The sequence below is a fragment of the Thiofractor thiocamini genome (genome assembly GCF_055384375.1).
In genome coordinates, this window is the sequence record NZ_AP042389.1 from 749,729 (window position 1) to 865,071 (window position 115,343).

Genomic DNA, 115,343 nt, shown 5'->3' on the forward strand with positions numbered 1-115,343 from the left:
TTCATTCTGTACTAAGTTTCTATTTGCATTGTAAACTACATCAAAAAATTTATCTTCCGGCTTCCCGCCAAATATATCATCATCTTCAAGCCACATTTGCTATCCTCCCATATATATTGTATTTTATACAAACGCACATTATATCTTATTTTACCCTATAAATTACTGAATACAATACAGGTACATAAAAGAGATTTAGTACCGTAGCCCAAGCTACTCCAAAGCCAAGCGCTATCGCCATAGGCTGGAGTATGACTGATTGACCTGAGGCAAAAAACATCAAAGTCATCAACCCAAGAACTGTGGTAATGGAAGTTAAAAATATGGGTCTTAACCTTAATGATGCAAGGGCAACCGCTTCTTTAAGATTTCTTGTCTTTTTTATAAAATCTATCATAATGATACCATCGTTTACCACAACACCGCTAAGTCCCACGAGTCCCAAAAGTCCAGGCATTGTAAGATTTAGTCCCATTATAAGATTGCCAACTAGCACTCCAAGAACAGAAAGCGGAATAGTACTTAAAACCACCAAGGAGAGTATGGCGCTGTCAAACATCCAAACAAGTGCTATAAAGATGAGAAACAGTGCGATGATAGCAGCTTCTGCCATCTCTTTTTGGATTTGTCTGTTTGATTTTTGCTCACCTTTTATGTCGATATTCACTCCCATATCTTTAACTTTTTCAAAAGTCGTTTTCATTTTTTTAAGAAATTCTGCCGAAGTAAGTTTTTTCTTATCGAGTGAACCAAAAACCGTTCTTATCCTCACGCCGTTATCTTTGAAAATTTCGGTATAACTCGGTCTTATGATAAAATCAGCTATATCCTTAAGCCTTACTTTTTTTACCGTACCCGGTATATCTACATAAAAATCTTTGAATTTTTCAAAACTGTCTTTATCGAGAAGTTCGGACTTTATCTTTATAAGTTCGTCACCTTTGAACATCTTCCCTATCTCGGCTTTTTGAAAATAGTTTTTTAGAACTTGGGACAATATTATCTCATTGAAACCCAGACTTTGACCGTATCTGTTGACTCTAAGTTTCAACTCTTTTTCTCCGCTTAACATATCATCACTTACATTGAAAACCCCATCTATCGTTTTCATTTTATCTTCCACTATCTTCAAAGCTTTTTTGATATCTTTGGTTTTTCCGCTAAAAGAGAGTTCTATATCACTTTTTACTATGCCAGCGCCCGGTACCGTTACTGAAAACTCTTCATACTCTTTGTTTTTTGCTATGTCTGCAGTGATCTTTTTTATCATTTTGGCGATCTCTTGTGCACTGTGGCTTCTTTTCATATTTGTATCATCATACTCTGGCGAAAGATAAGGATTTATGTACTTATCAAAAAAGTTTTCCGGTTTTCTTTCATAAAGATTTATAAAAATTTGAAAATTGTTTTCCGCGATATCGGGTCTGAATTTATTGTCAAGTTTTAAGCCGCTTATAGATGTTATAGATGCCACATCTCCCTTGGGAAGTTTTTTAAGCAGTATTTTTTCCACTTGCGTAACGAGTTTTTGTGTTTGATACAAGTCATTGTTTACGTTTACCTTCCCCACTAAAAATATCTGTGTATTGTCAAAATCGGGAAAAAGTTGGAACTTGCTTTTTTTGAGCAAAAAAACGGTCAATGTCAAAATAGGTACCAAAAAAAGTATCAAAGTAGTCTTTTGATATTTCATAGCTATCATCATAACTCTTGCATATGCCTTTTTTGCCCAGTCCCACAACTTTTTTGTCCTGTCTTTTTTCTTGTGTGCTTTTAAAAAATCCTTTGCATGCAACGGCAAAAAGTAAAATGCTTCAAAGAGTGAACTTAAAAGCAGTATGGATATCATAACAGGTATGATCCTTATAAAAAGTCCCATTTCTCCACTGACTATCAAAAGGGGTAAAAAGGCGAATATAGTAGTTGAAGTAGCGGTTAAAACAGCCGGAAACATTTCAGCCGCTCCATTTATAGCTGCCGTTCTACTGTCATCACCGTTTTCAAGATGCCTGTATATATTTTCTGCCACCACTATGGCTTCATCGACCAGCATACCAAGTGCCATCAATGCCCCCAAAAGTGAAAGCATATTGAGTGAGTAGCCTAAAAGCTCAGTTGCTATAAGGCCTATCATAAAACTAACCGGTATCCCTAGACCTACTACAAATGCAATCCTTCCGCTGACAAATATATAAACCGAAAGAGTAACCAAAATGAGGCCAAAAATTATATTGGATATAACCGTATTTAACCTGTTTCTTATCCAAATAGAAGTATCTGTGTAAGTGTCAAAGCTATAATTCTTATATTTTTTTTCATATATTTTTAAAAGTTTTTTTATCTTTTTAACCAACTTTATCGCATCACCCTGTTCGGCTTTTTTGATATTTATCGCGATATTTGGCTTGCCATTAAAATGAGATACTTCATTCAGATCGCTAAGTTTAAATGCAACATCAGCTATATCTTTAATCCTTACTTTTTTACCGTTTACGGATATAATGGTATCTCTTATCTTTTGGACATCTTTTTCACCATTGATAGTACTTAGATATAGATGATTTCCTGTTTGCTTGATGATACCTATCGGAAAAATCGAACTAATGGATGATAAAGCATTTACTACACTATTTTCACTTAAACCATAAGCTAAAAGTTTTTTGTTATAAATTTGAAAAACCAGCTCCGTATCAGCATCACCTCTTATAGATATATCGTTAAGGTTTGGTATCTTGTAAAGGTCATTTTTCAACTTAACTGCCAAATCCAAAAGATCTTTTGTGGAGGCTTTATTAGAAGCTACAGTGACTGTTATAAGAGGAAAACTTTTTTTTATCATTTTTGCAGTTGGCATATTCATATCTGAGGGGAGATATCTTTTTTGATTACTTATGATATCTTTTATATCATCAAGTATCTCTTGTGAATTTGCACCTTTTTTAAGATCAACTTTTATCCTAAAAAAACCATTTTTTATAACACTTGATACTTCATCAATATCACTTAAATTTTTTATATCATCTTCTATACTTTTAACTGCCATTTTATCAAGTATATCCGGACTAGCTCCCGGGTATGCGCCTGTGATAACTATGGCATCCAGCAATGAAGAAGGAAATATCTCTTTTGGAATTTTGTTGTAAGAGATAACCGACAACACAAATAGAAATATCAAAAATATATGATTTAACACCGGTTTATCAACGCCAAATGCTATAAATCTTTTTATCATAAAAACCTCATTAAAATATCGTATCTAAAACTTGATTTTTAAATTTTATATATTCAAGTTTCTGTTTTAAAGCTCTGTTTTCTTCTTTTAAAACAGAGTATTCGTTGTAAAGTTTCGCTATATCTCTGCTTTCATAATATATCTCGTTTTTAAGATATATATTTGGCAGGATTATCAATAAAACAGTAAATATGGCAAGCAAAACCCCAAGCAACAGTTTGAAACTCAGGTTGTCTACATGTCTTGTTCTATGTCTTTCAACCTCATCAAGAAGAGTATATTTGGCTTTTTTTACTTTTGTTTTTACCTTTACGCTCACTACTCCTTCTCCGCTTTTTTTATCTCAAATATTCTCATCTTGGAGCTTCTGCTTCTTGGATTTTCTTTTATCTCTTTTTTTGATGGGGTTATAGGTTTTTTTGTGATGATTTTACCTATGTCATGATTTCCCCCACATTCACATCTGTAAACATCAGGAGTGCATATGCACTTTTTTGTCCACTCTTTAAAAGTTCTCTTAACTATCCTGTCTTCTAATGAATGAAATGTGATAATAGCGACTTTACAATGCTCAAGAGGAGAATTCTTTATGCTATCCAAAAGGTTTGCCAACTCTCCAAGCTCGTCGTTGACCTCTATCCTTATAGCTTGAAACACCAAAGTAGCGGAGTGAATTCTCCCTCTTTTGAAGTTTTTCTCTATCAGTTCGCTTAATTCTCTTGCACTGCATATGGGTCTGTTTTGCACTATGATATTCGCAACTTTTTTATACTCTCTTATCTCGCCATAATCTCTAAATATCTCTTCAAGCTGCTCTCTTGAGTAAGAATTGACAACATCTTTGGCACTAAGTGTTGCATTTTGATCCATTCTCATATCAAGAACATCACTATCAAAGCCAAAACCTCTTGCCTTTTTATCAAGTTGCAAAGAAGAGACACCGATATCAGCTAAAATGCCTCTGATATCCTTATCAAGATGTTTTTTTATAACAGAAGAAAATCTCCCTTTTTCAAAGATAACCCTATCACAAAAAGGTTCAAGTCTTTTTTTTGAAAATTCCAAAGCTTCACTATCCTGGTCTATACATATAAGTTTCACATTTGGTAAATTTTTCAAAAGTGCTTCGCTGTGCCCCCCGTAACCAAGCGTGCAATCAACAATATATCCGTTTTCTATATCACTGAAAGCCTCTATGACTTCATTGTAAAGCACCGGTATATGAGGAGTATCCAAAAGAATCCTTTTAAATTTTAAGAGATTTTACTAAAAATTTCATTATTTTGAGGTTAATAACTGATGTTACGCACCATATATAATTTTAGACAAGACAAAAAGGCGTTATATGCAAGGCAGATTTTCGAAAGCCTAACCGTAGTTAAGGTGAGAAAATCTAACGCTGTCAGATAATGCCTTATTGTCTTGCCCTTCGGGTGCTTTTTGCAACACTCCCTTACGGCGTTAGAAAGTTTCAAGTTACAGGAAGTAGCTTTTCAACTTTCTGCCTTGTAATGAAATGTTGCAAAAAACATCTAAAACTATATATGGTGCGTAACATCAGTTATAATATGATAGAATAACATTATGATTAATGATTGGCAAATAAAAGAGGTGAAAGATATATCTCTATCACTTTTTAGAAAAAATTTCTTTGGTATCCAAAATGGCTCCATATCTTTAAGAAACGACAACAACAGTTTCGTTATCAATAAAAAAAATGTTCTCTTTGACAGACTCGAGAGCGATTCACTCATAGAGCTTTATTTCAAAAGAGATTATAGATGGAAAGAGGCCGATGAGGATGCCTCTGTACACTTACAGATATATAAAAACATAGAAACGGCAAAATACATCTCTTTTTCCATGCCGCCTTATACCACCGCATACTCTTTAAACAACGATACTATATCTCCAAAGGATTACTTCGGCTATTTGCATCTTGGGGATATAGAGGTTTATGATCCTAAAAACTTCGATACTTGGAAAGATAGAGCCGAATACGAGATATACAATTACTTAAAACAAAACGAAAAACGTTTTATCATTATAAGAGGATACGGTATATATATCTATGACAGGGACTTATACAATATGGCTCAAACTCTATCTTTGATAGAAAACAGTTGCAGAATCCTCACCTTATCAATCAGTACGGCGTAACATCTATCCAACCGCCGGCTACTCGCTCTATCACTTCAGCGATTCCGGCTTGTACATAACTTACACCGTCTATGATATCTTTTTTGGTCCATTTCATTGTTGCCATAGTATTTTTGCAGGCTACAAATTCAACATCATACGCCATCAATGAGCGTATTCTTTTAAGTGTATGAGCATCATAATCCTTTTTTATAGCCCTCATGCCTTTACCGTAGCAGACTACGGCAACTTTTAACGAATCGGAAGGATACTCTTTTAGCACATTATAAATAGCACCCAAAGTTTCATTGACACGGTGAATGTCATTGAAATTCATCTTTATAACCCATTTGCGTGGATTGTCAAATGTAGGTTTCGGATCACTGAAATCCATCTTTGCAAAAGCAAAAACAGCCACTATCATCAAAAGCAAAAGTCGTCTCATTAGTATCTCCCTTAGGTTGGTAAGTCGATGTTTTGTGAGTTGATATTTTAAATACTACTTGTTCTTACCTTTTAAGTGCTCACAAAACTTTACAATAATTCTATTATAGTTCCTTTTAAAATGCCATTAAATTTTTTATTCCTTCATATGCCACATCCATTACCTTGTCTATATCTTCATAAGTTATGATATATGGAGGCATAAAGTATATGACATTTCCAAGCGGCCTTAAAAGAACTCCGTTTTTCAATCCATACTCGTACACTCTCAAGCCCACTCTCTCTTCGGGTTTGTACCCTTTTAGAGTAACGGCGGCTATCATTCCTGTTTGTCTTATACTTTCAACATTTTCAAGTTTTAAAAATGAATTTAGTTTCTTTGCTATATATCTGCTTTTTTCTCTGTTTTTGCTTAGTATATCTTCATTTTCAAATATATCCAGTACCGCATTTGCCGCAGCACAGGCCAAAGCATTGCCGGTATATGAGTGTGAATGCAAAAATGATTTGTTAAGATTGTAGTCACAGTAAAAACTATCATACATTTCATCGCTCAGTAAAACAACTGACAGCGGAAGATAGCCTCCTGTTATACCTTTTGAAAGTGCCATAAAATCAGGCTCAATTCCGGTACTCTCGCATGCAAACATATAACCGGTCCTTCCAAATCCCGTTGCTATCTCATCCGCTATAAAATGCACATCATGCTTTTTACAAAGATCACTTGATAATTTCAAAAAAAGCGGATGATACATATGCATACCTCCGGCGCACTGAACAAGAGGCTCTACTATAAAAGCCGATATCTCCCCTACTCTTTTTTCAAATATCACTTCAAGCTTTTTAGCGGCTTTTACGGCTTCATTTTCACTTTGGTCTTTTGGAACATAGGTTTTGATGGACTTTAATAGCAACTCTTCATAACTCTCTTTATAGATTCCAAGATCACCCAAAGACAAAGCTCCTATGGTTTCACCGTGATATGAATTTTCCAAAGATACAAAGTACGGCTTAGTAAGACCTTTGTTTTTGTTATGATGAAAACTCATCTTTATAGCCACTTCTATGGCACTTGAACCGTTGTCGGCATAAAAACATTTTGTTAGCTTGTTAGGAGTGATATCCACTAGTCTTCTTGAGAGTTTTATGATCTGCTCATGCGTAAAACCGGCAAATATAACATGTTCCAGCTCATCAAGCTGTTCTTTAATTTTCGATTTTATATATTCGTTTTGATGACCGAAGATATTGACCCACCAGGAACTTATGGCATCTATATATCTGTTGCCTTCAAAATCTTCCAGATAAACACCCTTGGCAGACTTTATGGGTATCAAAGGTAGTTTTTCGTGATCTTTCATTTGAGTACATGGATGCCAGATATATTTCAAATCCTCTTGCATCAAAGACAAATTATCCATTTTTTACCCCTGTTTATTTGTGATTTTAAAGAAATTACATACATTTCATCATAAATTAATAACAAATTATATAGAATTATATCTAAAATTAACGGTTAGAGGATTGTAAATGATTACATGGATGCAAAAACACAGAAAATATCTGGTTATCACCATCTGGATAAGCACCATTGCCTTTGTAGGTGCGGGTTTTGTCGGATGGGGAGCTTACAGCTACAACAGAAACAGAGCAGGAGCGGTTGCGGTTGTAGGAGATAGAAAGATAACCATAAATGAACTGAACAATGCTTACAGCAATATATACAACTATTATCAAGAGCAGTTAAAAGGCGGATTGACCAGGGAAAAAGCCAAAGAAATGGGGTTAGAAAAAGTAGCACTCGGACAACTCATAAATGAAGCTTTAATGTTAAATTATGCGGATGATCTTGGACTTACTACACTTGATAGTGAAGTTGAAAATGCCCTAAAAAATACAAAAGCTTTTCAGCAAAATGGGGTATTTAACAAAGACCAATACTACAGAGTATTAAGAAATATAGGAACAAGAGCGAAAGATTATGAAGAGTCTTTAAAAAAAGAGATCACTCTTAGGAAATTGAACAATATACTCAAACTCTCCCCCACTCCTTTGGAGATCGAGACTTTTGGAGCATCTTTGTTCATGCAGGACAAGTTAGCGACCAAGATCATATATGCTGATCCTTCAAAGATAACCGTAAATGATGAAAAACTCAAGAATTTTTGGGAAAAAAGGAAAAAATCATATCTTACAACCAAAACATATGAACTCTCCATCATAAAAATACCGGTATCTTTTATACAGGTTGACGAAAACGAGTCAAAAGAGTACTACACCAAAAAAAGATACGGATATACCGATAAAGATGGAAAGATTTTAAGTTATGAAGATGCAAAAGATAGAGTTATAAAAGATTTGCAATTTAAAAAAGGCAAAAGATTCGCACTTAAAAAATACCTTGCGCTTAAAAAAGGAAAAATACAACCTGATAGCAAAATGAGTGTAAGCGTGAAGCAGAGTCTTTTTCCTCAAGACAAACTTAAAACCGCTAGTGTAGGAGATGTGCTTAAACCGTTTAAATACAAAGATGGATATATTGTCGCAAAAGTTACCAAGATAGATATGCCAAAACCCATGAGTTTTGACGAAGCAAAAGAGAGAGTGAAAAAAGATTATATCAAAATTGCACAAAAAGAACAGCTTAAAAATGAAGCTAAAAAGCTGGTTGCCGATTTGAAAAATGCAAATGTCATAGGATTTGTAAGTAGAGACGATATCAAAAAGATCAAAGGCTTAAACGAACTTGAAGCGGTTGATTTTTTAAATCAAGTGTTTAACTCGCCAGGCAAAAAAGGCTACAAAGTATTTGGTAGCAAGGCTATAGTGTATAAAGTTTTGGAACAAAAATTGCTTGATAAAAATAAACTTAAAACGTATGATATGTTGCTTAAAAGCAATGTAAAAAATGCCAAATTAGCAGAGATAAACCAAAAGCTGCTTTCAAAGTTACGACAAAAGTATCAGATAGAAAGCTTCTATAAAGGACAATAGTTGAGTAAAACAATACTTGGTATTGATATCGGATCAACAAAGATATGTGCCATAATAGCACAGCAAAACAGTGATACATTAAAAATTGCAGGAAGTGGTATCTCCAAATCAAAAGGTATAAAAAAAGGTATCATAACCAATATAGAGTTAGCTTCCAACTCTATAAAAGAAGCATTGAATGAGGCAAAAAAAGTAGCCGGAACCAATATAGACAAAGTTATTATCTCCATCTCAGGAGCTTACACAAAAAGTGTCGAAAGCTACGGAGTAGTAAATATACCCGATAAAGAGATAGGTATCAAGGAGATAAACCGTGTAATGATGATGGCTGATCACAATGCTAACATACCGGCTGACTATGAAAGAATCCATGTTTTACCTTATAATTTTAAAGTTGACAATCAAGAATTCATAGATGATCCTTTGGGGATGACCGGGAACAGACTTGAGGTGCATGTGCACATCATAACCGCACAAAAAACTTCACTGAACAATCTCAAAAAAGCCGTAGAGTTAGCCGGTGTTAGTATAGACAATATAGTACTTAACGGTTACGCTTCAAGCATTGCGGTTTTAAATGATGATGAAAAAGAGCTTGGAGTCTGCGTGATAGATATGGGTGGAGCTACTTGTAACCTTTGTATAAATACATCAAACAGCATAAGATACAATGACTTTTTAGGAGTCGGCTCAAACAATATAACAAACGATTTGTCTATGGCACTACATACACCTTTAAGTGCTGCCGAAGAGGTAAAGATCAAGTACGGTTCACTTAAAAAAGTCAGCAATGAACTTATAGAGCTGCCTATCATAGGAGATGATGCAAATACTAATGAAATTTCACTTGAAATCGTATCAAATGTCATTTATGCAAGAGTGGAAGAGACTTTGATGATACTTGCCAAATCTATAGATGAAAGTGAATTTAAAGAGCAAATCGGTGCGGGAGTGGTACTGACCGGCGGTTTTACCAAGATAGAGGGCTTGAGAGAATTGGCTATCGCCATATTTGACAATATGCCTGTACGTATAGCAAAACCTAAAAAGATAGATGGTATGTTTGAAACCTTAAAAGATCCCATGTATTCAACAGGAGTCGGCCTCATACTTTATGGTGGCGGGCACTTCACTCCGTATGAAATAGACTCAAACAAAAAACTAAGATATAAAAATGAGATCATCGAGCCTTCAAACAATATACAAAATATTCAAAATATAACTGAAGATATACAAGAAACAAAAAGTGAAGAAAAAGCCGTAAAAGACGATATAGTAGATATAAAAAAGATGAAAAAAACAAGTGGTTTGCAAGAAAAAATGTCAAAATTTTGGAATACGATAACACAACTATTTTGAGGAGCAAAGGAGATATTTAAATGAATGATTTTAAAGTGGAAGAGTCAAAACAAGTAGCGGGAGCCTGTATAAAAGTCGTCGGCGTAGGCGGTGGCGGCGGAAATATGATAAATCATATGATAAACGAAGGTGTAAGCGGGATTGATCTCATAGTAGCCAATACCGATGCACAAGCTCTTGATGCATCACTTGCTCCTACAAAGATACAACTTGGCGAAAAAAAGACAAAAGGTCTTGGTGCGGGAATGAAGCCGGAAATCGGCAGAGAATCCGCACTTGAAAATTATGAAGAGATAAGAAGTGCTTTGGAAAATGCCGATATAGTCTTTATAGCTTCCGGATTTGGAGGAGGTACCGGAACAGGTGCAGCTCCTGTAATAGCTCAAGCCGCAAAAGAGGTAGGAGCTTTAACGGTATCTGTTGTGACAAAGCCTTTTATGTTTGAAGGAAGAAGAAGAGCAAGACTAGCAGAAGAGGGTTTAAAAGAGCTCAAAAAAGAGAGTGACTCCATAGTCGTTATCCCAAATGACAAACTTTTAAGCATCATCGATAGAAGTCTTGGCATAAAAGACAGCTTCAAAATAGTTGACAACATTCTCTCCCGTGCTGTTGGCGGTATGAGTTCAGTTGTACTTTCTTACGGAAACAACGATATCAATCTTGACTTTGCAGATGTTCAAACAGTCATGAGTCACAGAGGTATGGCACTTTTGGGAGTTGGCGAATTTGAAGGTGAGGATGCGGCTGTAGAAGCTATGAAAAATGCCATAGAATCACCGCTTTTGGACAATATGAGTATAGATGGGGCATTGGGTGTTTTGGTACATTTCAATATCCATCCAAATTGTCCGCTTAGCCAGATAAGCGACTCCATGGGCATAGTATATGACAATGCCGACGAGGACGCTCATGTTATATTTGGTACTACAACCGATGAAAATATGCCTGAAAACAAAGTGAAGATAACTATTGTAGCTACAGGATTTGAAAGTGAAAAAGAACAACAGGACAATTTAACCTTGGTTGACCCTGTAAACGAAGCAAGAAAAAAGAGAATCGCAGAGCTTAGAAAAGTAAGCGGCGGTTATGAAGAACAGGGAGATCTTTTGGATATCCCGACTTTCATAAGAAATCAGATGGATTGATAGCATTTCCCGCTTTTTTGCGGGAAATGTTCATATTATTTAACTTTATTTCTTGGTACAAACTCCAAAACCGTAGCATTTATACAGTATCTTTTTCTGCCTCCCGGTGCATCATCAAACACATGTCCCAAATGAATCCCGCTTTTTTTAGCCAATACTTCAACTCTGTGCATTCCGTAACTGTTATCATCTTTATATACAACTGAACCATCTATCGGTTTATAAAAACTAAGCCAACCCGAGTGAGAGTTGAACCTGTCTCTTGTATCAAATAACGGATCGCCAGAGAGTTTATCCACAAAAACACCATCAGGTGTATTTTTGAAAATATCGTACTGCTTACAAAATCTGTTATCAGTTCCTTTGTTAAAAGCAACCCTGTAAGCTTCGCTATCTGCTCCTAGTTTGAATCTACCCAAAGCTTCATAAAAACTTTTTGGATCCCAGTATCCCCTGTGGGCAAAAACTTCTTTGCCATCATTTATGAAAAGTATGGTAGGGGTTGCATCTAGTTTCGTATTTATCTTAAAATCTTTCAATCTCTCTTTGTGCGCAACCCTAAGAGGAGTATCCCCTTCGTAACCTGATATAACATCTTTTTTAAATTTTTCACAATACGGACAAAAAGGCGCATCTACTACAATGATCTCTTTTCCGCCTAGAGGTTTTATGTATGAAGTTGTATCTTTCTTTTTAGAATCAGGAAATTTTACTCCTGTTTTGTGATTCGGGCAGTAACCGTATGGATGTTTTTGAAGATAGTTTTGATGATACTCTTCAGCCGGATAAAACTTTTCAAGCGGTTTTATCTCAGTCGTAATTTTTCCAAAACCTGCTTTGCTTAAAAGTTTTTGGTACTCCTCTTTTGTCTGCAAAGCTATCTCTTTTTGGGTATCGTTCGTATAGTATATGGCACTTCTATAGTTGTTGCCTCTGTCGTTACCTTGTCTGTTGCCCTGGGTCGGATCATGCAACTCCCAAAATCTTTTTATCAAATCTTCCGTACTTATGACACTGTCGTCATACACTACTTTTACCGATTCGGTATAGTTAACTATCCCTTTTGGTGTATCATATCTATATGAGAGGACTTTATCATAGTTTGGATCCGGGTAATTTCCTCCGGCATAACCGCTTACAGCATCTTTTACACCTTTTAATGATTGAAAATATTTTTCAACCCCCCAAAAACATCCTGCTGCAAAAACTATGGTTTGTTGTTTAGCATACATTGTCATAACTATCCCTATAATTAAAATAAAATACCTCATATTATACTTCCTTTAGATAAAATATTGTTTTTTCATCATTACTTGTATATAGATTTAAGTCAAATTTATTGTTATATGATAAATTTTTTGCGATACTTAAACCTAAACCAAAACCGCTATTTTGCCTGTTTTTACTCTTGTCTATACTAAAAAACGGCTCAAATATCTTCTCTTTATACTCATCTTGTATCTTGTTACCGGAATTTTCTATATATATTTGATCACCTTTATTGTAAATCTTTACATATCCCTGCTTTGTGTATTTTATACCATTTATGAGCAAGTTAAGCAAAACTTTTTTTAGATCTGTTTTATTGAACGATATAACAAAATCTCTATCGACTTCATTTATAAATTTTATATTATGCTTCATAGGTAAAATCAGATAAATCTCATCCTCTACAAAATCATACAACTTGATTTGTTGTTGCTCTTTTTTATATTTTATAGAGTTTATATACTCTATCATATCATCTGTTATTTCAGTTATAAAATTTATCTCCTCTTTCATTTGGTATAATGCTTTTGGCAAGTCATCTTTTACTATCATTCCATCTTCAATCTCTTCTATATAACCATTTATAACTGCTATGGGAGTTTTTATGTCATGAGCTAAAGATACCAACATATTAGACAAATCTCTATTTTTCTTTTTTAAACTTGTTATCAAAGTATCCAATTTTGACGATAGATAGCAGATAGTTTCATTTATCTCATTTAATTCATATAAAAAATTATCCTCTCTTGGTAAATTAAAATTTTCATTTTTGATTTGCTCTAAATTTTTCTTTATGGAGTAAAACTTTTTCGATAGATAACTGCCAAGTATATAGCTTATAAGACCTATCAAGGGCAGAGTAAAGACAACAGTCAATAAAATTTTAAAGAACATATACCAGCCGATTGGTACTCCAATGATCAAGTACGTCATAAAAGCACTAATAGCCGATATAAAAAGTCCCGCTAAAGCATAAACTAAAACTATAAAAAATTTAATCTTCACTTATCCTGTACCCTATCCCTCTCACTGTTTTTATGATATCTTTTTTATAAACTTTTTTTATCTTTTCTCTTATGTTGTATATATGAGTGTTTATACCATTTTCATCTATTTGTCCATAATTGCTATAATAAATCAATTCTACCAAATCAGACCTTGAAAAAGCAATATTTTTATTTTTTATAAGAGTGGCGAGTATCAAATACTCACTTGGAGTAAAATCCAACTTGAATCCGTTGATAATTATCTCTTTTTTTCCCTCATCTATGATAATATCTTTAAAAATTTCACTGTTTGTGGCATCTGCAATGAGTTCCTTTTTTCTTTTTAGCAATGAATCAATCTTGATAGACAACTCTTTTGCGGAAAATGGCTTGGAAATATAGTCATCCGCTCCCAGTTCATACCCTTTTTCTTTATATTCAAGAGTATTTAATGCGCTGACTATAACAATAATAGATTTTTTATTTTTTGTTCTTATTTGCTGACATATCTCAAACCCATCAACAAAAGGTAGCATCAAATCAAGTGTAACTAAGTCATACTTTTTTTCTAAGATTTTCGACATAGCTTCATTGCCGTCAACTGCCATATCTATATCATAAAGATTTTTATTGAGACGATTTTTGATAAAGTTTATTATATACTTCTCATCTTCTACTATTAAAATCTTCTTTTTTTTCATATCATAATAGAGGGCTACTTAGCCCTCTTTATCCTTAAAACATTTTTTGAAATTTTGTAAATAAAGCATCATGATCTTTTACACTTGCATGACAAGACACACAACTTTTTGGATCTCCACCCCAGGCTTTATACTGTCCGTTTGTTTTTACAAACCTTGCATAGCCCCAGCCGTCACTCTCTTTGTGTTTTGTAGCATCTTTTATCATGTACTCAACTCTTTGGATTTTATCTGCTTCCAAAGCTGACGGGAATTTTGACATCTTTTTAACACTCCAGCCTATTTTGACGACTTTACTACCATTTGGCATAATATTTTTACCCGCTCTTAAAGCATTATAAGCAACCGGATTTGCCAATATGTATCGTATCTCATTTTTATCCGTTCTAAAGTGAGTAGCTACGAGTTTATAGTTTTGATAACCCTCGATATCTTTGAAATTCAAACCTGTTTTTGGCATTTGCATATCTGGCACTTTTGCATTGTCACTTAGATAAACATCCGCACCAAACAAAGCTGAAGCCGCCATAGCAACCAATGCTATTCTCAAACCTAATTTTCTCATTCTTTTTCTCCTTAAAATGTATTTTCAAGGAGCATTATAATGGATATTTATCAAGATTTTATCAAGATTTTAACCTTAGATAAACTCTTCTTGCAAAAAGTGCTATGAGTGATATTAGTAGTATCTTAAAATCTAGCTCACTTCCTTTGTGCATATTTTCAAATGCGGATGAAGTTATAGCTTTTTCTCCTATAGCCTGAGCTTTTAGCATGTAAGGCGTATAATAAAGAGTAAAAAGTCCTATGCAGTAAACTGTAAGTATAGATACAAAAAAACTAAACTTATCCCTATCAAGTGAAAAAAAGGCTTTAAACTCATAAAAGATGATAAATAAAGCCACAAAATTAAGAAGATAGTTAAAGCGTACAAATATATGACTCATCAGCAATCCGCTTTGAAAGTGTGATAGCACACCATCTCCCAAAATAGCACCAGGCAGAAAAACAACAGGTGCCACAAATACTCCTAGAGTCAGCACCGCCCCTGCAGCGACACCAAGCATTAAAATATATACTATAAAAATACTATTTTTTATCTTTCCTTTTTCAAACATAACCTACAAACCCCCTATCAAGTCCTGCCAAATCTTTATAAAAATAAAATTTTTTATAATTTTTCTCTTTTAAAACTTTTGTCAATCCCTCTTTTTGATCATATCCCATCTCGCATGCTAAAAATACAACTTTCCTATTTTTTGCAAGTTCTATGATATTTAAAAGTATCTCATCTCCTCTAACACCACCAAATATAGCATCTTTTGGTTCATAAGAAAGAGGTTTTTCAACCTCAAAGTCATTTGCAACATAGGGAGGATTTGATACTATGATATCTATATCTTCATCTATTCCGTCAAGATATGAAGCATTTACCAACTCAATCCTATCTTTTACACCAAATTTTTCTATATTCTTCCCTGCAATTTTAAGTGCATCTTTTGATATATCCGTAGCTATTATCTTAGCTTTTGGAAGCTTTAAAGATAAGATTATGCTTATGATACCACTGCCCGTACCTATCTCGGCTATTTTTGGATTCTTGAGCTCAAGTTGTTTAAGATTTTTTACAACTTCATCTATAAGTATCTCAGTTTCCGGTCTTGGTATCAATGCGCCTTTATCTGTAAAAAAATCATATCCGTAAAAACTGACACTTTTTGTAATATATTCTATAGGCTCACCGCCCGCTCTTCTTTTTATAAACGCCATGAACTCATCATACTCTTTAAACTCATCATTTTCATGTAAAAAAAGATAAGTCTCATCTTTTTTTAAAACAAAAGAGGCAAGTATCATAGCTTCTTTTTGAGGGATGTCAGTTATCTCTTTTAAAAGCTCTCTGCCCTCTTTTAAAGCTTTTTTGATATTTTTCATCATTCATTTTTGTTCATTGTGCATTTTAGGCTGTTCATCAACACCACAGTTCTCTTTCAAAGCTTCATCACCTTTTGCATAATTTTTCCCAAGTCTTTTGAGTCTCTCAATAAGTGGCGGATGCGTAAAATAAAAAAAGATAAAAAGCGGGTGAGATCTTGGAAAAGATTTGTTTTCATTTGCAAGTTTTTCCAAAGCACTTGCCAAAACCTCAGGGCTCTCACACTCACTTCCATACTCATCTGCCGCGTATTCGTTGTGTCTGCTTAAAAGTCCCATTATGGGCATAAAAACAAAAGCAACTATAGGAGACAGTAGCAAAAAGAAAGCGATAATCGTATAAGGAGTTTTATAAAGACCAAAACTCAAAAACAGACTATCAGGCAAATTGCCAAATATAAAAAACATCAAAAACAAAAGCCCGCCCATCATAAAGATATTTTTTATGATATCTTTATGTTTGAAGTGACCTAACTCATGCCCCAAAACAGCGAGAAGCTCAGGTTTTGAAAGCTTTTTTATCAAAGTATCAAAAAGTACGACTCTCTTTGAGCTTCCAAGTCCTCCAAAGTACGCATTTAGCCTGTTATCTCTCTTACTGGCATCCATAGTAAAGATACCACTGCTTTTAAGTCCTGCTTTTTTCATAAGCTCTTCGATGGATTCTTTCAGCTCCTTATCTTCAAGAGGCACGAACTTGTTGAACATAGGTGCTATAAAAGTAGGATAGATTACATTTATGATAACTATGATAGCAAAGATAAAAACAAAACTCCATAGCCACCATAAAGAAAATGTAAGAATGATATAACTAACTGCGTACACTACAAGAGAACCAAAAACCAAAAACAATAGTGCCGCTTTCAAAAGATCGGTTATAAACATTTTTGCCGTCATATTACTAAAGCCGAATTTTTTATCGAGATAAAATTTACCATAAATTTCAAACGGTAAAGAAAACAGATAATTTATCGTTATGAAAACATCTATATAAACAACCGACTTTAGCAACATGCTATCTATATGCAAAACATTATCAAGCCATCTCAAGCCAAAACCCACCCAAAATATAAACAACGCATAATCAAACAAAGAGTTTAGTATATCCATCCTTTGTGTTGCTATCTTATAGTCAGCCGCATCTTTATACCTTTTGTCATCAAGTATGACAGGAGTCAAATTTTTCGCTCTTGAAACATACCCGATTTCCATGACACTCACATAAACTTTTACCAATATATATAAAAAATATATTATCCCTATCTCTAAAACCATAAATAAGACCTTTTTTGTATGATTATATTTTTTCCGTATTGTATCTAAAGTAGATTAAAACTTCTTGATTATATATTGTTAATAGATAAGGCACTGACCGAATAAAACTTTCTAACGGTTCTAAAATTTAAAAGGATTTGCAAGGATGCAAATCCAAATTTTAGCCTCGGAGAAATTGCAGGATGCAATTTTGAGAATGAGTGTAAAAGTTTTATTTGGTCAGTGCCATAGATAAAAAAATAAAACAATTTTAGAATTTATATGATATAATACTTTTTTCAAGGAGTTAAAATGAACGAACAAGTAAAGAGAGTAGCTATAACAGGCGGAACTCATGGCAATGAACTTACCGGAGTTTACCTAATCAATAAATTTAAAAAATATCCTAAATTGGTAAAAAGAGACGGATTTGAAACCGTTATAATGCATAACAACTTAAAAGCCATACAAAAATGCACAAGATATATAGATAAAGATTTGAACAGAACTTTTAAAATAGAGGATTTAAATGATCCAAATAAAGCTGACTACGAAGATGTGCTCGCAAAAGTCATCAATACAAAACTAGGTCCAAAGGGCGCAAAAAAAACAAATGTTGACTTTATAGTAGACCTTCATTCAACCACTTCCAATATGGGACTTTCTTTAGTTATAGATGAAGGGAGTAAGCTAACTTGGCAAATTGCCGCATACTTGAAAGAGCAAGAGCCCAGAGTCAATATCTTCAGGTGGAAAGGAGATACGAAAGATGTATCTTTTGTCAATTCCATAGCAAAAAATGGATTTGCTATAGAAGTGGGTGCCATACCGCAGGGAGTTTTAAGAGCGGATCTTTTTTTTGATACGGAAAAACTCATACATCATATACTTGATTTTATAGAAAAATCAAACAATGAAAAATTTCAAAAGAATTATACGAATCTTGAGATATATGACCATGTGGAACTACTTGATTATCCAAGAGATATAAACGGTGATATAACAGCGATGGTACACCCAGAACTTCAAGACAGGGATTATACAAAATTAAAAAAGGGAGATCCTCTTTTTATGACGCTTGAGGGTGAAACCATAAGATATGATAGAGATAAAGAGCTATATCCTCTTTTTATAAATGAAGCTGCATACTATGAGAAAAATTTTGCGATGTGTTTAACTGAAAAAAAAGTCATATCTATCTAATGGTATAATTTTGCATGGATGTCGATAAATCTTTTATCAATTTATCAAGATCAACCATACCTATATATCGTCCATCTTTATCTACATAAGGCACATAGTGGACATTTAGTATCGCGATAGCTTTGAAAATATCATCAGTCGTATGATGCTCCTCTATAGCAAAGGGTCTTTCGCTCACGATATCTTCCACTTTGATATCTTTACGCCTTAAAATATACCTTTTTCTTACATCCCTTAGTGAAACTACACCTACAAGCTTTTCATCTTCTACAACAGGCAAATACCTTATATGCAGTTTTTTAAATATTTTTAAAACAACTCTTATAGTAGTGTCAGGAGAAATTGGAGAAATTTTATCTATAAATTTATTTAGATTTCTATTTTGTAGGTATTTTTCTACCAATGAACTTTCTATATCTATACCTCTTTGAAGAAGACTTCTTTTGAAGTATGACCCGGGCTCAAACTTTGATGCTATGTAGCCAGAAATGGATGAAGCTATAAGTATGGGTATAAGTAACTGATAAGAGTGTGTTAACTCGGTAATGATAACAGAGCTTCTAAGAGGTGCTTTTGAAACTCCGCTAAGAACTGCTGCGCTTCCAATGAGAGCAAAAACTCTTGGGTCTATTCCATATGTTACCATGTCAGTTCCAAACCAATACCCTCCAAAAGCACCTATAAAGATACTAGGCGACATAAGTCCGCCAAAGATACCGCTTCCTATACTTAAGATGATACCTACTATCTTTGCCAGCATTATCTTTGCCGCTATAACGCCACTAAAATAGTTTTGGAAGATACCGTTTACATAGTCATATCCGACCCCTTGACTTTGAGGCACTAAAAATATAGTAAGTCCTACTAAAAAACCTAAAATTACAACTACAAAGTGCCATTTTTTTCTATATTTTACTCTTAAAACTCGAAATTTTTTCAAAGATACCGCTATAAAAACAGATACCACACCAAGCAACAATGCTTCAAGCGGTACAAATATAAGATACTTGTTATCATAGCTAAGATGAGGTACATAAAAAGCAGTAAAATCCCCTATAAATTCCCTTGAAACCAAAGTTGCCGTAGTGCACGCTACCATGAGTGGGATGATTATATAAGAGTTTATCCTACCTATGATGATCTCTATGCCTAAAATCACACCTGCTATGGGAGCGTTAAACGTAGCTGCGATGGCTGCTGAAACACCGGCACTAAGATATATGGGTAAATTTAGCCTTGGGGTTTGATGATTTTCGTAAAAACTTCAGAACTTAAACCTCCAAGTTTTGCGATAGGACCTTCTCTTCCTATGGGAACTCCAAAACCTATACTAAATGAACTTAAAAGTAAAACCAAAAATCCCTTGATATGTGAAAACTTTCCACTCATTAGAGATATTTTTTTCGCTATATTGTCCAATGTGACATTTGATGAATTTATCAAATGGTGAGATATCAAAAAATTGGAAAGATAAAAGATAAGAGGCATAGTTACAAATACAAAATAAGGAGAATGAAATACAAACACAGCATCAAAAATCGTAGTAAAAAACTTGACAAGAATACGAAAAATATATGCCGATGCTCCACCTATAAGACCTATGGCAAACGGGATAAGAAAAAAATGAGTCAACTCCTCAAGTTTCATTTATCCTCACCATACAAAACTACATGACAAAATCAGCATAATACTCCATTTGTTCTCTTTTTAAAATCCTTATGAAGTTCGTACTTCCGGGAACTCCTGTAGGAAATCCGGCTGTTACAATGTATGTTTTATCCAGATCAACTATCTTTTGCATAATGGCTTTACTTAAAACGGAAGCCAGTATCAAATTAAGATTCATCTTTTCAACGCTCATAGTAGGAACTACACCCCAAACCAGAGTAAGAGACCTTGCGGTTATATCATCATGCGTTATCGCACAAATCGGCTGCTTTATCCTGTACCTTGCAAGTTTTTTTGCTGATCCGCCTGAACTGGTTATGGATAATATACCCTCTACATTCAAATCCTTTGCCAATTTTGCGGTCGCGGAAGAGACGATGTCTGTTTCATCATTAAATTTGTATCTGTCAAATTTATTGTAAGGATATACACTTTCGGTTTCTATGATAGTATTTGACATGACTTCAACAACATTGACAGGATACTTTCCTATGGCGCTCTCTTCTGAGAGCATTACCGCATCTGTACCGTCAAGTACCGCATTTGCCACATCGCTTATCTCGGCTCTTGTTGCCATCTCCTTTTCAGCCATGGATAAAAGCATTTGAGTAGCTGTTATGACGGGTTTTGAAGCTGCATTTGCTTTTCTGATGATTCTTTTTTGGATACTTGGAACCTTGTAGTAAGGTACCTCTATGCCGAGATCTCCTCTTGCTACCATTACGCCGTCACTTACTTCTATGATTTCATCTATGTTTTCAACTGCATCGAACTTTTCGATTTTAGCTATAACTTGTGCTCTTGAGCCATACTTTTTTAAAAGCTCTTTTACTTTCAGTACATCTTTGGCATTTTGCACAAAAGATACTGCTACAAAATCTACTCCGTTTTTAGCTCCCCATTCCAAATCTTTTTCGTCTTTTTCTGTGATGATATCAAGATTTAACACGGTATTTGGGAAATTTACACCCTTGTTCGAAGAGAGTTTTCCATTATTTTCAACCAAAGCCTCCACTTTATCACCGGTTTTTATCACTTTTGCTTTTATATTGCCGTCATAAAGATATATATATTCACCCGCTTTTAATTTATCGAGAATTTCAGGTCTATTGATACTTATCTTGTATTTGCCGTTATCTATCTTTTTTCCAATACACTCTTTTTTCTCAAAAAGAAGTATGTCACCTTCATTTAGTTCAAAATCACTCTCAAGTTTTCCGACTCTTATCTTAGGACCGCAGATATCTTGAAGTATCCCGATATAGGCAGATATATTTTTTTCAGCCTCTCTTATATGACTTAAAACTTTAGAGTGATACTCGTGCGTACCATGACTAAAATTGAGTCTAAATACATTGACTCCCGCTTTTATAAGCCCTTCCAATACTTCAATGCTGTCACTTGCAGGTCCGACCGTAGCCAATATTTTCGTTCTTTTTTTCATATAATGTCTCCTTTATATTCCGGGTGCTTTCCACAAAGAATCAGTCAAGTTTTTATCGACAAGTTTAAGCTGTACTTTATATACTTTCTTCCATCTCATTGCTATCTCTTTGTAAATTTTTTCATTTTTTTTGTTTGGCTGGTATATTTTTTCGATTTTTACCAATTTTTTGGAAGCATCTTTAAAATCCTTATATATGCCAACCCCTATACCCGCACTCATAGCCGCTCCAAGTGCGGTAGCCTCTTTAACTTTGGGAACTTTTACTTCCACTCCTAAAACATCACTTAGTATCTGTGACCAAAGCTCACCCTTGCTTGCACCTCCGGCAAAGATGATACTTTTTGGCTGAATTTTACTAAACTTCCTGACTTTGGCAAGATTGAGTTTTGAAACAATTGCTGCATTTTCCATCAAAGCCCTAAAGATAGAGTATTTGTTACAAGTTTCTGGATCTATTGAAAGATTTATAAGGCTTGGGCTTGCATGATACCATTTGCCATACTTCATCTCATCACTAAATACAGGTAAAATTCCATAAGATCCAGCAGGTACTTTTTTGGCTTCTTCTTGGAGTATATCATATACATCTTTACCTTTTTTTAGTGCTATTTCTTTTTCTCTATCACAAAAAGCATCCCTGAACCATCTCATTATCAAACCGCTAAAAAAAGTTATCCCTTCGGCTTGGGATTGATCTTTTATGACATGTGGATTTATCCTGATACTCATATCTTTTGAAGGCTTCATTGAAAGAGGTATATTTACGACCTGTTGCCAAAAACTTCCTCCAAGCACGGCAACATCACCCTCATCTACTACTCCAAGCCCGGCTGATCCAAGTTGCACATCTCCGCCACCCATCACAACTTTTGTTTTTTGACTCAAGCCACACTCTTTCGAAGCTTTTTTCGTGACATTTCCCAAAACTTCACCGCTTTCTAAAATCTTAGGAAATATATCACTCTTAATGCCAACTATCTTTGCCATTTTCTTAGAGTATTTTCGTTTTTTCAGGCTAAAAATCCCGCTTGTCCCGGCATTGCTTGGATCACTCGCGATAATACCACCTAATTTATAAAGTATCCAATCACTTATCATAGAGAAAAAAGCCACTTTTTTATAAATATCAGGTTTATTGTTTTTTAGCCAAAGAAGTCTTGGCAATGCGCCAAGAGCAAAAGTTTGACCTGAAATCTCATAAAATCTTTCTTCCAACCCTTGATACTCATTTTTTAAATGCTTTACCTCTTTGGAAGCTCTTGCATCGACATTTGCAACTGCCCAAAGCTCTTTTTTATCCTTATCATATACCACTATTCCTTCTCTAAAAGAGGTGGCACTTAAAGCTAAGATATCATCGGGATTTACTTTTTTAGTTATATCATTTATACACTTTTTGATGATTTCGTAATTTTTTATGCAGTCAAATCCCATACTCCCATCAATCCCATCTTCACTTAGATGAGTCCACTCTTCTTGAGATATATGAAGTTGTTTTCCCTTAGTATCAAAAAGTACGGCTCTAAAACTACCCGTCCCGGCATCCAAAGCAAGCAAATATCCCTTTTTCATCGAAACCTCCTAAGAAAAATACAAAGAGTACAAATCCTCACTTCCTAATTTTAGCCTGCTCAAGCTCCCAGTACTCCATATCGAAACTCTCTTTTTCTGATATAGACAGATAACCGCCAAGTTTTTGGGCTCTTAAAACCGCTTTTGCCGTATGTAAAACTATATCCTGTATGATATTTGCCTCTTTTTCATCTTTACCAAAACTGACTATCCCATAGTCTTCTATTACGGCATAGTTTGGCGCAGGATTTGACATCACCTCATCTTTTGCATAACTATCAAAGTAATTTTTATACTCTTTTATGTACTCATTCAAGGCTTTTTGCATATCATCTCCTCTTTTTAAAACAAGAGGTTTTCTTTTTGTCCTTATGATATGTTCAGGTGTTAAAACACCGCGAGTTAATTCATCTTTTTGTAACCTACTGTAGTTCAAAGAGAGTTTTGAAGAGTCTGTTTTTAACACAACTTCGTATCCCTTGTATTTGGATAGTAAATCTTTTAGTTTATCTATCTCAAAATCCCTTTTTTCTATCTCTTTCAAATCAATTTTTGCATTTTTTTCCAAAAAACTTTCAGCTATATTGACACTTTTTATCATCTTTTCATAAGAGTTTTTGGCATCATCATCAAAAGTAAAAATCCCGTGATGATGTAGTATAATCCCTTCTATCTTACCAAAATCCACACTCTTTGAAGCCTTGGCAACCTCTTTGGCAAGTACAAATCCGGGCATCACATAAGGTACAATAAGATAGTTTGAATACAATTTATCTATTAGTTCCTTGCCTTTTTTGGAGTTTGAGATAGTTACGATAGCATCGGCATGGGTATGATCTACATATTTAAAAGGTATGAAGGCATGCAGTATGGCTTCAACGGAAGGGTTTGGTGCATTTTTATCGATCATAGCTTCTTTTTGCAGTGACACCATTTTACTATCGCTCATGCTATCAAGTTTAAGCATATCGAGAAGTTTTTCAAGCTCAACCGGAGCAAAACCCTCTTTTTTGATACTTGAAAGATCCCAACCGCTTCCTTTTACATAAAGTATCCCCTCTTTTTTCAAAGAGGTATTGCCGCCTCCTTGCAATACAAGAGCGTCATCGCTACCTAAAAGATTTGAAGTATAAACTCTTAAAGAGAGTTCATCCTCTACAAATTTTTTCGCTATGTTGTCATCATACCTATTTGCAACCATATATCAGTCTTTTGTTATGACATCATCAATAGTCACTAAAAAATCAAGCTCATCGGTATATTTTTTTTCACAATACTGCTCAAAATACTTTTTGTATACTTTATAATGAGGTGAAGTTTTATGACCGTTTAGCGATTTTTCATCTCTCCATGTTTCAACAGCTGTAAATTTTTGAGGATTTTCTTTGTATTGGTAAATATTATAGTTCAAACATCCGTTTTCCATCTTGCTTGGCACGACCATCATCTCGAGTAACTCTTTCAACTCGCTTACATACTCTTTTTTTGCTATGAAAGTAACTCTTTTTGTTATCATATTTTAATTCTCCTTGTTGTATTTTATTATAATATGGTTACAAATTCATTTCATCTTATTTTTTATAGATTTTATCTTTGATTTCATACCGTTTTTTCTTCTCTTTCTTATGTCAAATTTGACCGTAGCATAAACCCTGTTTGAGTACGGCTTTAAAACTTTGTATGATTTATCCAGAATTTTAAGTGCATCTTTAAGTTTTCTTGTCTCTATCACTGTTCCCATGGGAGTTAATTGATATTTAATCCCACTTTTATCTATCATTTTTATAACTTTACTTACATACTTACTTACACTCTCGCCTTTATCCGTAGGAAATATGGCAAACTCCATCAAAACACTCATATTTTGACTCCTTAAATATATTTTGAATTATATCTCTTGTATCTTTTTTCTTAGTAGTGAATTTATAAGTGTTTGGTAAGGAACTTTTTGTTCACTAGCCAATTTTTTAAAATACAGGACTATATCATTATCCAGCCTAAGGGTAACAGGTATTTTTTTAGGTTTGTAAAACCTGCCTCGAACACCATCGCTAAAATCATAATTATCCAATATTTCATAATCATCATATTTTTCTCTATCTTTAATGTTGCTCATAAAAAATCCTTTCTTTTTGATTTGCTTTTCTTGCACTTATGATACGGATGATTTCCTCTCCATTTTCATCAAAAAACATATGTGCAACAACAACGATTTTGCCTCTTATCGCACTACCCAATGTAATCCATCTCTCTTCAAAATAATCAAAACGATGATCAAGTTTTGAGATCTGCATAGGATCTATAAAAACTTCTTTTGCCTCTTCAAAACTTATATGATGTTTTTTTATATTGACTCTATTTTTTTCTTCACTCCATTCAAATTTCATATGATGCCATTCCTAACTTATAGAATGTTAATGTCGCAAGTCAATTATAGCATTTTGTATTTACAATGTCAATTTTATTGTATCTTATACTGTGGTAGCATATCTTTTATCTTATGATAAACTCTTAGAAACTCCGTAGAGTAAACTCTTGTTTCTCCTATGGTTGTTATGAAGTTTGTATCTCTTTCCCATCTTGGGACTATGTGCATATGGATATGTTCTGCTATGCCTGCTCCTGCGGCACTTCCGAGGTTCATACCTATATTTACTCCGATAGCTCCAAAGCCCTCTTTCATCATTTTTACTGATTTCTTAGCCAAGATTGACATTCTAAGCCATGTATCATCATCCAATTTTTCCAAAGTATCGGTATGAAGATGAGGGATGATCATGAAGTGTCCGGGATTGTAAGGGTATCTATTCATAACCATAAAACATACTTCATCCCTATAGAGTACATAATGCTCCTCATCAAGCTTGGGATTTTTACTTATATGACAAAAAACACACCCTTCTATCTTTTTTCTTGTAACATACTCACTTCTCCAAGGTGCATATAGATACTCCATCAATCAGCCTTTTTTATCTCTTGTAAACTTTTACTTATGTTTTCCTGCCTCATAAAATGCTCTCCTATCAAAAAGGCATCCACGCCTATGCTGTTAAGTCTTTTTATAGTTTCTTTTTCATTGATACCGCTTTCAGCCACTATGATCTTACCGTTTGGCATAAGTGGTATAAGTTTATCACAAAGTTGCATATCCATATCGAATGTTTCAAGGTTTCTGTGATTTATACCTATGATGTCAGCTCCGGCGTGTATGGCTTTTTTCAGATCCTCTTTGTCATGTATCTCCACCAGTGCTTCCATGCCAAGATGTCTTGTGTACTCAAGTAACTCTTTTAACTCTTTTTTACTTAAAGCCTTGGCTATCAAAAGTACAAAATCAGCCCCATAAACAAGTGCTTCAACAAGTTGATACTTATCTATGATAAAATCTTTTCTCAAAAGCGGAGTAGCTACATATCTTCTGATGCCGGTTAAATACTCCAAATCCCCTTGAAAGAAAAATGGCTCGGTTAAAACCGATATAGCATTTGCTCCTGCTTTTTCATACTCCTGCGCTATAAAGAGCGGATCAAAATCCTCTCTTATGACACCTTTGCTGGGACTTGCCTTTTTTACTTCAGCTATCACTCTGCATGGGTCATCTTTTGTGGAAGTAAGATGTGGCTTTATATCTCTTGGAACATAGGGGTTATATGCAAGACTTCTTCCAAGCCAGTCAAGAGGGAACTCTTTTTTCTTTTTTTCTAGTTCTTCTTTTGTCTTTTTCAGTATATCATCAAGTATCATTTTAACTCTTTTTCCTTTACGCATTTTGTTATGGCATCTATGTGCTTTTTGACTTCTTTATCTTTACTCATTTGATAAACTCTCTCTATAAGTTTTTTAGCTTCTTTGCATTTGCCTATCTTGTAGTATCCCCAAGCAAGTGAGTCAAGATAGTATGGAGAGTTTGGATCGTATTTGAGTGCTTCCTTGACAAGTTTGATACCTTTTTTTATATCCAAATCATGATCTATAAGTAAGTACCCGTAATAGTTAAGATACAAAGGATCCTTCAAGCCTTTAACCACTTTTGCAAATTTTTCAACTACCGAGTTTAAAAGCTTTCTGTCTTTTACGGGATGGCTCTCATACTCATATATAGCCATTCTACCTAGATATTTCAAGTTGTGAGTTTTTTCATACAACTCTTTCGTTACTTTATATGCTCCGTCAAAATCTTTCATGGATATGTATATATCCGCTAAGAGTTCTTTGTCTATCTTGTTTTTTTGTAAAAATTTTATAGCCTCTTCTTTCTCTCCTTGATACATAAGAAGTTCTACTATCTTTTTTGCATATTTGTCATCTTTGAACTTGTTATAAAGTCTTTTGTAAACTGAGATCAATCCGTTGATATCTTTTTCTCTTGCATATATATCAAGCAGTTTGAAACATACTTTTTTTGAACATCCTCTAAGTCTTGTATGTGTTTCAAGATAAGCTACAGCTTCATCTTTTTTATTTAGAAATAGATAGAGGATATCTGCGATGCTATTGAGTATATCTTCATTGTAATGAAAACTGTACGCTTTCTCAAAAGCCTTGTATGAAAGCTCATAATTTTTAAGATTTAAAAATACACTTCCCGCAAATTTGTAATTTTCCTCATTTTTTGAGTTTTTAATCAACTCTAATGTCATATCATTGGCTTTTTTATCATCTTTTTTATACAGATAGTATCTGATAAGTTCTCTTTTAAGCACATCACTATCAGGATAATCTTTCAAACCCAACTTTATCAATCGATGAAAATCATCATACTTTTTAAGTTTCGCACTCAAACTTATGGCGTACTTCAGATAAGCTATATTTTTTGTATTTTCATAGAGTTTTACAAAGTACCCGTATGCTCCATTAAGATCACCATTTTGCGATAGCATAAAAGCATACAAAAGATACTTGTTTTCATTCTTATACGGTTTTATCGTCGTGGTTTTAGGAGCCGGTTTTTTAGGAGCACATCCGCTGTTAAACAACAAGACAAATATGGAAAATATGATCAGACTATACCTATACACTCTTCTTTTACCTCTTTTATATGTGTTTTAAAGTAATCCCAAAATGGAAAAGTCCTACACTGTTTGGGTCTTACTTCATAGATTTGACAACTGTTTTTTTGGTTGTCAAAAAATATGCATTCAAATTCACCTTTTATCTTCACCTCTTTTATACTGTGACGATATTTTACCTTATTTAAATAATCTTTTCTGAAGGTTTCCTCATCTAATTTTAAAAATTCAGCTATTTTTTTTATCTCTTCATTGTTCACCCATATATAACCACTCTCACCCCTGCAGCATCTGCCATCACACTCTTCGCAGGCCGAAGGCTTAAAACCGTACTCAAATCCATCTTCTCTTATAATTTCACTCACAATTCACACTTTAAACTTTTTAAATTTATCTTTTTATATATCTCTTGAACCTCTTTGGTAAAATCCCCATTTTCATGTGTTATCAAAGGTGGATGACATTTTACCAAGCTTTTTGAACTCTTTTTTGCTTTTACAAAGAAAACCGTAGCATTTTTATCTACTAAAGGATGTATATACCTTATATCATTTACTTTGATTTTGTAACTTTCAAGGGTTTTTATAACTTTATCCATTTGATTGACATCATAGCAAAAGATAAGTTCTCCTCTTGGTTTCAACAAAGTGTTACACTTTTTTATGAACTCCTCTAACGGTAAAGAGTCGTTAAAACGACTTCTTTTTTTTGATAGATTTTGACTTTGTTTACTATCACCTTTATGAAATGGGGGATTTGAAACGATAAAATCAAACTTTTTATCAAAATTATGCTTTATAAAATCATCGTTTATAAATTTGGCTTCAAAGTCATTGTTTTTTGCATTGACGTCAGATAAAAAGACATTGTTCTTTTGTATATCTATGCCGGTTAAATTCACTTGAAAATTCTCTTTTATCAAAAGCCCTAGTACTCCACATCCGCATCCGACATCCAAAATATCACCTTTTGGGGAAAAACCGGAGATAAAATCATATAAAAACAGAGTGTCACTGTTATAACAGTAACCGCCTTTTTGCTGATAGATAAACAAATTTTCAATACCTTTTTGATATAGTTATACTTATTTTATCAAAAAGGGTATTAAAAAATGATTATTATACCGGCAAGATTGGCTTCCAATAGATTTCCAGGAAAAATTTTAGCCAACATAAACGGCTTTCCCATGGTTATAGCCACGGCAAACAGAGTAAAAGACATAGATGAAGTCATTATTGCAACCGATAGTGAAGAAGTGATAAGGATAGCAAATGATTATGGATATAAAGCCGTTATGACAAGCGACAAACACAAAAGCGGGACAGACAGAGTAAACGAAGTAGTCCAAAAATTAGACTTAAATGAAGATGAAATCATAGTGAATGTCCAAGCGGATGAACCTTTTATAGAGCCTTATATCATCCAAAATGTTTTTGATAGATTAAAAAACGCAAAAGAGAAAAATGAAGATGTATTTATGGTAAGTTGCTATAAGACCATAACCGACAAGGAAGCAAATGATCCAAACCATGTAAAAGTCATTACTGATTTTCAAGAAAATGCCATATATTTTTCAAGAAGCAAGATCCCTTATGATAGAGAAAAATATGACAATTACTACGGACATTTGGGCATCTACGGTTTTACGAAAAAAACTCTTGGCATTTTTTGCACTTTGCATTCATCACCTCTTGAAGATATAGAAAAACTAGAACAGTTACGCGCCATATACTACGGAAAAAAGATAGCTATGATAAAAGTTAAGAGCAAGAGTTTTGGCATAGATACAAAAGAGGATTTGCAAAAGGCACTGGATACTTTTTGCTGATTTTTTCAAGCTAGCAGATATAGTTTTTTTCTTTCACTCGATCCTGCAATGCCAAGTTGTTTTCTGTACTTTGTGATAGTTCTTCGTACTATTTTTATACCGAATTTCTCTTCGATTTTTTGAAGGATTTTCATATCGCTTATAGGCTTTTTTCTATCCTCTTTTTTTATCAAATCACTTATAAACTCCTTTATGGATGCACTTGATATATTTTCGTCGATTGCAGTACTGAAAAAGTCTTTCAATGCAAATATACCTCTGTTGCAAGAGAGATATTTGTTGGATATGGCCCTCGATATGGTCGAAGGATTTCTTTCCAACTCAACAGCCAAATCCTTAAGTTTCATAGGCTTTATGGCCCCGCCTTTGAAAAAATCATACTGATACTCGAGTATCATAAGCCCTATCTTGTAGAGTGTAGCTTTTCTCATCTCCAAAGCATCTATGAGGTCTTTGGCACTTTTTACTTTTTGCTTGACATACTCTTCGCTTTCATTTACTCCGTCGATATCAAGTACTACCTGAGGATAAAAGGTACTGTTGATATCTATCTCGATACCATTTTTGCTCTCATTTATATAGATATCGGGTATGACTTGTTTTGATTCTTGCATATACTCTATGGCCGGAGGATTTTTAAATTTTTTTATGATGCCTATGGCTTCTTCAAACCCATTTTCATTGCAAAATTCCTGCATATTGTCAAAATTGTATATGAGTTTTTTTACAAGTGTATTTATATCACTATCTATATCAAAATCATTCAGTTGAAAAAGAAAACTCTCCAAGATATCCTTTGCACCTATACCGACAGGCTCCATATAGGAAAACCTTTGTCTTATCCTTTCAACGCCCTCTTTATCGCAGCCTATCTCTCTTGCTATCTTTCTTATATCTCCTGCAAAATACCCCTCTTGGTCTATATTTTCTATGATAGCATATGCTATCTTTTGTGATCTTTGGGTTGGAAAAAGAGGTGGGGTTACCTGTTCGTTCAATACATCATAAAGAGATTTTTCACTAAAACTGAGTGATTCTATAATTTCACCGGTATATGCTTTGTCGCTGTAAAGTGAACTTCTTTCAAAACCGGATTTTATGGATATGAAAGGATTTTCTTCAACAAATGGTTCTAGTGTTTCTTCAAGTGATTCCAAATCGGCTTGAAGTATAGGAAGCCAACTCCTTAGAGTTGAGGAGAGTGAAAGCTTAGTAGTGCCAGCCTGCCTTAACTTCACCGCCCTTCCTTGTTACAATTTAAAACCACTACCTAAGTAGTAAGTTCTAACAAGTTTGTTTTCAAATATCTCGTTGGCACTTCCACTAGCAAGCAAAGCTCCGTCTTTTATAACATAAGCCTTATCACAGATAGAGAGTGTCTCCCTTACGTTGTGATCGGTTATAAGTATACCTATCTTGAGTGACGCCAACTCTTTTATGATATTTTGTATATCTGCAACGGCTATGGGATCGACTCCGGCAAAAGGTTCATCAAGAAGTAAAAACTTCGGTTTTAATGATAAAGCTCTTGCTATTTCACATCTTCTTCTCTCTCCACCGCTTAGATTTTGGGCTTTTCGTCGTCTTATGGGCTCTATATTTAAAAGCTCCAGCAGTTCATCTACTCTTTTATCGACTTCCTCTTTTGTTTTATATATCACTTCACATGCCAAAGCGATATTTTCTTCCACACTTAAGTCTTTAAAGATACTGGACTCCTGTGGAAGATACCCTATGCCCATCTTCGCTCTTTTATGAAGCGGCAAAAGCGATATGTCCTGATTGTCAAGGTATATCTTGCCGTTTGTCGCTTCTATAAGACCGCATATCATATAAAAAGTAGTGGTTTTACCCGCACCGTTTGGTCCCAAAAGCCCCACTATCTCGCCACTTTTTACTTCAAGTGATATATCATCTATGATCTTTGTCTTTTTTATAATCTTCTCTAAATGTTGAACTTTTAACTTATGCATCTATATTATACTCTCTTTTATCATCTTTTATGGAAATCTTTACCTTAATATTGTCCATACCTACATTTTCAAGCAGTTTTTCCAATTTTTCATCACCCCACTCTACAAAATGAATTCCCTCTTTTTCAAGCTCTTCAAGCATACCAAGAGAGATAAAATCCTCCAAAGTTGTATTGTAAACATCATAGTGATATATTTTCTCTCCATAACGGCTTTGAAGCGAAAATGTAGGGCTTGTAACCTCATCTTTTAAGCCAAGTGACTCTACATAGGCTTTAACCAAAGTGGTTTTACCGCTAGCCAAGTCCCCTTGAAGAAGCACGATGATATCTTTTTCATCTATGACTTGTTTGAGCTTGTCTATGACGATACCTATCTCATTAAAACCACATTCGATTTTACTCACGCTTTAGTGCCCAATTGATTTGATACTTTGATGATCTCATCAAGTTTATTTTTTGCTTTGCCACTACCGATAGCCTCTTTAGCCATCTCAATGCCCTCTTTTATATCTCTTGCTTTTCCATCAACAAACAAAGCAACTCCGGCATTTAGTAAAACTATATCTCTTTTTGCATCCTCTTCTTTTCCCTCAAGTATATCTCTTGTGATTTGCGCATTTTCTTTTGCGCTTCCACCTTTTATGGCATCTTTATGATACAGCTTAAAACCAAATTCCTGAGGATCTATGATAAAGTCAGTCGTTCTTTTATCTTTTAGTAAAGTAGCATACGTTATATCACATATACTTACCTCATCCAATCCGTCTCTACTGCTTACGGCTATGGCACTTTTTGTATCTAACATACTAAGACCCACAACTATCCTGTTTAAAAACTCATCACTAAAAACTCCTATGAGATACTTTTTAGCTCCTGCAGGGTTTGTCAGAGGTCCAAGGATATTGAAGATAGTTCTGTGGTTCAAACTTTTTCTAACCGGCATGATGTACTTCATAGCCGGATGATGATTGATCGCAAATAAAAAAGTAAAACCGCACTCTTTTAGCATAGCGGTCTGTTCTTTTATGCCTAAATTTAGATTGATTCCGAGTGCTTCAAGCATGTCCGCGCTTCCACTACTGCTTGTTATGGCTCTGTTTCCGTGTTTTGCGACCGCACATCCAAGACTTGGCAAAAGCAAAGCTACCGTACTTGAGATATTGAAACTGTTACTTTTATCTCCACCTGTTCCAACTATATCGATAAGCTTATCTTTCAACTCTTCATCAATATCGAGCTTTATAGAATGCTCTCTCATAACTTCTGTAGCTGCCGCTATCTCTTCAGCACTTTCGCCTCTTTTATAAAGCTCCACGAGAAACTCTCTTGCCTCATTTTCGTCCATCTTACCTTCAAACAGTTTTTCAAACCTCTTTTTAGCTTCATTAAACATTTTTTAACCTCACATATTCATCTTTTTTACTTTTTGGGATACTTTTAGTTACCGGAATCTGCAAAACTTCATATCTCTCAACTCTTTCAAGATATTTTATCTCTATGATATCTCCCACTTTGACATCTTTTGCAGGTTTTGCAACTTTTCCATTTATGCTAACAACTCCACTTTTGCACATATCTTCAGAAACCGCTCTTCTTTTGGTTATATTTACACTGTTTAAAAATTTATCTATTCTCATTTTCTACCTTTTAGAGTGTATTTTATAAAATTTTACTATAAAAAGTGCTTATATAATGGAATGTTTTTTGCTTATTTCATAAAATTTTTAAAAAGTGGTATAATACATTTTTATTTTAATAATTAAAGGATTATTATGGATTTCGCCAAAGTGATATCAACCATAGAATCAGTTCAACATCCGGCTATCAATGCAAGTTTAACAACCTTGGGAATACTTCAAAATATCGATATAGACCCTGAAAAAAATAAAGTAACAGCAACATTTTCATGGCCGTTTGATGGTATACCTATAAGAGATATGCTTATCAATTCCGTCACTTCGGCTTTAAAAAGCTTAAATGTTTCATTTGAATTTAATGAGAAGATAATGAGTGAAGAAGAAAAACAAAGATTTTTAAAATTAGAACATGCCAATTGGAAAGGTATGTAGTGGTTTTTTATCTTTTAAATAAAATATATTGTATGGAGAAAAATGATGAAAAATAATGTAAAAAAAGTAGTTTTAGCTTATAGCGGCGGGCTTGATACAAGTGTTATACTAAAATGGCTTCAAGATGAGTACAATGCCGAAGTTGTAACTTTTACAGCAGATATCGGTCAAGGCGAAGAGGTTGAGCCGGCACGTGAGAAAGCTTTGGCTCTTGGAATAAAACCGGAAAATATTTTTATAGAGGATTTAAGAGAAGAGTTTGTAAAAGATTATGTTTTTCCAATGTTTAGAGCAAATGCCATATATGAGGGTGAGTATCTTCTTGGAACTTCCATAGCAAGACCACTTATAGCAAAAAGACAAGTAGAAATCGCTAAACAAACCGGAGCTGATACGGTAAGTCACGGAGCAACCGGCAAAGGAAATGACCAGGTAAGATTTGAACTCGGTTATTTGAGCAAAAACCCTGATCTTACAGTTATAGCTCCTTGGAGAGAGTGGGACTTAAACAGCAGAGAAAAACTACTTGCCTATGCCGCAAAACATGGTATCAAGATAGAAGGACACGGTAAAAAATCACCATATTCTATGGATGCAAACTTGCTTCATATCTCTTATGAGGGAGGCATACTTGAAGACCCATGGGCTGAGCCTGAAGATAGTATGTGGAGATGGACAAACTCCATAGAATTTACTCCAAATACTCCTGAGTATATAGAGATAGAGTTTGAAAAAGGAGACCCTGTTAGTTTAAACGGTGAAAAACTATCTCCTGCTACTATGTTAAAAAGATTAAATGATTTGGGAGGAACTCACGGTATAGGAAGAGTTGATATAGTTGAAAACAGATTTGTCGGTATGAAAAGTAGAGGCTGCTATGAAACTCCGGGTGGCACTATACTCTTAAAAGCCCATAGAGCCATAGAAAGCATCACACTTGATAGAGAAGCAGCCCACACCAAAGATGAAATCATGCCAAAATATGCCACTATGGTTTACAACGGCTTTTGGTTTGCACCTGAGAGAGAGATGCTTCAAGCTGCCATAGATAAAACCCAAGAAAGCGTAAACGGCACGGTTAGACTAAAGCTTTTCAAAGGAAATGTCACGGTAGTCGGCAGAAAGTCGCCAAATTCACTTTTTGATGCTGATTATTGCACATTTGAAGAGGATGAAGTTTACAACCAAAAAGATGCGGCAGGTTTTATAAAACTTCAGGCTTTAAGGCTTATCATAGAAGGAAAAGTCCGAAAATAACATACAAATTATTTTATCGTATAAGACTTAACGACAAATAGCATCATATCAAGGGAGAAAATTGTGGAGGAAAGAAAAAGAATAGCTCTACTCATAGATTGTGACAATGTAAGCCACAATTCCATAGAGGGAGTTTTGGAAGAGTTGGCAAAGTACGGGATGGTAAATGTACGCCATGCTCATGGAGACTGGAACAGCTCTTCTCTTTCAGGGTGGAAAGAAAAGCTACACCCTCATGCTTTACGGCCTATGCAGCAGTTTGCATACACAAAGGGTAAAAACGCTACTGACTCGGCAATGATCATAGATGCAATGGATCTTCTCTACAGCGGGAATATTGATGCATTTGCTCTTATGACCAGCGATAGTGACTTTACTCCCTTGGTGCTCAGGATACTTGAGAGCGGGTTACCTGTATATGGTTTTGGGGAGAAGAAAACCCCCAAACCTTTTGTTGATGCCTGCTCACCGTTTATTTATACGGAAAATCTTGTTGCTGAGATAGAAGACAAGCTAAATCCCGCCAAAAAACCTGAAAAAATGAGTAAGACAAAATTGAGAAAAGATACTTATCTTGTAAGACTTTTAAGAACAGCTGTAGAACAGTCATCCGAGGATGACGGTTGGGCACTTATGAGCAAAGTTGGAAACTATATATCAAACAACAGCTCTTTCTCGGCCATCAACTACGGCTACAAAAAACTGGGTGATTTGATAAGAGCAACTGATTTGTTTGATGAAGAGATGAGAAATGATGGAAAATCAATGTACATCAGAGATAAAAGAATGTCACGTTAGTGGCATTGCTCATTAATCACCTGAACTCAAATCTAATATATCCACCCGTTGTGTTTTCCGTATATGCCTATTATCAGCAATACTAAAAGGATGAACCATCCAGCTATTGCAATTTTTCTGTATTTGACCGCTTTTTTTGCTTCCCACCAATTCTTGGGTCTAATACCTTGAAACCAAAATGTTATAACACCTGCCAAATTTAAAGATATGAAATTGATAAAGAATAGTATTAAAGCATTAATAAACAAGGGATATTCTGCCATACTGAGCAAAAGCCCTGCTGCTACCAAAGGAGGAAGAAGCGAGATAGAAACCATAACTCCAATAAGTGCAAATGATGTACCAGTAGTAAAAGCCAAAACACCCGCAACACCTGATGCAAACGCTACTATGATATCAGAATAACCAAATAATAATGATCCTTGTAAAGCTTTTGATGATAAATCAGGATGAAAAATTTCTCCTATTATCCATGATAAAATCAGAGTCAAAACTATACCTGCTCCCATGGATATAAAACCCATTTTTCCCAACTCTTTATGACCCAGTACGATGCTTAATGAAACAGCAATATTTGGAGCTATCAAAGGTGCAACAACCATAAAACCTATGATAACGCTCCATTTATCCTCCATAAATCCAAAAGCTGCTATGATAGCAGAGAGTGTTACCAAGAAAATATATAGATAATTTAACCGGACCATACCGACTACTTGATTGTAAAGTTCTTCTCTACTGATGGCAAGTTTTCCAATTTCTTTTTTAACAATGGTTTTTTGAGAAGGTACTTCAACGAAAGGTAGTGTTGCTTCGACATTTTGCACAATAATTCTAAATTTCTCCTCTTTTGTGAAAAGTCTTGAAATTTTATCTATAAGAATTGAAGAATTCTCAGCTTCCACCAAGAACTTAAATATAAAATCTGACCTCGAATTCTCTTCCTGCCATGCATCTACTATCTTTTCTTTTATTTTAAAAGCATCAATGGCATCTTTTTTGTTTTTGAAGCTATCACTTCTATCAATCTTAAAGCCATCTTATTTCCAATACAGCCACCTATTGTATTTTTATAGTATAGAATATTATATCATATTTGGTTTTTTATCTACGAAATTTTAGATTAAAATTTGATTTTATATTTTACTATCTTTTTCATCATCCTCTGTATATAAAAATACTCAACTTCCGTAAAAATATACCTTATAGATTCCAATCATTTTTCACTTCTTTTATCCTCCGACAAAGGCAGCTCTATCACAAAACAGACACCATCTTTTACATTTTTTGCATAAATTTTACCCTGATTATGCTTTTGGATGATCATCCTACACATATAAAGCCCTATCCCGGTACCGTTTTTTTCATTTTTTGTGCTAAAGTAGGGCTCAAATATCTTATCCATTACATCATCTTTCACCCCTCCGGCATTATCACATATCTCTATATGGATACTATTTTTATCTGATTTTACTTCTGCTTTTATGTATCTATCTTTAATATTGTTTTCCAAAAACGCATCTTTTGTGTTAGAAAAAAGATTGATAAAAACCTGGGAAAGTTCATTGGCGTAAGTATATACTTTCGTATCCAAATCACCGGATAAATCCACTTGTATATCGTTATTTTCAAGTGTTTTCCCAATTATTTTAAGAGATTTGTCAAATACATCTTTTATCTTTATCAACTCTTTTTCTTTATCTGGTTTAAAGAAATTTCTAAAGTCATCTATGGTTTGAGAAAGATATGAAGTTTCATACAGCACATCTTTAGCGCACTCCCTAGCACTCTCTTCTTTTAACTCCCTAAGCTCAATCTCAACCAAGAGATTGTTTACCGCCATAGACATTACACTTATGGGTTGTCTCCACTGATGTGCTATCATGCCCATCATTTCACCCATAGCCGCTTCTCTTGCATGCAGTAGAAGAAGTTTATCCTTTTTCTTCAACTCTCCTTGAGCTTTTATCCTCTCTTGTATCTCTTTTTCCAACTCTTTTTTTGAAGCAGTTGTTTTTTTGAGATTTTCCAACATGTCCATAAACGACTTGGTCAATTCCCCTATCTCATCATCACTTTGAGGATTCAACTCTATACCCCACTCTCCCTTTCCAATCTCTTTTACAGCTTCACTCAACTCTACCAATGGTTTGCTTATCTTGGATATAAGATAAAAAAGATACAGCAGCATTATAACAGTAAAGAGTACACCTATGGCAAATATCTTTAAAGTATGTTTTACAACTCCATCAAAAATTATCCTTTCATTTATGCCTGCCAATACATGCCAGATTTCACCATCATTTCCAAGTTTGTGGTCCATACTTGCTTTACTTCCACCAAAAACTATGCCCTTACTCCTTAAAGACAGTTTTATAGGCGAGTAACCTACAAGATATCTTTTACCGTTTGAGTTTAGCTCAAGACTTCCGGATTTTAAAGTCTTCAGCCTTTTGACAACTGATAAAGGAACTCTTTGACTAAGTGGTATAACTCCCTCTTCATAAACTATCAAGCCCTTGGTTCTAACTACTTTGGCTTTTACAAAATTTATCTTGCTATACTCATCTATGGCATCTTTTAAAAGCGCGGTTACTTTTATATTTGCCTTGATGATACCTATGATGTTGCCTCTATCTTTTATAGGTACAACGATACCTAGAACATACCCCTTTACACTATCATCATATCCTCTGTCATCAAAAAAGACTTTTCCTTTACCATTTGCATAACACTCTTGCCACCAGTACTTTTGGTTATGCTCGAAAGTGGTCAGCTTACTTGTTGATGCTACTACAGCTCCATATCTGTTTGTTATAAAAATTTCTCCATAAAAACCGGGAAGTATGGCTTCTTGTTTTTTTAGATATTTTGCAAGTAGATTGTCCGTATATTTTTTTATAAAAGGATCTTCTGGGTTTGTGGTTTGCATCCATTTTTTATTTAGCATTATGAGTTTCTTTTCTCTCTCCTTCAGGGATAAACCTGCATATGCGTTGTCACTTTCATAAAGATAAGATTTGACCATATACGCACTTTGTAAAGTTTTGACTATTTCCAAGTCTTTTAAAAGCTCTTTTTCTATATGATAAGCTATATCTTTGCTATAAGTTATGAGTTTGCTTTTTGTATTGCCAAGCTCTTCATCATATGAAAATTTAAGATATACAACCGCCATAAGTGCCATGAGCCCCATAGCACTTAGCAGGGTTACGACCGTTATCTTTGTTCTTAGTTTCACATCAAATCTCCACCACATTGTAACTCTTCGAACCAGACAAGAAATTTTTCAAACTCCTCTTTTTCTAAAAGCGAACCGTGTTGAGGAGCCATAAGATTTATATCATACTTTTTTACTCTTTTACACCAAAGTCTGCAAAGGTGATTACCTGCCATGTATCTTTGATGAAAAGCCTCCATGGATTCTTTTATATCATCAAATTTTACACTTTTTTTATCACTGCTATACTCTTTTGTGATACTTGCTCCTATATCACCACTAAAAAGTATCTTCGATCTACTGTCATACAATGAAAAGCTACCCGGACTATGCAAAAAATGAGCCGGAATGAACTTTAGATAATCTTTTCCAAAAGATATCTTAGCCCCTCCATCTTCTAAGGGTATAAGCTTATTGAAGTTCATAAGACCGTAATGGCTCATAAACCTTACCCATAGTTTTGAAACTATATGTTTTGCCGGAGAACTTACCGACCACTCTGCAATGGATCCTGCAACATCGGGGTCTTGATGCGAGTAAAATATATATTTTAAATTTTCTATATCTATATATTTTGTTATGGCATCAAAAAGTTCATCATAACTTGCCTGACTTCCTGGATCTACAAGAACGGCAGAATTGTTTTGAATGATAAGGTACTGATTTACCGCCAAAAAGCTCTCTTCGACTTCCTCGTTGTCAAAACTAAACTTTATACATTTGTGTATACCATCATCATATATAATTTGCTCATTTTGCATATTCCAATCCTTTGAACTCTCTTATCAAAGCCATCTGTCTTTTGGCTATGTAATTTGTAAGCTTTTTTTTCTGCTCTTGCTGGATCTCAAATTTTACTACCATTTTAAAATCTTTTTCTTCCTCTCTAATTTTTAAAACTTGTGATTTTATATTTACCAATTTGACGAGCATATCCTTATCGGCCAATTCTGCACTGAACAAAACAACACTGCCCTCTTTCAATCCTGCAGGTATGGTTTTTAGTGAAAGATTGCAGCCGTTTAAACTTATGTCGATGATATTTACATGATCATCGAGCAATATGGAATTGAATCGCAACTCTACCTTGGTTTCAGGTTCAGGCATGACTCTTACATATCTTTGCTCTGAAGGAAGGTAAGGTATGTATGAGCAATTTTGAAGTTCAACGCTTTGGGTTTGAAAATTTAATGTCGACATTTGACATTCAAGTGCGTAAGAGCCAAAAAGCTCTGATTCTATCGTAGTTGACTTGTTTATATGTATGGCTCTTAGCTGCAGATAAGTCGTTTTTATCATAATATGTTTTTCATCAGCTTCTGTGATATTTCCGGTATTTGTGATAGACAAACCTTTGTAGTAATTGTACAGTTTAACCGGTGAATTGTTTCTTTTTATCACATTTAGTATGGCAACTATCTGTTTATGCTTCTCTTCTTCGCTAAGCTCTTTGCCATCTTCATCCACAAGACCAAGCTGAGTGACATCATCCAAAGAGAGCATATAATAATCCTCTTTTTTGGGGATTTTCGTTGATTTTATCAGAAAGTGTCTATTTTGTTCTTCGCTGTCCTTTATCTTGATACTAAAAAGTTTCCCCTCATTGTTTTTTATAGTTTCAAGCCATTTTGGATCATCGCTTAAAAAGTCTTTGTATTTTAAAAACAGAGTGCGAAAGTTTTTAAAAAGCTTTTTAAACTCTTCAATGCTTTCAACATTGAAGAATTCCATACCTTTTTTGTTTATAGTGAGCACTTCATCGTTTTCAAGCAGTACAAGTATCAAGTCTTGATACTCGAACATATCTGACGAATACTTGTCAAATATCTTGATATTTTGCTCTTTCTCTTTTTTTTCTATGATATTTATGAGTGTTTTAACCAACTCATCAACAGCGATAGGTTTTTTTAAATACTTGGATATACATATCTCTATAGCATCCAAGAGATACTCTTTTTCGTCAAATGCCGAAGCAACTATGATAGTAGCATCATAGTCTATATCTCTTATCTTTTTAGCCATTTCCAAGCCGTTCATATCTGGCATTTTTATATCCGTTATGACAATATCAGGAGAATTTTCCTTATATAATTTAACTCCTTCTTTACCATTTGTTGCGGTATATACTTTTGAAAAAAAATTTTTTAGAAGTTTCAGGGCTTGATGCTGTAATCCTTTATTGTCATCTACATACAATATAGTCAAATCTTTGGCAAGTTTTTTTAGCTTTATCAAATCACTTTTATCTTGCATGACAACCTCAACTTATATATGAAATAAGCTAAGTATATCAAAAGTTTGTTAAATTTATTTGTTTGATTTGATTCAATATCTCTTGATTGTTATACTTTATAGCTCCATTTTTCAGTATAGCCAATTTTTTCTCTATCATTTGTATCACTTTTTTATCATCTCTAAATTTTAAAAGTGAGTTTATATGATGTAAATCTATAAATTTAATACTTTTTGAAAGTCCGTCATTTGAATAGTGCTTTGTGATGAGTTTTTCTTCAAGCAAGCCTATCTCATACTCTTTTGAGATTCTAAGCCACAAGTCATAATCTTCGCAAACTCTAAAACTCTCATCGAAATATCCAACTTTTTCAAATACTTCTTTTTTTAGTATGATAGAACTTGCCGCGATCTTGCAAGTTTGAAGATTATCCTCGAAGCACCATCCGCTTGGTTTTTTCAGTCTTTTTGGATACTTTATCTCTTTACCATCTCTTATCCATCTCTCACCCGTATGGCAAACTTTGATATGGGGATTGTCTTTAAAAAACTCGATCTGCTTTTGAAGTTTCTTTTGATGCCACTCATCATCACTATCTAAAAATGCTATCCACTCCCCTTTGGAAGCTTTTATGCCTTTGTTTCTTGCACTACTTACACCTTGATTGGCTTGATAGATATAAGCTACATCAAACTCATATTTTATCTTTTTTGTATCATCTACCGATCCGTCATCAACTATGATGATCTCTATATCTTTATAAGTTTGATTTAAAACTGAAGTTATAGCTCTTTTTAGAGTGTGGTATCTGCTGTATGCGGGGATAACGACACTTACCAAACGCTATACCTTTTTTAAAGTGACTTTCAACTCCTGATAGATAGCACACTCGCCCTCCAAAGAAGTCATAGAAGGAGTTAGATAGTTATAAAATCTGTTGCCTGCATAGCACATAAGTGTATCATTTCTTAGATTTTTATCTATCTTTATCTTAAACTTGGCACTTCCATAGTCTGATACGAGTTTTACCTTTTCTTCATCTTCAAAGCCAAGAAGCGGCGGAATATAGAGGTAGTTATCATACTTGAAACTACTGTTTAGCGAATTTTTATCTTTTTTGGTTATAAGATAATATCTCCCATCATCCTCATCTTCATAATCCTCTTCAAAATCATCTTCGTAATCATCCAAAAAGTTAAACTTTTTATCTTCTGTATAAAATCCTTCGCTATATGGAATTTTTTCATAAGTTTTTGAGATATATAAGCCATCTTTTTTTATACTGTTTGAAGAGAGTATTTCATCTATATAAACTTTCTCATCTTTTAACTTTTCATTATGGATTTTATCCATCAAAAAACAAGTTAGTTCATACTCGCTTATACCGTTTTCATCATCTTTTAACTTTGGCATCAAACCGACATACTCATGCCCGTAGGTAGTTCTTATATCGTTTTTGCAAAGAAAATCAACCGCAGGAAGTACAAGGTCAGCTGCTTTGGAAGTCTCATTTTCGTACAGACCAAAATAGACACTAAACTTTGCTTTTTCAAGTCCATCCAAAACTTTTTTACTATTTGGCATACTGACAACCGGATTTGCTCCTTGTATAAAAACCATATCAAATTTTGAAAAATCAACCGTAGGGATACTTACTTTTTTTGAAAAGCTCGGCAAACTGCTTTTAAATCCGTAAAAACTATCACCTAGAAAACTAACTCCTAAGCCCTCTTTCCCAAAAAGCCCCATTATCGCAGCCAAACTATCTATCGCTCTAAGTATGAAATGACCGGTAAAATACTTTTGTACTCCAATACCGACTAAAAAAACGGTTTTTTTGTCTTGCATAAGATCAACAACTTCCCAAGCTTTGTCTATATCTATGCCACTTCTAAAAGAAAGCTGCTTCATATGATAACTCTCAAACAGTTCCACAAAATCATCAAAACCGTTTGTACGCTCTTTTATATACTCATTATCTTCAAGTTGCTGCATATAAACTATACGAGCTATCATAAGTGCCAGGAAAAAATCCCCCCGTGGCTTTATCTGCAAGTATATATCAGCTTTTTTGGATAACTCTATCTTATAAGGGTCTATCACTATAAGCTTTTTATTTTTTAGATATGGGAGTATGTGAGTATTGCTGATACCCGGATCCCTACCCCATACGACAATGACTTCACTTTTATCTATCTCACTTGGCGGCAAGAGAAGGTTTGCGCCCCTGCCCTCTACTATACCGGCATCTCCAGCCCCGTCGCACAAAGAACCGCTTGTTTTAAAAAAACCGCTCTTGACAAAAAACTCTTTTGTTATGCCTTGCAATCTTCCAAGATTACCACTGCCTTGAAAAAAGAGATTTTTACCGTTTTTACACTCATCAAGTTTTTCCAAAAGTATCTCAAGAGCTTTATCAAGTGAGATTTTTTTACCCTCAAAGTATGCTGAATCCAACCTGTCATACTCTAAAAATTTATTCATTTTTGAACAAAGATACCCTTTGGTTACAGGATGAGACTTATCCCCCCTTAGCTTACCGTCTTCATAAACTATAGAGCATCCGTCATAGCAATCAAGTGGACAAGTTGTCAGATTATCTAAGTTCAATTTTTATAACCTTTGAAAACTCTTTTGGTTTTGGCAGATAAAGTTCCGCTCTGTATGAACTGATATTTACACTATCAGCTACATTCCAAACTTTGTTGAACTTGAAAGTTGTTTTTTTACCGTTTATGTAGATAGTTTTTTTATCAAGGTTTTCCTTGTCTTCATAGCTAAGATAAATTACAGCTTTTGCTTTTGAAGTATCCATAACACTCATCACCAAAACCCCGGGAGCTACATAGTCACCCTTTTTGACATTTAGTTTGTAGATAAATCTATCTTTTATAGTTATATTTTTCTTTTCAATCCTATCTTTTAGCACAAATATCTTATACTCGAGGTCTTTTATACTACTTTGAAGATTGACTAGTGACTGCTTGGCATTTAAAAGTGAAGCATTTGCGGCTATGACCGTTATAAGTTGGTTATCTTTTTCAAAATTTGACTTGGTTTTCAAATCTTTTATCCTGTCATAGTTTCTTTTTTTGATTTCATAAGTGCGTTTTAAAGCTTTTATGTTTTGTAGGGTTAATTTCTCCATCTCTTTTAAGTCAGATAGTTTTTTCATAGAAGTTTTCAAATCATCTTTGTCTGTTTTATCATCTATCTTTACAACAAGCGCATCTTTTACCCATTTGCCCTCTTTGGAGAGGTCACTATATACAACTTTCCCGGCTACATCGGACTTTATGACATATGTTTCATAAGGCTCAAGTTTAGCATAGTAAATATCGCCATACATAAAAACGGATATAAAAACAAGAAGTATAATTTGTCTCAAGTTTATCCTTTTTTTATTTGCATTATACACTAAATGAAATTAAAAGAGTTTTTGATATATAATAAAAAATCGAACATAAGGTGTACAAATGGGAATTTCAACTCTACTTAATGGCGCAACTTCTTTTCAAAAAGAGGTTTTCAAAAGAAAAAAAGAGACTTTTATAGACCTGGTTAAAAACGGTCAACATCCAAAAGCTCTTTTTGTAGGTTGCAGTGATTCGAGAATCGTTCCAAATTTGATAACCCAGTCAAAACCTGGAGATTTGTTTGTTTACAGAAATGTAGGCAACTTCGTACCTCCTTTTAACCCTAAAGCTTTATTTCACGGAACTGCCGCAGCTATAGAGTATGCGGTATCTCATCTAAAGGTAAGTGATGTCATCATATGTGGCCACTCTCACTGCGGGGCTATAAAAGGAGTTTACAAAAGAGACAAGCTTGATGAAAACTCTATGGCACATCTTAAAAAATGGCTTGAACTTGGAGAAAGAGCAAAATCGATAGTAGAAAATATGGATAAAAAACAGCATTTTAGCTTTGAAGAAAAGCTTGAACATACCGAGCAAATCTCTGTCGTATTTTCCATGCAAAACATACTTACTTATCCAAGAGTTGCCAAAAAAGTCCAAGATGGGATACTTTCCATAAGAGGATGGTACTACAAAATCGAAACCGGAGAGATACTCTACTACGATGATGATGAAAATGAGTTTTTACCGATAAGTGGTGAAGAGTGAAGAGTTAATGGTGAAGAGTGAAGAGTTAATGGTAAATGGTGAATTGATAATTGAGAATGGAGAATTTATGAAGATTATGATTGTTGGTGTTGGTGGTGTTGGGGGATATATAGGTGGAAAGTTAAAACTTTTTGGCGATGATAAGATAACTTTTGTTGCAAGAGGGAAACAGCTTGAAGTTATAAAAAAGTCGGGATTGAAACTTTTGGATGAAAAAGATGAGTTTATAGTGCATCCTGACAAGATAACAAACGATCCAAAAGATTTGGGTCTGTTTGATCTTATCTTACTTTGTACAAAGAGTTATGATTTGCAACATGCTTTAAAACTGATAGAGAAAAATGTCTCAAATGATACCGTTTTGCTTCCTCTTTTAAATGGAGTGGACCATGACAAAGAGGTAAAAGAGGTTTTTCCAAATGCAAAAGTATTAAACGGTTGTATATACATACTCTCAAATGTAAAAGAACCGGGAGTTGTCAAAAAATACGGCGGCGTTTTCAATCTTATTTACGGCACTAAAGAGTATCCTCTTGGAGATTTTAAACATATAAAAGAACTTTTTGATAAAGCAGGTCTTAGAAATAAACTAACTGACGACATAGAACTTGAAACTTGGAAAAAATACCTCCTTATCAGTGCTTACGCTTCTATGACTTCTTACTACAAACAACCTCTAGGATTTATAGCAAATGAAAAGCTTGACGAATTGGAAAAAGTTTTATATGAGATAAAAAGTGTAGCCAATGCAAAAGATATAGATATAAAAGATGAAGTGATCAAGAAAATCCTCCAAAGAGTAGTAACGCTGCCATATGAGTCAAAAACATCTATGCAACTCGACTATGAAAAAGGTAAAAAGAGTGAAGTTGAAGCACTTTGCGGGTATATCGTAAAAGAGGCTGATAAAAATGGTATAAAAGTACCTTATATGAGAAAATACTATGAAGAATTAAAAATGAAAAATGAAAAATGAAAAATTTTTTTGTAATCTTTTTATTTGCAATCAATTTATGGGCAAATGAGCCCAATCACCTTCTTGGGCAAACCTCTCCTTATCTAAAGCAACATTTATACAACCTTGTTGATTGGTACCCTTGGAGTAAAAAGGCTTTTTTAAAGGCTAAAAAAGAGCATAAGATGATATTTTTATCCATTGGGTATAGTACTTGTCACTGGTGTCATGTGATGGCAAGAGAATCGTTCAATGATAAAAGAGTTGCAAAGCTTTTAAACAAATATTTTGTAAGTATCAAGGTCGATAAAGAAGAGATGCCTCAAATAGATAAAAAATACCAAAGGATTTATGAAAAGATATATCATAAAAAAGGCGGATGGCCTTTGAGTGTTTTTTTAACTGAGGATTTAAAACCTTTTTATATGGGTAAATACATACCAAAAGAGGATGGCTATGGCTCACCTGGACTTATAAAGCTACTTCAAAAATTTTCCAAAATGTATCAAAAAGATAGAAGTAGTATATATAAACTCGTTAAAGATATGATAAAAAAATATCACCATAAACAAAGGATAGAAAACAATCTACAAACAAATCTTATAAAAACAGCAATATCAAATATAAAAAAGAGTTTTGATAAAAAATACAAAGGTTTTGGAAAAGGCGCAAAATACCCTGAAAGCTCCAAGATAAACCTTTTGATGGATTATTACAAGGTTTACAAAGATAAACAATCCTTAAAAATAGCTCTTCAAACTTTAAAAGCTATGCAAAAAAGCTCCATCTATGATGTGATAAGCGGAGGTTTTTTCAGATATACAACCGATAGAGCTTGGCAATCTCCTCATTTTGAAAAGATGCTCTACTCCAATGCGCAAATCATTTCATCATATGCAAAAGCTTATCATTTGGAAAAAAATCAGTACTTCAAAGAAGTGATAGAAAAAAGCATAGATGAGTTTGATAAACATTTTACAAATAAAAACGGCCTATACTACAGCGCAAGCGATGCCGAGAGTAATTCAAAAGAGGGAGGGTATTATATATTTAGATATCAGGATATCTTACATAAACTTTTATCAAAAGGTATCAAAAAAAGTGATGCTTTAAAAACACTCAAATATCTTGATATCGAACAAGACGGTAATTACGACAGTGAGTATGCTCTGCCTTTTATAAAAGGGGATAAAAAACCGAAAAATTTTACAAAAATTATAAAAATCATCCAAACTGTAAAAGAAAAAAGAGATTTTCCTTTTTTGGATAAAAAGATCATAACTTCATGGAACGCAATGATGATAAAAGCAAAGCTTCAAGCCTCTTACATAAAACACTCCTACAAAAAGGAGGCAATGAAATCACTGGACAACCTTCTCTCTTTGATGCAAAAAAACGATATACTTTACCATCAAGCACTCGATGGCAAAAAACCTTTACAAAAAGGATTTTTGGAAGATTATGCCTATATGATCGATGCTCTTTTATACGCATATGAGATAACTCTAAAAAACTCATACCTTAAAAAAGCCTCTATACTAAACAATACCGCTATAAAAAATTTTTACAAAAAAGGTAAATGGTATCTCAGCAGTGATAAACTCGTCTTGGCTGATGGTGATGACACATACTATAGCGCACCTCTTTCAATGATGCTAAAAAATATACTTACTCTCTCGACATTTGAAAGCTCATTAAAATTAAAGAAAATATTTGAAAAAAGTATATCTGAGTTTTATCACAACATGATAAACAACTCCGGAAAATACGCACAGATGATAAATGATCTTTTGCGATATAAAAAAGGTATCATTCTTATAAAAAGCTCTAAAAGCAACCTTTTAAAATATAAAAAAGAGATAGCCCATATAAACTATCCCTTCTTACTTAAAGAAGCCATAAAATCAAATCAATTTTTAAGTTGTGACTTAAAAAGCTGTTTTGGCTACGGTAACTTTCAAACTGTCAAAAAAAAGATAGAACAGTACTAATTTTTTATTTTTCACTATAAATTGTTCATTCTTTTAAACTGTTATCTCTTTTATATCCGCTATATCCTTGAAAGTTTTATAGATAGAGCTTATAAGATTTTTTCTATTGGTTTTTATATCTTCATTTTCTACATTTACCATGACATTATCAAAAAAGTTGTCTATCTCAGGCTTTAATGAGAAAAGTTCTTCAAGTCTTATCTCATAGTCACTGAAATCTTTATCTTTTACATGGATAAATCTATCAAAAAGGGCTTTTTCCTCATCCTTTTCAAATAACGATGTATCTATACTTAGATCGCTTCCAATATCGACATCTTTTACTATATTGGAAACCCTTTTAAAGGTGGTAAATATCTCTTTGAACTCACTGCTTGTAACAATTTTGTTGAGTGCTTCAACTTTTTTCGAAATCTCAACTATATCTTTTTCACCACTTTGAAGCACAGCTTTGACAACGGAAGGGTTGACCTTGAAAAATTGATAAAGCCTCTCTATAAAAAACTCTTTTACTTTAGCTCTATCTATATCTTTATAATTGCTAGAGAGTTCATCAAAAACCTTATCTATATCAAACGGTAACTCATATCCTAAAACTATCTTTATGATACCGTTTGCTGCTCTTCTTAAGCCATAAGGGTCTTTGTTGCCAGTTGGAATCTTTCCTATGTCAAAAAGAGCTAAAATGGTATCAAGTTTGTTGGATAAGGCTATAATAGAGCTAAAAAGTGAACTTGGCAACGGTGAATCTTCTCCTGTTGGTAAATACTGCTCTTTTATAGCTAAACAAACTCTCTCATCTTCACCAAAAGCTTTTGCATAGTAGTACCCCATGATCCCCTGAAGTTCGGTAAATTCATATACCATTTCACTTAACAGGTCTGCCTTGCTAAGCAAAACAGCTCTTTCTATCATGTTTTTCTCTTCTATTCCATACATATCGGATAGATATAAAGCTATCTCTTTTTCTCTAAGTTCCTTATCGTAAACAGAACCAAGACCTTGCATATAAACTATATCTTTGAGCCCCTCATATCCAAGTCCGTTTTTCAAGTCATTGTCATAGAAAAATATAGCATCACTAAGTCTTGCTCTTAAAACTTTTTCATTTCCTTTAACTATAAGTGAAAAATCATCTGTTATGGCATTTGACACCACTATGAAACGGTTGGAGAGCTTGCCATCTTTAAAAACAGGAAAATATCTTTGATGCTCTTTCATGGAAGTTATGATAACTTCATTTGGCAATCTTAAAAACTCTTCATCGAATGTTCCAAGAAGAGCGGTTGGATACTCCGTGATAGTCACTATCTCATCCAAGAGATCATTGTCCGTCTCAATACTTATACTATTCTCATCTTCAATTTTTTTAAACTGCTCTAAGATTCTCTTTTTTCGTTCATTTTGATATAAAATTACACCGTTTTTATCAAGTTTGCAGAAGAAACCACCGGCAAAATCATACTTAAAAGGATCATATGAAACAGATCTGTGTGGATAAGAGATACTATCTGATTTTACATTGTACAATTCAAAATCTATCTTTTCATCACCAAGCATGGCGCCTATCCATCTTATGGGTCTTATGAAGCTCTCTTCGAGATTTCCCCACCTCATGGATTTGCCAAAATTAAGCGAAGTTAAAAATGAATGTAACATATCTTTTATGAGCTCTTTTGCGGGCTTGCCTTCGATCTCTTTTCTAAAGTAAAGTACCTCTTTGCCGTTTTTTTGAGATTTTCCAAGCTCATCGACTTCTACCCCACATTTTTTTGCAAAAGATAAAGCCGCATTTGTAGGTTTGCCGTCTTTGAAAGCTATACTAAGCGGTGCACCAAATAACTCTTCAGTTGCATCAGGCTGCTTTACAGGGAACTCTCTATGCCATAACACCATCCTTCTTGGCGTATAGTAAAAATCAAATTCGCAAAGCAAAGAATTTTTTTCTAAAACCTGACTCCATTTTTTATCGATATTTGGCAACTCCTTCAAAAAAGGAATCGCCGGTAGCTCCTCAACGCCTACTTCTATAAGCAATGGTTTAAACATTGTTTGCCTTTTGTAAAAATTGGATGTATTTTATCAAAATAAAGTTTTAAATCTGATTATTTGTCATCTTTGTTGATTTGGTCCCTATGCTTACTTGCAGATTGAAGCATAAATCCTCTAACTAAAAATATCATAAACAAAACAAAAAGGATAAGCATTATATCATCTATCATTTTACCTGCCTTTTATAGTAAAGTATAAGTTCTGGTTCATTTTTATATGAAACTATCCTTGCTTGCTTGATTATGATCTTTTTATGGTTTTGTAGAAGGTAATGTTTTATTTTGTTATAAATTCTTATCTTTTTACCTTTGTCATAGTAAAGATACCCTTTATCATATATACCTTTTAGTTTATATATGACTTCATTGATATATGTTTTTTTCGATAAATCCATACCTTTTTTATAGTGCAAAAAGTATTTGTTCAAATCGGCAATTTTTTCAAGCCTTGTTGCATCTTTTATAGATGTTATCTCAAGATTTCCTCTATAATTTTTTATACCGTTTATAATAAGATTGTAAAAATATCCTTTTTTAAAGATTTTATTGTGTCTATAAATATATATAGCTCTTTGATGTAGTTTTTTTATGATAACCCCCGTCTTGTCTCTATATATAACAGCTACCTTTCTTATGGTAATAGGCTTGGCAAGATTGGTGTTATCATATAACTTGTCTATACTCATATCGTTATAAATATCTTCTTTTACTTTCTTAAACTCTTTATGTTTTTTATCAGTTGTAAAGTAGGCAAATATAGGCAAATGATCAGAGTATCCCTTGCCGCTAAACTTTCCGTAACCACCTGCTCTTTGCCATCTAAAAATAACACCGTTTTTAAAAAGATAATTTGGTTTAAATACCCCAAAAGAGTTTTTTATATACTCAACTCCTTTACCGTCGAATAAACTACAAGGTACGATTATATTATCGATGCTATCTTTTTCACCATGAAAAATGTATGAATACCTTTTTGACAAAGGTAGCTCCATCCATAAATCATAAAGCAATGAGCAATCTTTTTTTATATCATTTACTGTGGTCATTTTTCCATTAAGGGTTGTTTTCAAAACATCATTTATACCCGTTTTTCCATGAGTGTTGTTTAACTTTTTATTTTTCAAAAAGGTGATATATTCATTGTAATTTGAGTTAAAATCTCCGAGTATAAGATATGGTATATTCTTTGGTAATTTTTCCAATCTTCTCTTAAGAGCTTTTGCGTATTTTACCCTTTCATTCTCACCTGCACTTTTTGACTTCCAGTGATTGACAAACAAAACAAAAGGTTTTTTGTCAATCATCAACCAAACTTCAAGAATGTCTCTATATCTTTGAGCATATGATACTTTTATCTCTTTGGTCTTTGTTATCTCAAATTTTGATAAAAGTGCAACTTTGACCGTGCTGTTTTTTTTATCAGCAATCGCATAATACCTGTAAAACAAACCTCTGCCTTGCAATGCTTTTCTCAAGTCCAGCAGAGCCTTTTTGCTTTCGACCTCTTCAAGTGCGACGATATCTGCATTCAAATCATATAAAACTTTGGATATATTTTTTAACTTTTTTTTATATATGTAGTTATTCCAACCATATTTTCCATCAGGTATATACTCCACATACTCATGGCCTGAAAATTGCATATCAAAAAGATTTTCTACATTATAAGTAGCTACTTTAAATGTAACAGCCTGTAAAAAAAATGGTAAAAGTAAAAGTAAAAATTTTTTCATAAGGATATTATATATATTTTAGGAGTATTTAGGCAGTAATATTTCAAAATGAAATATTACTCGCCTATATATTTTTTAAGTTTTCTTCCAACCTTCGGATGCTTCAACTTCTTTATAGCACTTGACTCAATCTGTCTTACTCTCTCTCTTGTGACATTAAGCTCTTTTCCTATCTCTTCAAGAGTCCTATCACTCTCATCTTCTAAAAGACCAAATCTCATCCTGATAACCGCTTTTTCTCTCTCATTCAGCTGGGAAAGCACATCATCTATCTGGTTTTTAAGATCAGCTTTTAGCATGAAGTCCATAGGAGAGACTGAACTTTTATCCTCTACAAAGTCACCGAATCTTCCATCTTCTTCATTTCCTATAGGAGCTTCAAGACTTATAGGCTCTTTTGTTATCTTGATGACATTTTTTACTTTATCCACACTAAGACCTACTTCTTCTGCTATCTCGTCAACTCCCGGTTCTTTTCCGTTCTCCTGGATATGTTTTCTTATGATCTTATTTATCCTGTTTATAGTTTCTATCATATGTATAGGTATCCTGATGGTTCTAGCTTGATCAGCTATGGCTCTACTGATAGCCTGTCTTATCCACCAGGTTGCATAAGTAGAAAATTTATACCCTTTTTTATACTCGAATTTATCTACTGCTTTCATAAGACCTATATTTCCCTCTTGTATAAGATCAAGGAAAGGAAGACCTCTGTTTGTATATCTTTTGGCTATGGATACTACAAGTCTAAGGTTGCTCTTTGCCATTCTAAACTTGGCTCTATCTGCTATCTTTTTACCTCTTTTGATTTGCTCTACTATCTCTTTTAATATCTCAGGGTCAAGGTTGAAACTGTTTTTACTTGCTTCTTTTGTTTTAAAGAGTTTTTTTATCTCCACATAAGTAGATACCATGGTAGTCTCAGGAACTGCGTCAGCTATCTCCTCTTTGGTCATGGTTGTTATCTTTGATAGTATCTTTTTATGATTCTCTTTTAGAGTATCGTTAAAAAGAGGTAGCTTATACTCAAGTCTTTTTAACTCTTTTTCAAAGTCATCTCCACTGTTTAACACTGTCTCCATAGATTTCACAAGTTGGTTTATGAGTTTACTTGTAGGTCCAAGATCAAGAAGTCTCTCTTTTAGTATCTTCTTTTTAAAAGCAAGTACTAAATCATAGTGGAGTTGCTCTTCTTCTGTTGCATCTTCTTTTAAAGGTTTGCTTCTTGCTTTCATCCAATCTTTTTTGGCTTTTTCAAGAAGTTTGAAACTCTCTTGTACTTTTTTGGTTCTTTTTAGGATTTTAGAGCTTACTTTTTTTGACTTGGTACTGTTTTCATCCTCTTCTTCATCTTCATCACTGTCATCATCATCGAAGCTTCTAAAGAGCTCTTTTACTCTTCTTTCTCTGTTTATAAGCGGTTCTTTATAATCGAGTATAAAATCTATAAGATATGGAACTGAACAAAAGGCATCTATGATGATATCTTCACCAAACTCTATCTGTTTGGAGATATCTATCTCTTCATCTTTTGTAAGAAGGTTTATCTTTCCCATCTCTCTTAGATACATTCTAACAGGACTGTCACTTCTGCTCCACTCAAGAAGCTCTTTTTCGCTTGCCAAGTCAAACTCTTCTTCAAGAGCTTTATCTTGTACTTTTTTTCTGTTTTCTTCTCTTTTTTTAGCTTCCTGGATATTTCTTCTTTTGGCAAGTTCGGCTGAAGTTATAAGTTTTACATCATACTTCTTTAAAAGCGATAAGAGCTTTTTTGCATTTGAAGCCGTGGGTTGTTTTTCAAAGAGACTCATTACCTCTGCGTATGTTACATAATCTTTCTTTCTTTGGGAAATCAAGTCTTCAAGTTTTTGGTAGAGTTCTTTGGTGGTCATTTAAGTCTCCTGTTTCGATGCTGTCTTATCGTATGAAAAGCCTATATTATACCCAAAAATTATTTAATTTTGATTAAAAATTAAATAATTTTGTCTTATCGCTTCATATAAAACTATACCTACACTAACTGAAAGATTTAAGCTTCTTCCATTTTCTCCCATCGGTATGGTCATACTGTTTTTCCAGTTTAGTTTCATAAATTCCAAAGGTATGCCGGCTGTTTCACTGCCAAAAAACAGAAAATCACCTTTTTTGAACTCTTTTTTAAAGTAAGGGGTATCGGTCTTTGTCGTAGCATAAAAAAATCTATCTTGAAATTGTTTGTGATGTGCATAAAACTCTTCCAAGCTATCCCAGATATATAGATCCAAAAGTTTCCAGTAGTCCAGTCCTGCACGTCTTACCGCTTTTTCACTCAAATCAAATCCTATAGGCTTTATGATATGAAGCTTTGAGTCCGTATTTACACAAATTCTTCCTATGCTGCCGGTATTTTGCGGGATTTGGGGGTGAACTAGTACGATATTGAACAAATTTTTTCCTACAGGACTTTTATGGCTTTTTTCAATTCAACCACCAACTCTTTTTGCCTGGTAAATACATACTGAAGGATATCCGAATTGGTTCCGTCCTCTTCTTTTAGTTTCAAAACGACTTTTGTAAAATCTTCCATTTTGATAACCATCAATATCTCAGCTTCCACATCAACAAGGCTGAATCCATCCTCTTTTTTTCTGTTTGGAAGTTTGAACATGGTTCGCACAACACTTCCTTCAAGTGTTTTATCGATACTCTGCTTTACTTTAACGGCTATAGCATTTATGGAGAGGTCAAGTATCTCCCCGTTTTTTACAAAATTTCCTTTTCTTATGGTTATGGGGATTCTAACTGTCGGCTGAACCCTTGTATGTTGTCTGTTGTTGGCACTATGTTTTAAAAATTCAAATTTCTCGACCACTATATATGATTTTGACAAATCGATAAATTTTACCACGGCTCTTATGTCGTGCGGAAAAGCAGGACTTTGTATAACAGTTTCATTGTCTATCTTGATGATGTATCTTTGAAGCTTTTCACAACTGAGGTAAAAAAATCCATCAGCATATTTGAGTACTTTGGACTCCGTGTTGACGCAAAGACCTTTGTAAATATTTAACAGTTTTATTGGTATTTTATTGTTTATACAATTATGCAAAAGATGATTTATCTGCTCTTGCTCGCTTATCCTGTCATTTAAAAATTTATACTCGAAATAATTTTCTTTTACTATCTCTTCCATACTCAAAGTGTTGTTGTCGACTTTATCTATAAATTCAATGATGCTGTTTAAGTCTTTATTGATAATGGAAAAAAACGATGTTGTTATGATAGGTGCAAATTTACTCTCTTTTTGACTTTCTATGATATTGTTGTGCAAAATGGAAGCAAAGTTTTTCATGTTATCAAAATTCATTCCCTCGTAAAGCAGGATAAAAAGATTTTTGTTCCACTCTACTATCTTTTCACTGTTGTCTTTGAAATTGTTTAGATTTAACAAAAAATCCTTTAAAAAATTGTAATATTCGGCTTTTGAGTAAACATTTTGAAGGTTCTCACCGTTATCTATGGAAACCATAGCAATAAAAAAATCTTTTTTTGTTATATTTGCCTGAACTATTTTATCTTTCAATCTTTCTATGAAAATAAACCTGTTTTGCGTCAAGTCCTCTATATCGGTTTCTATAAGATTTTCATTTTGAAGTATGCTCAGTATGGTTTTTTGCTCTTTTTCAAGATAGTTTATAGAACAATACAACTCTTTGTGCTCTTTCTTTCCGTTTTCTACAAGCATTCTTGAAAAAGATGATCTATAGTCCGTCACTAAAGCATATAAGTCTCTGTTTTTTCTAATTATATTCTCTATAAATTGAAGATTATCCGTACTAAAAAATCTTTTTGCACCTGTATTTATATAACTTAATTTTTTTCTTTCAAAAACAAGTACAGGATAAACTGTATCCATTTGTTCGCCTAGATATGAGATATTTATCTCATGCAAATGAAAAGCAGCTTTTTTTACGGATTTATTTAAAAATTCTTTTATAAAATCTTCATTACAACTCAAGCTATATACATTTTTTATATCATAATTCAATGAAAATTTCAAAACCGAAGTATTGGTGTCCATGGCGGTAAAAAGATATATATGCGAAAAATTATAATTTTTAGCTATCTTTTGGATAAATTTAAGGATATTTTTATCAATTTTTTCAAATTCCAATATAAATATATGCGCTTTTGGAGGCAGCGTGTACTCATCTTTTATATCTATAATGTCATATTTTAAAAAAAGATTTGCATATTCATCCATAACTTCCAAACTGTTTTTATCGGCATATATATGGCATACGGAGATACTTTTAGTAATTTTTTCACTTATATCCAAAAGATGATTTCCCATGATAAATCCTAAAAAATTATAGTTTTGTTACCGTTGATAAATATCTTATCATCAAGTGCCAAAGTCAAAGCATTTGATAAAACCGTTTTTTCGACATTTCTTCCCGCTCTTTGCATATCTCTCCAACTATATGTATGATCTACTCTTATGATATCCTGGGATATGATCGGTCCTTCATCCAAATTGTCATTTACTATATGTGCAGTTGCTCCTATAATCTTCACCCCTCTGTTATAAGCCTGCTTGTAAGGATTTGCTCCTATAAAAGCCGGTAAAAATGAGTGATGGATGTTTATGATACGGTTTTTATAATTGTTTACAAACTCAGGAGTCAATATCCTCATATACTTTGCAAGTACGATATAGTCTACATCATAATTTTTGAGGATTTGTAGTATTTTTTCCTCATGTTGGGCGCGGCTTAGATTCTCGTGAGAAACAGAGTGATATGGTATATCAAACTTTAAAACAAGTGACTTCAGCACTTCATAATTTGATATAACGGCAAGTATGTTTGCGTTTAGTTCACCGCTGTAGTGTTTTATAAGTATATCACCAAGAGCATGCGCTTCTTTGGTACACATTATGACTATATTTTTTCTTTTTCTTTGGGATATGTATATATTTGCGTTGTTTCCTAATTTTTCCTGGAGTTCGTTTTTTATATCCTTTATGGATACTTCACCGTTAACCTCCGCCCTGAAAAAAAATCTTCTGTTTTCAAGGTCGACAAATTCTCTATTGGTTATGATATTTACACCGTTTTTATATAAAACTTCCGATACAGTATATACAAGTCCCTTTTTATCGGGACAATCTACTTTTATAATGTAACTGTTATGCATTTATACTCCACTACAACATAATAAAAGATACATTATACAAAAATTTAGCTTAAGGGGAACTCTAAAGCAATTACTTTTCTTTGTATTTCTTAACCTGATAAGTATAGATTTCAGGATGATGTATCAGACAATTTGTCTGCAATCCTGCTTTTTGACACAAATGAGCAAAAAATAGATCAAATGACGGCAACTGCTCCCAAACCTGTGGCAAGAAAGTAGCCTGATGACCGTCAAGCTTTAAAACCACTCCATCAACATCAGGTCTGATTTTGTTTTTCAAATCCTCTATATCAACATAATCAAGTTTCTCAGGCTTTGAAAGAATGGAAACTTCAACTTTTATGTCGTTATACTCATACTCGCTAAGAGCTTGAAATCTCGGGTCATGCAAAGCAGCCGCTCTTGCATTGAGTATAATATCTTCATAAAGGGGTCTGTAAGCCTCCAAAGAGCCTATGCATCCACGCAAACTTTGCTCTTCCCCTTTGGTGATCGTAACAAAAGATGAGCCAAGCTCCTTAAGTTCGGGATAATCACTCAAGAGTTTGTCCAAGTCAAGATCATAATCTATACCAACTGACTGCGCTATGGCGGCTCTTGCCAATTTAAGATAAATATTTCCCATATCCATTACCAACCTCCTATAACTCTTCACTCTTTACTACTCACTATTCACTAATTATACCAAATATTGGAACATATATTGCTTTATCAAAGTGAGAATTAAAGAATTTTATGAGGATATGTTATGCAAAATGGATACTACCAGGCAGTAGGCGCAATGGTAACACAATTTAACAGACTTGATACCATATCGAACAATTTGGCAAACACTAACACTGCAGCCTTCAAAAGAGATGATGTGGTTATCGGTGATTTTTTGAGTATTTTAAAACAGCAAAGAGATGAACTACCCATAAAAGACAATACAAAAGATGCCGCAAAATTCATAAACAGATCTCTTGATAGAGTTCCTCATATTGTTAGAGATTATACAGACTTTTCTCAAGGAGCCATGAGAAAAACAGACAATCCTTTGGACATAGCACTTAAAAGAAGTGATAGATTTTTCCTGGCTAAAACCCCTGATGGCTTAAAACTGACCCAAAACGGAGCTTTTATACTTAACGAAAAGGGTGAATTAAGTACAAAAGAGGGATATCAGGTACTTGGGGCAAATTACTTCAAAAACCATCAGGCTATCAGCATTCCAGCCGGCAAGAGTGTAAGTATAACCGACAATGGCAACATATACGCTGACGGTGAAGAGATAGGAAAGCTATACATCGCAAAATTCAACCACAACTTATCAAATTTAAAAAAATTTGGCGATAACCTTTATGATATAGACAATTTGAACGATATATCATTGAGTGATGACGGGGATTATATAGCTTCGGGTTTTTTACAAATGAGCAATATAAATCCGGTAAAAGAGATGACGGCTCTCATAGAGACCAACAGACTAGTAGAAATGTACCAAAAAGTGATGAGTTCACAAATGAACGACTTAAACGGTGATGCGATAAATAAACTCGCAAGCACGAAAGCATAGGAGAGATAAATGATAAGAGCATTATACACTGCAGCTACGGGCATGATGGCGCAACAAACTCAGATAGATACCACTTCAAACAATATAGCAAATGTAAACACGATAGGATACAAAAAGCAAAGAGCCGAATTTGCCGACCTTATGTATCAAACGATGGAGTATGCGGGAACTCAGACGAGTTTGAACACTTCCTCGCCGACAGGCATAGAAGTGGGACTTGGTGTCAGACCGACAGCCATAACAAAAGAATTCACACAGGGAAATTTCAAAGAAACCGGCAACAACTTAGATATGGCGATAACGGGAAACGGCTTTTTTCAAGTCGAACTTCCTGACGGCACTACAGCTTACACAAGAAACGGGGCATTTAAACTAGATGCTGATGGAAATGTGGTAAACTCAGACGGTTACAAACTTATACCTCAGATAGTAGTACCTTCCGATACGACCGCCATATCCGTAGGAACTGATGGAACGGTATCGGTTTTGCAGGCCGGTCAAACCCAAATGACCCAGATAGGACAAATCCAACTTGCAAATTTCGTAAATCCTGCCGGACTTCACTCACTTGGAAACAATAACTATATAGATACTTCAGCTTCAGGCGATGCGATAGTGGGAACTCCCGGACTAAACGGTATAGGAGAGATAAGAGAAGGCTTTGTAGAGATGAGCAATGTCCAACTTGTCGAAGAGATGACAGATCTCATAACCGGCCAAAGAGCATATGAAGCTAACTCAAAAGCCATAACGACTTCGGATCAAATGCTTCAAACCGTCAATCAACTAAAACGATAAAATGGTGAAGGGTGAGTAATGAGTGGTTAGTAGCAAATTACTACTCACCTTCTAATTTTTCTCTTTTTTCTTCAATTTCAAGATAAATCTCTAAAAGTTCGTCGAGTTCTTTTTCTTTTACCTGAAGATTTCTATATAACTCTTCAAGTCCTTTTTCTTTATAACATTCAGGATCACTTAAGCACTCGTTTATCTCTTTTATCTCACTTTCGAGTTTTTCTATCAGCGGCGGATACTCTTCAAGTATTCTGTTTTCTTTATAGCTTAGTTTTTTTTGGATTTTTTGTTTCTTTGGAAGCTCTTTTTTGCCTAAATCTTTTTCGAATTCGCTTAATTCTTCCAACTCTTTTTCTATCTCGAGATACTCACTGTATTGTCCGTGACTCTCTTCAACTTTGCCACTACCCTTTAGTATAAAAAGTTTTCTTGCAATTTTATCGACAAAGTATCTATCATGGCTTACAAATATCAAAGCTCCTTGAAAATTTTGCAGATACTCTTCAAGTATATTGATTGTCGGTATATCTAGATCATTGGTAGGCTCATCAAGAATAAGACAATCATACTCCTTTGTAAACAAAAGCGCCAAAGCCACCCTACTCTTTTCACCACCGCTTAAGATACCTATCTTTTTATCGAGATGCTCTTTTGGAAAAAGAAAACTCTTTAGATATCCGTAGACATGCATATTTTTTCCTCTTACATCCACTCTGTCCCCGCCATTTGGACAAAAAGTCTCTATAAGAGTCTTGTCATCGTCAAGCATCTTTTTATCCTGGTCAAAGTATCCCACTCTGAATTCGCCTCTTTTTATAGTTCCTTTTGAAGGAGATATCTCTCCAAGCAGAAGTTTTAGAAAAGTCGATTTTCCGGTACCGTTTTTCCCTACAACTGCTATCTTATCAAGCTGAAGTATACGGGCGGTAAAATCCTTGATAAGTTCTTTGTCTCCAAGTGTGATAGAGATATCTTCCAGCTCATAGAGCATTTTTTTTCTGTTTTTGCTTTCACTTTGGTTGAAATTTTTTTGCTCTCTTTGTAGTTGAAGTTGCATTTTTCGTATGACGGAGGGATTTTTTTTGGCTTGTTCACGAAGTTCCAATACTCTTTTTTTCCTGCCTTCATTTCTTTTGAGTCTTGCTTTTACTCCACGATTCAGCCACTCTTCTTCACTTTTTAAAAGTTTCAAAAGATTTTCATGACTTTTTTTCACAGACTCTAAAAGCTCCTCTTTTTGTTTTAGATAGTTGGTATATCCTCCATTGAAACTTCTTAGTTTACATTCATCTATCTCTATGACTTTGGTGGCAAGTGAATCTATAAAGTACCTGTCATGAGAAATAAACACAAGAGTAAATTTCTCTTTTAAAAGCAAACTTTCCAAAAACTCGACCATATAAACATCAAGATGGTTTGTAGGCTCATCAAGAAGCAGGATATCCGGTTTTTTAAGGAGCAAAGATGCCAAAGCAACCCTTCTTTGCTCTCCACCGCTTAACATACCGACCTGTTTATCCTCATATCTTTTTAAATCAAACTCCTGCAAGACTCTCTCTATCTTATCATCGATACTCCAAGCTCCATGCATATCAAGATAAAGAGACAACTCCTCTTGCTCTCTAAGAAGTTCTCTGTTTTCGAAATCATCAGCCAAAAGCTCACTGACTTTTTCAAATCTTGCTTTTTTTTCTTTTAATTCTTGAAGTTCATTTTCTATGGCATCTTTTACGCTCAAGTTTTCATTCAGCACCGGTTGTTGCTGAAGTATGTCTATCTTTATATTGTTACTAAGCACTCTTCTTCCATTATCAGGCTCGAGTGAACCGTTAAGTATATTTAAAAATGTCGATTTCCCTCCGCCGTTTTGACCGATGATAGCTACTCTTTCACCCTCGTTTAGGTGAAAATCAACTTCACAAAGTATCTTTTGTATTTCATAATTTTTACTAACTTCCAACAAATCCAGTATTGCCATATCTTATCCGTAATTTTTGGGAAATTATAGCGAAATTTATGTATAATATATCAAAAATTTGGAGTATATATGAATAATATATGGCAAAATTTCTGGTATAAAAATATAATTAGTGGTGTAGTTATAGGATTTGTTTTTTCTTATCTTACTTACAGGCCTGAAAAAGGTATCGCTTTCAACATAGTGAACTTTGTGGTTTTATCATTTTTAGCGACCGTTTTTTCCATGGGATGGGACAAACTACTTAATTGGAAGAAAAAATAGAGGGAGAAAACATGAATATACAAGAGAAATATCCGAAACTTTTTGAAAAGATAGAGGATAAGGAATTTGTACAGGATTTAAATGACCTTGTAAATGTCGACGTGAACTATGATGACGAAGACAGTGAAGAAGTGGATGTATTTGACCCTGAAGATTACAACTATATAGTTTACATAAATGAAAGAGTGCAAAATGCCATAGGAATAGATAAGCTACCACTCTTAAAAGAAAAAATCAGAAGCTTAAAAGAGATAGAAAATTTTATTGAGAGCGAAGATGATCTTTATGGCATAGAATGTACTCTGCCAGAAGAAGAAATAGTGAAAACAATACTTAATATTGTAGAAAACGAACTTGTATAGTTATCTTACTTTTTGCAAAAAAAGATATATAGCTGTACTCATAGCAGCACTTCCAAGTATCATTCCCATGATAACTATCTGGTATCTAACGGCAATGATAGGATCTACACCTGAGAGGATTTGTCCTGTCATCAAGCCCGGTAGCGATACGATACCCACAGCAAAAAATGAGTTTATCTGAGGTATCAAGGAAGCTTTGTATGAAATAGCTCTAGCCATTTCATAGTTATGGTTTTTTATCTCATTTTCAAATCTCTCTGCTGTTAAAGAGAGTGCATTCATGGCATTTGCAAAGACCATACCCGAAAGTGGTATGATATATCTTGGCTGATAAAAAGGATGCAACTCCAAAACAAAATAAAAAACCAAAAATAGGTTAAAACTACTACCAAGTAATACAGAGATAAAAAAATGAAGATAGTTTTTCCTATCTCTATCCTTTACATTTCTCAAAGCTATAAAACTTGAAGCACTAATCATTATCAAAATAACACAAAATCCCAAAACAGAATCTTTACTACCAAATATATATCTTAAGATATAACCAACCATTAAAAGTTGTAAAACCATTCTAAAAGTTGCTAATGCAACCTCTTTTTTATTTTTAGTCCAACTGCTATATATAAACCATGTTATTCCAAGCGGTATGAGCATATACGATAATTGATAAAAACTTATGATTTTCATATCTCTACAACTTCATTATTTAGCTCATTCTCTTTTTGCATATTGGTTTTTGGAAAATTATCTTTCAAGATTTTGCCACATTTTTTTGTGATATGTACTAAACCCTCATCTACCTTAGCATTTTTTGCATACTCTAAAAACTCTCTTACAATACCTTGCCAAATATTATTTTTTATCTTTTTTTGGATATTCTCATCAGCCACAACTCTTATATACCTCTCATTCAAACTGACAAACAAAAGTATGGCTTTATGGTTTTTGGTTTTATCGATACCGAGTTTGTAAAATTGGGTTAATGCCATCTTTTCACATCTATCTTTTTTTACTTTTTTGGGGATTATCCTGTACTTTATGTTACCGTATTCAAGTACAAAAGAGACAAATAAAAATGTCGCTACGACCAAAGCCGTAAGGTTTGTCTGTGTTATATGAATTCCTGCGACTTTTACTGCAAAAGGCACCAAAAGCGTAGCAAAAAGAGAGTATATAAATATCGAATACCTATACCTGTCACAGCTGCCTGCTACCACCACCCTGATCTCCGCATCACTTTTTGATTCAATATCGGCTATCGATTGTTCTATAATTTTTTTTGTATCTTTACTTATGCCGTTCATTACCAACTCCCACTTGCTCCTCCTCCGCCAAAGCCTCCGCCTCCACCGCTGAAGCCTCCGCCAAATCCTCCAAAACCACTATCTCCGTCATCAAAAAAATCATCTCCCCCACCCATAAGTGTAGGCGTTGAAGACGAAGTCCCGCTAAACGCATTTGAAAATAAAAAAAGTATGAATGCCAAAACAAATATCAATATACCTATGATCAAAGAAGATGTAAATACATATGCAAAAAAGCCTATGAAGCTACTTGGAATGATCTTTGAAGTAATATTTTTGTATTTATGCGAAAACAGTGACTGAGTGAACATGATAAAAAATATAAATGCAAAAAACAGAATTGGCGCAAGATCATCTTTTTTGGAAGTTTTTGCATCTTTTGTATAGGTTCCTTTTAAAACAGAAAGTATGGCTTTAACACCGTTTATGACTCCTCCGTCAAAATCTCCTCTTTTAAAATATGGCAATATATCCGAATTTATGATAACGGAACTTATGGCATCGGTCAATTTTCCCTCAAGTCCATAGCCGACTTCTATGCGGACTTTTCTCTCGTTTGGTGCAACTATGAGTAAAACTCCGTTGTTTAACTTTTTCTGCCCGATACCCCAGTGCCTTCCAAGCTGATACCCATAATCGGCTATATCATTCCCCTGAAGGGATTTTAAAGTAACAACCACCACTTGATTCGATGAATTGTTTTCTGCACTTTTTAACAGACCCTCTATCTTTATTTTGGCTCCATCAGACAAAATACCTGCTTCATCAACAACTCTACCTGTTAATTTTGGAAAAGTTAAGGCTCCGTATACAAAAATGGTACAAAAGAGTGCCAGCAGGATTTTTTTCATCAGTTAAAGTTAACCTGTGGAACTTTTGCTTCTTGTTTGGTTATGGTAAAAGTCTGTTTCAGCTTTGCATCCGGATAGAGAAGATGCGCTATCCACTTGTTCGGTATGATTCTAAGTTCAAGATTGTATTTTTTAACTGCCTGTATATAATCCCTCCTTGCAACGGCTATCCTGTTTTCAGTACCCTCAAGCTGTGACTGAAGTGCAAGGAAGTTTTTATCAGCTTTTAGATCCGGATATCTTTCACTTACCGCCAAAAGTCTTGAAAGTGCATTTCCAAGCTGTCCTTGAGCCTCTTGAAATTTTTTAAAAGCTACGGGATTGGTCAGTATATCTTTTGGTATGGTCATATTTGCAACTTTGCTTCTTGCTTTTGTAACTTCGGTTAAAACATCTTTTTCGTGTTTTGCATAACCTTTTACCGTAGCTATGAGATTTGGTATAAGATCAGCTCTTCTTTTATACTGGTTTTCCACCTGAGCCCAAGCTGCCTTTACTTCTTCATCGTATGTAGGTACATTGTTTATCATGCAACCGCTAAAAAGTACTCCGATCATCAATATCAACAAACCGTTAAATATCTTTTTCATAAACTCTCCTAAAACAAATTATTTAGAAATTATACCATTTTTATTGCATAGTCATAATACCGCCATAAAAATATAATGATCATAAAATACACACATAGATTTTACATATAATTATAGATTATATTTATTTGATTATAAAATTATTTTTATTTTATTACATTATCTTTAATTATTTAGTTATCTAAATAATTAAACAAGTTTATTTCATAATCCACTCCAAGTTACAGTTACCTGATTTTAGGGATTTATTGATGTATTAGTACATATTTCTTATTTATTATATTTAACTTGACAAACTAAGATATTATAACTATAATTTCAAAATTTTGTTATATCTTGACAAAAAATAAAAAAATTACAGGAGAAAAAATAATGAAAAAAATCATTATTGGAAGCTTGGTAAGTGTGGCAGTACTATATGCTACAAACGGTGACAACCTCATAGGTCTTGGAGCAAAATCAAGAGCAATGGGTGGTGTTGGCATAGCTACTTTCTTTGGTGCGGAAAATACACTCTCAAATCCTGCTCTTATCGGTAATTCAAAAAAAGGGGAAGTTAGTTTTGGAGCTACATATTTTGCCCCAAGCGTAAGAGCTTATGGATACAAAAGCAAAGCGGACAAAAATGTTATTCCTGAGGTATCCATATCTGAAAAGATAGATGGCTCTTTTTCTTACGGTATAGGGATGTTCGGATCGGCCGGCATGGGGGTTGACTACAGAGACAGTAGAGATCCAAGACTTATGGCGGCAAGAACAAATTTACTACTTATGAAATTTGCTCCTGCGGTTGCATACAGACATGAATCTTTTTCTATAGGATTTGCTCCGGTGGTCCAGTACGGCTCACTGGATATATCATACAACAATACCGGCAGAGGCAGTAGTGATGATTTTGGCATAGGATACGAAATCGGAGCTACATATATATTTGATAACTCCCTTAGAATCGGTGCAGTATACAAATCATCAATAGACATGAGCTATGCTCACCAATTAAAATCTGCCGCAAATGATTTTGGTATAGGGAGCTATATAAAAAGTGATGATTTAGAACAACCTGCAGAGTATGGCATAGGTCTTTCCTATAAACTTTCATGTTGTGATTTTTCATTTGATTATAAAAATATACAATGGTCTCAAGCAAAAGGATATGGGGATTTTGGCTGGAAAAACCAAGATGTATATGCTGCCGGTATAAAATATGAAAAAGATCACACATGGTATGCTGTTGGATTTAATTATGCGAAAAATCCACTTGTAAAAGATTATGGGGGTGCTTTCAAGAATGTATTCAACACTTTGAACTATCTGATGTTTCCTGCAACATCGGAGCAACACTATAGCATTGGTGCCGGAACAAAGATTACCAAGCATCTTGCATTAGATTTTGATGTGGTGTATTCACCTCAAAAGAGCATAACTGTCGATACAATCAGTGGAAGCATGGAAGTCAAGCACAGTGAAACATCCATAGCCTTTTCTATAAGATATGATTTCTAGTTACCTTTTTTACCGGAGTTTTTATCTCCGGTAAAATTGATTCCACTACCTGTTAAAAAGTATAATTTTTCAGCTCTTATTTTCTTGTATTTGTTTGATTTCATTCTTTTTAACTGCTCTTTGGTTAAAGATGTGGCATTGTATAAATGATTTGGCAACTTCAAGTCTCTTACCGTACCATCTTTTTTAGAATTAAACAAAAGCGGATTATTGTGACACATTTCACATGTTTTTGCATATTTGCCGATGGTATGGGGCGCATAAGATAACCAAATTTCTATCTTTTTTCCATCTGTTTTACCTACATCATCCAAAACCATTTTACCATTTTTATCTCTATAGCTTATCCTGTACTGATAAAGTGGTCTAAAGAGTTTTATTTTACCGTCTTTATCATTTGCAAGATAAAGATCTTCCCATCTTCTATATCTGTAACCACTGTACCAAATCCCGGGTTTTAACTTATGGCTTAGCCAATCAGGCATAACGGGAGTTATCTTTTTTTTGCTTTTTAAAGCAATTTGCAAAAAATTATACAGATACTCATCCTCTTGCAAAGTCAATCTTTTCCACTTTTTATAATCAGCTGTGTCATCTCTAAAAACTGATAATTCATAAGAGTTCACCCCCCAAGAGGAGTGGCAAGCTATACATGAAATCTTTTTGTGATAAGACGGGTGATTTTCTTTACTTATCTTTTTATGGCATTTTACACAACTTACTTTTTTTTCACCTTGCATATCTTTTTTGTCATGACAGTCCATGCAACCAAGACCTGCTTTATAGTGCACATCCTCACTTAGATGATGAAAATCCATACCATATTTTTTTGGAGGAAAATACCCTTTTTTAGTTAGCGGTGCTCTGTAGCTATGCTCAAAATCTTTTGGAAACATCCCTTTGTAGTCGGTACCTATATACTCTTTATTGTGACACTTCAAGCATTTATCCATAGTAGGTTTTGCATTTTTATATGTACCCTCCCCTTGGTGTCTATTGTGACAAGAGAGACATCCGTCACTATTTCTTATATCTATATGGCACTTCAAACACTTTCTTCTTAAAAAATCATCCACCAAATCAGCTGGTTTTTTTATATCTGTTTTAGGTTGTGGAAGAGTTTGCAAAGTTACATTGCTGTTTTTTATCCCCCAGGTTTTTCTTGTGATATTGATGGCTTTTTTTAGAGTATAGTGGATAGATTTTTGACACTTTTCACCCATACTCTTATGACACTTCAAACATTCTCCGCCCCACGAACCAATAACCAATAACCAACAACCAACAACTATCTTAAACATTTTGCTTTACCGCTATAAAAAAGTTTTTTTGATTTGTTGAAATCTTTATATATCTTATCACTATATTTATCATGACAAATGATGCACTTATAGGCATTTACTATCTTTAGTATCTCTTTTTTGTTGAAACTTCTGGCATTTTTTCTTGATGTAGTTTGAAACTGCTTACCCTCTTTTGAAACAAATGCGTCAATCGGATAAGAAAAAGGTTGCCCGCTTTTTTTGGAGTCATAAAACGGCTCAAAAACTATCTTTCCCTTTTTTATATCAAATATCCCCCTGCCAAGCCCAAGGCTTGCCGGATTGAAGTGACAGTCTTCACAGTTCCTTGAAGTTTTTCGAGTAGTATGAGGGTCCCATCCCGCCATCGCCATAGAGTGAAATTTCTTTACTTTTTTATCTTTAAATATCGTACCTATCACTTGACATCCCGGAGCAAAAGGCATGATTTTTTTATCATATCCTATGCCAAGGCTCGGTGACTCCCACCTTAAAAAACTTCTAAACTCCTGCCATTGCCCCTTGGTCACCTTTTTTGCTACCCAGTCAAACTGTTTTCCTTTATCAAGATAAACTTCATGACATCCATAGCAACTTGGCGCCCATGAGCTGTGACATGCCGAACAATCAAGTCTTTTATGTATGGTTAGCGTATGATATGGCTTATCACTCATGAAAGTTAATTTAAAACTTTTTCCATCTCTCTTTCTATAAAATTTTATGCTGTTTTTATCTTTTTGGAGATTATATAAAGGAGTTTTTTTTCTTTTTGTCAAGGCAATTTTTTTTCCGATAGGCACACTAGCATTTACAACACTCAAGAGTGAAGGCAAAGCATACTTTGATGAATCTGCAAACTTTGGCTTATGACAATCTTTACAAGATATATCAACTGCTCCTTCCATATGCTTATGCACTTTTCCGTCACCCATAACTCCAACTTCCGTGTGACAATCTATACAATCAAGTCCTGCTTTTGTATGATGAATATCTGCTTTTAGTTTATAGTAGTATCTATTTTTCTCAATCTTATGAGTAAATTCACCATGTTTATAAGGAGTCCCATAACTCTCACTCTCATACTTCCCAAAGTAAGAAAGCCCTATACGGTTTGATCTATTGTGACACTTCAAACAGTTTTTAGAAGGTATCTTGGTTGTAAACCTCGGATGTACAAATCTTTTGCTAATTTTTAATTTTTCATTTTTCATTTTTAATTCAACTCTGTGGCAATCCACACATCCTCCACCCCTTGGAGCATAACTTTTAAAAATTTTTTCATCTTGATTGATATGACAAGCAGCACAAAGTTTTCTAAAGTGACTCTGGGCCAAACTTTGTTTGTTTAAGGGGGTTCCTTTTATACTTTGGATACCTTTTGTAGTTTTTATAGTTTTTGTTTCATGGAATTGGTATCTTAAAATATCATAGATACCATGCATATTGTTCATTATGGAGTTTTTTATACGATGAATGATCTTGGCATGACATTTACCGCAAAATAAAGAGGCATGCTCAAGTCTTGCGGGGTTTAAGACTATATTTTTATGAGCTTCTTTTTTAGTGGTTGCATACTGATTACCCCCATGGCAACTATAACAACCAAAAGTTTTATACGGGTGAAAGTTATCTATCTTGCTTGTATTTTGATGGCACAGTAAACAATTATCAGGCTTATTTGCATATAAATTTGAAAAAAGAGAAAATATAAGAAAGATAGATAAAAATATATTCATAAGACAAAGAGCAGGAAATCCTGCTCTTGAATGTTATTTGCCTTGAGCTACTGGCATGGCTGATCTTGAGTATTCATACATAGAAGCATCATAATCACCTACATTTTTAGCTCCTGCTAAAAATTTTGTCACAAACCAAGTACCAGTTGCAAGATGACCTGTGTTGCAATATGTAACAATAGGTTTATCCAAAGATACGCCATCTTTTTCTATCATAGATTTAGCCTCAGCAGGTGAAACAAGCTTGAAAAGTTTTCCATCTTTTTTTGCAAATAGATAAGCTGAAACTTTTTTTGCTCCAGGAATATGTCCATGTCTTTTAAGTCTTTTATCTTTATCTTTTCCAACATAGTGCTTCATCTCTCTTGCATCAACGATTTGAGCATCTTTGTTTATCATTGCACTGTATACATCTCTCCAAGTTTTTACATCTGTAGTTGAAAGTTTTGCAGGTGTAAAGTTACCTTTTGAAGGTGTAGCAGCTACAGTTGAAAGTTTACCATTCCATGCTTCTATACCACCATCAAGGATTGCTACATTTTTTAAACCATAAACCCATGCGGTCCATAAGCCTCTTGTCATATCTGTAAACTTTTTAGCTTTTTTAACATGAGCGGTAAAAACAACTGTACTGTTATTGTTGATGCCCGCATCTCTAAAAAGCTTTTGAACTTGCTCAGGAGTATTTAAAAGATGTTTTATATCTCCCATATAACCCATAAAAAACTTTTTCTTAGGTACATTAACGGCACCTGGTATATGACCTTTTGCATAAGTTTTTGGCTTACTTAAATCAACTATGACTACATTTGAGGCATTTTTCGCCAACCAATCTGCTGAAACCAGATGAGTTGAAGGCACACTGAGTGCAAACGAAGGCAGAGCCAAAACTAATGCTAAAACTAATGTTGAAAAAAACTTTTTCATGTAAACTCCTTATATTTGATATATTCTAACAACCAAGTTCGTCATCACTTGAATCATCAGGTGTCGGTGCATTTGCCGGAGCCTGAGTCGGTTGTTCATTAGCTGCAGGCGCAGCGACACTTTTATACTTTGAAGCCATGGCATTACTTAGGCAGGCATATCCTACTTTTCCGTTTGGATCTGCTTCTATGGCAAGTTTTGCAAACTTGACCGCCTTAGCTGTGTCACCATTTTTCAAAGCTTCATCTGATAATTGTTTATACTTTAAAACAATCTTTTGCACTCTTTGCTTTTGCACATTTGCATTGCCGTTTGATACAACAGACAAGATGATCGCAAAAATCAAGAGTACAGCACCTACGACTGCGGGTACTTTATAACTACTCATGCTTCACTCCTTAATTTTTTATCTACTATACTTTTCATTACATTCATAAATATACCAAGCCCGATAGCCAAAACAATAGTTACAAGATAGGAAGTAGTGAACATATCTCCGCCTATTAGTTTATCTATGGTATATCTGCCAAGATTACCCGAATTTGCAAAACTCTCAAATGATGCATAAGTTTGAAAATATACGAACATCCCCACGAACATCCCGACAACAAAAACGGCTGCATCGATTTTGCCTGACACCAATCCTACCACAGAAGTCCCCGGGCACCATCCTGACATTATCATACCGGCACCAAATATAGCTCCGCCAACCAAATAAGGCCAAACATAAGTAATTGGTATGAAAACTTTTGAAAAATCCATCCATCCCATATAACTAAATATCACTACCCAAGTAGCGGCGGTTGCTATGGCAGCTATCATAGTCTGGGTAACTCTTAAATTTCTAAAATAAAAAACCGTTGCTATATGTTTTGATGTTCCAAAGCCGGCTTTTTCAAGCACAAACCCAAAACCTATACCTATAAACAGTCCTATAAAAAGATTTAGATTGTTTGTAATTTGTCCCGTTGTAAAAAGAGGAAATAGCCAATCCATCACTTAAGTCCTTTCCACTGTTTTCTAAAAAAAGGAGCCAAAAGCATACCCGCTCCAAAAGCACTCAGCATAAATATCCAAGCACCCACTGAAAATCCGCCTGCGCCGCTAAGAGCCTGTCCACTTGTACATCCTCTGCTTAGTCTTGTAGCAAAAGCCACTAAAACACCGCCTAAAAATGCCCAAAAAAGCCTCTTGCTTACCGGGTAGTCTATACCTTTGTCTACAGCATTTTTTATTCTGCCTGAAAATGCCGCACTTAAGTATCCGCCTATCATAACTCCTACAAGCTCAACCACTATCCAGTTTCCAAGAGCATTTCCATGTCTTAGATATTTGCCTGCATATGCGTTTTCTGCAAAACTTGGATCGACTAGATAACTAAGCTGTGCTGTCGCTCTTGCAAATGCACCGCTTGCACCTATGCCCTGTCCGGCTATAGCATAAGCGATAAATAAAACCGTACCGAGTAGAAATCCGCTAAATATAGGATTCCAGTACTTTTTTTCTTCCATTGTACTACTTCCCTCCTGTTTTTGTTTGATTTTTTATCATATAATTTGATAACACTTTGTGAAATGTACTCAAGTTTGAAAACAACTCTTCCATTTTATCTTTGTCTATCTCTTTGAGTATATCTTTATGAAATGACATATACTCTTTGCACATCTCTTTTGCAAACTCTTTTCCTTTTTGACTTAGCGAAATTTTGATATTTCTTCTGTCATCTTCATCTATAACTCTTTGGATAAGCTCTTTTTCTTCAAGTTTATTTAGTATGCTTGTTATCCTTGGTCTTGTTACTCCAAGATGGCTTGCCAACTCATTTGCTAAAATAGTCTCATTTTCATATAGATTTCTTACACATCTAAACTCCATAGGAGTTAGTTTTATGCGTTTACAAAAAATCGTCTCTTTTTTTTGGCAATTTTTCTCCAACTCATAAGTCAGTTCGACAATCATCTGGGTGTATTTATCTATACTTTTAATAGTTTACTCCATAAATAGTTAACATACTTAACTAATTTTTGTGATGAAATTGTATAATATTTTTTTATGATTGTCAAGCTTTGTTAAATTATTAAAATAAAAAAGATACTTTTTTGTAATTTTCTTAAAAAATTAAATTAAAATATTTGATTTTCTTATAATGTTACTTAATGTAGCACCTTTATATCAGCTATATATAAAATTTTAGAATATTAAAATAAAACTTGACAATATAACAAAAACTTATTATAATTCTTTTGTAACACACATATATCATACATTATGTGCAATATCTTTAAGGAGAAATAATGAAAAAAATCATTAGTATGAGTTTAGTAGGTGCCGTAGCGCTTTTTGCAACTAACGGTGATACCCTCATAGGTCTAGGTGCCAAATCAAGAGCTATGGGTGGAGTAGGAATCGCTACTTTCTTTGGAGCTGAAAATGTTTTGTCAAATCCTGCTCTTATATCAAATTCAAAAGGCGGTGAGATTGACTTTGGCGCAACCTACTTTGCTCCAACTATCAAAACCAACGGTTCAACAAGTGATGCAGATAAAAACGTCATCCCAGAAGTTTCCGTTTCAGAAAATATCAATAAAAGATTTTCTTATGGTATAGGCATGTACGGATCAGCCGGAATGGGTGTAGATTTTAGAGACAGCAACAATCTCAGCCTCATGAATTCAAGAACAAACCTACTTCTTATGAAATTTGCACCCGCGATAGCTTATCATAATGATAAATTCGCATTTGGCTTTGCTCCTGTCGTACAATACGGTTCTTTGGACATATCATATAACAACGGTGCTCCGGTTGGAGAAGGAAGCAGTGACGATTTTGGTATAGGGTTCGAAACAGGTTTCACTTATGACATTGTGCCTGTTCTTCGTTTTGGCGCCGTTTACAAATCGGCAATCAGTATGACCTACGATCATACGCTAAGCACTGCAGCAGCCGGCTTCGGAATGACCATGAGCGACAAGTTACAGCAGCCGGCAGAATTTGGTGCGGGTTTTTCATATGATTTCAATAAAAATATAAATATATCTTTTGACTACAAAAGAATCAAATGGGGAAGTGCTGACGGATATAAGGACTTTGGCTGGAAAGATCAAAACGTATATGCGATAGGTGCCAAATATGAAAAAGACGGAACCTGGTATGGTATAGGTTACAACTATGCAAAAAATCCTATTACTAACTATCAAACTACAGGTATGGACACAAATGCAAAACTTAACTCATTTAACTACATAATGTTCCCGGCTACTGAAGAGAGCCATTTCTCCGTAGGTGCCGGAACTAGGATAACAAAACATTTATCACTTGATTTTGATATTGTATATGCACCGGAAAAAACCGTTAACGCAACAGGTTACGGCGGAGGAAATATCGAAGTAAAACATAGTGAAACTTCAGTAGCTTTTTCTATGAGATATAAATTCTAAAATATTTCTATCGCAGGGTTATACCTGCGATAGGATCTCTTTTGTTATATCATTTATACTTTTATCTTCTACCACTACAGTTATATCCGCTATCTTTTCATACTCTTTAACTCTTTGATTATATAACTCTTTTGCTTTTTTAATATCTTGTAAAAGTGGTCGTTTAGCCAGTTTTTTTGTAGCATTAGGGTGATCTTGAAGTCTTTTTAAGATAGCTTCAAAGGAGGATTTTAGATAAATTACTTGACCTATTTTTTTAATATTTTTTTGTTTGTAAAAACCTCCACCGGTTGAAATGATACTGTTTTTAACACTTTTTTGAAGCCATAAAGCACACTTTTTTTCAAGCTTTCGAAAATACTCTTCACCATCTTTGGCAAATATCTCTTTGATTTTTCTATTTTCCAAACTTTCTATCAAATCATCAGTATCTATGGCAAAAAGATCACTCTCTTTTGCCAATGCTCTAGCGATAGTACCTTTCCCCACCCCCATAAAACCGACAAGTATGATATTTTTCATTATTAATTTCTCATTTTTAATTTTTAATTAACAACCACTTTTACCACATCATCAAGATGATCGATAAGTATCTTTTTTACTCTTTCCTGCCAAAGTTTGCCAAAAAGTTCTCTTTCTTCTTTTGTGGCAACTCCTTGCATAGCTTTTTGCATCAAAGGCTGCATTCTTGGATCACCCGGTACAAGACTTGGATCATAGTAAACATCCACACTTTTTCCACTATCAAGCCTTGTAAATCTACCTGAAGAATCGATAGGAGCATCGAAAAACATCAATGAGTGTCTGGCAAACTTTCCACCAAGTCCTTTAAAACCGCTCTTACTTGTAGCGCCAGTTATGTTGGTTATCACATTTGCTATAACTCCGGCTACTCCATCTTCCAAACCCTCTTTAAACTCCACTTTTATCTCGCCTCTTACAGGCAACTCTTCGCCATAAATTGATTTTAGGGCATGATAAGTCATAGCATAAGCTCCGGCAACCGTAGGACAGCTATGCCCGGCAGCTTTTACTATCTGAATATAATTAAATTTTATCTTGCCGTCTTTAAAAGTACCAAGTAGTTCGGCCAATGGATCATAAGTAACTATACTTGGTACTTTTTTAAAAAATTCAGGAAAATCACTCATTACATAGCTCCCAATGCTTTTTTTACTTCATCGCTTGCCATAGTGATATTCCAAGCCGGCTCCCAAACGATTTCTACTTCACACTCATTTACACCGTCAAGCTTTTCAACAGCCTCTTTTGTCCACTGCTTCATCATCTCATGCAAAGGACAACCTCTTGTTGATAGTGTCATAGTGACTTTTACCTTATCTCCATCTATATCTATACCATAAATCAATCCAAGAGAAAATATATCAAATCCCACCTCAGGGTCAACTACCGTTTTTATAGCATCTTCAACCTGTTCTTTTGTAACTGCCATTTTTTAATCCTTTAAATCTTTTAATCTATCAAGTCCATATACCAAAGTATAGTATATGTTGTAAATAACTAACAATGTAGAGATAGCCATGATAATTGCCCCCATGATAAACAAAAAGCTTATCTTAAATCCTATAGCTATACTACACACCAAAACTCCAACAGTTGTTATGTAAAACTGTATATCTGCAACTTTTTCTTTTACCATTTCATTTAGCATTGGAACTTTTATCTTTCCGACAAGTGGAGAGTATCTTTGATACCATACCAAAAATGGAAGGATTTTATAAATATGTCCCACTATAAAAAAAACAAAAAATCCAAAAAAGAGTATAAAACCAAAAAGTATATATAAAATTTGCGAATCCAAAACAATCGCTGCGACAAGCACCGTGAGTGCAACTATCAAAGCTATAAACGAAGCTATCATATTTTTTGCCCAAAAGTCATTTTGTTTTCTAATTCTTCCTTTAAATATGACATACATTTGATAAAGAGCCAAAACAACCGATAGTGCTATAAGGGCAACTGCAACAAAACTCAAACTTTTGGATTTGGCAAATATGGATACGATATACAAAACCAAACCACTTATAACCGTATAAAATGCTACAACTATAGACTTTTCACCAAAGCCATGCGAAAGAGAAAACATAGGTAAAAGTATCATGCCTATACCCATGATAGTCATGAGTATATATCCTACTATGGTAAGTGATATATGAAGTGTAACAAGCTTTACTATATCAGCACCAAAGCCGTAGATGATATCAAGTGCCATGTAAAAACCCACACTAACACCAATGAGTAAAAATATATTTGAAACAAGTATATATTTTGCCGTTATACTCCATAGTTCAATTCTTGTATAAGTTAAAAAGATATTGACTATGAAGATCAGCATAGAGATATACATAAGCATTGCCCCATAAGGTAACATTTTGGTATATCCCGGTACTCCAAGTGCCAATGAAAAGATAACTACACCCGTAACAAAAAGATAAAATTGCACATAAGCAAAATCTTTTGAAAATATGGGGATTTCAAGCACAACAGGCACAAGTTGATACATAGCTCCAAATATTATCATCATGATAAATCCCAAAAGATACAAGTGCATCAAACTTGCTATTTGTGGAGATAAAAAGTATGAACCAAACTCATGTGAGTAAAAAGGCAACATAAATGAAGCTATAATGTAAAAAATAGATCCTGCTATAAAGTAATGAGCCACCAGTTTAAAAGGTGGCGCCATCTCGGTTGCTAACTGTTTTGCCATCTCTTATCCGTGACAGTTTGTATCATTAAAATCAGTTTTTGAGGTAGGGTTCTCTTTTTTGGTAAAAATAAGATGAGTTATGCCATCTATCTCTTTATCTATATAGTCATATTCTCCCTCGATTTTTGGCAAAAGTCCCATAGGTTTTTTATGATTTAGCATATGTACTTTTGTATTTGGGTTATCTATCAGCTTAAGAGCTAACATTGCATTTACCATAGGCTCAGGCGGTCCACATCTACTTGTATCAAACTCTATATAGGTTGTATCTCCTACTCTATACTTATAAAACGGTACAGTTTGACCCTCTACTTTTAACTCTTCGGCATCTTCCGGTCTTTTTATATCAAAATCAGACATAATTACTCCTTTTTAATTTTATGGAATTATATCACAAAAATTTTGAAAATCATTGATTTAAATCAAGCTTCTTATCTTTATGGCATACCATAAAATTCCAAGATTTAAAATAAATATGGCAAGTGAAGTACCTCTTGAGATAATCTTTTCTTTCATCGATCTATCCCTGCCGTGAGCTTTTAGTGATATATACATATGTATGATAGTTGAGATAGTGATAAGTATGACCAATGTTATCTTGATATAGAAATATTTTGCCAAAAGCATTTGAGGATGCATGACAACTTCACCGATACTAAGTGCATGTATGAAATATCCTCCTGTTATTAAAAGGATAGTCAAGACAACCATTTCAAAATATCCGTAAAAAGGACCTATATAGTAATACACCGTAGTTTGAGCATCTTTATCACGAAAATAAAGACCCATTCCAAAAAGAAGGATAGAACCTCCTATCCAAGCGGCTGCTGCAAGTATGTGAGTGAAAAGTATGATATCAAAAAGCAATCCATCTCCCTAAAATATGTATTTGAGCTGACATTATACTCAAAATTTGTTTATTTTACATTAATGTATTTTAGTTATTATGCTTCAAATTTTATACAAAGGATAATAATGAAATACATTCTTAAAATTGTAGCTTCTATTTTACTTCTTGGCAGTTTTGCTTTTGCAAAATTCAATCACTTAAGTGACAATGAAGTCATAAAACTTGCCAAACAGGGAATTCCTGTCATAGACATAAGAACACCAGGGGAATGGAGACAAACAGGTATCATAAAAGGAGCGGTTCCATTGATGTTTTTTGATGCAAATGGAAGATACGATGTAAACAAATGGCTAAAAGAGTTTCAAAAAATTGTAAAAGATAAAAATCAGCCTTTTATCTTATACTGTGCACACGCAAACCGCTCAAAAGTAGTTGGAAACTTTTTAGACAAACAGCTAGGATACAAAAATGTAAATGAATTAAACGGTGGCATCATATACGGATGGATAGAAAAAGGAAGGAAAACCGTTCCATATAAAGGGCATCTCTAAATAAGGTATGGCGATAAGCCGGGTTTTGTCGATGGATGGCTATTCATCTAAGCTACTGCTTTACAGCAGAGCTTCAGCGAAGAGTAAAATGCTTTAAAAGCATAATATAGGACTTACCGTCTCTTCTTGCTGCGGATTGGGTTTACATGGCACTTCAAGTTACCTTGAAGCCCGGTGGTCTCTTACACCACCGTTTCACCCTTACCCGCCCATACTTCTAAGGTTTGCTATGTTATAAAGTTTACTACGCTACTCGCAGTCCACCTAAAGCATCTATAATAAAACCATAAAAGTATGGGCGGGCGGTTTACTTTCTGTTGCACTTTCCCTGAGATCGCTCTCGTCGCATGTTATGCGAAATCCTGTCCTATAGCAGCCCGGACTTTCCTCCCGCCCATACTTCTAAGGTTTACTTTATCATATAGGCACATCCGATACTCGCAGTCCAAATGTAACATCTATACCAAAAACCGTAAAAGTATGGGCGGGCAGCCATCTGCCATACCTTGTCTGGAATTATACCATAATTAAGTTAAAATTAAAAAATATTATACTATGATATTTCTATCAATTTTTTAGTAATACTTTTAGTAATACTTTTAGGAGCATAGATGGCAAAGATGAAATACTCGGAAAATGTTATAAAAAATGTTATCAGGAAAAATAAAAACAAAAGAGAAATAGCACAGCTAAGCATAAAAATAGACAAAAAGCTCGATAATGCCCTTCAAAAACTGAGCAGCGCTTTAAACATATCTAAAAACAGACTCATAGAGGACATATTGTATGAAAGCGGTATAATTGATGAAGTAGAGGAGAATTACTGTGGCTAAGTTTTCATCGAAACAAGATATCGTAAATGCCACCCTAAAAGGCTTAGTCAAGGCAAAAGATAATTTTTTGAAATGGACGAACAACAGGCTCTCTTTATCATATGCCCCCTCTAAAATGCTTAGTATTCATATAGCCCAGGAAATAGCAAAGATAAAAAACCCACCTGAAATTTTTATCGATGCAAGTGTATCAGATATCTTAAGATGTTCTCTTAAAGATAGAAATTCATTTTTACAATATATGCAAAAATACCAGATCAGCGAGGGGGTTTTCAGCATCACTCTTGATGAGAGATTTAAACACAAAAATGACAACGACTCTATTTCAAGAGTCATAATCACTGTAAAAAACGGGGTTAGAAACCCCAAGATCGAGTACTTGAACGAGATAGAAAGGATATGCAAAATGCTAAATGGCAATGAAGACGAATACTCCAGTCTGGGTATGGGTGTATTTGCATTTTACTCGGATCTTCCTAAAAAAGCAAGGAAAAAACTATCCTCAAGAATTCCTGCAATATTGGAAAAATTCAATGAAGTTGTACAAAAATACCCAAGACTTGCAAACAGGTTTGAAAGCACGCAAATTATGCAGATAAAAGATATAGGAGAATGTATCGCAGGAGCATACATCATAGAAAGAATCAACACACCAAAGGATGAACATGTTAAATGATAAAGAGTTAATCGATCGTTCAGTAAAGTTGGCTCAAAAATGGCAGGAAAGAGCTGATGAACTCGTTAGTGATTTTGACAAGAATTTCCACGCAAAGATCAACAAAATGCTTGCGCATCCAAAAGACAAGATTTTGTTGATAGAACTTCTTGATCAATCTTTTAGAGCAAAAAACAATAAAAGGGTTGCGAATCAGATAGAGTATCTGTTTGACAAGTACGGTATGGCATCATTTTTTACGACAAGTGAAAGATTTTTGGTATTTATGTTTTTACATATCGGTATATATCTACCTGACATCAGTGTTCCTCTCTTTATAAAAAATATAAGGGAAGATACGAAAACCGTTGTTATAAAAGGAGAGGATGATGATTTTAACGCATATTTGAAAAAAAGAAAAAGAGAGAATACAAGAGTCAATATAAACCTTATAGGCGAAGCGGTACTTGGAGAAAATGAAGCCAAATCAAGAATAGAAAAATACCTCAAGCATTTAGAAAATCCGGATGTTGATTATATTTCCATCAAGATCTCCACTATTTTTTCACAGATAAATCCGTTGGCTTTTGAAGAGAGTGTTGAAGAATTGACCCAGAGATTGATTCAAATCTTCACTCAGGCAAAAAAATACAGCTTCATAAACAAAGAGGGTAAAGAGCAAAACAAATTTATCAATCTTGATATGGAAGAGTACAAAGATTTGGCTTTAACATATCATGCCTTTACCAGAGCACTCAGTAAACCCGAATTTAAAGATTTCTATGCCGGTATAGTTTTACAAGCTTACCTTCCAGACTCTCATCTTTGGCAAAAAAAACTTGTAGAATTTGCACAAAAAAGAGTACAAGAAGGCGGAAGCCCTATCAAAATGCGATTGGTAAAAGGCGCGAATATGGAAATGGAAGAAACCGAAGCATCTTTGATGGGATGGCCAAGCGCTCCGTATGATAAAAAGATAGATACGGACAGCAACTATAAGATCATGGTCGAATACGGCATGAGAAAAGAGCACATATCGTGTGTACATTTAGGCATAGCTTCTCACAATCTTTTCGAACAGGCATACGCATACGAACTTGCCAAAAAATACGGAGTAGAAAAATACCATTCCATGGAAATGCTAGAAGGTATGAGCGAACCGGCAAGACTTGCCATAAAGGAGTTAAGTAAAGATATGATACTATACGCCCCTACGGCAAAAAAAGAGCAGTTTACAAATGCTATAGCATATCTTGTAAGAAGATTGGATGAAAACACAGGCAAAGAAAATTTCATAAGATACTCTTTCGGCTTGAAAACAGGGTCGAACGAATGGAATATGTTAAAAAATAAATTTATCCAATCATTTGAAAACAGAAAAAATATTTTCATAGGTTCAAAAAGAAAGCAGGACAGATTAAATGAAAATTGGGATAATTTTAAAAACAGTAGCTTCCTAACCGGAAAATTTACAAATGAACCCGATACGGACTTTGTCCTTCCGAACAATAAAATATGGGCAAAAAATATAAGGGAAAAATGGATGAAAGATGAAACCTTCATCCCTGAAATCACACCGCTTGTTATTGCCGGTAAAGAGATATCAAACGATAGAGACATAAAAACGGCCATTGATAAATCACAACTGCCAAAACAAGTTACAGTAGGAAAGTTTGTTTTGGCAAATGAACATGATATAAAGAGTGCCATAAAAGCCGCCAAAGAAAATAAAGATGGTTGGAGAAGCAAAACCTATGCCCAAAGACACGAGATACTTTCCGGCGTGGCAAATGAGATAAGAAAGTCAAGGGGTGATCTTATAGGTGTTGCAGCGGCTGAAGTAGGCAAAGTTTTTAGCGAGAGTGATGTCGAAGTAAGTGAAGCGGTTGATTTTTTGGAGTTTTATCCTCATTCAAGCAGGTATTTTGAAAAATTTAAACATTTAAAAATTTCTCCAAAAGGTGTAGGTGTCATCATACCTCCATGGAATTTCCCCATAGCTATCCCCGCAGGCGGTATAGCTGCCGCTTTGGCTGCCGGAAACTGTGTTATATTAAAACCCGCTACTTCGGCAGTAGTTACAGCTTATGAGCTATGCAAATGTTTTTGGAGAGCGGGAGTGGGTAAAAGTACTCTTCAGTTCGTACCTACACCGGGCACTTTGGCGGGAGAACATCTGGTAACTCATAAGGATGTTGATTTTGTGATATTGACCGGTAGTGAAGATACTGCCAAAAAAATATTGCAAAAAAGAGCGGATATCTTCTTGACCGCCGAAACAGGCGGAAAAGATGCGACCATAGTAACTGCACTAAGCGATAGAGACCAAGCCATCAAAAATGTCATCCACTCCGCTTTTTCCAATAGTGGACAAAAATGCTCCGCTACCTCTTTACTCATACTGGAAGATGAGGTTTACAACGATGAAAACTTCAAAGCCACTCTCATAGATGCCGCAAAAAGTATGAAAACAGGTTCTGTTTGGGATTTTTCAAATAAGATAGGAACTTTGGCAAACAAAATAGGAGGAAATTTAAAAAAGGCACTTGACTCACTGCAAGAGGGTGAAAGCTGGGCTTTGAAACCGGAGTTTGCCAATCAAAATGAATATATGCTAAAACCCGCCATAAGATGGGGTGTAAAAAGTGGAGCTTTTTGCCATATGCATGAACTTTTTGGACCTGTACTCTCAGTTATGAAAGCTGATGATTTAAAAGATGCCATAAAACTTGTCAATGAAACAGGATATGGACTTACCTCAGGCCTTGAATCTCTGGATGAAAGGGAGATAAAATACTGGAGAGAACATATGAAAGCAGGAAATCTTTACATAAACAGGGGTACGACCGGCGCCATAGTGCTTAGGCAACCTTTTGGGGGAATGGGCAAATCAGCCATAGGTGCCGGAAGGAAAGTAGGCATATACAACTATATAACCCAGTTTATGAACTTTGAAGAGATAGATAAACCAACTTTGAGTCAAGATATAAACCATCCTATGCTCCAACGCATCGATAACTGGATAGCCACAGCAAAGAAAGGATTGTACAAAGAGTTCAATGTTGACTATGACAACCTTAAATTTGCCCTGGCAAGTTATATAGACAATTATGAAAACGAATTTGGAGTTGAAAAGGATTATTGCCACATCAGAGGGGAGGACAATATCTTTAGATACATTCCGTTAAATAGAGTTGTCATAAGAGTTATGCAAGGTGATACTCTTTTTGAGATTTTAAGCAGGGTAATGGCTGCTCATATATGCAAAGTAAAAGTACATTTGAGTATTGATTATATTCAAAATGATGCTGCTTCATTCATATATGAAAACAAAACGGATATTTTAAATGATGACGATACCATCCAAAGAGAGACGGAAAAAGAGTTTATCGAAAACTTTGATAAATATGACAGGATTATTTACTCGGATATTTCCAAGGTATCTGATATTGTTTTCAAAGAAGCGGCAAAAGAGACAAAATTTATCATAAGACAAAAACCTATGATGGAAGGACGACTGGAGCTTTTGAACTATCTACAGGAACAAAGCATTTCATATCGCTATCACAGATATGGCAATCTTGGAGCAAGAGGCATAAACTAAATGATGTTGTTATCTATTTTTTTCAAAATAGCTGGCGATTCCGTCAGCTATACCTTTTGCAAGTAAATTTTCGTAATATGGATTGAAAAGCCTTTTTGCTTCTGTAGGATTTGTTATATAACCGGTTTCTATGAGAACTGCGGGCATTTGGGCACCTACTAATACCCAAAAAGGAGCTTTTCTTACTCCTCCGTCGACAACTCTGTATTTTTTTCTTATATTTTTGAGTATGCCTCTTTGTATATCTATGGCAAGCTTGTTGGATGAGACGATTTTTTCCCTGTTTAAAAAATTTAAAAATACCTGCTTGGAAAAATAATCCATACTACTTAAATCAACGCTGTTTTCCTGAGCTGAAACTCTTTTAGCTCTGGCACTTCTAGCCGGTGATAAAAAGTATGTCTCTATGCCTTTACTTACAAGGTATTGGCTTTTTTTAGGAGCGGCATTTGCATGTATGGATATAAATATATCTGCTTTTTTCAAATTGGCAAAGTGGGTTCTGCTTCTTAATTTTATAAAAATATCTCTACTTCTTGTATAGTAAACTTTATATCCGTACTCTTTCAAATATCGACCAAGCTTTAGTGCTATTTTGAGTACGGCATTTTTTTCTCTCAACCTTTTATATCCAATCGCTCCTGTATCCTTGCCTCCGTGACCTGGGTCTATGATAATGATCCTTTGTTTTATTACAGGATTGAAATATTTGCTGACGTAACTGTTTTTGACCGGTTTTTTATAGTATGTTTTTTTAGAAGTTTGATAACTTTTGGAGTCAACTTTTATGATAACTTTATCTTTTTCTATACTGAATATCGTATTAATAGGTTTGTTTGATTCTAAAACTATCCTGACGGTCTTGCTGTTGTATTGTGAAATTCTTATACTTTTTACACCGTAAAGGGAGATTTTTTTAACTTTAAATTTCAATTTGGTTTTTATATCAAATACATCCCTGTATCTCTTTTTACCGTTTAATTCATAAAATTTTATATCGGATTTGTCTATTTTTCGATTTAAAGTCAAAATGACTTTATCTTTGAAAGATGCTATGGATTTGATATAGGAAGATTTTTTAGCTACTGAAGAGGAGACATAACTTTTTGCTTTTTTCTTTATTGTGTTATCTTTTTGGAGAAGTTTCAATTCGTCAAGATAGTGTCCATAAGGAAGCTTCAGTATCTTAGAACACTTCACCAAGCCTTTTATCGCTGATATCTGAGCCTCTTTGTCATCTATGATGATAGCTTTGATATAACGGCTTTTTAAATCGTGATAAATTCTTACTATATCACTTTTTCCGGCACTCTTTAGCTTGGATGATATTTGCACGATAGAGTTGTTCAAAGATGATGCATGTAGAGTTACCGTTAAGAGAAACAGTAAAATGTATACTAAAACTTTAACTTTCTTCCCCATTAACCAATCTATGTATCAATTCTTTTACTGTAATGATTTCTTTTAGCCTGTATCCGTTACTGCCCGTAAAAAAAAGTCCATTTTCTTTATCGCCCATGATAGCGTCAGATAGTCTGTCAGCTATACAGTATCCTACCGCTTTTGCTTCCACTCCTCTGTGACATGGTGCAACACAATTGCTGATACATTTTATCTTTGGGGCACTTCCATCTTCGATTTTTTTAAAAAGATCGGTTTTAACTCCTCTTGCGGGATAACCTACGGGTGATTTGAAAAGCTTGATATCATTTTCTTTTGCACTCAAGAGTATCTCTTTGAAATTTTCATGTGCGTCACACTCTTTGGTGCCTATAAACCTTGTACCCATTTGTACTCCGCTGCATCCCAAAGATAAAAACTTGTCTATATCGTTTTTATCCCATATACCGCCTGCTGCAATAAGAGGAAAATCCCCCCATTTTTTTATCTCTTCAAGTATAGGGGCTATGAGATTTTCAAGTCTGTAAGCCTCATCAAAACACTGCTCGTAAGTAAACCCCTGATGTCCTCCGCTCAGCGGTCCTTCCACTATGACGGCATCAGGCACCCTGTTGTATCTTTGTGTCCATCGTTTGCATATGATCTTAAGCGCTTTGGCTGAAGAAACGATAGGAACCAATGCAACATCTGGATAATTTCTGGTAAATTCGGGCATATTTGTAGGAAGTCCGGCTCCGGTGATGATGATGTTCGCTCCTGCTTCACAGGAATCTTCCACTACTCTTCCATAATCGTTTATAGCATACAAAACATTACTGGCAAGAGGTTTGTCACCACAAATCTTTCTGGCATTTTTGAATATCTGTTTCAGTGCGTCTTTGGAGTAAAAATTTGCCGTTTCATATGGTCTGTTGCTGATCTCTTTATGAACGAATTTTTTATCTTTATAGTATCCGGTACCAACAGAACTGATTACCCCGAGACCTCCCTCTTTGCTTACATTGCCCGCCAATTTGTCCCAGCTTATTCCAACACCCATTCCGCCTTGAACGATTGGGAATTTGACGCTGTGCTTACCTATCTTCAATCTTTTATATGACATCACACAACCTTTACTTTAGCAAATTTTCGTTTTCCAACCTGCAAGATATACTCACCTTTTTCTAGCTGCAATTGCTCATCCTGACACTTTTGTCCGTCAATCTTCAAAGCTCCCTGCTTTATATCCCTTCTTGCCTGGGAAGTGGAGTTTTCCAACTTTGTTTCAACCAAAGCTTTCGCTATCCATACAGGAGCACTCAAAGTGAACTCTGCCATATCTGTTGGCATCTCTTTTTTGGAGTGAACTTTTTCAAATTCGGCTTTTGCATTTTTAGCTTTATCTTCATCATGATATCTTGTCGTGATTTCAATCGCAAGCATCTCTTTTGCAACTTTAGGATGCAATGAACCTTCAAAAACACTTTTTTTTAGCTCTTCGATTTCATCAAGATTTTTACTGCTTAGAACTTCATAATATTTCCACATCAAATCATCACTGATGCTCATTATCTTACCAAACATATCATCAGGACTCTCTGTAATGCCAATATAGTTACCAAGTGACTTGCTCATCTTGTTGACCCCGTCAAGCCCTTCAAGTAGAGGCATAGTGATAACAGCCTGCTCTTTTCCGACATTATAGGCTCTTTGAAGATGCCTTCCCATTAGAAGATTGAACTTTTGATCCGTTCCTCCAAGTTCTATGTCACTTTTGAGTGCAACCGAGTCATATCCTTGCAACAATGGGTATAAAAATTCACTGATACTTATAGGAGTGTTTGATTTGAATCTTTTTTCAAAATCTTCACGCTCCAACATTCTAGCTACGTTAAAAGTCGTCGTAAGTTCTACAAGTCCGATACTGCCCATTTCGGTAAACCAAGTAGAGTTAAATACTATATCTGTTTTATCCGGATCAAGTATCTTAAATACTTGCTCCTCATATGTTTTTGCATTTTTTAAAACCGTTTCTCTGTCTAGTTTCTTTCTAGTCTCGTTTTTACCTGTAGGATCACCTATCATACCGGTAAAATCACCTATGACAAACTGTACCCTGGCTCCATATTTTTGCATCAAAGCCATCTTTTGTATAAGAACCGTATGACCAAGATGAAGATCCGGAGCGGTTGGATCAAAACCTGCTTTTATATGATAATTTTCACCATTTTCATAATAATTTTCCAACAGTTTCCTGACTCTTTCTTCGTCTATGATTTCGCTAACGCCTCTTTTTATCTCTTTTAAAGCTTTCTCTACCATTATCTTACCTTGTTTGAATGATTTACACTTATCAATTCAATAGTTTTGTATTTTTCTTTTAACTGTTTTGTTATTTTATCATAATTAGCACTTGGTATCTCCACGATCAACTCAAAAAAGTCAGCCAACTGCTCTTCATCGTTACCAAGTTCTATACTGATGACATTTATACCTATTTTAGCTAAAAATGTCAAAAATACCGCCAAAGAGCCTCTTCTGTTTTCCAAAGTCACTATGATCTTTGTTCTATTGGGAAGGTCTCTTGACCATTTAACAAATACCATAGGCTCTCTGTACTCTATAAGTCTCATGGCTTTTTCGCATAATTTATGATGAATTATAACATTTGATCCCTTTTTAAAAGCTACTATATCATCCCCGATTTTTGGATGACAACAGTAATCAAAAAGTATATTTGATATGGAAAAATCAGCATAAAATACCAAATGATCAAATTTTTGCTTTTTTATTTTATGTTGTCCTATTTTCAATATAGGAAAAAATATCTTGTCATTTTTAGAATATTTATTTAAAACACTCACAATATCTTTTAAAAATTGCGAGTCTGTTGCGGCTTTTTCTATCTTGTTATAAAATTTTTCTTTTCTCAGCCATGCCAAAAGTCTTCCTTCTCTTACATGAAAAATCGTACTAAGAATGTTTATGGCTGTCTTTTGGCTTAACTCTCTTATTTTTTGTCTACAACTAAGACTGATAGAATTTCTAGCTTTAGAAGTTTTAAGAGATTTTACCCAACTACATCTATATATAGGCTTATCAGAAGTTATAATATTTACAATATCTCCATTTTTTAATTTTGTAAGCAATGGAACTTTTTGTTTATTAACATAAGCCTCTTTTGCATGATTTCCAACTTCAGTATGAACAATATATGCAAAATCTAACGCGGTTGTACCTTTTGGAAGAGTAAAAATATCACCTTTTGGGGAAAATACTGATATATCTTCGCTATATAGATCATTTGTAGCATATTCGTAAAACTCTTGAATGTCTTCATTGTCTTTTTCACTCTCTTGTAGCTCTTGAAGCCATTCAAGTTTTGGGCTAAGACCACTCTCTTTATATTTCCAATGTGCCGCTAAACCATATTCTGCAGACTTATGCATATCTTGCGTTCTTACTTGGGCTTCTATGATGGATTTATCATCAAATACAGTCGTATGAATAGTTTGATAACCGTTTTCCTTGGGTACCGCAATATAATCTTTAAATCTTGATATAAGAGGACTGAAATTTAAATGTATAACACCTAAAACCCTATAACATTCAAGAGGCTTGTCTACTATAATTCTAATGGCCAAAAGATCCAAAACCTCTTCTATGGTTATACCTTTTCTTTGCATTTTTAGATAAATGGAGTAATGATGCTTTACTCTTTTCTCCATAGCAAAACTACCATCTATAAAACCATTGTTGATAAGAAGATTATGAACTTTTGATATAAAATGGTTAAGTTTCAGCTGAAGTTGCTGAGAGTGTTCTTTTAGATAATTGTCTATCTTTTCATACTCTTTTGGCATAACGATGGAAAAAGATATGTCTTCCAAAACGTTTTTTATAGTTGAAATACCTAGTCTATGGGCAATCGGGGCATAAACCACAAGAGTCTCTTCGGCTATCCTTTTTTGCTTTTCAGGCTTTAGGGCATCTATGGTCAATATATTGTGCAATCTGTCACAAAGTTTTATAACCAAAACTCTTACATCTTTTATGGAAGCTACAAGCATTTTCCTAAAAGACAAAGCAGAATTTGCAAGTTTCACTCCAAAAGTCGAAGGCGCCAGATTTTCATCTCTTATCTCGACTATCTTTGTCAAACCTTCCACCAAATTCGCTACAGAGTCTGAAAATTCATCTTTTATCTGCTCTATGGTGCACTCCGTATCTTCAACCACATCATGCAAAAGTGCAGCAATGATCATCTCTTTGTCTCCACCATAATTTGCAACGATATAGGCTACAAGTATAGGATGAACAGCATAATCTTCTCCGCTTTTTCGGTATTGACCCTCATGATAAAATATGCAAAAATTTAGGGCTTTTTCTATACTTTCATCAAACTCGATCTTATAATATAGTAAATTTTTTGCCTGCTCTATACTTTTGCAGGACTTGACTTCATTGATTAGATTGGTCAATATCTCTACTTCTTGGCAGTGATCTCAGTTAAATCTAACTTGTTTTGAGCGATTTCCATAAGAGCGATATCGGTAAATTTATACTTTTTCTTATCGATTTCCACTACAGGATCTGCTCCCGCGCTTAACTGTTCCACTCTTTTGGCTACCGCGATAGATAAAAGATATCTATCATCATTCATATTTTTCAAAGCCTGCGCTGTTATCTTTTCTAGTCTCATTTTTTTCCTTTTTTTCTTTTTATTTGATATTTATCTTACTATAGAGCAACCTGAAAGGTCACCGTTTTTTATGATATTTAAAAGATTTCCCTCTTTAAACATATTGCATACTACGATAGGTAAAGAGTTGTCTTTAGCCAATGCGATGGAAGTATCATCCATCACTTTTATATTATCTTTCAATGCGTCATCATAACTTAGAGTATCAAGCTTCTTGGCATCAGCAAATCTGTTTGGATCTTTATCGTAAACACCGTCAACTTTTGTCGCTTTTATGATCATGGATGCTTTTATCTCGATAGCCCTCAAAGTCGCGGCTGTATCGGTTGTAAAAAACGGATTGCCAGTACCTGCGGCAAATATAACTATCCTTCCTTTTTCAAGGTGTCTGTTTGCTTTTCTTACTATAAAAGTTTCACATATCTGCTCCATTTTTATGGCACTTTGAACTCTTACTTGAAGTCCTGTGTATTCCAAAGCTTCCTGCATTGCAACAGCATTGATAACAGTTGCCAACATCCCCATATAATCCCCGCTTGTTCTTTGTATGATACCGTCTTTAGCGGCACTTACCCCTCGTATGAAGTTTCCGCCACCTATAACTATGCCTACTTCTATATCATTTTGCACCAACTCTTTTATCTCTTTGGCGATAAATTTAAGTATAGTGGTATCTATACCAAAACCGTTCTCTGCCGCTAACGCTTCACCTGAAAATTTAACTAGTACTCTTTTATGCTCCATTCTTTTCTCCTAATTGGGGTTGCTATTTTACTAAAAAGTTATTTAAAATCTTATCAAACTGAGAGGATTTATATGAGCGTTTCTCTGAGTCACTTCAAAAATCAACTCATCATTTACTCTACCTATGACATATCCCTTTCTTATCTTAACACCTTTTCTAACTGTAGGTGCTATTTTAGACAAGTGCGCATAAATGGTATGAATACCATGTGTGTTTTCCACTATTACTACATTGTCCAGCATCGGGGTTGATTTTGCAAAGACAACTTTTCCGTTTAAAACATTTTTAACTTTTGCATTTTTTATCTTTGATTTCAGCGTAACGGATTCGTTAAATATCTTTATCTTGTATATAGGATCGAAATACTCTCCATATTTTCTTTTTACATAAAAACTCTTCAAAGGTGCTATGGTTTTTGCACCCTTGTATCTTATGGTCTTTGTTCTTTGATATGAATTGCCCAGTTTTCTTACTTTTTGATTGTTGACATTGGCTGCTTTGACTTTTTTGGATGTTTTTTGTCTTTTCTTTGCCTGCAGTTTTAAGATATTTAGCCTGTTTAGAGTCTGCTTTATAGCATTTTGTTCTCTAAATATTCTATTTAATTTTCTGTCATAAGCTATCTTTGTGTATTTTAAATACTTGATACTTTTTACCCTTTTTGACTTCATTTTTGAGAGTAATGCTTTTTTCTTCTGCATTGAATTGATATAATTTTTCAACTCTTTGATCTTTGAGGAAGTATCATCTATCTTCTTGTTGGTATTGATATATTTTTGTTTTATATTTTTAAATTTGTCTTGAAGCATTTGACTTAGGACTTTGACACTCTCTTCATTTACTATTCTATCTATACTGTCTACAGCATCTTGTTTTTGAACGATCCCCAATGACAACTCTTTGGATATGATCTCTATGATCTCTTTTTGTGTTTTTGTTTTTGTTTTATTCAGGGAAGTTATATCTTGTTGTAACTCCTGTAATTCTTTCAGTTTAGTATTGTATATATCTTTTTGCTTGGAAAGAAAGTCATTGATCTGTTTGATTTTGTTATCGATACCCGATATCTCTTTCTTTTTTTTATTGATGCTTGCGGCTATATCTTCGAGTTTATCTTTTATCTTGGTAGCTTTATACGCTTTTACCTTCAATATCTTTTTGTTTTTTTTAATAGAACTGTCTATATTTGCAAAAAGCAAAAAGGGTACGGTCAAAATCAGTAACAATATCTTAAACAAATTCATTCTTCTTTGTTGAGTTGTAAAATTGCAAAAGTAACGGAAATGATAGAAACTATGATACCGATACCAAGCAGCATGCCACTGTCTCTCAATATATCAAACTTTGGAAATTCAACTCCCATATTTGTTATATACGAAAGAAAAACCGCACTGTGTGAAAGGTAGATAAATATGGAAGAAACTGCCAATGAGCTTATAATGGCATCTACTATAACAACTCTGTAAAGCATGGCACTTTTCATCCAAAAAGGAGCTCCGAGTATCGTCATTATCTCAAATCTCTGCCTGTGTTCATATATCCATACCTCAGCCTGTTTTATGATAAGCAACAGAACTATGACCATCACCAATATCGTAAAATAAAACAGTATGGTTTTATCAAACAGTAAAAAATTGTAAAATTTACTGTAACTCTTCTTGAAAGTTACCACTTTTTCAACACCGGTATATTTTGATAACTTGGATTTGATACTTTTCAATTCATCGGCTGTGGGCAAATGGTTAAGTTTTATAGAGTAAAAAAGAGGTAGAGCATTTTTTAATTTTTGAAGATTTTTCTCTCCTATACTGTTTTTAAGGTTTTTTATCATTTTATCGGTACCGACCAATTTTAATGATACAAAATATTTGGTATCCTTTTTGATACTTTTTTTATCAAGCGGAACCTTTGAAACTACCACTATGGAGTATTCGTCACTTAGTTTTTTTTCATAATTGTCTATGATGCCTTTTAAAACGAAAAAACTCTCTATCGAAAAGAGCAGTAAAAAAAGAGGCAGTATGATAGAGATATGATATTTAACAAACTTCATCCATGCCTCCGTTATCAATGATAAAATGCCTGTAGTTTACCCTGAGCAAAGAAGGAATCCTGTGCGTAACTGTCACTATAGTTGTACCCAATTGCTCATTTGCACCTTTTAACAAATCCCATATAACCCCACTTGAATAATCATCAAGGTTTCCAGTAGGCTCATCAGCAAGTATCAAAACAGGATTGTGCGCTAAAGCTCTAGCTACTGCTGCTCTTTGCTGCTCGCCACCGCTTAGTTCAGGAGGGTATTTGTCGGCTTTGTGTAAAAGCTTTACATGTTTTAAAAGTTTGTGAGCCTGAGAAAGACATACATCTTTTGAAAAACCGGCTATAAACAAAGGAAGCATAACATTTTTTTCTATCGTCCAATTATCTATAAGCTTATAATCTTGAAAAACAACTCCAAGATGCTTTCTTAGAAAATTTTTATTTTGTGTCGTTATATGCTCTAGCTCTATACCACATACATTTAAATTGCCCATCATAGGCGGCAGTACAGCATACAGTGATTTTAAAAAGGTTGATTTACCACTTCCACTTTTACCGGTGATAAAAACAAAATCTTTGGTTTTGATATTTAAACTCACATTTTGCAAAATCGGTTCATTTTTTCTGTATGACAATGCCAAGTTATCGGCTATAATAACACTACTTTTTTCTTCAACCATTTAAATACTCTTTTATTATTTTATGGGAATTTGTGTTTTGCCATATCGGCAAGAGATTGTCCGGCAGATACGATACTTCATCTTTACCAATCAACAGATACTTATGCTCAGGTCTATCATAAGCCCCCAAGGATAACTTCAAGATTCCCTCGCTGTCATTTATCCTGTATATATTTTCAAAGTGAACGAAATAATCTTTTTCCCTTATGGTTTTATTGGTAAATTTATCATATATTTTTTTAAAATCAATACTCATATCAAAGCTTTCCAGGCCGGATATTTCATTGTTATTTGATTTTTCAAAAACTTTTAAATGCAAATCATATATATTTTTTTCCATTTTTTTCCATCTATCTTCATATTTGCTAGATATCTCAAGTTCTATATTTTTCTTTACAACGAACTCACATCTGTTCAAAGATAAAAACAGATCTTTTGCATAGTGAAAATAATTTTCACTATCCGTTCTAAGCTCCAACTTTCCACCAACCGTTAAAACCCTTATGGCAGCTTCTAAAAATTCCCTGCTTATAACCCTTCTATGCGGTTTCTTATCCCAGGGAACAGGAAAATGCACATATATCTTTTCGACACTGTTGGACCTTAGCACTTCAAGCAAGATCCTCACATCATAATCCAAAACCATTATATTGTCAATACCCTGCAATTCACACTGCTTTAACAATTGTTCGATTGAGGGTTTGTGTATCTCAACTCCTATAAAAACTTTTTGGGGATTGTTTTTTGCCTGATATAACAAATGTCTTCCGCTTCCAAAACCTATCTCTATCTCTACCGGTTTTTCGCAAGAGAATGATATGAACTCTTTTATATCTTTAAGATATCTTGACTTTTTTTGCAAATGATTTTTAGTAGAGTTTATATTTGAAGAGATAACCTGCCAACCGTTCGCTTCTATAAAAGAGTTCATGGCATCCTGTACTGTTTTTACATTTGATGGTCTTGTGATCTTGTCTGATTTTAGCAATATCTCATCATCTTTATCGATAACTTGCAAAAAAAAATTACTATCTTTTGATTCGACCATCACTAAAGTATCATATTTTGATACTGCCTTGAATTTATAGTAAAAATCCTCGTTTTGATAAGGAAATTCGAGCCAATTGCTCTTTTTTATATGAGCATTAGGCATTAGTTGCTGTTTTCCTTTTTTGGGACATCTATACTGACTTCTTCGGTGGGTTTGGATTCTATACCGTATTTATCGACTGCAACAACGGTATATGTATAGCTAGTACCCGGTACTATATCTTTATCTATATATTTTGTATCATAGATATTGATATATTTCACCTTTTTTTGGGAAAAACCTTTTGAGTATGTTTTTATGACATTGAACTTTACAGCTCTGTTATCTCCGCTTTTCCAGGTGATCTTTACAAAAGAACCATCCATAACGACATTTGTCAAAACCGGACTTGCGGGTTTTGGAAGCGTGGTTCCCATTACCGGATTTTCCTGCTTTAAAGATTCAAGCCCTTCATTATCGACTGCAGTAACCTTATAGTATCTTGCGGCTCCGTCCTTTCCTATAACATCGACAAATTTTGTGTCGGCTGTCTTGGCTAAATATGTATAAAAAAGATATGGGGTTATAGCTCTGTAGACATTGTAGTATACTACATCTTTTTTGGGGCTTCTATCCCATGTTATCTCGATCCTTTTTGGCAAATCCCTGCTTGCTTTTACGCCGGAAACTATAGGAGGTAACGGTTTTGTATTGCCTTCTACCACATCACTTGGCATAGATACTATGCCGTCATAAGTTTTTACTTTGATTCTGTATCTATAAACTCTATTGTCTCCTAAATCTTTATTGATATACTCAGCATTCAATCTTCCGTCTATAGTTGCAATATCATGCCACTTTAAATCACTCAAATCATTTCTTTGTATGATATAACCTTCCACTCTTGGGTTTGGATGCGGTCTCCATATGATCTTTATCCTATGAGGCAAACCGGAAATGGCTTTGATAAAAGGAACTGAAGGTAAAAGTGGCAAAGTTTTAGCTTCGATGACTTTACTTGGTTCAGACTCTCTGTTGCCATCAGTAAATGTTGACATTCTGTAGTAATAAACAGTACCTGGAATCAATTTAGTATCAACATAATGAGAAACATATCTGTCATCTATGGTTGCTATAAGATGAAGTTTTCCATCTTTTTTCAAAGGATCCGACCTGTAAAGGCGATATCCTTTTATGTTGTTCGTATATACAGGCTTCCACTCAAAAGCAACTTCGGTCATATCTGTTAAAATCTTTATATCTTTTACTATAGGCATGGATGGATCGACTATCTTTTTAGGAGGAGTCGGCGTTATATTTTGACAACCGCTAAAAACGAGTGTTAAAACGATCGATGATATAATCAGTATCAATTTTTTCATATATTTTCTCCATTATGAATTTTTTGTTGAGTATCTCTTTAAAATCATCAAGCAACGGTGCTTTTATATATATCTTTTTCCCACTTTTTGGATGAGTAAGATAAAGTATATATGCATGCAACATTACTCTTTTTATTTTACCTTCTTTGCTCTTAAAACCGTATAAATCATCACCTAGAATATGTCTTGAGATACTTGAAAGATGAACTCTTATCTGATGCGTTCTTCCAGTATACAGTTTTGCAGCAATTAGTTCATTTTTTTCATCAACCGAACTTGAGAGTTTTAAAAAAGCACTTTTTGCTTTTCTTCCTTTTTCATCCACTGCCATTTTAAGTCTGTTGTTTTTGTTTCTTGCTATACTTTTTTCGATGATAACATCATCTTTTAAAGGAGTATCGATGATAGCAAGATAGTATCTGCCCATACTTTTATCTTCGAGCTGCCTGGACAATGCTCTGTGAGCTTCATTGTTTTTGGCTATCACTAAAGCACCGCTGGTTTGCTTGTCTATCCTGTGTACTATACCGTGTCTCTCTTCTCCGCTTATGGTCGATAAAGAGATATTTTGGCTTTTTAACCAATCTACCAAAGTCGGCTCTTTTACACTAGGAGCAGGATGGACGGTTAAAAAAGGAGGTTTGTTCACTATAAGTATATCTTCATCTTCATAAAGTTTTTCTATATCAAAATCAACTTCATACTCTTTTTTGGGTTCGGCTTCTTTTTTTTCATATATGATTTTTTCTCCACCATAAAGCTTGTATCCACATTTTTTTATGACTTTTTCATTAACTTTTACATTACCTGATTTTATAAAATTCGAGATTTGATTTCTGGTTGTTTTTATATGATCTTGCAAAACTTTATCAAGTCTTCCCTCTTTTGCTATAAACTCCAATTTATCCTCTTTTTAGTATAATAACAATAAACAAAAGGTTTACTGTTTTGCTACAAATAGATAGACGAATATTAACACATTTTGACTTTGTAATACCTATTTTGGTTATCCCTATCGTTATTTTATCATTTTATCTCGTTAACGAGGCAAATCAGACACTTGCCTACAAACAGTTAGTATATTTTAGTATCGGATTGATAGCCTTTTTTATATCATTTATCATGCCGATAAGAAAGCTTGATTGGATCATACCGTTTTTATACTGGATCAGTATATTTTTACTTTTTAGCGTGGATTTTTTCGGTGTAGTGAAACTGGGGGCCAGAAGATGGCTTGAGATACCGTTTGTAAATTTTACCATTCAACCTTCTGAGCTTTTCAAGCCGGCATTTTTACTAATGCTTGCTTATCTTGTCAAATCAAATCCTCCGCCTCCTGAAGGGTACGGATGGAAATCTTTTATAAAACTCAGTTTTTATATACTTCTTCCGTTTTTTTTGATATTGAAAGAGCCTGATCTAGGTACTGCTTTGATACTTTTACTTATAGGATATGCAACTCTGTTCATCATTGGGGTCAACAAGAAGATATGGATCATACTCTCTGTTTTAGTAGTAGTTTCCGCTCCACTTTTGTATAACAGTTTGCATGATTATCAAAAAAAGAGGATTACCGATTTTTTGGGAGATAAAAAAAGTTATCACGTAAGACAATCCATCATAGCCATAGGCTCAGGTGGACTCAAAGGGAAAAGCAAAGAAAAAGCCACGCAGACCCATTTGAAATTTCTGCCTGTTTCCACAAGTGATTTTATATTTGCTTATTTTATCGAAAGATTCGGTTTTTTGGGAGGTCTTGGGCTTATACTTCTTTATATCTCTTTGATACTGCATCTAATGACACTCAACTTCAAGATAGAAAAAGATTATTTTCTAAAATCCATGACATCTTCGGTGAGTTTTATGATATTTATATATATGAGTGTCAATATAGCCATGACCATAGGACTAGCCCCTGTAGTAGGTGTACCTTTACCGTTTTTCAGTTATGGAGGAAGCAGTTTTATAACATTTATGGTGATTTTTGGAATACTTGAAAATCTTTTTTCTTTCAGATATGACACAATGTACAGTAAAATCAAATACAAATAAACATTTTTTAAGAATTCTTTAGGTACAATTTCAACTCTTAAATGGAGGGTTCATAGCTCAGCTGGTTAGAGCTCTCGGCTCATAACCGAGCGGTCCTAGGTTCGAATCCTAGTGAACCCACCACTCCTTCTTCGCTCACCAAAGGAGCTTCAAAATGATAAATCAAATCGACTTCAATCAGCTATACATAAACCAAAAACAAAACTCAACCTTTCAGCCGAAAAATGTACATGACTGGGATAAAAAAGCTCCGGGAATGTCCAAAAGAATCCATAAAAGTATCTATAACGAAGAGTTGTTAAACCAAATGAACTTTGAAGACTGTGAAACTTTTTTAGACGTTGGTTGTGGGGTTGGTAATATATCTTTACTGGTTGCAGATAAATTTAAAAAGATATATTCTTTGGATTTTTCCAAAAATATGCTTGAAATCCTTGAAAAAGAAGCATACGATAGAGGCATAAACAATATACAAACCATACATCTCTCATGGGAAGATAGCTGGGAAAGCGTCCCCAAATGTGATATGATCCTTGCTTCAAGATCCATGGAAGTTGGTGATATGAAAGATGCTCTTATGAAACTGAATGAAAAAGCCAATAAAAGGGTTTATCTAACATATAAAGTAGGAGGAAGTTTCATAAGTGATGACATACTGGAATATATAGGTAAAGAAATCCGCAAAAAACCTGATTTTATCTATACTGTCAATATACTATATCAAATGAGTATCATGCCAAGCATAAACTATATAAAAAGCGAAGGCAGGAAACAACAGTATAAGGATGAAGAGAGCTTTGTGCAAAGCATTGTATGGAGTATCGGCGACTTGAATGAAAAACAGATGGAATTGCTTAAAAAATACTACCGTGAAAAATTGAGAGTTCAAAAACAAAAAGAGAGCGACTATGTATGCTGGGCTGTGATACATTGGGATAAAAAGAGCCTTCCTTGCCTTTAAGCAGGTTAAATGACGAGCAGCATAAAGCTGCTACGGCCAAACTTGGCCACAATCTTGTTATAGCATCTGCCGGAACCGGAAAAACTTCTACTATCGTTGCAAGGATCGCATATCTTTTAAAAAGCGGTATAGATCCTAGAAAAATCATGCTTCTTACTTTTACAAACAAGGCTTCGGGTGAAATGATAGAGAGAGTTTCAAACTATTTTGACAAAGGGATTATCAAAAATATCACCGCAGGAACTTTTCACTCTGTTAGTTACAGACTGTTAAAACAAAAAGACCACTCCATAACACTTAAACAACCAAAAGAGCTGAAAATTCTTCTTAAAAGCATTTATGAAAAAAGAGTGTTTCACCATATTGAAAGTAAAACAAAACAGTACCAATACTCATATCTTTACGATATGTTCTCACTTTATCAAAATAGCTCGGATAACGAAAGTTTTTCTAATTGGCTTTTAGAGAAAAATCCGGAACATGAGCCATTTTTGGATATTTATGAAGATATATTTGAAGAGTTTGATTTGCTTAAAAAAAGTTACGGATATGTCGATTATAACGATTTGCTGACAAATATCATCGACGAAGCCAAAAAAAGGGAGTTTGACTTTAGCGAAATATTGGTAGATGAATACCAGGATACCAATACATTGCAGGGTAAAGTCATAGATGCTTTTGCTCCCAAGTCACTTTTTTGTGTGGGAGATTATGATCAAAGTATTTATGCATTTAACGGTGCTGATATAAATATCATAGGTACTTTTGAAAAAAGATACAAAAATGCCAAAATATACTCGCTCAATAAAAACTACCGCTCAACCAAAGATATACTCTCTTTGGCAAACAGAGTTATCAAAAAAAACCCGAGACTTTATCAAAAAGAGTTAATCGTTACAAAAGAAGAAAAAGGATATCCCCCTAAACTTTTAGTTTTTGGTGAAGTTTACGACCAGTACGAAGCTATAGCAAAAAAGATAAAATACTCCAATACACCTCATGAACAAATAGCTGTTATCTTTAGAAACAATTCCAGCGCGGATGGAATGGAAGTGGCACTAAGGGAGTACGGCATAAGTTGCAAAAGAAAAGGCAGCATCAGTTTTTTCGAAACAAAAGAGATAAAAGCAATCCTTAATCTTTTTTCCATATTGACAAATCCAAAAGATATCATGGCATTTGTCGGAGTTTTTGAATACGCAAGAGGTATAGGCTCGGTCATAGGTAAAGAGGTTTATGAAGGTCTTATCAAGCTAGGAGACGGAAATATTTTAAAAGGCTTGATAACTCCTGATTTAAACTGCAAGAACCCGTACGGAAATAAAAGACAAAATTATCAGTTAGGGCTCTTTGACAATTTTGACAATTTGGGATCTCTTAGCAGATTTAAGGATTTGAATTTTGAAGAGAAATTTTTATCAAATCCCATACTCAAGCATCCAAAGATTTCAACTGACGGAGCACTCTTTATATATGAACTTTACAAATTTGTCAAATCCAACAGCAGAACTCACTCTCCTTATAAGATAGTTTCAAATCTGATAAACTCAAAACTCTATCACCATATAGCGGACACTCTTGCAAGAACAAGGGCAACTTCAAAAAGCGGTGGGGTAGATATGGAGCTTGCCAAAGAAATTTCATCAAAAATTATCTCAAAAGCATGGATACTTGCAAATATCGCAAAAAATTACAATGATATGGAAAGGTTTTTAAATGCTTTGGTACTTGGAAGCAGTGAAATGACCGAAGGTGAAGGAGTCAACCTTTTAAGCATACATGCAAGTAAAGGGTTGGAGTTCAAAGAAGTTTACATAGTCGATTTGATGGATGGAAGATTTCCAAACAGAAAGCTAATGGCTCAAGGAGGCTCGCTCGAGGAAGAAAGAAGACTTTTTTATGTTGCAACTACAAGAGCTAAAGAAGTTCTATATCTTTCATATGCAAAATATGACAAGATAAAAAAGATGGATTTTACCCACTCCCCCTTCTTGGAGGAAGCAGGGCTTATCCATGTTTGACGGCAGAAGCTAAATCCCACATAGGCAAGAATATACCAAGCGCCATCATCAAAACCATAACTGCTATGAAACCTATGAGTATAGGCTCTATATAGCTTGATATATTATCGACTATCTCATCAAATCTCATCTTGTAATAATCAGATACTTTCTCAAGCATTGTATCAAGAGTACCACTTCTCTCCCCGGCTCCTACCATTTGTAAGAGCATACCCGTAAAAAGCCCGGTATCTCTAAAAGCATCCGAAAGTGACATACCTCTTTGAACCGATATAGTCACATTTGACAATTTTTCTTTTATGGTAGTATTACCTACGGTTAAAACAGCCGTATCAAGCGCATCGGCTATCGGGATACCCGCAGCTATCAACTGGGTGAATATCATAGTAAACCTGTACATTGTAGCATTGAAGATGATTTTTCCAAAAAGATATACTTTTAGTATATACTTGTCAAATCCTTTTTTAAAACCTTCGTTGTTTACATACAAAAATTTAGTCACTGCAATGGAACCGATGATAAATATAAGCAGGTACCACCCATAGTTATGTATGATGTTTTCCAAAAAAAGCAGTATTCTCGTTGGAAGAGGCAACTGCGTGTGAAACTTTGCAAATATCTCTTTAAATTTAGGTACAACATATACCATGAGTATCGTAAAAGCTATAGATATGGCTACAAGCACTATGATAGGATATCTTAGTGCACTTTTAAATTTTTTCCTATTGTCTCTTATCTCTTCGAGGATAGTTGCTAGTTTCAAAAGCGATTCAGACATGTTACCTGTATTTTCTCCAAGCTCTATCATGGCTATGGTTACATCGCCTACATCCTGCCTGTAAACAGAGAGTGCTTCGGTCAAACTTTGTCCTGAATTCAACGCATCATCGATATTTTCAAAGATTGCTCTAAGCCTTTTATCTTCTGTTGTTTTTATGACTTCTTTAACACTGTCATGTATGGAAATACCGGCATTTGTCATAACGCCAAGTTGTCTTATGGATGAGATAAGGTTGTCTATCTTGATTTTTGGTTTTAAAAGAGTATTGACAAACTGCTTTTTGAACTCTTTTAACTGATCTTCAACAGGAGCGGAAGTCTCGGTAATTTTGATAATGATACCAGGCAGTCTTATCTTTGCTATAGAAAGCGCATCCATCCTGTTTTGTGCTCTTAAAATCTTATTTCTTTTTCTTCCCTTGAAAAGATATGTAACTTCAAAATAATTCATACACTCACCTTAAGATTTTACCACTCTGTATACTTCTTCTATACTTGTTATGCCGTTTGCCGCTCTTATTATACCATCTTGTAACATATTTACAAAATTATCTTTTTTTGCCTGCTCTTCTATCTCTGATTTTGAGCCTCCTCTGGCTATAATACTTTGTATCTCTTCACTCACAACAAGTATCTCGGATATCATTTCTCTTCCAAAATACCCACTGTTGGCACATTTGTCACATCCTACAGCTTTGTAAAACTGATAATTTTCCGGTAAAAAGCTCTCGAACTCTTCGACAGTATTTTTAGGCAAAGTTATCTTGGATTTACAATGTGGACACAGTTTTCTTATAAGTCTTTGTGCTTCGATAGCTATCAGTGCCCCGCTTACAAGATACGGCTCAATCCCCATATCAAGCACCCTGTTTACTGCACTTATAGCATCATTTGTATGTAGAGTGGAAAAAACCATGTGTCCCGTAAGAGCAGCTTGTATAGCGATCCTGAGAGTTTCCTGATCCCTAACCTCACCTATCATTATAACATCTGGATCTTGTCTTAAGATTGATTTCAATGCACTTGCAAAGGTAAGATTCGCCTTCTCATTTACTTGTACCTGCTGGGTTAAATTTAGCTGATATTCAACCGGATCTTCGACTGTAATTATCTTTGTAGTGATATTTTTTATGGCATTCAAAGCGGCATACAGTGTCGTCGTTTTACCGCTTCCTGTTGGACCCGTAACAAAAACGATACCATAGGGCACTCTCATAGCCTTATTGAATTTTTCAAAAGTCACTTCACTCATTCCAAGAGATTCGAGTTTAATCATAACTTTTGATTTGTCAAGTATCCTCATAACGATGGACTCGCCGTTTGTTATAGGAAGGGTTGAAACCCTGAAATCATACTCTTTATCCATTACCTGCAATGAAAACCTTCCATCTTGAGGCTTTCTTCTCTCAGCGATATCCAAATTTGAAAGCAGTTTTATCCTTGAGCTAAGAGGCGGATAGATATCTTTTTCAAAAACGAAAGACTCTATAAGCATTCCATCAACTCTGGTTCTTACTATACAGTTATTCTCGGTAGGTTCTATATGTATATCACTCCCTCTGTAAAGTATGGCGGTTTTTATGATGGACTCTATGAGTTTCATGATTCCGGAGGATTCACCGGGATTCTCTGCCGCACTAGTTGTGAGTTCTTTTCTTATTTCACTTATTAGATCTTTTGTACCACTACTTATCTCCAGCTTGTTAAAATATTTTTCTATCTGCAGAGGGTCTGTAACTACAATCTTTATAAGTTTTTTTGGATAGTATCTCTGAAGGGCTTCTTGTGCTTTTATATTGTATGGTTCGCCAAAAGCTATATATATACTTATTTCATCATCATAAAGAGGAAGTGTAAAATATCTTCTAAGCTGCGAAAGAGGTACTTTCGATGCTAATTTGTAGTTTATATCTACAGTGTCTAAGTCCAAATATATAGCATTTATGCTCTCGGCAAAACTTGTAAGTACCTTTTCCAGATCGACAGGGAAATTTTCTGTTATATCGCTTATTTTTATGATATTTTTCTTTAAAAGTTCCCCAACAAATATAAACATACTCTCTTCGTCAAAAAAGACTTCATTTAGCAAAATATCACTGAGCACTTCACCTTCGTCAACTCTCATCTTTATTTCATTGACTTTATCCTCATTGGCAATCCGGTTCTTTTTTATAAAATTTATAATATCAAGCTGTGTATTTGTCATAGTTTTTACCAATAAATCCTTGTTTTTTGCAAACTATTGTTCAAGAAAGTTTTTAGCACAATCTTAAACACCCCTCTATCTTTTATAAGACTCATTTCATACTTTTTTTGTTTTTCTTTATCATCTTTAAATATATAAATATCTCTGAATTTTTTATAATCCTTTTTTGCATATTTGACAAAAATCTTGGAAAGTATATAGTTTGTAGTAGGAAATTTGTACTTTGAAACATCAAAACCATCTATCAATGATTTATAAAGCAACTTTTTTTGATATAAAATAGTTAAAAAATAAACCGAATTACTTCTTGCGGCTGCATCCCTTATAAGTAGCATTGCTGGAAAAGCCATACGGTTTATATTGTCCACTTTCAAGCAGGCGTCCGCAAACATTGTCAAAAAATCATTGTCTTTTTTATGATCAAGATATATCTTTGCACCAAGCGTACACGCTTCTCTGTATCTTTTGTCTTTATAAGCTCTATATACATCGCTTCTATCAACACCAAATAAAAATGTAAACATTACCGCGATTATCAAAAAAAATCTCATTTAAAAACTCCGTTTGTTATATTTGTCAGTAGTATTTTGATTCTTTTTGAACTATTTACCTTCAGATAAGCTCTTAAAGCATTGATGGCATCATTTTTTTGATTTAATTTTACTTTACTTTTAGCGAACATTATCCAACTTTCTTCACTTGTACTATCTATACTGTTTGCCATTGTTGCCCATATCAAGGATTCTTTATACATTTTTTTTCTATAGTACTCTTTTGATATCATTATAGCATACATAGATCTACCAGTTTCATTGTATCTTTCTTTTAAATATTTTAATTTGTCTATTTTTTTACTGGAAATTATAATTTTTGGCTTTTTTGACTTGGAGATAATTTTTTCAGGGGTTGTTTTATTGGTTTTTGATATATTTGACTCTGTATCGTTTATCTCTTTTGTTACAGGATGATTTTGATTTATGTTTTGTTCTACTGTTGCTTTTGATAGATTTTTATCTGTTGTTTTACTGTATATATGGTTCAAAAAGTTGGTATTTAGTTGCAACATCTCATTGCTGTTTGGAAACATGGTGGAATTGCTACTTTTTACAATATTTTTTTGTTTTTCATTATCTACAGTTTTCATGCTATCTTCTACCATAGAAGTCTCTTTTGTCATATTTGTATCATTCTTATCTGAGTGATTGACATCGACTTTTTCAGCCTTCAGAGGTTTTTCAGATACTTTTTGATTTTTGGTTTTCTCTTTTTTGATGGTTTCTTTCGGTAGTTCTGCTTTTGTAGCTTTTTTAATTTTCTCAATTTTTTGATCTTTATGAATATATCTATCAAATACCTTATCAATAAAACCAATATAATACAATACAGCTATAGAAATAATAATTACTAATAAAAAAATATACAAAACTATCTTTATATACTTTTTTCTTTTATATTTTTTCCATTTTTCTTCGAGGTTTCTTATTTCGTTGATATTAAGCATTTATATGTCCCAAGGCTATTGCTGTCATTTCTATAAATTTTTGATTGATCATTTTTTGGCTTATTTTGCTTGGTTCGGCTTTGTCATAATATTCACAAATTTCAAACAGTTTAAAAAGTATCTTGTTTGTTTCTCTAAGATTGCCACCTGAAAGCTCATATATCAATTTATATTGCTTTTTGGAAAGTTTCCCTACAAAATCAAACATATTGTGATAGAGAAATTTTTTTTCTATATAAAGTTTAAACTCATCATATGATATATTTTTCAGTTCTACACTCTCCCAGATTCTTGTTTTAAAGTAATCTTTTGCAAAAACATCTTCCTGCTCTTCGGTTTTGTGTACGGTAAATATAAACTTGTATTTTCTTGTATCTGCAAGTAGCCTTATCTTTTCCACTATTTGAGAAGGATACATTTGAGCTTCATCTATAAAAACAGATATAGGAAAAGATTCGTGATTTGATTTGTTGTTTAAAGCTTTAAAAAATTCATCAAATGTCTTGATACCCGGGCACTCTTCATCAAAAGAGTTTTCGTATAAGAATTTTATAAACTCATTCTCTTCAAAAAATGGAGTCGGTACAAAAATGATAGATTTTTTTTTTGACAAATCCCTGTAAATCTTTTTAAGTAGAAACGTTTTTCCCGTTCCAGGTTTTCCATACAGCAAAGCAAGCTTTATGGGTTTATCAAGTACCTCCAAAAGCTTTTCATAGGCTATTACCGAGCTGTCAAGATTTACATAATCATCATCATATATATCACTAAAAATCTCTTTAGCAATACTATAGCTACTTTCCCTGTACATTGTCATATCCTAGCTGTCTTAAAGATATATTTCCATGATCTTTAGAGTTGACTATTCTAGGAGTAATTACAAAAATCAATTCACTTACACTGTTTGTTGCTGTTTCACTTTTAAACAAGTTACCAAGTATCGGCAATTCTTTAAGCCCCGGGATTCCGTTTTTTGATATATTTTTGCTTTTTCCTATAAGTCCTCCGAGTATGATAGTATCACCATTTTTTACTCTAACGACAGTTGATAGTTTCTTCTCGGTAGTATCAGGAGCTATCTCTCTTGGCTGAGTCTGTTTTACATTGTCTTCTGCATACTTGAAGCTACTAATAGACGGATTTACCCTTAGCATTATCTCGTTATTGTCTGAGATTTGAGGCATTATATTTAGCAAAATCCCGACAAATATAGATTCGTTCGTATATGAAGTCGTTGTTATCGTTCCTCCTGTATTGGCTGGAGCAGTTTCAGGAATTCTATAGTTTATGTTATCACCAATAGTTATAAGAGCCTGTTGGTTATTGAGAGTTAAAACTTTTGGATTTGAAACAACTCTTGAACGACCTTGTGTTTTTAGGAAATTCATCAAACCGTTCATCGTAAAAGATATAGTGTTTGTAAAGTTAAAAGCGTTATTCCATCCCAAATGAAAAAGTCTATCACCTGCAGAAGTGAACTGAGCTGTATTGGATCCGTTAGAAACTCCGCTCAATGCCGGCACCCCTGATCCTGTAGGGTTATTTACCGCGAGTGCAAACTGTGTCCAGTCAACACCACTTGAGTGTGTTTTATCGAGTATTACCGAGATGATTGAAACATCTATCAAAACTTCCTTGTCAAGTCTTTTTTTGATATCGTTGAGATATTTTTCTATCCTGTCTAACTGTTGTTTTGTTGCAGTTACTGTTATAAGCCCGGCATTTTGATTTACAACGGGATCTTTAACGACATATTTTTCACTTCCTGAATTTGCAATGGATAGTATCTCTTTTGATATATCTTTCCAAAAATTAAAAGATTCACTAGTTGATATTTGATTTTCATCAGAAGCGGCATTACTTCCCGTATCTGAGTTTGAAGATTGTACAGAAGCGTTTATGACAGCTGTTCCAGTTCTTTCTGAAGTTATATAGTCTATTTTAAACGTTTTTGTTGTAATTGCCGAAACTTTCAGTACCCCATCTTCAAAAGTGTAGAAAAGGTTATTGTCTTTTAAAAGGATATCAAAAATTTCCTGCAAAGACATATTGTTTATATTTATCCCGTTCAACTTTTCATTGATCTGATCTTTTGCTATCTTATCTTTTATCAGTATGCTGAAATTGCACTCCAAACTTAGTTGCGAAAGAAGCTCATTGGTAGTTATGTCATCTAGAACTTTGATATTGAAAGCTCTATACTTGCAACTGTTGTCCGCATTCAAACTATTTTGTGTCACAAGCAGACTCATGACTACAAACAGTGCTACATTAAAAGTTTTTAGTAATTTGAATTTTATCATTTTTTTTCCTTAAAAATAGTTCGAGTTTTTTTCTCTTTCTTTTTAGTATTACGCTGGTATTTTTTATCTTTACCAATTTGTAACCGTATACTTTAGACTTTATTTTATACCATTTTTTGTTTATATTTGCCTTATCGTCAAAAATACCGTAAAGCTTTAAGACTATAGGCTTGGGTTTTGTCGCATTCTTGTCTTTTATGATCTTCAATAAGCTTCTGTTAACAAAAGGGGTCGGCACCCTGCTCAATTCTTTATCGCTCGGACCCTCTCTTTTTGTGCTTATCTGCTCGAAAATCGCATCATATTTTTGAATATTTACTTCATTATTGGTATTTACGGCTTTACTTGCAACTTCAGCCTGCAAAAAAACAATTGTACATATCATAAAAAGGAGTAATTTTTTCAATATTTTATCCCCCATACTGCTATTTTGAAGTTGACATGTATGGTTTTTTTGATATCCATGGTCAAATTGTGGACATCAACGACCAGATTGCTCTCTTCAATTGAATTTATGAACTTTATAAGATTGTTAAAATTTCCATTTGCATCGACTTCTATATCCAAAGCCTGTTCAACTTTTTTATAATTCAATTCATTGAACTGATTTTTTATAAAATTGATATTGACTTTATATTTCTTTGCATTTTTTGTTATATCATCTATAAAGTTAGCCCAGTTTACGTCGTTGTACAAAAGATATGACAATTCTCTCAATTTTGTATCTATATATCCGTTTGTAAAAATCGTTGAGCTTAACTTCTCTTTAGTCTGCTTTATCTTGGCTTTCGCTTTCTTGACATAAAAGAATTTGTCTCCTGCAACGGTTTTTGATCTTATATAATTTTTCTCTTTGGCTATCTTGGTTTTCATAGCTTTTAGTTGATTTTTAGTCTGCTTAAGCATTTGCTCACTAACAGGAAAAACATACAAGTACACTATCGTCGCTATGATGATGAATATACCGGCATATATGATGGAAAGTTCACTGCTTTTCTTATCTTTTAACGCCGTGTCGATTTTTTCAAACAATTTATCAGATGTTGCCATTTAAAACTACCTTAATATCACTTAAATAAATTCTTTTCTTATTGTCTTTTCTGATCTCCTTGGTACTTACGCTGTATTTTTTCATTTGCGTCAATGCTTTTATAAGTTCGGTGATGTTTTTATCTTTTCTGCTAAACACCGAAAGCACCATCGACATTTTATCATCTTTGTCCGTTTCTATCTCAACATTATATATCTTTGATCTGTATTTATTTATCTTTTTGAAGATTTCTACAAGCAACTCTACCTTCATAGGATAGTGTATCTTTTTGGAATAAATCTGATTTAACAGTTTTTCTCTGAAGCTTAGCTTCGCAAACTCTTTATCAAGCTTTTTTTGAATGGCTGTTTGCTGTCTCTCAAGCCCAAGCAATTGATTTTTTATGTTTGTCGCTTCAAGGTATAGTTTATGCTCCTCGGTTTTCAAACCGGCGAGCTGCAGTTTCATAAAGTATGCATAACCAAACTCATATGCCGGATAGGCAAGAGATACGATAAGAGAAAGTATAAATACATAAAATATCTTCCCTAAAGGTCTTTGCCTAAACGGTGGAGGTCTTTTAAATATAGAAAAGTTCAAACTGTCATCAGGTTCTTCTATATAGTCCATTGCGGCAAGTATCATCAAGTTGTGCAGTTGCTCGCTTTGAACCTCTTTTGCATTTTTTGCTATGACAAAGTTTAGCTCATGCGGTTCAATATCGATATATGTTCTTATATATCTGTCTATATTTTTAAAGATACCGATACTTGAATTTATAAAGATTCTGTTGATATTTTCCACCATATATGCTCTCTTGGCGTAAAATATAACATCATTTACATATACGAACATCTCTTTATAGAGTTTTATGATAAGTCTTTGATTTTCTTCCGATATGTTGGCGGAGTGTCCGGTTAGTATAAAATTGGTAAAATCTTCATACTGGTAACTCTCGCCGGATATTTCACAAAATTTTTCATGCATTCTCTCAAGAGAGTAATTGAGTGATTTTGAGTATATATACTCACCATCAGCATAGATAGCCAAAAAAGCATCACTCTTCTTAAAGTATAAAAAGCAGTCAACACTGTCTTTTTCAAGTAAGTTTTTATTGTAAACGGATTTTATCAGTAATGGTTCTGGCAAAATATAATCTATATATTTTACCTTTTTTACGATTTCTTTAAATTCCTCTTCTATTTTATTGGTTTCAATGGCAAAAATATTGAATTTTCTTTTACTACTGTTTTCAAAACCAAAAAACTCTTTGTAAAAGATAGTGTACTGAACAGCCGGATCGAAGTTTAGCTCATCATAGACTTGTATATCTATGGCACTTTCGAGATCTTCATCGGTTATGTTTCTACTTATCTCTATGGAATCAGTTATAAGGTTTTTGGAACTTAGTATGGATATATAAAAGTTCTCTTTTTTGAAGCCGGAAAGTTTGTTTAGTTTTATCTCATTGTTTTGAAATCTATACGACTTTCCTGAAGCTGGATCTATCGTTACGATAGAGCTGTATCGCTTTGTTTTGGTTACTTGTTTCTTTGCCATATTGCCATCCATTTTTACATAATATGTATTTTATATATTTCTAGCTTAATCCAACCTTTATTTGATACTTTATAATAATATTTCATCTATTATTACCTAGTTTCAACCCTATATCCTAAATCGGCCAAAGCTTTTTTATCTTTACTCCAGCCCGGTTTCACAACTACTTCAAGCTTTAAAAACACCTTTTTACCACAAATTTCTTCTATATTTTTCCTGGCTTGTGTACCTATCCTTTTGATGGCACTTCCGCCCTTTCCTATGATCATACCTTTTTGTGACTTTTTTTCCGTTATGATATTGGCATATACTTTTTCTACATCAGGTAACTCTTCAACCTTTTCAACCACAACGTCACTAAGGTAAGGTATCTCATCGCTTAGGTTGTCAAAGAGTGCTTCTCTTATATACTCTTTGTATATCTCTTTTAAATTTTCGGTAGTTAAAAGTTCAGGATCATAAAGATAGGGATGTTCGGGTATATATTTTATTATGATATCCAAAAGCTCACTCTGTTTCGTTCCTTTTTTGATGGAGATGGGAACCAACTCTTTATAATATTCTTGATATTTGTGATACTGGGATATCTTTTTAAGCAAAGCATCTTTGCTAACTAGATCCATTTTGGTTAGTAAAACTATATGGGGAGTGTTTTTTTTATTGAGCTCCAAAAACTTTTCATACTCTTCTATACTGTCTTTAACCGAGGCTAAAAAAAGTATAAGATCACAATCCCCTATGGCTTTTAGAGCTTCTTCGAGCATAAATTGATTTAGAAGTCTCTCTTTCTGATGGATTCCTGGAGTATCTATGAAAATAATTTGTGCATTTTTGTGCATTACTATGAAATTCATTCTTTTTCTAGTAGCATTTGCTTTGTGAGAAACAAGAGCTAACTTTTCACCGATAAGCCAATTTAAAAGAGAGCTTTTACCACTGTTTGGTCGCCCGACAACCGAAACGAAGCCCGCTTTTGTTTCACTCATTATATAGTCTCCCTACAATTAATTGGCTTTAGATATGCCCTTTGAAGTTAAAAGCATAAATCATTCCACAATCTACCATTAAAGTATATACCTTGAAACTTCCTCATCTTCTATCACTTCATCGAGCTTTTCGTGCACCAACTCTTTGGTTACTGTTATGGTTTCGCCTTTATGCTCATCCGCATCATAACTTATCTCTTCTAAGACTCTCTCTATGACAGTATGCAGCCTTCTTGCACCTATATCTTCAGTTTTTTCATTGGTTATGTGGGAGATTCTTGCCATCGCTCTTATGGCGTCATCATCAAACTTCAACTCAACCCCTTCTGTACTTAAAAGTGCTTCATACTGTCTAAGAAGTGAATTTTTAGGTCTTGTAAGAATTTGATAAAGAACTTCTTCATCAAGTGAGCTAAGTTCTACCCTCAAAGGAAATCTTCCTTGAAGTTCCGGTATCAAATCGCTCGGTTTTGTCAAGTGAAAAGCACCCGCGGCTATAAAAAGTATATGATCGCTTTTTACCACACCGTATTTTGTGTTGATGCTGCTTCCTTCGACTATCGGCAAAAGGTCTCTTTGAACACCCTCTTTGCTTGGGTCTTGTCTTGAGTTATTTTTTTGACTTACCGCTATCTTGTCTATCTCATCTATAAAAACTATACCGCCGTTTTCCACTCTTTTTAATGCTTCACTTTTTACCAAGTCCATATCGAGTAAAGCTTCGCTTGCTTCATTTTTGAGTATCTCTCTCGCTTCTTTTACGGTTACCTCTTTTTTTATCTTTTCTCTGCCGCTTCCAAGTATCTTGATAAATGATTCTTGCACTTTTATAACTTCCGGAGGCAAAGAACTGTCACTACTCTCACCGAATCCTTTTTGCATTTCAAGCTCTATTTTTAGATCATCGAGTTCACCGTTTCTAAGCTTGGCTAACATTCTTTGATAACTTTTTTCATAATCCTCTTTTTTTTCGGCGGTTGCTCCTTTTGGTAATGGAGGAAGTAGTTTTTCAAGTATCTTTTTTTCTATATAGTTATCTATAGAGTCTTTGTTTTTTTCTTTATGTTCCTGTTTTACAAGATTTATGGCATTTGAAACGAGATCTCTTATCATAGACTCCACATCTCTTCCGACAAATCCCACTTCAGTATATTTGCTAGCTTCTACTTTTACAAAAGGAAGGCTTAGCATCTTGGCTAACCTTCTTGCTATCTCGGTTTTACCGACACCTGTTGATCCTATCATAAGGATATTTTTAGGCATTATCTCTTCTTGCATCTCTTTTGGAAGTTTCATTCTTCTATATCTGTTTCTAAGAGCCACGGCTATGGCTTTTTTCGCATCTTTTTGACCTATGATATACTCATCAAGGTATGATACTATCTGTTTTGGTGTTAAATTCATTTACTTTTCATCCTTATCTTCTAAAGTATAGATATTTATATTGGTATTGGTATATATGCAAAGTTCGCCGGCGATTTGGAGTGACTCTTTAACTATGGATTCTTCATCAAGGTTTGAGTGCTTTTTTAAAGCTCTTGCGGCACTTATGGCAAAGTTTCCACCGCTTCCTATGGCGGCTATGGTTTTATCTTCAGGCTCCACTACATCTCCGGTTCCACTTAGGATAAAGATATGCTTTGTGTTTAGCACTATCATCATAGCTTCAAGTCTTCTTAGATACTTATCTTTTCTCCACTCTTTTGAAAACTCTATGGCAGCCTTTAAAAGGTCGCCTTTTCTCTGCTCCAAAATCCCCTCGAACATATCAAAAAGGTTAAAAGCATCTGCAGTACTTCCGGCAAATCCGGCTAAAACTTTACCGTTATGAAGTTTTCTTATCTTTACGGCATTTCCTTTTAAGACGGTATTGCCAAATGTCACCTGTCCGTCACCGCCTATAACGGCTTTATTTTTGCCCTTAAAAGCAAGTATGGTCGTAGCTTCAAACACCCTACTCTCCTGTTACTTCAACTTGAACTTTGGCATGTATACCATGACCGAGCTTTAGTGATATCTCATACTCACCGGTAGCCTTTATGGCTTTATCAAGTTCAACATGCTTTTTATCTATCTCATAGCCTGTTTGATTTAATATCTCTTTTGCTATCTCTTCTTTTGTTACCGCTCCAAAAAGTGAGCCGTTAGCCCCAAGCTTTCTTTTTATAACGACTTTCTTATCTTTTAAATTTTTCTCTATCTCTTTAAGCTTTTCTATAAGGGCTTCCTCTTCCTCTTTTTTTCTTTTTTGCTCCTCTTCCCACTCTTTTATAACTTCAGCGGTAGCAACTTTCGCAAAACCTTTCGCAACCAAAAAGTTTCTACCGTATCCGTCTTTTACCTCTTTAATTTCACCGGCTTTTCCCAAGCTTTTAACATCTTTTATAAGTAAAACTTTCATGCATATTTCCTTGTCTATATTTTTGGATGATATTATAGCAGAATATATTTTATGAATAGGTAACACAACTAAAAGACGATCTTTTAAGTAGGTTTTGTGCAGGTTGAAAGTAATATAAGTATCTAAATGTTGTGGACCAATACAAAGACTTGACAAAATGAATATTATTGAATACAATGTATTATATTTTATGTAGGAGGATTGTTTATGAAAACTGTAACAATGCGAGTTGATGATGCAATTTATAAAATTATAAAAACAGCTGCCGATGGTCAAAGAAGAAACATTTCAAACTTTATCCAGTACGCAACACTACAATATTTGACTTCGTCTCAATATGTTAGTGATAATGAAATGAATGATATATTAAATGATAAAGAATTGGTTAAAAATTTGGAAATTGGTTTAAAAGAGGTAAAAAACGGAGACTATACGATTGTATAACTTCAAGATAGCAGAAACAAAAAATTTTCAAAAAATCAAAAAGCAGATTGACAAAAAAATATATGATAAAATTATCAATATAGTATACCCTCAATTAAAAATAAATCCATACTTTGGAACAAATATAAAAAAACTTAAAGGCAAGTTTGAAGGATATTATAGATACAGACTTGGAAATTATAGGCTTTTTTACCTTATCGAGGATGAGAAAGTGGTGATAGTGGTAACAGATTTTAGCCATAGACAAGGTGCATATGATTAAAACATTAAAAGGGAACACCTTGATAGAGTCCAAGTAGGTAGCGTTCAACAATCTGTGTCAGCATCGAATAATTCCTAAAATTATATCATAAATCTAAAGCATCATTCAACCTACCATCGAAATAGATAGTAAGTTGAGAGATGGTAAGCGACCAGTTTCTGATTGGCATAGTCCACTTTTCCTGAGCATTTTTAATTCCCATATAGAGTAATTTGAGTAAACTTTCATCGTTTGGAAAAGCACCTTTGCTCTTGGTAAGGGTACGAAATTGTCGATGCACTGACTCGATAACCTCCCTCTCAAAAGAAGAAGTTGCCAAACTCTCCATTTGCTAAAATAGGGAACTTAGGGTTGAGTTGAGTATATGTACATTATCACCTTTTTTGGCTCTTAGAGTCGTTCCGAGATATGGAAGATTTACACCGTATGTTTTGGTTTTTGGATTGCCTTTTGGCAAGAGTTGGGCAAGAGATGATTGCAAACTAAGCTCATAATACAACTCTTTACCCTCTCTTCTTCCTTTCTCCAAAGGAGGCACGAAAAAATTCCTTGAAGAGATAGACTCTTTTGCTTCCAAAAATCCGACAGGAGCTACGCTAGCTGCTGCCATTGCTTTTAAAAATGTCCTTCTTTTTAGCATTTTGATCCTTTTTGCTTTATCCAGATTTTGGGATTATCATAACATTACAAAATAAATAGGCTCTAAATGCCATATTAACGCAATATTACCCTATCTTTCTTTTTTCCAAATTTCTATAATAAATATTATATGCAAATATGAAAACAATGGTTGAAATATAGAAAAAAACTTCAAGCAAGGATGGATTTGCATTGTATCCAAAGAGGGCTTTTAAAAAACTACCACTTATACTCTCTTCACTCAATATATGATTTATATCCCATACTTGCTCGATAAATACAGGCAATACTCCCGCCTCTTGAAATTCATATACACTGTGAGCCAACAATCCGGCGGCAAAAAAGACAAATACAAATGAACTTATAGCAAATATATATCTTAGTTTTATGTATCTTGCTCCTTTATAGACAAGATATCCTACTCCAACCCCGGCAGCTGCTCCCAAAGATGAAAACAAAAAGGAAAAGCCGTTTTGATTCAATGCTACGGAATTTAAAAAGATAGTTGTTTCAACACCTTCTCTTAAAATTGAAAAAAATACCAAAAGCAACAATGCCATATTGCCGCCTTTTTGGATACTACTATCGACACTAAGCGACAGTTTCTCTTTGATATTTTGATTGGCAGACATCCAAATG

General features: G+C 34.3%; 118 protein-coding genes, 1 tRNA gene, 1 other RNA gene and 1 pseudogene (2 of these 121 running past the window's edge). 28 read left to right on the forward strand and 93 right to left on the reverse strand.

Going from position 1 to position 115,343, the window contains the following annotated elements:
- The 4 genes in view from ACZ47B_RS03805 to rsmH are tightly spaced (at most 49 nt apart) and all read right to left on the reverse strand, a layout consistent with a single transcriptional unit that may run on beyond the window.
- Nucleotides 1–96: the 5' portion of a DUF2018 family protein gene (locus ACZ47B_RS03805; protein ID WP_464895357.1), read on the reverse strand. It extends 183 nt beyond the left edge of the window; 96 of the gene's 279 nt are visible here — the first part of the coding sequence; the start codon lies at nt 94–96; its stop codon lies beyond the left edge, outside the window.
- Between the two features lie 49 nt (nt 97–145).
- Nucleotides 146–3,232, reverse strand: a complete 3,087-nt coding sequence (locus ACZ47B_RS03810; RefSeq protein WP_464895358.1) for an efflux RND transporter permease subunit — start codon at nt 3,230–3,232, stop codon at nt 146–148.
- Nucleotides 3,233–3,242: 10 nt separating this feature from the next.
- Nucleotides 3,243–3,551, reverse strand: a complete 309-nt coding sequence (locus ACZ47B_RS03815) for a hypothetical protein (RefSeq protein WP_464895359.1) — start codon at nt 3,549–3,551, stop codon at nt 3,243–3,245.
- Nucleotides 3,551–4,468, reverse strand: a complete 918-nt coding sequence (rsmH, locus tag ACZ47B_RS03820; RefSeq protein WP_464895360.1) for a 16S rRNA (cytosine(1402)-N(4))-methyltransferase RsmH — start codon at nt 4,466–4,468, stop codon at nt 3,551–3,553. Before rsmH ends, ACZ47B_RS03815 begins: the two co-directional genes overlap by 1 nt.
- 348 nt (nt 4,469–4,816) lie before the next feature.
- On the opposite strand from rsmH, the gene ACZ47B_RS03825 reads away from it, so the two are divergent.
- Complete coding sequence (locus ACZ47B_RS03825) at nt 4,817–5,392, forward strand: class II aldolase/adducin family protein (protein WP_464895361.1); 576 nt, start codon at nt 4,817–4,819, stop codon at nt 5,390–5,392.
- Here ACZ47B_RS03825 and ACZ47B_RS03830 read toward each other — a convergent pair.
- Together ACZ47B_RS03830 and ACZ47B_RS03835 are read right to left on the reverse strand one after the other, a co-directional pair.
- Nucleotides 5,379–5,816, reverse strand: a complete 438-nt coding sequence (locus ACZ47B_RS03830; RefSeq protein WP_464895362.1) for a DsrE family protein — start codon at nt 5,814–5,816, stop codon at nt 5,379–5,381. The two genes, ACZ47B_RS03825 and ACZ47B_RS03830, sit on opposite strands and share 14 nt — an antisense overlap.
- Before the next feature lie 115 nt (nt 5,817–5,931).
- On the reverse strand, nt 5,932–7,236 hold the full coding sequence (locus tag ACZ47B_RS03835; RefSeq protein ID WP_464895363.1) for an adenosylmethionine--8-amino-7-oxononanoate transaminase: 1,305 nt from the start codon (nt 7,234–7,236) through the stop codon (nt 5,932–5,934).
- 109 nt (nt 7,237–7,345) lie between these two features.
- On the opposite strand from ACZ47B_RS03835, the gene ACZ47B_RS03840 reads away from it, so the two are divergent.
- From ACZ47B_RS03840 to ftsZ, 3 genes are read left to right on the forward strand one after another with little or no spacing between them, the layout of a single operon-like run.
- Entirely contained in the window at nt 7,346–8,809 is a 1,464-nt protein-coding gene (locus ACZ47B_RS03840) for a peptidylprolyl isomerase (RefSeq protein WP_464895364.1), read from the forward strand.
- Nucleotides 8,810–10,168, forward strand: a complete 1,359-nt coding sequence (gene ftsA, locus ACZ47B_RS03845) for a cell division protein FtsA (RefSeq protein WP_464895365.1) — start codon at nt 8,810–8,812, stop codon at nt 10,166–10,168.
- A gap of 20 nt (nt 10,169–10,188) precedes the next feature.
- On the forward strand, nt 10,189–11,313 hold the full coding sequence (gene ftsZ, locus ACZ47B_RS03850; protein WP_464895366.1) for a cell division protein FtsZ: 1,125 nt from the start codon (nt 10,189–10,191) through the stop codon (nt 11,311–11,313).
- A 35-nt stretch (nt 11,314–11,348) separates the two neighbouring features.
- Here the strand turns inward: ftsZ and msrA are convergent, their stop codons facing one another.
- From msrA to ACZ47B_RS03885, 7 genes are all read right to left on the reverse strand, one after another.
- Nucleotides 11,349–12,551 (reverse strand): peptide-methionine (S)-S-oxide reductase MsrA, encoded by a 1,203-nt coding sequence (msrA, locus tag ACZ47B_RS03855; protein WP_464895367.1) that lies wholly within the window; start codon nt 12,549–12,551, stop codon nt 11,349–11,351.
- A gap of 34 nt (nt 12,552–12,585) precedes the next feature.
- Nucleotides 12,586–13,587, reverse strand: coding sequence for a sensor histidine kinase (locus ACZ47B_RS03860; protein WP_464895368.1), 1,002 nt, complete (start codon nt 13,585–13,587; stop codon nt 12,586–12,588).
- The gene (locus ACZ47B_RS03865) at nt 13,577–14,269 is read right to left on the reverse strand and encodes a response regulator transcription factor (protein ID WP_464895369.1); all 693 of its coding nucleotides are present in this window, start codon (nt 14,267–14,269) and stop codon (nt 13,577–13,579) included. Before ACZ47B_RS03865 ends, ACZ47B_RS03860 begins: the two co-directional genes overlap by 11 nt.
- 34 nt (nt 14,270–14,303) lie before the next feature.
- Nucleotides 14,304–14,834: a cytochrome P460 family protein gene (locus ACZ47B_RS03870; protein WP_464895370.1), complete on the reverse strand. Its 531-nt coding sequence runs from the start codon at nt 14,832–14,834 to the stop codon at nt 14,304–14,306.
- A 61-nt stretch (nt 14,835–14,895) separates the two neighbouring features.
- Nucleotides 14,896–15,387, reverse strand: a complete 492-nt coding sequence (locus ACZ47B_RS03875; protein WP_464895371.1) for a DUF4149 domain-containing protein — start codon at nt 15,385–15,387, stop codon at nt 14,896–14,898.
- Nucleotides 15,380–16,207: a peptide chain release factor N(5)-glutamine methyltransferase gene (gene prmC / locus ACZ47B_RS03880; RefSeq protein ID WP_464895372.1), complete on the reverse strand. Its 828-nt coding sequence runs from the start codon at nt 16,205–16,207 to the stop codon at nt 15,380–15,382. Before prmC ends, ACZ47B_RS03875 begins: the two co-directional genes overlap by 8 nt.
- The gene (locus ACZ47B_RS03885; RefSeq protein WP_464895373.1) at nt 16,208–17,479 is read right to left on the reverse strand and encodes a M48 family metallopeptidase; all 1,272 of its coding nucleotides are present in this window, start codon (nt 17,477–17,479) and stop codon (nt 16,208–16,210) included.
- Nucleotides 17,480–17,770: 291 nt separating this feature from the next.
- Between ACZ47B_RS03885 and ACZ47B_RS03890 the strand changes: the two genes are divergently transcribed.
- A complete protein-coding gene (locus tag ACZ47B_RS03890; RefSeq protein ID WP_464895374.1) occupies nt 17,771–18,661 on the forward strand; it encodes an aspartoacylase in 891 nt (296 codons plus the stop codon).
- On the opposite strand, the gene ACZ47B_RS03895 is transcribed toward ACZ47B_RS03890, so the two are convergent.
- The 14 genes from ACZ47B_RS03895 to ACZ47B_RS03960 form a co-directional block, all read right to left on the reverse strand.
- Complete coding sequence (locus tag ACZ47B_RS03895; RefSeq protein WP_464895697.1) at nt 18,654–19,853, reverse strand: chloride channel protein; 1,200 nt, start codon at nt 19,851–19,853, stop codon at nt 18,654–18,656. The two genes, ACZ47B_RS03890 and ACZ47B_RS03895, sit on opposite strands and share 8 nt — an antisense overlap.
- A gap of 38 nt (nt 19,854–19,891) precedes the next feature.
- Nucleotides 19,892–20,308, reverse strand: coding sequence for a hypothetical protein (locus ACZ47B_RS03900; RefSeq protein WP_464895375.1), 417 nt, complete (start codon nt 20,306–20,308; stop codon nt 19,892–19,894).
- 19 nt (nt 20,309–20,327) lie between these two features.
- Nucleotides 20,328–21,773, reverse strand: coding sequence for a pyruvate kinase (gene pyk, locus ACZ47B_RS03905; RefSeq protein WP_464895376.1), 1,446 nt, complete (start codon nt 21,771–21,773; stop codon nt 20,328–20,330).
- Between the two features lie 12 nt (nt 21,774–21,785).
- The gene (gene lsrK / locus ACZ47B_RS03910; RefSeq protein ID WP_464895377.1) at nt 21,786–23,348 is read right to left on the reverse strand and encodes an autoinducer-2 kinase; all 1,563 of its coding nucleotides are present in this window, start codon (nt 23,346–23,348) and stop codon (nt 21,786–21,788) included.
- Nucleotides 23,349–23,385: 37 nt separating this feature from the next.
- Nucleotides 23,386–24,549 (reverse strand): class II aldolase/adducin family protein, encoded by a 1,164-nt coding sequence (locus ACZ47B_RS03915; protein WP_464895378.1) that lies wholly within the window; start codon nt 24,547–24,549, stop codon nt 23,386–23,388.
- 3 nt (nt 24,550–24,552) lie between these two features.
- A complete protein-coding gene (locus tag ACZ47B_RS03920; RefSeq protein WP_464895379.1) occupies nt 24,553–24,864 on the reverse strand; it encodes a putative quinol monooxygenase in 312 nt (103 codons plus the stop codon).
- 45 nt (nt 24,865–24,909) lie between these two features.
- Nucleotides 24,910–25,209 carry an MTH1187 family thiamine-binding protein gene (locus ACZ47B_RS03925; protein ID WP_464895380.1) on the reverse strand — a complete coding sequence of 100 codons (300 nt, stop codon included), beginning with the start codon at nt 25,207–25,209 and terminating at the stop codon, nt 24,910–24,912.
- 27 nt (nt 25,210–25,236) lie between these two features.
- Nucleotides 25,237–25,464 (reverse strand): BrnA antitoxin family protein, encoded by a 228-nt coding sequence (locus ACZ47B_RS03930; protein WP_464895381.1) that lies wholly within the window; start codon nt 25,462–25,464, stop codon nt 25,237–25,239.
- On the reverse strand, nt 25,451–25,735 hold the full coding sequence (locus tag ACZ47B_RS03935) for a BrnT family toxin (protein WP_464895382.1): 285 nt from the start codon (nt 25,733–25,735) through the stop codon (nt 25,451–25,453). The genes ACZ47B_RS03930 and ACZ47B_RS03935 overlap by 14 nt, the downstream gene beginning before the upstream one ends.
- 74 nt (nt 25,736–25,809) lie before the next feature.
- On the reverse strand, nt 25,810–26,304 hold the full coding sequence (locus ACZ47B_RS03940; protein WP_464895383.1) for an HIT family protein: 495 nt from the start codon (nt 26,302–26,304) through the stop codon (nt 25,810–25,812).
- Nucleotides 26,304–27,092, reverse strand: coding sequence for an indole-3-glycerol phosphate synthase TrpC (gene trpC / locus ACZ47B_RS03945; protein ID WP_464895384.1), 789 nt, complete (start codon nt 27,090–27,092; stop codon nt 26,304–26,306). The genes ACZ47B_RS03940 and trpC overlap by 1 nt, the downstream gene beginning before the upstream one ends.
- Complete coding sequence (locus ACZ47B_RS03950; protein ID WP_464895385.1) at nt 27,089–28,366, reverse strand: tetratricopeptide repeat protein; 1,278 nt, start codon at nt 28,364–28,366, stop codon at nt 27,089–27,091. Before ACZ47B_RS03950 ends, trpC begins: the two co-directional genes overlap by 4 nt.
- The gene (locus ACZ47B_RS03955; protein WP_464895698.1) at nt 28,348–28,713 is read right to left on the reverse strand and encodes a YkgJ family cysteine cluster protein; all 366 of its coding nucleotides are present in this window, start codon (nt 28,711–28,713) and stop codon (nt 28,348–28,350) included. The genes ACZ47B_RS03950 and ACZ47B_RS03955 overlap by 19 nt, the downstream gene beginning before the upstream one ends.
- A gap of 5 nt (nt 28,714–28,718) precedes the next feature.
- Nucleotides 28,719–29,411, reverse strand: coding sequence for a tRNA1(Val) (adenine(37)-N6)-methyltransferase (locus tag ACZ47B_RS03960; RefSeq protein ID WP_464895386.1), 693 nt, complete (start codon nt 29,409–29,411; stop codon nt 28,719–28,721).
- Nucleotides 29,412–29,468: 57 nt separating this feature from the next.
- Here ACZ47B_RS03960 and kdsB point away from each other — a divergent pair, with 57 nt between their 5' ends.
- Nucleotides 29,469–30,185 carry a 3-deoxy-manno-octulosonate cytidylyltransferase gene (gene kdsB, locus ACZ47B_RS03965; protein WP_464895387.1) on the forward strand — a complete coding sequence of 239 codons (717 nt, stop codon included), beginning with the start codon at nt 29,469–29,471 and terminating at the stop codon, nt 30,183–30,185.
- 5 nt (nt 30,186–30,190) lie between these two features.
- Here the strand turns inward: kdsB and ACZ47B_RS03970 are convergent, their stop codons facing one another.
- From ACZ47B_RS03970 to ACZ47B_RS03990, 5 genes are read right to left on the reverse strand one after another with little or no spacing between them, the layout of a single operon-like run.
- Nucleotides 30,191–31,423, reverse strand: a complete 1,233-nt coding sequence (locus ACZ47B_RS03970) for an RNA polymerase factor sigma-54 (RefSeq protein ID WP_464895388.1) — start codon at nt 31,421–31,423, stop codon at nt 30,191–30,193.
- Nucleotides 31,424–31,435: 12 nt separating this feature from the next.
- Nucleotides 31,436–32,158, reverse strand: a complete 723-nt coding sequence (gene lptB / locus ACZ47B_RS03975; protein ID WP_464895389.1) for an LPS export ABC transporter ATP-binding protein — start codon at nt 32,156–32,158, stop codon at nt 31,436–31,438.
- Nucleotides 32,151–32,564 carry a tRNA (adenosine(37)-N6)-threonylcarbamoyltransferase complex ATPase subunit type 1 TsaE gene (gene tsaE, locus ACZ47B_RS03980; RefSeq protein ID WP_464895390.1) on the reverse strand — a complete coding sequence of 138 codons (414 nt, stop codon included), beginning with the start codon at nt 32,562–32,564 and terminating at the stop codon, nt 32,151–32,153. The genes lptB and tsaE overlap by 8 nt, the downstream gene beginning before the upstream one ends.
- Nucleotides 32,561–33,553 (reverse strand): anthranilate phosphoribosyltransferase, encoded by a 993-nt coding sequence (trpD, locus tag ACZ47B_RS03985; RefSeq protein WP_464895391.1) that lies wholly within the window; start codon nt 33,551–33,553, stop codon nt 32,561–32,563. Before trpD ends, tsaE begins: the two co-directional genes overlap by 4 nt.
- The gene (locus ACZ47B_RS03990) at nt 33,546–33,797 is read right to left on the reverse strand and encodes an RNA-binding S4 domain-containing protein (protein ID WP_464895392.1); all 252 of its coding nucleotides are present in this window, start codon (nt 33,795–33,797) and stop codon (nt 33,546–33,548) included. The genes trpD and ACZ47B_RS03990 overlap by 8 nt, the downstream gene beginning before the upstream one ends.
- A 135-nt stretch (nt 33,798–33,932) precedes the next feature.
- Between ACZ47B_RS03990 and ACZ47B_RS03995 the strand changes: the two genes are divergently transcribed.
- The 3 genes from ACZ47B_RS03995 (at nt 33,933) to ACZ47B_RS04005 (ending at nt 36,284) form a co-directional block, all read left to right on the forward strand.
- Entirely contained in the window at nt 33,933–34,229 is a 297-nt protein-coding gene (locus ACZ47B_RS03995) for a hypothetical protein (protein ID WP_464895393.1), read from the forward strand.
- A 45-nt stretch (nt 34,230–34,274) separates the two neighbouring features.
- Nucleotides 34,275–35,486 (forward strand): argininosuccinate synthase, encoded by a 1,212-nt coding sequence (locus ACZ47B_RS04000; protein WP_464895394.1) that lies wholly within the window; start codon nt 34,275–34,277, stop codon nt 35,484–35,486.
- Between the two features lie 63 nt (nt 35,487–35,549).
- On the forward strand, nt 35,550–36,284 hold the full coding sequence (locus ACZ47B_RS04005) for an NYN domain-containing protein (RefSeq protein ID WP_464895395.1): 735 nt from the start codon (nt 35,550–35,552) through the stop codon (nt 36,282–36,284).
- Between the two features lie 32 nt (nt 36,285–36,316).
- Here ACZ47B_RS04005 and ACZ47B_RS04010 read toward each other — a convergent pair whose 3' ends face one another.
- The 7 genes from ACZ47B_RS04010 to ACZ47B_RS04040 form a co-directional block, all read right to left on the reverse strand.
- Nucleotides 36,317–37,186, reverse strand: coding sequence for a TIGR00341 family protein (locus ACZ47B_RS04010; protein ID WP_464895396.1), 870 nt, complete (start codon nt 37,184–37,186; stop codon nt 36,317–36,319).
- Between the two features lie 311 nt (nt 37,187–37,497).
- Complete coding sequence (locus ACZ47B_RS04015) at nt 37,498–39,540, reverse strand: ATP-binding protein (protein ID WP_464895397.1); 2,043 nt, start codon at nt 39,538–39,540, stop codon at nt 37,498–37,500.
- Nucleotides 39,519–40,262: an oxygen-binding di-iron domain-containing protein gene (locus ACZ47B_RS04020; protein ID WP_464895398.1), complete on the reverse strand. Its 744-nt coding sequence runs from the start codon at nt 40,260–40,262 to the stop codon at nt 39,519–39,521. The genes ACZ47B_RS04015 and ACZ47B_RS04020 overlap by 22 nt, the downstream gene beginning before the upstream one ends.
- Nucleotides 40,252–41,754 carry a response regulator gene (locus ACZ47B_RS04025; protein ID WP_464895399.1) on the reverse strand — a complete coding sequence of 501 codons (1,503 nt, stop codon included), beginning with the start codon at nt 41,752–41,754 and terminating at the stop codon, nt 40,252–40,254. The genes ACZ47B_RS04020 and ACZ47B_RS04025 overlap by 11 nt, the downstream gene beginning before the upstream one ends.
- 37 nt (nt 41,755–41,791) lie before the next feature.
- On the reverse strand, nt 41,792–42,574 hold the full coding sequence (locus tag ACZ47B_RS04030) for a glycosyltransferase (protein ID WP_464895400.1): 783 nt from the start codon (nt 42,572–42,574) through the stop codon (nt 41,792–41,794).
- A gap of 3 nt (nt 42,575–42,577) precedes the next feature.
- Nucleotides 42,578–44,344, reverse strand: a complete 1,767-nt coding sequence (locus ACZ47B_RS04035; RefSeq protein WP_464895401.1) for a molybdopterin-dependent oxidoreductase — start codon at nt 44,342–44,344, stop codon at nt 42,578–42,580.
- Nucleotides 44,331–45,122: an HlyD family secretion protein gene (locus ACZ47B_RS04040; RefSeq protein ID WP_464895402.1), complete on the reverse strand. Its 792-nt coding sequence runs from the start codon at nt 45,120–45,122 to the stop codon at nt 44,331–44,333. Before ACZ47B_RS04040 ends, ACZ47B_RS04035 begins: the two co-directional genes overlap by 14 nt.
- A gap of 88 nt (nt 45,123–45,210) precedes the next feature.
- Between ACZ47B_RS04040 and ACZ47B_RS04045 the strand changes: the two genes are divergently transcribed.
- The 3 genes from ACZ47B_RS04045 to ACZ47B_RS04055 all read left to right on the forward strand — a co-directional run bounded on the left by ACZ47B_RS04045 (nt 45,211) and on the right by ACZ47B_RS04055 (nt 48,807).
- Complete coding sequence (locus tag ACZ47B_RS04045; protein WP_464895403.1) at nt 45,211–45,861, forward strand: carbonic anhydrase; 651 nt, start codon at nt 45,211–45,213, stop codon at nt 45,859–45,861.
- A gap of 67 nt (nt 45,862–45,928) precedes the next feature.
- Complete coding sequence (locus ACZ47B_RS04050; RefSeq protein ID WP_464895404.1) at nt 45,929–46,837, forward strand: ketopantoate reductase family protein; 909 nt, start codon at nt 45,929–45,931, stop codon at nt 46,835–46,837.
- Nucleotides 46,834–48,807, forward strand: coding sequence for a thioredoxin domain-containing protein (locus ACZ47B_RS04055; protein WP_464895405.1), 1,974 nt, complete (start codon nt 46,834–46,836; stop codon nt 48,805–48,807). Before ACZ47B_RS04050 ends, ACZ47B_RS04055 begins: the two co-directional genes overlap by 4 nt.
- Nucleotides 48,808–48,840: 33 nt before the next feature.
- On the opposite strand, the gene glyS is transcribed toward ACZ47B_RS04055, so the two are convergent.
- From glyS to amrA, 7 genes are all read right to left on the reverse strand, one after another.
- The gene (glyS, locus tag ACZ47B_RS04060) at nt 48,841–50,856 is read right to left on the reverse strand and encodes a glycine--tRNA ligase subunit beta (protein ID WP_464895406.1); all 2,016 of its coding nucleotides are present in this window, start codon (nt 50,854–50,856) and stop codon (nt 48,841–48,843) included.
- 169 nt (nt 50,857–51,025) lie between these two features.
- Entirely contained in the window at nt 51,026–52,591 is a 1,566-nt protein-coding gene (locus ACZ47B_RS04065) for an endonuclease/exonuclease/phosphatase family protein (protein ID WP_464895407.1), read from the reverse strand.
- A 56-nt stretch (nt 52,592–52,647) separates the two neighbouring features.
- On the reverse strand, nt 52,648–54,483 hold the full coding sequence (gene rpoD, locus ACZ47B_RS04070) for an RNA polymerase sigma factor RpoD (protein ID WP_464895408.1): 1,836 nt from the start codon (nt 54,481–54,483) through the stop codon (nt 52,648–52,650).
- A 63-nt stretch (nt 54,484–54,546) separates the two neighbouring features.
- Complete coding sequence (locus ACZ47B_RS04075; protein ID WP_464895409.1) at nt 54,547–55,017, reverse strand: tRNA (cytidine(34)-2'-O)-methyltransferase; 471 nt, start codon at nt 55,015–55,017, stop codon at nt 54,547–54,549.
- 8 nt (nt 55,018–55,025) lie between these two features.
- A complete protein-coding gene (locus ACZ47B_RS04080) occupies nt 55,026–56,924 on the reverse strand; it encodes a hypothetical protein (RefSeq protein ID WP_464895410.1) in 1,899 nt (632 codons plus the stop codon).
- 8 nt (nt 56,925–56,932) lie between these two features.
- Nucleotides 56,933–57,769 (reverse strand): formyltetrahydrofolate deformylase, encoded by an 837-nt coding sequence (gene purU / locus ACZ47B_RS04085; RefSeq protein ID WP_464895411.1) that lies wholly within the window; start codon nt 57,767–57,769, stop codon nt 56,933–56,935.
- 70 nt (nt 57,770–57,839) lie between these two features.
- Entirely contained in the window at nt 57,840–58,400 is a 561-nt protein-coding gene (amrA, locus tag ACZ47B_RS04090) for an AmmeMemoRadiSam system protein A (protein ID WP_464895412.1), read from the reverse strand.
- Between the two features lie 117 nt (nt 58,401–58,517).
- Here amrA and ACZ47B_RS04095 point away from each other — a divergent pair, with 117 nt between their 5' ends.
- Nucleotides 58,518–59,324 carry a flagellar hook-basal body protein gene (locus ACZ47B_RS04095; RefSeq protein WP_464895413.1) on the forward strand — a complete coding sequence of 269 codons (807 nt, stop codon included), beginning with the start codon at nt 58,518–58,520 and terminating at the stop codon, nt 59,322–59,324.
- A 9-nt stretch (nt 59,325–59,333) separates the two neighbouring features.
- Entirely contained in the window at nt 59,334–60,122 is a 789-nt protein-coding gene (gene flgG / locus ACZ47B_RS04100) for a flagellar basal-body rod protein FlgG (protein WP_464895414.1), read from the forward strand.
- 40 nt (nt 60,123–60,162) lie between these two features.
- Here flgG and abc-f read toward each other — a convergent pair whose 3' ends face one another.
- Nucleotides 60,163–62,097, reverse strand: coding sequence for a ribosomal protection-like ABC-F family protein (gene abc-f, locus ACZ47B_RS04105; protein ID WP_464895415.1), 1,935 nt, complete (start codon nt 62,095–62,097; stop codon nt 60,163–60,165).
- A gap of 69 nt (nt 62,098–62,166) precedes the next feature.
- Between abc-f and ACZ47B_RS04110 the strand changes: the two genes are divergently transcribed.
- Entirely contained in the window at nt 62,167–62,361 is a 195-nt protein-coding gene (locus tag ACZ47B_RS04110; RefSeq protein ID WP_464895416.1) for a hypothetical protein, read from the forward strand.
- Between the two features lie 11 nt (nt 62,362–62,372).
- A complete protein-coding gene (locus tag ACZ47B_RS04115) occupies nt 62,373–62,723 on the forward strand; it encodes a hypothetical protein (protein WP_464895417.1) in 351 nt (116 codons plus the stop codon).
- On the opposite strand, the gene ACZ47B_RS04120 is transcribed toward ACZ47B_RS04115, so the two are convergent.
- Genes ACZ47B_RS04120 through ACZ47B_RS04135 form a run of 4 tightly spaced genes read right to left on the reverse strand, consistent with a single transcriptional unit; the run spans nt 62,724 to nt 65,468 of the window.
- Complete coding sequence (locus ACZ47B_RS04120; protein ID WP_464895418.1) at nt 62,724–63,410, reverse strand: ABC transporter permease; 687 nt, start codon at nt 63,408–63,410, stop codon at nt 62,724–62,726.
- Nucleotides 63,407–64,027: a TPM domain-containing protein gene (locus ACZ47B_RS04125; RefSeq protein ID WP_464895419.1), complete on the reverse strand. Its 621-nt coding sequence runs from the start codon at nt 64,025–64,027 to the stop codon at nt 63,407–63,409. Before ACZ47B_RS04125 ends, ACZ47B_RS04120 begins: the two co-directional genes overlap by 4 nt.
- Entirely contained in the window at nt 64,027–64,878 is an 852-nt protein-coding gene (locus ACZ47B_RS04130; RefSeq protein ID WP_464895420.1) for a TPM domain-containing protein, read from the reverse strand. The genes ACZ47B_RS04125 and ACZ47B_RS04130 overlap by 1 nt, the downstream gene beginning before the upstream one ends.
- Nucleotides 64,878–65,468, reverse strand: a complete 591-nt coding sequence (locus tag ACZ47B_RS04135) for a LemA family protein (RefSeq protein WP_464895421.1) — start codon at nt 65,466–65,468, stop codon at nt 64,878–64,880. Before ACZ47B_RS04135 ends, ACZ47B_RS04130 begins: the two co-directional genes overlap by 1 nt.
- Before the next feature lie 372 nt (nt 65,469–65,840).
- Between ACZ47B_RS04135 and ACZ47B_RS04140 the strand changes: the two genes are divergently transcribed.
- Complete coding sequence (locus ACZ47B_RS04140) at nt 65,841–66,971, forward strand: OmpP1/FadL family transporter (RefSeq protein ID WP_464895422.1); 1,131 nt, start codon at nt 65,841–65,843, stop codon at nt 66,969–66,971.
- Here the strand turns inward: ACZ47B_RS04140 and ACZ47B_RS04145 are convergent.
- The 7 genes from ACZ47B_RS04145 to ACZ47B_RS04175 are packed head-to-tail and all read right to left on the reverse strand — an operon-like array spanning nt 66,968 to nt 72,894.
- Nucleotides 66,968–68,212, reverse strand: coding sequence for a cytochrome c3 family protein (locus ACZ47B_RS04145; RefSeq protein WP_464895423.1), 1,245 nt, complete (start codon nt 68,210–68,212; stop codon nt 66,968–66,970). The genes ACZ47B_RS04140 and ACZ47B_RS04145 overlap by 4 nt on opposite strands.
- 47 nt (nt 68,213–68,259) lie before the next feature.
- Complete coding sequence (locus tag ACZ47B_RS04150; protein ID WP_464895424.1) at nt 68,260–70,008, reverse strand: hypothetical protein; 1,749 nt, start codon at nt 70,006–70,008, stop codon at nt 68,260–68,262.
- 33 nt (nt 70,009–70,041) lie between these two features.
- The gene (locus ACZ47B_RS04155) at nt 70,042–70,935 is read right to left on the reverse strand and encodes a sulfurtransferase (RefSeq protein WP_464895425.1); all 894 of its coding nucleotides are present in this window, start codon (nt 70,933–70,935) and stop codon (nt 70,042–70,044) included.
- 25 nt (nt 70,936–70,960) lie between these two features.
- On the reverse strand, nt 70,961–71,323 hold the full coding sequence (locus tag ACZ47B_RS04160) for a hypothetical protein (protein WP_464895426.1): 363 nt from the start codon (nt 71,321–71,323) through the stop codon (nt 70,961–70,963).
- Nucleotides 71,320–71,931 (reverse strand): YeeE/YedE thiosulfate transporter family protein, encoded by a 612-nt coding sequence (locus ACZ47B_RS04165; RefSeq protein WP_464895427.1) that lies wholly within the window; start codon nt 71,929–71,931, stop codon nt 71,320–71,322. Before ACZ47B_RS04165 ends, ACZ47B_RS04160 begins: the two co-directional genes overlap by 4 nt.
- Complete coding sequence (locus ACZ47B_RS04170; RefSeq protein WP_464895428.1) at nt 71,931–72,446, reverse strand: YeeE/YedE thiosulfate transporter family protein; 516 nt, start codon at nt 72,444–72,446, stop codon at nt 71,931–71,933. Before ACZ47B_RS04170 ends, ACZ47B_RS04165 begins: the two co-directional genes overlap by 1 nt.
- 4 nt (nt 72,447–72,450) lie before the next feature.
- The gene (locus tag ACZ47B_RS04175; protein WP_464895429.1) at nt 72,451–72,894 is read right to left on the reverse strand and encodes a MarR family winged helix-turn-helix transcriptional regulator; all 444 of its coding nucleotides are present in this window, start codon (nt 72,892–72,894) and stop codon (nt 72,451–72,453) included.
- A gap of 335 nt (nt 72,895–73,229) precedes the next feature.
- Here ACZ47B_RS04175 and ACZ47B_RS04180 point away from each other — a divergent pair, with 335 nt between their 5' ends.
- Complete coding sequence (locus tag ACZ47B_RS04180) at nt 73,230–74,372, forward strand: OmpP1/FadL family transporter (protein ID WP_464895430.1); 1,143 nt, start codon at nt 73,230–73,232, stop codon at nt 74,370–74,372.
- Nucleotides 74,373–74,390: 18 nt separating this feature from the next.
- Here the strand turns inward: ACZ47B_RS04180 and ACZ47B_RS04185 are convergent, their stop codons facing one another.
- From ACZ47B_RS04185 to ACZ47B_RS04210, 6 genes are read right to left on the reverse strand one after another with little or no spacing between them, the layout of a single operon-like run.
- A complete protein-coding gene (locus tag ACZ47B_RS04185) occupies nt 74,391–74,894 on the reverse strand; it encodes a shikimate kinase (RefSeq protein WP_464895431.1) in 504 nt (167 codons plus the stop codon).
- Nucleotides 74,895–74,917: 23 nt separating this feature from the next.
- Complete coding sequence (locus tag ACZ47B_RS04190; protein ID WP_464895432.1) at nt 74,918–75,523, reverse strand: FmdE family protein; 606 nt, start codon at nt 75,521–75,523, stop codon at nt 74,918–74,920.
- Nucleotides 75,523–75,825 (reverse strand): metal-sulfur cluster assembly factor, encoded by a 303-nt coding sequence (locus tag ACZ47B_RS04195; RefSeq protein WP_464895433.1) that lies wholly within the window; start codon nt 75,823–75,825, stop codon nt 75,523–75,525. Before ACZ47B_RS04195 ends, ACZ47B_RS04190 begins: the two co-directional genes overlap by 1 nt.
- A 3-nt stretch (nt 75,826–75,828) precedes the next feature.
- Nucleotides 75,829–77,103, reverse strand: a complete 1,275-nt coding sequence (locus ACZ47B_RS04200) for a hypothetical protein (protein ID WP_464895434.1) — start codon at nt 77,101–77,103, stop codon at nt 75,829–75,831.
- A gap of 3 nt (nt 77,104–77,106) precedes the next feature.
- Nucleotides 77,107–77,463, reverse strand: a complete 357-nt coding sequence (locus tag ACZ47B_RS04205; protein WP_464895435.1) for a hypothetical protein — start codon at nt 77,461–77,463, stop codon at nt 77,107–77,109.
- Between the two features lie 57 nt (nt 77,464–77,520).
- Nucleotides 77,521–77,970, reverse strand: coding sequence for a hypothetical protein (locus ACZ47B_RS04210; protein WP_464895436.1), 450 nt, complete (start codon nt 77,968–77,970; stop codon nt 77,521–77,523).
- 108 nt (nt 77,971–78,078) lie between these two features.
- Between ACZ47B_RS04210 and ACZ47B_RS04215 the strand changes: the two genes are divergently transcribed.
- Nucleotides 78,079–78,504, forward strand: coding sequence for a rhodanese-like domain-containing protein (locus tag ACZ47B_RS04215; RefSeq protein ID WP_464895437.1), 426 nt, complete (start codon nt 78,079–78,081; stop codon nt 78,502–78,504).
- Here ACZ47B_RS04215 and rnpB read toward each other — a convergent pair.
- Nucleotides 78,503–78,947, reverse strand: an RNA gene (rnpB, locus tag ACZ47B_RS04220) — RNase P RNA component class A. The two genes, ACZ47B_RS04215 and rnpB, sit on opposite strands and share 2 nt — an antisense overlap.
- A gap of 168 nt (nt 78,948–79,115) precedes the next feature.
- Between rnpB and ACZ47B_RS04225 the strand changes: the two genes are divergently transcribed.
- The 3 genes from ACZ47B_RS04225 to ACZ47B_RS04235 are packed head-to-tail and all read left to right on the forward strand — an operon-like array spanning nt 79,116 to nt 83,596.
- Nucleotides 79,116–79,337: a hypothetical protein gene (locus ACZ47B_RS04225; protein WP_464895438.1), complete on the forward strand. Its 222-nt coding sequence runs from the start codon at nt 79,116–79,118 to the stop codon at nt 79,335–79,337.
- Nucleotides 79,330–80,013, forward strand: coding sequence for a hypothetical protein (locus ACZ47B_RS04230; RefSeq protein ID WP_464895439.1), 684 nt, complete (start codon nt 79,330–79,332; stop codon nt 80,011–80,013). The genes ACZ47B_RS04225 and ACZ47B_RS04230 overlap by 8 nt, the downstream gene beginning before the upstream one ends.
- Complete coding sequence (locus ACZ47B_RS04235; protein ID WP_464895440.1) at nt 80,003–83,596, forward strand: bifunctional proline dehydrogenase/L-glutamate gamma-semialdehyde dehydrogenase; 3,594 nt, start codon at nt 80,003–80,005, stop codon at nt 83,594–83,596. Before ACZ47B_RS04230 ends, ACZ47B_RS04235 begins: the two co-directional genes overlap by 11 nt.
- A 9-nt stretch (nt 83,597–83,605) precedes the next feature.
- On the opposite strand, the gene ACZ47B_RS04240 is transcribed toward ACZ47B_RS04235, so the two are convergent.
- From ACZ47B_RS04240 to ACZ47B_RS04295, 12 genes are read right to left on the reverse strand one after another with little or no spacing between them, the layout of a single operon-like run.
- Nucleotides 83,606–85,018, reverse strand: coding sequence for an N-acetylmuramoyl-L-alanine amidase family protein (locus ACZ47B_RS04240; protein WP_464895441.1), 1,413 nt, complete (start codon nt 85,016–85,018; stop codon nt 83,606–83,608).
- On the reverse strand, nt 85,002–86,099 hold the full coding sequence (locus tag ACZ47B_RS04245) for a nitronate monooxygenase (protein ID WP_464895442.1): 1,098 nt from the start codon (nt 86,097–86,099) through the stop codon (nt 85,002–85,004). The genes ACZ47B_RS04240 and ACZ47B_RS04245 overlap by 17 nt, the downstream gene beginning before the upstream one ends.
- Nucleotides 86,099–87,298, reverse strand: coding sequence for a tyrosine--tRNA ligase (tyrS, locus tag ACZ47B_RS04250; RefSeq protein WP_464895443.1), 1,200 nt, complete (start codon nt 87,296–87,298; stop codon nt 86,099–86,101). Before tyrS ends, ACZ47B_RS04245 begins: the two co-directional genes overlap by 1 nt.
- Nucleotides 87,298–89,457, reverse strand: coding sequence for a RelA/SpoT family protein (locus ACZ47B_RS04255; protein ID WP_464895444.1), 2,160 nt, complete (start codon nt 89,455–89,457; stop codon nt 87,298–87,300). The genes tyrS and ACZ47B_RS04255 overlap by 1 nt, the downstream gene beginning before the upstream one ends.
- A 5-nt stretch (nt 89,458–89,462) precedes the next feature.
- On the reverse strand, nt 89,463–89,678 hold the full coding sequence (locus ACZ47B_RS04260; RefSeq protein ID WP_464895445.1) for a DNA-directed RNA polymerase subunit omega: 216 nt from the start codon (nt 89,676–89,678) through the stop codon (nt 89,463–89,465).
- A gap of 30 nt (nt 89,679–89,708) precedes the next feature.
- Complete coding sequence (gene pyrH / locus ACZ47B_RS04265; RefSeq protein WP_464895446.1) at nt 89,709–90,422, reverse strand: UMP kinase; 714 nt, start codon at nt 90,420–90,422, stop codon at nt 89,709–89,711.
- 42 nt (nt 90,423–90,464) lie between these two features.
- Nucleotides 90,465–91,661 (reverse strand): murein hydrolase activator EnvC family protein, encoded by a 1,197-nt coding sequence (locus ACZ47B_RS04270; RefSeq protein ID WP_464895447.1) that lies wholly within the window; start codon nt 91,659–91,661, stop codon nt 90,465–90,467.
- A gap of 2 nt (nt 91,662–91,663) precedes the next feature.
- Entirely contained in the window at nt 91,664–92,476 is an 813-nt protein-coding gene (locus ACZ47B_RS04275) for an FtsX-like permease family protein (protein WP_464895448.1), read from the reverse strand.
- Nucleotides 92,463–93,146, reverse strand: a complete 684-nt coding sequence (locus ACZ47B_RS04280) for a cell division ATP-binding protein FtsE (protein WP_464895449.1) — start codon at nt 93,144–93,146, stop codon at nt 92,463–92,465. The genes ACZ47B_RS04275 and ACZ47B_RS04280 overlap by 14 nt, the downstream gene beginning before the upstream one ends.
- Nucleotides 93,139–94,299, reverse strand: coding sequence for a tRNA (guanosine(46)-N7)-methyltransferase TrmB (gene trmB / locus ACZ47B_RS04285; protein ID WP_464895450.1), 1,161 nt, complete (start codon nt 94,297–94,299; stop codon nt 93,139–93,141). Before trmB ends, ACZ47B_RS04280 begins: the two co-directional genes overlap by 8 nt.
- Nucleotides 94,299–95,558: a fibronectin type III domain-containing protein gene (locus tag ACZ47B_RS04290; RefSeq protein WP_464895451.1), complete on the reverse strand. Its 1,260-nt coding sequence runs from the start codon at nt 95,556–95,558 to the stop codon at nt 94,299–94,301. The genes trmB and ACZ47B_RS04290 overlap by 1 nt, the downstream gene beginning before the upstream one ends.
- Entirely contained in the window at nt 95,506–96,459 is a 954-nt protein-coding gene (locus tag ACZ47B_RS04295; protein ID WP_464895452.1) for an RluA family pseudouridine synthase, read from the reverse strand. The genes ACZ47B_RS04290 and ACZ47B_RS04295 overlap by 53 nt, the downstream gene beginning before the upstream one ends.
- A 47-nt stretch (nt 96,460–96,506) precedes the next feature.
- On the opposite strand from ACZ47B_RS04295, the gene ACZ47B_RS04300 reads away from it, so the two are divergent.
- The 4 genes from ACZ47B_RS04300 to ACZ47B_RS04315 all read left to right on the forward strand — a co-directional run bounded on the left by ACZ47B_RS04300 (nt 96,507) and on the right by ACZ47B_RS04315 (nt 100,592).
- Complete coding sequence (locus tag ACZ47B_RS04300) at nt 96,507–97,610, forward strand: FtsW/RodA/SpoVE family cell cycle protein (RefSeq protein ID WP_464895453.1); 1,104 nt, start codon at nt 96,507–96,509, stop codon at nt 97,608–97,610.
- Nucleotides 97,611–97,656: 46 nt separating this feature from the next.
- A tRNA-Ile gene (locus ACZ47B_RS04305) sits at nt 97,657–97,733 on the forward strand.
- Between the two features lie 31 nt (nt 97,734–97,764).
- The gene (locus tag ACZ47B_RS04310) at nt 97,765–98,571 is read left to right on the forward strand and encodes a class I SAM-dependent methyltransferase (protein WP_464895454.1); all 807 of its coding nucleotides are present in this window, start codon (nt 97,765–97,767) and stop codon (nt 98,569–98,571) included.
- Nucleotides 98,562–100,592 (forward strand): ATP-dependent helicase, encoded by a 2,031-nt coding sequence (locus tag ACZ47B_RS04315; protein WP_464895455.1) that lies wholly within the window; start codon nt 98,562–98,564, stop codon nt 100,590–100,592. The genes ACZ47B_RS04310 and ACZ47B_RS04315 overlap by 10 nt, the downstream gene beginning before the upstream one ends.
- On the opposite strand, the gene ACZ47B_RS04320 is transcribed toward ACZ47B_RS04315, so the two are convergent.
- From ACZ47B_RS04320 to rplI, 13 genes are all read right to left on the reverse strand, one after another.
- Nucleotides 100,579–101,823, reverse strand: coding sequence for a type II secretion system F family protein (locus ACZ47B_RS04320; protein WP_464895456.1), 1,245 nt, complete (start codon nt 101,821–101,823; stop codon nt 100,579–100,581). The two genes, ACZ47B_RS04315 and ACZ47B_RS04320, sit on opposite strands and share 14 nt — an antisense overlap.
- Nucleotides 101,824–101,832: 9 nt before the next feature.
- Nucleotides 101,833–103,578 (reverse strand): GspE/PulE family protein, encoded by a 1,746-nt coding sequence (locus tag ACZ47B_RS04325; protein ID WP_464895699.1) that lies wholly within the window; start codon nt 103,576–103,578, stop codon nt 101,833–101,835.
- A gap of 5 nt (nt 103,579–103,583) precedes the next feature.
- Nucleotides 103,584–104,129: a hypothetical protein gene (locus tag ACZ47B_RS04330; RefSeq protein ID WP_464895457.1), complete on the reverse strand. Its 546-nt coding sequence runs from the start codon at nt 104,127–104,129 to the stop codon at nt 103,584–103,586.
- Nucleotides 104,126–105,079, reverse strand: a complete 954-nt coding sequence (locus ACZ47B_RS04335) for a hypothetical protein (protein ID WP_464895458.1) — start codon at nt 105,077–105,079, stop codon at nt 104,126–104,128. The genes ACZ47B_RS04330 and ACZ47B_RS04335 overlap by 4 nt, the downstream gene beginning before the upstream one ends.
- Nucleotides 105,072–105,890 (reverse strand): AAA family ATPase, encoded by an 819-nt coding sequence (locus tag ACZ47B_RS04340; RefSeq protein ID WP_464895459.1) that lies wholly within the window; start codon nt 105,888–105,890, stop codon nt 105,072–105,074. Before ACZ47B_RS04340 ends, ACZ47B_RS04335 begins: the two co-directional genes overlap by 8 nt.
- A complete protein-coding gene (mshL, locus tag ACZ47B_RS04345; RefSeq protein ID WP_464895460.1) occupies nt 105,874–107,382 on the reverse strand; it encodes a pilus (MSHA type) biogenesis protein MshL in 1,509 nt (502 codons plus the stop codon). Before mshL ends, ACZ47B_RS04340 begins: the two co-directional genes overlap by 17 nt.
- Nucleotides 107,351–107,788, reverse strand: a complete 438-nt coding sequence (locus ACZ47B_RS04350; protein WP_464895461.1) for a hypothetical protein — start codon at nt 107,786–107,788, stop codon at nt 107,351–107,353. Before ACZ47B_RS04350 ends, mshL begins: the two co-directional genes overlap by 32 nt.
- Nucleotides 107,785–108,432 carry a hypothetical protein gene (locus ACZ47B_RS04355; protein ID WP_464895462.1) on the reverse strand — a complete coding sequence of 216 codons (648 nt, stop codon included), beginning with the start codon at nt 108,430–108,432 and terminating at the stop codon, nt 107,785–107,787. Before ACZ47B_RS04355 ends, ACZ47B_RS04350 begins: the two co-directional genes overlap by 4 nt.
- The gene (locus ACZ47B_RS04360) at nt 108,419–109,972 is read right to left on the reverse strand and encodes a hypothetical protein (protein WP_464895463.1); all 1,554 of its coding nucleotides are present in this window, start codon (nt 109,970–109,972) and stop codon (nt 108,419–108,421) included. The genes ACZ47B_RS04355 and ACZ47B_RS04360 overlap by 14 nt, the downstream gene beginning before the upstream one ends.
- Before the next feature lie 92 nt (nt 109,973–110,064).
- On the reverse strand, nt 110,065–110,958 hold the full coding sequence (era, locus tag ACZ47B_RS04365) for a GTPase Era (protein WP_464895464.1): 894 nt from the start codon (nt 110,956–110,958) through the stop codon (nt 110,065–110,067).
- 78 nt (nt 110,959–111,036) lie between these two features.
- On the reverse strand, nt 111,037–112,362 hold the full coding sequence (gene hslU / locus ACZ47B_RS04370) for an HslU--HslV peptidase ATPase subunit (RefSeq protein WP_464895465.1): 1,326 nt from the start codon (nt 112,360–112,362) through the stop codon (nt 111,037–111,039).
- Entirely contained in the window at nt 112,363–112,911 is a 549-nt protein-coding gene (gene hslV / locus ACZ47B_RS04375) for an ATP-dependent protease subunit HslV (protein WP_464895466.1), read from the reverse strand.
- A gap of 1 nt (nt 112,912) precedes the next feature.
- Nucleotides 112,913–113,359: a 50S ribosomal protein L9 gene (gene rplI / locus ACZ47B_RS04380; protein ID WP_464895467.1), complete on the reverse strand. Its 447-nt coding sequence runs from the start codon at nt 113,357–113,359 to the stop codon at nt 112,913–112,915.
- Nucleotides 113,360–113,566: 207 nt separating this feature from the next.
- Here rplI and ACZ47B_RS04385 point away from each other — a divergent pair, with 207 nt between their 5' ends.
- Nucleotides 113,567–113,803, forward strand: coding sequence for a CopG family transcriptional regulator (locus ACZ47B_RS04385; RefSeq protein WP_464895468.1), 237 nt, complete (start codon nt 113,567–113,569; stop codon nt 113,801–113,803).
- Nucleotides 113,796–114,065, forward strand: a complete 270-nt coding sequence (locus tag ACZ47B_RS04390; protein WP_464895469.1) for a type II toxin-antitoxin system RelE family toxin — start codon at nt 113,796–113,798, stop codon at nt 114,063–114,065. The genes ACZ47B_RS04385 and ACZ47B_RS04390 overlap by 8 nt, the downstream gene beginning before the upstream one ends.
- 85 nt (nt 114,066–114,150) lie before the next feature.
- On the opposite strand, the pseudogene ACZ47B_RS04395 reads toward ACZ47B_RS04390, so the two are convergent.
- The 3 genes and pseudogenes from ACZ47B_RS04395 to ACZ47B_RS04405 form a co-directional block, all read right to left on the reverse strand.
- Nucleotides 114,151–114,351 (reverse strand): annotated as a pseudogene (locus ACZ47B_RS04395) (IS256 family transposase); the annotation flags it as partial.
- Between the two features lie 45 nt (nt 114,352–114,396).
- Nucleotides 114,397–114,705, reverse strand: coding sequence for a hypothetical protein (locus ACZ47B_RS04400; protein ID WP_464895470.1), 309 nt, complete (start codon nt 114,703–114,705; stop codon nt 114,397–114,399).
- Nucleotides 114,706–114,790: 85 nt separating this feature from the next.
- Nucleotides 114,791–115,343, reverse strand: the 3' portion of a protein-coding gene (locus ACZ47B_RS04405; RefSeq protein WP_464895471.1) for an FTR1 family iron permease. 257 nt of this gene lie beyond the right edge of the window; 553 of the gene's 810 nt are visible here — the last part of the coding sequence; its start codon lies off the right edge, out of view; the stop codon is at nt 114,791–114,793.

Excerpts from the sequence above, each read along its gene's own strand:
- ACZ47B_RS03810 (WP_464895358.1), bottom strand. The coding sequence starts at position 3,232 with ATGATAAAAAGATTTATAGCATTTGGCGTTGATAAACCGGTGTTAAAT.
- ACZ47B_RS03825 (WP_464895361.1), top strand. The coding sequence starts at position 4,817 with ATGATTAATGATTGGCAAATAAAAGAGGTGAAAGATATATCTCTATCA.
- ACZ47B_RS03830 (WP_464895362.1), bottom strand. The coding sequence starts at position 5,816 with ATGAGACGACTTTTGCTTTTGATGATAGTGGCTGTTTTTGCTTTTGCA.
- ACZ47B_RS03835 (WP_464895363.1), bottom strand. The coding sequence starts at position 7,236 with ATGGATAATTTGTCTTTGATGCAAGAGGATTTGAAATATATCTGGCAT.
- ACZ47B_RS03840 (WP_464895364.1), top strand. The coding sequence starts at position 7,346 with ATGATTACATGGATGCAAAAACACAGAAAATATCTGGTTATCACCATC.
- ftsZ (WP_464895366.1), top strand. The coding sequence starts at position 10,189 with ATGAATGATTTTAAAGTGGAAGAGTCAAAACAAGTAGCGGGAGCCTGT.
- msrA (WP_464895367.1), bottom strand. The coding sequence starts at position 12,551 with ATGACAATGTATGCTAAACAACAAACCATAGTTTTTGCAGCAGGATGT.
- ACZ47B_RS03865 (WP_464895369.1), bottom strand. The coding sequence starts at position 14,269 with ATGAAAAAAAAGAAGATTTTAATAGTAGAAGATGAGAAGTATATAATA.
- ACZ47B_RS03870 (WP_464895370.1), bottom strand. The coding sequence starts at position 14,834 with ATGAGAAAATTAGGTTTGAGAATAGCATTGGTTGCTATGGCGGCTTCA.
- ACZ47B_RS03875 (WP_464895371.1), bottom strand. The coding sequence starts at position 15,387 with ATGTTTGAAAAAGGAAAGATAAAAAATAGTATTTTTATAGTATATATT.
- prmC (WP_464895372.1), bottom strand. The coding sequence starts at position 16,207 with ATGATGAAAAATATCAAAAAAGCTTTAAAAGAGGGCAGAGAGCTTTTA.
- ACZ47B_RS03885 (WP_464895373.1), bottom strand. The coding sequence starts at position 17,479 with ATGGTTTTAGAGATAGGGATAATATATTTTTTATATATATTGGTAAAA.
- ACZ47B_RS03890 (WP_464895374.1), top strand. The coding sequence starts at position 17,771 with ATGAACGAACAAGTAAAGAGAGTAGCTATAACAGGCGGAACTCATGGC.
- ACZ47B_RS03900 (WP_464895375.1), bottom strand. The coding sequence starts at position 20,308 with ATGAAACTTGAGGAGTTGACTCATTTTTTTCTTATCCCGTTTGCCATA.
- pyk (WP_464895376.1), bottom strand. The coding sequence starts at position 21,773 with ATGAAAAAAAGAACGAAAATATTGGCTACGGTCGGACCTGCAAGTGAC.
- lsrK (WP_464895377.1), bottom strand. The coding sequence starts at position 23,348 with ATGAAAAAGGGATATTTGCTTGCTTTGGATGCCGGGACGGGTAGTTTT.
- ACZ47B_RS03915 (WP_464895378.1), bottom strand. The coding sequence starts at position 24,549 with ATGGTTGCAAATAGGTATGATGACAACATAGCGAAAAAATTTGTAGAG.
- ACZ47B_RS03920 (WP_464895379.1), bottom strand. The coding sequence starts at position 24,864 with ATGATAACAAAAAGAGTTACTTTCATAGCAAAAAAAGAGTATGTAAGC.
- ACZ47B_RS03925 (WP_464895380.1), bottom strand. The coding sequence starts at position 25,209 with ATGAGTGTTTTGATGGAGTTTGCCATATTTCCTACGGATAAAGGCGAG.
- ACZ47B_RS03930 (WP_464895381.1), bottom strand. The coding sequence starts at position 25,464 with ATGAGCAACATTAAAGATAGAGAAAAATATGATGATTATGAAATATTG.
- ACZ47B_RS03935 (WP_464895382.1), bottom strand. The coding sequence starts at position 25,735 with ATGAAATTTGAATGGAGTGAAGAAAAAAATAGAGTCAATATAAAAAAA.
- ACZ47B_RS03940 (WP_464895383.1), bottom strand. The coding sequence starts at position 26,304 with ATGGAGTATCTATATGCACCTTGGAGAAGTGAGTATGTTACAAGAAAA.
- trpC (WP_464895384.1), bottom strand. The coding sequence starts at position 27,092 with ATGATACTTGATGATATACTGAAAAAGACAAAAGAAGAACTAGAAAAA.
- kdsB (WP_464895387.1), top strand. The coding sequence starts at position 29,469 with ATGATTATTATACCGGCAAGATTGGCTTCCAATAGATTTCCAGGAAAA.
- lptB (WP_464895389.1), bottom strand. The coding sequence starts at position 32,158 with ATGCATAAGTTAAAAGTTCAACATTTAGAGAAGATTATAAAAAAGACA.
- trpD (WP_464895391.1), bottom strand. The coding sequence starts at position 33,553 with ATGTTTAATGAAGCTAAAAAGAGGTTTGAAAAACTGTTTGAAGGTAAG.
- ACZ47B_RS03990 (WP_464895392.1), bottom strand. The coding sequence starts at position 33,797 with ATGAGAATAGATAAATTTTTAAACAGTGTAAATATAACCAAAAGAAGA.
- ACZ47B_RS03995 (WP_464895393.1), top strand. The coding sequence starts at position 33,933 with ATGGATTTCGCCAAAGTGATATCAACCATAGAATCAGTTCAACATCCG.
- ACZ47B_RS04000 (WP_464895394.1), top strand. The coding sequence starts at position 34,275 with ATGAAAAATAATGTAAAAAAAGTAGTTTTAGCTTATAGCGGCGGGCTT.
- ACZ47B_RS04015 (WP_464895397.1), bottom strand. The coding sequence starts at position 39,540 with ATGTGGTGGAGATTTGATGTGAAACTAAGAACAAAGATAACGGTCGTA.
- ACZ47B_RS04020 (WP_464895398.1), bottom strand. The coding sequence starts at position 40,262 with ATGCAAAATGAGCAAATTATATATGATGATGGTATACACAAATGTATA.
- ACZ47B_RS04025 (WP_464895399.1), bottom strand. The coding sequence starts at position 41,754 with ATGCAAGATAAAAGTGATTTGATAAAGCTAAAAAAACTTGCCAAAGAT.
- ACZ47B_RS04045 (WP_464895403.1), top strand. The coding sequence starts at position 45,211 with ATGGGAATTTCAACTCTACTTAATGGCGCAACTTCTTTTCAAAAAGAG.
- ACZ47B_RS04050 (WP_464895404.1), top strand. The coding sequence starts at position 45,929 with ATGAAGATTATGATTGTTGGTGTTGGTGGTGTTGGGGGATATATAGGT.
- ACZ47B_RS04055 (WP_464895405.1), top strand. The coding sequence starts at position 46,834 with ATGAAAAATTTTTTTGTAATCTTTTTATTTGCAATCAATTTATGGGCA.
- glyS (WP_464895406.1), bottom strand. The coding sequence starts at position 50,856 with ATGTTTAAACCATTGCTTATAGAAGTAGGCGTTGAGGAGCTACCGGCG.
- ACZ47B_RS04065 (WP_464895407.1), bottom strand. The coding sequence starts at position 52,591 with ATGAAAAAATTTTTACTTTTACTTTTACCATTTTTTTTACAGGCTGTT.
- rpoD (WP_464895408.1), bottom strand. The coding sequence starts at position 54,483 with ATGACCACCAAAGAACTCTACCAAAAACTTGAAGACTTGATTTCCCAA.
- ACZ47B_RS04080 (WP_464895410.1), bottom strand. The coding sequence starts at position 56,924 with ATGGGAAATCATCTTTTGGATATAAGTGAAAAAATTACTAAAAGTATC.
- purU (WP_464895411.1), bottom strand. The coding sequence starts at position 57,769 with ATGCATAACAGTTACATTATAAAAGTAGATTGTCCCGATAAAAAGGGA.
- amrA (WP_464895412.1), bottom strand. The coding sequence starts at position 58,400 with ATGGATATGGGAAATATTTATCTTAAATTGGCAAGAGCCGCCATAGCG.
- ACZ47B_RS04095 (WP_464895413.1), top strand. The coding sequence starts at position 58,518 with ATGCAAAATGGATACTACCAGGCAGTAGGCGCAATGGTAACACAATTT.
- flgG (WP_464895414.1), top strand. The coding sequence starts at position 59,334 with ATGATAAGAGCATTATACACTGCAGCTACGGGCATGATGGCGCAACAA.
- abc-f (WP_464895415.1), bottom strand. The coding sequence starts at position 62,097 with ATGGCAATACTGGATTTGTTGGAAGTTAGTAAAAATTATGAAATACAA.
- ACZ47B_RS04110 (WP_464895416.1), top strand. The coding sequence starts at position 62,167 with ATGAATAATATATGGCAAAATTTCTGGTATAAAAATATAATTAGTGGT.
- ACZ47B_RS04115 (WP_464895417.1), top strand. The coding sequence starts at position 62,373 with ATGAATATACAAGAGAAATATCCGAAACTTTTTGAAAAGATAGAGGAT.
- ACZ47B_RS04120 (WP_464895418.1), bottom strand. The coding sequence starts at position 63,410 with ATGAAAATCATAAGTTTTTATCAATTATCGTATATGCTCATACCGCTT.
- ACZ47B_RS04125 (WP_464895419.1), bottom strand. The coding sequence starts at position 64,027 with ATGAACGGCATAAGTAAAGATACAAAAAAAATTATAGAACAATCGATA.
- ACZ47B_RS04130 (WP_464895420.1), bottom strand. The coding sequence starts at position 64,878 with ATGAAAAAAATCCTGCTGGCACTCTTTTGTACCATTTTTGTATACGGA.
- ACZ47B_RS04135 (WP_464895421.1), bottom strand. The coding sequence starts at position 65,468 with ATGAAAAAGATATTTAACGGTTTGTTGATATTGATGATCGGAGTACTT.
- ACZ47B_RS04140 (WP_464895422.1), top strand. The coding sequence starts at position 65,841 with ATGAAAAAAATCATTATTGGAAGCTTGGTAAGTGTGGCAGTACTATAT.
- ACZ47B_RS04150 (WP_464895424.1), bottom strand. The coding sequence starts at position 70,008 with ATGAATATATTTTTATCTATCTTTCTTATATTTTCTCTTTTTTCAAAT.
- ACZ47B_RS04155 (WP_464895425.1), bottom strand. The coding sequence starts at position 70,935 with ATGAAAAAGTTTTTTTCAACATTAGTTTTAGCATTAGTTTTGGCTCTG.
- ACZ47B_RS04160 (WP_464895426.1), bottom strand. The coding sequence starts at position 71,323 with ATGAGTAGTTATAAAGTACCCGCAGTCGTAGGTGCTGTACTCTTGATT.
- ACZ47B_RS04165 (WP_464895427.1), bottom strand. The coding sequence starts at position 71,931 with ATGGATTGGCTATTTCCTCTTTTTACAACGGGACAAATTACAAACAAT.
- ACZ47B_RS04170 (WP_464895428.1), bottom strand. The coding sequence starts at position 72,446 with ATGGAAGAAAAAAAGTACTGGAATCCTATATTTAGCGGATTTCTACTC.
- ACZ47B_RS04175 (WP_464895429.1), bottom strand. The coding sequence starts at position 72,894 with ATGATTGTCGAACTGACTTATGAGTTGGAGAAAAATTGCCAAAAAAAA.
- ACZ47B_RS04180 (WP_464895430.1), top strand. The coding sequence starts at position 73,230 with ATGAAAAAAATCATTAGTATGAGTTTAGTAGGTGCCGTAGCGCTTTTT.
- ACZ47B_RS04185 (WP_464895431.1), bottom strand. The coding sequence starts at position 74,894 with ATGAAAAATATCATACTTGTCGGTTTTATGGGGGTGGGGAAAGGTACT.
- ACZ47B_RS04190 (WP_464895432.1), bottom strand. The coding sequence starts at position 75,523 with ATGAGTGATTTTCCTGAATTTTTTAAAAAAGTACCAAGTATAGTTACT.
- ACZ47B_RS04195 (WP_464895433.1), bottom strand. The coding sequence starts at position 75,825 with ATGGCAGTTACAAAAGAACAGGTTGAAGATGCTATAAAAACGGTAGTT.
- ACZ47B_RS04200 (WP_464895434.1), bottom strand. The coding sequence starts at position 77,103 with ATGGCAAAACAGTTAGCAACCGAGATGGCGCCACCTTTTAAACTGGTG.
- ACZ47B_RS04205 (WP_464895435.1), bottom strand. The coding sequence starts at position 77,463 with ATGTCTGATTTTGATATAAAAAGACCGGAAGATGCCGAAGAGTTAAAA.
- ACZ47B_RS04215 (WP_464895437.1), top strand. The coding sequence starts at position 78,079 with ATGAAATACATTCTTAAAATTGTAGCTTCTATTTTACTTCTTGGCAGT.
- ACZ47B_RS04225 (WP_464895438.1), top strand. The coding sequence starts at position 79,116 with ATGGCAAAGATGAAATACTCGGAAAATGTTATAAAAAATGTTATCAGG.
- ACZ47B_RS04235 (WP_464895440.1), top strand. The coding sequence starts at position 80,003 with ATGTTAAATGATAAAGAGTTAATCGATCGTTCAGTAAAGTTGGCTCAA.
- ACZ47B_RS04240 (WP_464895441.1), bottom strand. The coding sequence starts at position 85,018 with ATGGGGAAGAAAGTTAAAGTTTTAGTATACATTTTACTGTTTCTCTTA.
- ACZ47B_RS04245 (WP_464895442.1), bottom strand. The coding sequence starts at position 86,099 with ATGTCATATAAAAGATTGAAGATAGGTAAGCACAGCGTCAAATTCCCA.
- tyrS (WP_464895443.1), bottom strand. The coding sequence starts at position 87,298 with ATGGTAGAGAAAGCTTTAAAAGAGATAAAAAGAGGCGTTAGCGAAATC.
- ACZ47B_RS04260 (WP_464895445.1), bottom strand. The coding sequence starts at position 89,678 with ATGAGACTAGAAAAGATAACAGCGCAGGCTTTGAAAAATATGAATGAT.
- pyrH (WP_464895446.1), bottom strand. The coding sequence starts at position 90,422 with ATGGAGCATAAAAGAGTACTAGTTAAATTTTCAGGTGAAGCGTTAGCG.
- ACZ47B_RS04275 (WP_464895448.1), bottom strand. The coding sequence starts at position 92,476 with ATGAAGTTTGTTAAATATCATATCTCTATCATACTGCCTCTTTTTTTA.
- ACZ47B_RS04280 (WP_464895449.1), bottom strand. The coding sequence starts at position 93,146 with ATGGTTGAAGAAAAAAGTAGTGTTATTATAGCCGATAACTTGGCATTG.
- trmB (WP_464895450.1), bottom strand. The coding sequence starts at position 94,299 with ATGCCTAATGCTCATATAAAAAAGAGCAATTGGCTCGAATTTCCTTAT.
- ACZ47B_RS04290 (WP_464895451.1), bottom strand. The coding sequence starts at position 95,558 with ATGAAAAAATTGATACTGATTATATCATCGATCGTTTTAACACTCGTT.
- ACZ47B_RS04310 (WP_464895454.1), top strand. The coding sequence starts at position 97,765 with ATGATAAATCAAATCGACTTCAATCAGCTATACATAAACCAAAAACAA.
- ACZ47B_RS04320 (WP_464895456.1), bottom strand. The coding sequence starts at position 101,823 with ATGAATTATTTTGAAGTTACATATCTTTTCAAGGGAAGAAAAAGAAAT.
- ACZ47B_RS04325 (WP_464895699.1), bottom strand. The coding sequence starts at position 103,578 with ATGACAAATACACAGCTTGATATTATAAATTTTATAAAAAAGAACCGG.
- ACZ47B_RS04330 (WP_464895457.1), bottom strand. The coding sequence starts at position 104,129 with ATGAGATTTTTTTTGATAATCGCGGTAATGTTTACATTTTTATTTGGT.
- ACZ47B_RS04335 (WP_464895458.1), bottom strand. The coding sequence starts at position 105,079 with ATGCTTAATATCAACGAAATAAGAAACCTCGAAGAAAAATGGAAAAAA.
- ACZ47B_RS04340 (WP_464895459.1), bottom strand. The coding sequence starts at position 105,890 with ATGTACAGGGAAAGTAGCTATAGTATTGCTAAAGAGATTTTTAGTGAT.
- mshL (WP_464895460.1), bottom strand. The coding sequence starts at position 107,382 with ATGATAAAATTCAAATTACTAAAAACTTTTAATGTAGCACTGTTTGTA.
- ACZ47B_RS04355 (WP_464895462.1), bottom strand. The coding sequence starts at position 108,432 with ATGGCAACATCTGATAAATTGTTTGAAAAAATCGACACGGCGTTAAAA.
- ACZ47B_RS04360 (WP_464895463.1), bottom strand. The coding sequence starts at position 109,972 with ATGGCAAAGAAACAAGTAACCAAAACAAAGCGATACAGCTCTATCGTA.
- era (WP_464895464.1), bottom strand. The coding sequence starts at position 110,958 with ATGAGTGAAACAAAAGCGGGCTTCGTTTCGGTTGTCGGGCGACCAAAC.
- hslU (WP_464895465.1), bottom strand. The coding sequence starts at position 112,362 with ATGAATTTAACACCAAAACAGATAGTATCATACCTTGATGAGTATATC.
- rplI (WP_464895467.1), bottom strand. The coding sequence starts at position 113,359 with ATGAAAGTTTTACTTATAAAAGATGTTAAAAGCTTGGGAAAAGCCGGT.
- ACZ47B_RS04385 (WP_464895468.1), top strand. The coding sequence starts at position 113,567 with ATGAAAACTGTAACAATGCGAGTTGATGATGCAATTTATAAAATTATA.
- ACZ47B_RS04400 (WP_464895470.1), bottom strand. The coding sequence starts at position 114,705 with ATGCTAAAAAGAAGGACATTTTTAAAAGCAATGGCAGCAGCTAGCGTA.